General features: G+C 70.7%; 116 protein-coding genes and 5 pseudogenes (1 of these 121 running past the window's edge). 79 read left to right on the top strand and 42 right to left on the bottom strand.

Annotation, left to right across the window (positions count from 1 at the left end; genetic code table 11):
- The first annotated feature begins 44 nt into the window (after positions 1 to 44).
- The 4 genes from leuC to ACH4S8_RS25445 all read left to right on the top strand — a co-directional run bounded on the left by leuC (position 45) and on the right by ACH4S8_RS25445 (position 3,355).
- The gene (gene leuC, locus ACH4S8_RS25460) at positions 45 to 1,469 is read left to right on the top strand and encodes a 3-isopropylmalate dehydratase large subunit (protein ID WP_398397776.1); all 1,425 of its coding nucleotides are present in this window, start codon (positions 45 to 47) and stop codon (positions 1,467 to 1,469) included.
- Positions 1,470 to 1,474: 5 nt separating this feature from the next.
- Positions 1,475 to 2,068, top strand: a complete 594-nt coding sequence (leuD, locus tag ACH4S8_RS25455) for a 3-isopropylmalate dehydratase small subunit (protein WP_398397774.1) — start codon at positions 1,475 to 1,477, stop codon at positions 2,066 to 2,068.
- A gap of 276 nt (positions 2,069 to 2,344) precedes the next feature.
- Positions 2,345 to 2,575, top strand: a complete 231-nt coding sequence (locus ACH4S8_RS25450; RefSeq protein ID WP_398397772.1) for a hypothetical protein — start codon at positions 2,345 to 2,347, stop codon at positions 2,573 to 2,575.
- A 138-nt stretch (positions 2,576 to 2,713) separates the two neighbouring features.
- The gene (locus ACH4S8_RS25445) at positions 2,714 to 3,355 is read left to right on the top strand and encodes an HU family DNA-binding protein (protein WP_398397770.1); all 642 of its coding nucleotides are present in this window, start codon (positions 2,714 to 2,716) and stop codon (positions 3,353 to 3,355) included.
- 150 nt (positions 3,356 to 3,505) lie between these two features.
- Here the strand turns inward: ACH4S8_RS25445 and ACH4S8_RS25440 are convergent, their stop codons facing one another.
- Together ACH4S8_RS25440 and cofC are read right to left on the bottom strand one after the other, a co-directional pair.
- Positions 3,506 to 3,709, bottom strand: coding sequence for a hypothetical protein (locus tag ACH4S8_RS25440; RefSeq protein WP_326785322.1), 204 nt, complete (start codon positions 3,707 to 3,709; stop codon positions 3,506 to 3,508).
- Positions 3,710 to 3,775: 66 nt separating this feature from the next.
- Positions 3,776 to 4,414 carry a 2-phospho-L-lactate guanylyltransferase gene (gene cofC, locus ACH4S8_RS25435; RefSeq protein WP_398397767.1) on the bottom strand — a complete coding sequence of 213 codons (639 nt, stop codon included), beginning with the start codon at positions 4,412 to 4,414 and terminating at the stop codon, positions 3,776 to 3,778.
- Between the two features lie 144 nt (positions 4,415 to 4,558).
- On the opposite strand from cofC, the gene ACH4S8_RS25430 reads away from it, so the two are divergent.
- From ACH4S8_RS25430 to ACH4S8_RS25420, 3 genes are all read left to right on the top strand, one after another.
- Positions 4,559 to 5,329, top strand: coding sequence for a lysophospholipid acyltransferase family protein (locus tag ACH4S8_RS25430; protein ID WP_398397765.1), 771 nt, complete (start codon positions 4,559 to 4,561; stop codon positions 5,327 to 5,329).
- On the top strand, positions 5,326 to 6,336 hold the full coding sequence (locus ACH4S8_RS25425) for an NAD(P)H-dependent glycerol-3-phosphate dehydrogenase (RefSeq protein ID WP_398397763.1): 1,011 nt from the start codon (positions 5,326 to 5,328) through the stop codon (positions 6,334 to 6,336). Before ACH4S8_RS25430 ends, ACH4S8_RS25425 begins: the two co-directional genes overlap by 4 nt.
- Before the next feature lie 117 nt (positions 6,337 to 6,453).
- Positions 6,454 to 7,611, top strand: a complete 1,158-nt coding sequence (locus ACH4S8_RS25420; RefSeq protein WP_398397761.1) for a D-alanine--D-alanine ligase family protein — start codon at positions 6,454 to 6,456, stop codon at positions 7,609 to 7,611.
- A gap of 21 nt (positions 7,612 to 7,632) precedes the next feature.
- Here the strand turns inward: ACH4S8_RS25420 and ACH4S8_RS25415 are convergent, their stop codons facing one another.
- Together ACH4S8_RS25415 and ACH4S8_RS25410 are read right to left on the bottom strand one after the other, a co-directional pair.
- Complete coding sequence (locus ACH4S8_RS25415; protein ID WP_398397759.1) at positions 7,633 to 8,142, bottom strand: DUF3515 domain-containing protein; 510 nt, start codon at positions 8,140 to 8,142, stop codon at positions 7,633 to 7,635.
- 20 nt (positions 8,143 to 8,162) lie between these two features.
- A complete protein-coding gene (locus ACH4S8_RS25410) occupies positions 8,163 to 8,396 on the bottom strand; it encodes an Lrp/AsnC family transcriptional regulator (protein ID WP_028802415.1) in 234 nt (77 codons plus the stop codon).
- A gap of 206 nt (positions 8,397 to 8,602) precedes the next feature.
- Here ACH4S8_RS25410 and ACH4S8_RS25405 point away from each other — a divergent pair, with 206 nt between their 5' ends.
- Complete coding sequence (locus ACH4S8_RS25405) at positions 8,603 to 9,568, top strand: thiamine-phosphate kinase (protein ID WP_398397756.1); 966 nt, start codon at positions 8,603 to 8,605, stop codon at positions 9,566 to 9,568.
- 136 nt (positions 9,569 to 9,704) lie between these two features.
- On the opposite strand, the gene rpmB is transcribed toward ACH4S8_RS25405, so the two are convergent.
- Positions 9,705 to 9,890 carry a 50S ribosomal protein L28 gene (rpmB, locus tag ACH4S8_RS25400; protein ID WP_037625034.1) on the bottom strand — a complete coding sequence of 62 codons (186 nt, stop codon included), beginning with the start codon at positions 9,888 to 9,890 and terminating at the stop codon, positions 9,705 to 9,707.
- Between the two features lie 264 nt (positions 9,891 to 10,154).
- Here rpmB and ACH4S8_RS25395 point away from each other — a divergent pair, with 264 nt between their 5' ends.
- On the top strand, positions 10,155 to 12,155 hold the full coding sequence (locus tag ACH4S8_RS25395) for a DAK2 domain-containing protein (protein ID WP_398397753.1): 2,001 nt from the start codon (positions 10,155 to 10,157) through the stop codon (positions 12,153 to 12,155).
- 70 nt (positions 12,156 to 12,225) lie between these two features.
- Here ACH4S8_RS25395 and ACH4S8_RS25390 read toward each other — a convergent pair whose 3' ends face one another.
- Positions 12,226 to 13,212, bottom strand: a complete 987-nt coding sequence (locus tag ACH4S8_RS25390; RefSeq protein WP_398397751.1) for a DMT family transporter — start codon at positions 13,210 to 13,212, stop codon at positions 12,226 to 12,228.
- A 26-nt stretch (positions 13,213 to 13,238) separates the two neighbouring features.
- On the opposite strand from ACH4S8_RS25390, the gene ACH4S8_RS25385 reads away from it, so the two are divergent.
- On the top strand, positions 13,239 to 14,165 hold the full coding sequence (locus tag ACH4S8_RS25385; protein ID WP_398397749.1) for a LysR family transcriptional regulator: 927 nt from the start codon (positions 13,239 to 13,241) through the stop codon (positions 14,163 to 14,165).
- A 78-nt stretch (positions 14,166 to 14,243) separates the two neighbouring features.
- Here ACH4S8_RS25385 and ACH4S8_RS25380 read toward each other — a convergent pair whose 3' ends face one another.
- Complete coding sequence (locus ACH4S8_RS25380) at positions 14,244 to 17,354, bottom strand: tetratricopeptide repeat protein (protein ID WP_398397747.1); 3,111 nt, start codon at positions 17,352 to 17,354, stop codon at positions 14,244 to 14,246.
- A complete protein-coding gene (locus ACH4S8_RS25375; RefSeq protein ID WP_398397745.1) occupies positions 17,351 to 19,189 on the bottom strand; it encodes an HSP90 family protein in 1,839 nt (612 codons plus the stop codon). Before ACH4S8_RS25375 ends, ACH4S8_RS25380 begins: the two co-directional genes overlap by 4 nt.
- A 166-nt stretch (positions 19,190 to 19,355) precedes the next feature.
- On the opposite strand from ACH4S8_RS25375, the gene recG reads away from it, so the two are divergent.
- The 8 genes from recG to mutM all read left to right on the top strand — a co-directional run bounded on the left by recG (position 19,356) and on the right by mutM (position 27,202).
- Positions 19,356 to 21,572: an ATP-dependent DNA helicase RecG gene (recG, locus tag ACH4S8_RS25370; RefSeq protein WP_398397743.1), complete on the top strand. Its 2,217-nt coding sequence runs from the start codon at positions 19,356 to 19,358 to the stop codon at positions 21,570 to 21,572.
- Positions 21,573 to 21,639: 67 nt separating this feature from the next.
- Positions 21,640 to 22,227, top strand: a complete 588-nt coding sequence (gene rsmD / locus ACH4S8_RS25365) for a 16S rRNA (guanine(966)-N(2))-methyltransferase RsmD (RefSeq protein ID WP_398397741.1) — start codon at positions 21,640 to 21,642, stop codon at positions 22,225 to 22,227.
- A gap of 26 nt (positions 22,228 to 22,253) precedes the next feature.
- Positions 22,254 to 22,733, top strand: coding sequence for a pantetheine-phosphate adenylyltransferase (coaD, locus tag ACH4S8_RS25360; protein ID WP_209441301.1), 480 nt, complete (start codon positions 22,254 to 22,256; stop codon positions 22,731 to 22,733).
- 99 nt (positions 22,734 to 22,832) lie between these two features.
- Entirely contained in the window at positions 22,833 to 23,906 is a 1,074-nt protein-coding gene (locus tag ACH4S8_RS25355) for a cell division initiation protein (protein WP_398397739.1), read from the top strand.
- Positions 23,907 to 24,079: 173 nt separating this feature from the next.
- Positions 24,080 to 24,724, top strand: coding sequence for a YceD family protein (locus ACH4S8_RS25350; protein ID WP_398397737.1), 645 nt, complete (start codon positions 24,080 to 24,082; stop codon positions 24,722 to 24,724).
- A 2-nt stretch (positions 24,725 to 24,726) separates the two neighbouring features.
- Complete coding sequence (gene rpmF / locus ACH4S8_RS25345) at positions 24,727 to 24,900, top strand: 50S ribosomal protein L32 (protein ID WP_006139588.1); 174 nt, start codon at positions 24,727 to 24,729, stop codon at positions 24,898 to 24,900.
- A gap of 19 nt (positions 24,901 to 24,919) precedes the next feature.
- Positions 24,920 to 25,786 (top strand): ribonuclease III, encoded by an 867-nt coding sequence (gene rnc / locus ACH4S8_RS25340; RefSeq protein WP_398397734.1) that lies wholly within the window; start codon positions 24,920 to 24,922, stop codon positions 25,784 to 25,786.
- A 555-nt stretch (positions 25,787 to 26,341) separates the two neighbouring features.
- Positions 26,342 to 27,202: a bifunctional DNA-formamidopyrimidine glycosylase/DNA-(apurinic or apyrimidinic site) lyase gene (gene mutM, locus ACH4S8_RS25335; protein WP_398397732.1), complete on the top strand. Its 861-nt coding sequence runs from the start codon at positions 26,342 to 26,344 to the stop codon at positions 27,200 to 27,202.
- A 50-nt stretch (positions 27,203 to 27,252) separates the two neighbouring features.
- On the opposite strand, the gene ACH4S8_RS25330 is transcribed toward mutM, so the two are convergent.
- Positions 27,253 to 27,699 carry a winged helix-turn-helix transcriptional regulator gene (locus ACH4S8_RS25330; protein ID WP_398397730.1) on the bottom strand — a complete coding sequence of 149 codons (447 nt, stop codon included), beginning with the start codon at positions 27,697 to 27,699 and terminating at the stop codon, positions 27,253 to 27,255.
- 284 nt (positions 27,700 to 27,983) lie between these two features.
- On the opposite strand from ACH4S8_RS25330, the gene ACH4S8_RS25325 reads away from it, so the two are divergent.
- Positions 27,984 to 28,394 carry a hypothetical protein gene (locus ACH4S8_RS25325; RefSeq protein ID WP_398397728.1) on the top strand — a complete coding sequence of 137 codons (411 nt, stop codon included), beginning with the start codon at positions 27,984 to 27,986 and terminating at the stop codon, positions 28,392 to 28,394.
- A 347-nt stretch (positions 28,395 to 28,741) separates the two neighbouring features.
- Here the strand turns inward: ACH4S8_RS25325 and ACH4S8_RS25320 are convergent, their stop codons facing one another.
- The gene (locus ACH4S8_RS25320) at positions 28,742 to 29,749 is read right to left on the bottom strand and encodes a CAP domain-containing protein (protein WP_398397726.1); all 1,008 of its coding nucleotides are present in this window, start codon (positions 29,747 to 29,749) and stop codon (positions 28,742 to 28,744) included.
- Between the two features lie 153 nt (positions 29,750 to 29,902).
- Here ACH4S8_RS25320 and ACH4S8_RS25315 point away from each other — a divergent pair, with 153 nt between their 5' ends.
- The 3 genes from ACH4S8_RS25315 to ACH4S8_RS25305 all read left to right on the top strand — a co-directional run bounded on the left by ACH4S8_RS25315 (position 29,903) and on the right by ACH4S8_RS25305 (position 34,644).
- The gene (locus ACH4S8_RS25315) at positions 29,903 to 30,184 is read left to right on the top strand and encodes an acylphosphatase (protein WP_328447682.1); all 282 of its coding nucleotides are present in this window, start codon (positions 29,903 to 29,905) and stop codon (positions 30,182 to 30,184) included.
- 381 nt (positions 30,185 to 30,565) lie between these two features.
- Positions 30,566 to 30,769, top strand: coding sequence for a hypothetical protein (locus ACH4S8_RS25310; RefSeq protein WP_028802434.1), 204 nt, complete (start codon positions 30,566 to 30,568; stop codon positions 30,767 to 30,769).
- A gap of 206 nt (positions 30,770 to 30,975) precedes the next feature.
- Positions 30,976 to 34,644, top strand: a complete 3,669-nt coding sequence (locus ACH4S8_RS25305) for an AAA family ATPase (RefSeq protein ID WP_398397723.1) — start codon at positions 30,976 to 30,978, stop codon at positions 34,642 to 34,644.
- 193 nt (positions 34,645 to 34,837) lie between these two features.
- Here ACH4S8_RS25305 and ACH4S8_RS25300 read toward each other — a convergent pair whose 3' ends face one another.
- A complete protein-coding gene (locus ACH4S8_RS25300) occupies positions 34,838 to 35,182 on the bottom strand; it encodes a DUF4326 domain-containing protein (protein ID WP_398397721.1) in 345 nt (114 codons plus the stop codon).
- Between the two features lie 324 nt (positions 35,183 to 35,506).
- On the opposite strand from ACH4S8_RS25300, the gene ACH4S8_RS25295 reads away from it, so the two are divergent.
- Positions 35,507 to 36,925, top strand: coding sequence for a sugar porter family MFS transporter (locus ACH4S8_RS25295; protein ID WP_398397719.1), 1,419 nt, complete (start codon positions 35,507 to 35,509; stop codon positions 36,923 to 36,925).
- A 187-nt stretch (positions 36,926 to 37,112) separates the two neighbouring features.
- On the opposite strand, the gene ACH4S8_RS25290 is transcribed toward ACH4S8_RS25295, so the two are convergent.
- Positions 37,113 to 38,081 (bottom strand): LLM class flavin-dependent oxidoreductase, encoded by a 969-nt coding sequence (locus ACH4S8_RS25290; RefSeq protein WP_398397717.1) that lies wholly within the window; start codon positions 38,079 to 38,081, stop codon positions 37,113 to 37,115.
- Positions 38,082 to 38,538: 457 nt separating this feature from the next.
- On the opposite strand from ACH4S8_RS25290, the gene ftsY reads away from it, so the two are divergent.
- Positions 38,539 to 39,741 (top strand): signal recognition particle-docking protein FtsY, encoded by a 1,203-nt coding sequence (ftsY, locus tag ACH4S8_RS25285; protein ID WP_398397715.1) that lies wholly within the window; start codon positions 38,539 to 38,541, stop codon positions 39,739 to 39,741.
- 105 nt (positions 39,742 to 39,846) lie between these two features.
- On the opposite strand, the gene ACH4S8_RS25280 is transcribed toward ftsY, so the two are convergent.
- Positions 39,847 to 40,509, bottom strand: coding sequence for a bifunctional DNA primase/polymerase (locus ACH4S8_RS25280; RefSeq protein WP_398397713.1), 663 nt, complete (start codon positions 40,507 to 40,509; stop codon positions 39,847 to 39,849).
- 446 nt (positions 40,510 to 40,955) lie between these two features.
- Between ACH4S8_RS25280 and ACH4S8_RS25275 the strand changes: the two genes are divergently transcribed.
- The 6 genes from ACH4S8_RS25275 (at position 40,956) to ftsH (ending at position 50,988) form a co-directional block, all read left to right on the top strand.
- Entirely contained in the window at positions 40,956 to 42,431 is a 1,476-nt protein-coding gene (locus tag ACH4S8_RS25275; protein ID WP_398397711.1) for a hypothetical protein, read from the top strand.
- Between the two features lie 434 nt (positions 42,432 to 42,865).
- Positions 42,866 to 44,203, top strand: a complete 1,338-nt coding sequence (locus ACH4S8_RS25270; RefSeq protein ID WP_398397709.1) for an ammonium transporter — start codon at positions 42,866 to 42,868, stop codon at positions 44,201 to 44,203.
- Complete coding sequence (locus ACH4S8_RS25265) at positions 44,200 to 44,538, top strand: P-II family nitrogen regulator (protein WP_037625082.1); 339 nt, start codon at positions 44,200 to 44,202, stop codon at positions 44,536 to 44,538. The genes ACH4S8_RS25270 and ACH4S8_RS25265 overlap by 4 nt, the downstream gene beginning before the upstream one ends.
- A 41-nt stretch (positions 44,539 to 44,579) precedes the next feature.
- Entirely contained in the window at positions 44,580 to 47,039 is a 2,460-nt protein-coding gene (locus tag ACH4S8_RS25260) for a [protein-PII] uridylyltransferase (protein WP_398397706.1), read from the top strand.
- A gap of 326 nt (positions 47,040 to 47,365) precedes the next feature.
- Positions 47,366 to 48,919, top strand: coding sequence for a signal recognition particle protein (gene ffh, locus ACH4S8_RS25255; protein ID WP_398397704.1), 1,554 nt, complete (start codon positions 47,366 to 47,368; stop codon positions 48,917 to 48,919).
- 134 nt (positions 48,920 to 49,053) lie between these two features.
- On the top strand, positions 49,054 to 50,988 hold the full coding sequence (gene ftsH, locus ACH4S8_RS25250) for an ATP-dependent zinc metalloprotease FtsH (protein WP_398397702.1): 1,935 nt from the start codon (positions 49,054 to 49,056) through the stop codon (positions 50,986 to 50,988).
- Positions 50,989 to 51,180: 192 nt separating this feature from the next.
- Here the strand turns inward: ftsH and ACH4S8_RS25245 are convergent, their stop codons facing one another.
- Positions 51,181 to 52,038, bottom strand: a complete 858-nt coding sequence (locus ACH4S8_RS25245) for an SAM-dependent methyltransferase (protein ID WP_398397699.1) — start codon at positions 52,036 to 52,038, stop codon at positions 51,181 to 51,183.
- Between the two features lie 200 nt (positions 52,039 to 52,238).
- Between ACH4S8_RS25245 and proS the strand changes: the two genes are divergently transcribed.
- The 16 genes and pseudogenes from proS to ACH4S8_RS25165 all read left to right on the top strand — a co-directional run bounded on the left by proS (position 52,239) and on the right by ACH4S8_RS25165 (position 64,794).
- Entirely contained in the window at positions 52,239 to 53,654 is a 1,416-nt protein-coding gene (proS, locus tag ACH4S8_RS25240) for a proline--tRNA ligase (protein WP_398397697.1), read from the top strand.
- Positions 53,655 to 53,905: 251 nt separating this feature from the next.
- On the top strand, positions 53,906 to 54,502 hold the full coding sequence (locus ACH4S8_RS25235) for a hypothetical protein (RefSeq protein WP_037625093.1): 597 nt from the start codon (positions 53,906 to 53,908) through the stop codon (positions 54,500 to 54,502).
- A 405-nt stretch (positions 54,503 to 54,907) separates the two neighbouring features.
- Positions 54,908 to 55,327, top strand: a complete 420-nt coding sequence (gene rpsP, locus ACH4S8_RS25230; RefSeq protein WP_398397694.1) for a 30S ribosomal protein S16 — start codon at positions 54,908 to 54,910, stop codon at positions 55,325 to 55,327.
- Positions 55,328 to 55,329: 2 nt separating this feature from the next.
- Positions 55,330 to 55,569, top strand: coding sequence for an RNA-binding protein (locus tag ACH4S8_RS25225; RefSeq protein ID WP_003973401.1), 240 nt, complete (start codon positions 55,330 to 55,332; stop codon positions 55,567 to 55,569).
- A gap of 106 nt (positions 55,570 to 55,675) precedes the next feature.
- The gene (rimM, locus tag ACH4S8_RS25220) at positions 55,676 to 56,263 is read left to right on the top strand and encodes a ribosome maturation factor RimM (protein ID WP_398397692.1); all 588 of its coding nucleotides are present in this window, start codon (positions 55,676 to 55,678) and stop codon (positions 56,261 to 56,263) included.
- Positions 56,263 to 57,084: a tRNA (guanosine(37)-N1)-methyltransferase TrmD gene (trmD, locus tag ACH4S8_RS25215; protein WP_398397690.1), complete on the top strand. Its 822-nt coding sequence runs from the start codon at positions 56,263 to 56,265 to the stop codon at positions 57,082 to 57,084. Before rimM ends, trmD begins: the two co-directional genes overlap by 1 nt.
- Before the next feature lie 131 nt (positions 57,085 to 57,215).
- On the top strand, positions 57,216 to 57,566 hold the full coding sequence (gene rplS / locus ACH4S8_RS25210) for a 50S ribosomal protein L19 (RefSeq protein WP_398397688.1): 351 nt from the start codon (positions 57,216 to 57,218) through the stop codon (positions 57,564 to 57,566).
- A gap of 79 nt (positions 57,567 to 57,645) precedes the next feature.
- On the top strand, positions 57,646 to 58,362 hold the full coding sequence (lepB, locus tag ACH4S8_RS25205) for a signal peptidase I (protein WP_398397686.1): 717 nt from the start codon (positions 57,646 to 57,648) through the stop codon (positions 58,360 to 58,362).
- Positions 58,355 to 59,443 (top strand): annotated as a pseudogene (lepB, locus tag ACH4S8_RS25200) (signal peptidase I); the annotation flags it as partial. The gene lepB (ACH4S8_RS25205) and the pseudogene lepB (ACH4S8_RS25200), both read left to right, overlap by 8 nt.
- Positions 59,331 to 60,272 carry a signal peptidase I gene (gene lepB / locus ACH4S8_RS25195; RefSeq protein WP_398397684.1) on the top strand — a complete coding sequence of 314 codons (942 nt, stop codon included), beginning with the start codon at positions 59,331 to 59,333 and terminating at the stop codon, positions 60,270 to 60,272. The pseudogene lepB (ACH4S8_RS25200) and the gene lepB (ACH4S8_RS25195), both read left to right, overlap by 113 nt.
- Before the next feature lie 158 nt (positions 60,273 to 60,430).
- Positions 60,431 to 61,204 (top strand): signal peptidase I, encoded by a 774-nt coding sequence (gene lepB, locus ACH4S8_RS25190; RefSeq protein WP_398397682.1) that lies wholly within the window; start codon positions 60,431 to 60,433, stop codon positions 61,202 to 61,204.
- Positions 61,194 to 61,718 (top strand): NUDIX hydrolase, encoded by a 525-nt coding sequence (locus ACH4S8_RS25185; RefSeq protein ID WP_398397680.1) that lies wholly within the window; start codon positions 61,194 to 61,196, stop codon positions 61,716 to 61,718. The genes lepB (ACH4S8_RS25190) and ACH4S8_RS25185 overlap by 11 nt, the downstream gene beginning before the upstream one ends.
- A 55-nt stretch (positions 61,719 to 61,773) precedes the next feature.
- Positions 61,774 to 62,082, top strand: coding sequence for a DUF2469 domain-containing protein (locus ACH4S8_RS25180; protein ID WP_003965949.1), 309 nt, complete (start codon positions 61,774 to 61,776; stop codon positions 62,080 to 62,082).
- Between the two features lie 228 nt (positions 62,083 to 62,310).
- Positions 62,311 to 62,682, top strand: a complete 372-nt coding sequence (locus ACH4S8_RS25175; RefSeq protein WP_398397678.1) for a YraN family protein — start codon at positions 62,311 to 62,313, stop codon at positions 62,680 to 62,682.
- Positions 62,682 to 62,945 (top strand): annotated as a pseudogene (locus ACH4S8_RS25170) (magnesium chelatase domain-containing protein); the annotation flags it as partial. The gene ACH4S8_RS25175 and the pseudogene ACH4S8_RS25170, both read left to right, overlap by 1 nt.
- A gap of 31 nt (positions 62,946 to 62,976) precedes the next feature.
- Entirely contained in the window at positions 62,977 to 64,794 is a 1,818-nt protein-coding gene (locus ACH4S8_RS25165; RefSeq protein ID WP_398397675.1) for a recombinase family protein, read from the top strand.
- 53 nt (positions 64,795 to 64,847) lie between these two features.
- On the opposite strand, the gene ACH4S8_RS25160 is transcribed toward ACH4S8_RS25165, so the two are convergent.
- Entirely contained in the window at positions 64,848 to 65,921 is a 1,074-nt protein-coding gene (locus ACH4S8_RS25160) for a tyrosine-type recombinase/integrase (RefSeq protein ID WP_398397673.1), read from the bottom strand.
- A gap of 114 nt (positions 65,922 to 66,035) precedes the next feature.
- Here ACH4S8_RS25160 and ACH4S8_RS25155 point away from each other — a divergent pair, with 114 nt between their 5' ends.
- Positions 66,036 to 66,320, top strand: coding sequence for a helix-turn-helix domain-containing protein (locus ACH4S8_RS25155; RefSeq protein ID WP_398397671.1), 285 nt, complete (start codon positions 66,036 to 66,038; stop codon positions 66,318 to 66,320).
- Here ACH4S8_RS25155 and ACH4S8_RS25150 read toward each other — a convergent pair.
- Entirely contained in the window at positions 66,317 to 66,757 is a 441-nt protein-coding gene (locus ACH4S8_RS25150) for a hypothetical protein (RefSeq protein WP_398397669.1), read from the bottom strand. The two genes, ACH4S8_RS25155 and ACH4S8_RS25150, sit on opposite strands and share 4 nt — an antisense overlap.
- A gap of 377 nt (positions 66,758 to 67,134) precedes the next feature.
- Between ACH4S8_RS25150 and ACH4S8_RS25145 the strand changes: the two genes are divergently transcribed.
- The 10 genes from ACH4S8_RS25145 (at position 67,135) to ACH4S8_RS25100 (ending at position 74,031) form a co-directional block, all read left to right on the top strand.
- Positions 67,135 to 67,374, top strand: a complete 240-nt coding sequence (locus tag ACH4S8_RS25145) for a helix-turn-helix transcriptional regulator (RefSeq protein WP_398397667.1) — start codon at positions 67,135 to 67,137, stop codon at positions 67,372 to 67,374.
- Positions 67,375 to 67,663: 289 nt separating this feature from the next.
- Positions 67,664 to 68,209, top strand: a complete 546-nt coding sequence (locus ACH4S8_RS25140) for a hypothetical protein (protein ID WP_398397665.1) — start codon at positions 67,664 to 67,666, stop codon at positions 68,207 to 68,209.
- Between the two features lie 2 nt (positions 68,210 to 68,211).
- Positions 68,212 to 68,532, top strand: a complete 321-nt coding sequence (locus ACH4S8_RS25135) for a hypothetical protein (RefSeq protein WP_398397663.1) — start codon at positions 68,212 to 68,214, stop codon at positions 68,530 to 68,532.
- 200 nt (positions 68,533 to 68,732) lie between these two features.
- Positions 68,733 to 69,131: a hypothetical protein gene (locus ACH4S8_RS25130; protein ID WP_398397661.1), complete on the top strand. Its 399-nt coding sequence runs from the start codon at positions 68,733 to 68,735 to the stop codon at positions 69,129 to 69,131.
- Positions 69,128 to 71,161, top strand: a complete 2,034-nt coding sequence (locus tag ACH4S8_RS25125) for an AAA family ATPase (RefSeq protein WP_398397659.1) — start codon at positions 69,128 to 69,130, stop codon at positions 71,159 to 71,161. The genes ACH4S8_RS25130 and ACH4S8_RS25125 overlap by 4 nt, the downstream gene beginning before the upstream one ends.
- A 3-nt stretch (positions 71,162 to 71,164) precedes the next feature.
- Positions 71,165 to 71,506 (top strand): hypothetical protein, encoded by a 342-nt coding sequence (locus ACH4S8_RS25120; RefSeq protein ID WP_398397657.1) that lies wholly within the window; start codon positions 71,165 to 71,167, stop codon positions 71,504 to 71,506.
- Complete coding sequence (locus tag ACH4S8_RS25115; protein ID WP_398397655.1) at positions 71,503 to 71,706, top strand: hypothetical protein; 204 nt, start codon at positions 71,503 to 71,505, stop codon at positions 71,704 to 71,706. Before ACH4S8_RS25120 ends, ACH4S8_RS25115 begins: the two co-directional genes overlap by 4 nt.
- A 505-nt stretch (positions 71,707 to 72,211) precedes the next feature.
- Entirely contained in the window at positions 72,212 to 72,532 is a 321-nt protein-coding gene (locus ACH4S8_RS25110) for a WhiB family transcriptional regulator (RefSeq protein WP_398397653.1), read from the top strand.
- 88 nt (positions 72,533 to 72,620) lie between these two features.
- Positions 72,621 to 73,346 (top strand): hypothetical protein, encoded by a 726-nt coding sequence (locus ACH4S8_RS25105; protein WP_398397651.1) that lies wholly within the window; start codon positions 72,621 to 72,623, stop codon positions 73,344 to 73,346.
- Between the two features lie 37 nt (positions 73,347 to 73,383).
- Positions 73,384 to 74,031 carry a hypothetical protein gene (locus tag ACH4S8_RS25100; RefSeq protein ID WP_398397649.1) on the top strand — a complete coding sequence of 216 codons (648 nt, stop codon included), beginning with the start codon at positions 73,384 to 73,386 and terminating at the stop codon, positions 74,029 to 74,031.
- Positions 74,032 to 74,145: 114 nt separating this feature from the next.
- Here ACH4S8_RS25100 and ACH4S8_RS25095 read toward each other — a convergent pair whose 3' ends face one another.
- Positions 74,146 to 74,697 carry a YceI family protein gene (locus tag ACH4S8_RS25095; protein WP_398397646.1) on the bottom strand — a complete coding sequence of 184 codons (552 nt, stop codon included), beginning with the start codon at positions 74,695 to 74,697 and terminating at the stop codon, positions 74,146 to 74,148.
- Between the two features lie 625 nt (positions 74,698 to 75,322).
- On the opposite strand from ACH4S8_RS25095, the gene ACH4S8_RS25090 reads away from it, so the two are divergent.
- Positions 75,323 to 76,318, top strand: a complete 996-nt coding sequence (locus ACH4S8_RS25090; RefSeq protein ID WP_398397644.1) for a phage tail sheath family protein — start codon at positions 75,323 to 75,325, stop codon at positions 76,316 to 76,318.
- A 261-nt stretch (positions 76,319 to 76,579) separates the two neighbouring features.
- On the opposite strand, the gene ACH4S8_RS25085 is transcribed toward ACH4S8_RS25090, so the two are convergent.
- Entirely contained in the window at positions 76,580 to 76,768 is a 189-nt protein-coding gene (locus tag ACH4S8_RS25085) for a hypothetical protein (RefSeq protein ID WP_398397642.1), read from the bottom strand.
- Between the two features lie 526 nt (positions 76,769 to 77,294).
- Here ACH4S8_RS25085 and ACH4S8_RS25080 point away from each other — a divergent pair.
- Entirely contained in the window at positions 77,295 to 77,837 is a 543-nt protein-coding gene (locus tag ACH4S8_RS25080; RefSeq protein WP_398397640.1) for a hypothetical protein, read from the top strand.
- Positions 77,838 to 78,056: 219 nt separating this feature from the next.
- On the opposite strand, the gene ACH4S8_RS25075 is transcribed toward ACH4S8_RS25080, so the two are convergent.
- The 7 genes from ACH4S8_RS25075 to ACH4S8_RS25045 form a co-directional block, all read right to left on the bottom strand.
- A complete protein-coding gene (locus ACH4S8_RS25075) occupies positions 78,057 to 78,458 on the bottom strand; it encodes a hypothetical protein (RefSeq protein ID WP_398397638.1) in 402 nt (133 codons plus the stop codon).
- Entirely contained in the window at positions 78,455 to 78,919 is a 465-nt protein-coding gene (locus ACH4S8_RS25070) for a hypothetical protein (RefSeq protein ID WP_398397636.1), read from the bottom strand. Before ACH4S8_RS25070 ends, ACH4S8_RS25075 begins: the two co-directional genes overlap by 4 nt.
- An 87-nt stretch (positions 78,920 to 79,006) precedes the next feature.
- A complete protein-coding gene (locus ACH4S8_RS25065; protein WP_398397634.1) occupies positions 79,007 to 79,849 on the bottom strand; it encodes a helix-turn-helix domain-containing protein in 843 nt (280 codons plus the stop codon).
- On the bottom strand, positions 79,846 to 80,382 hold the full coding sequence (locus ACH4S8_RS25060; protein WP_398397632.1) for a DUF6879 family protein: 537 nt from the start codon (positions 80,380 to 80,382) through the stop codon (positions 79,846 to 79,848). Before ACH4S8_RS25060 ends, ACH4S8_RS25065 begins: the two co-directional genes overlap by 4 nt.
- A gap of 1 nt (position 80,383) precedes the next feature.
- Positions 80,384 to 80,587 (bottom strand): hypothetical protein, encoded by a 204-nt coding sequence (locus tag ACH4S8_RS25055; RefSeq protein WP_398397630.1) that lies wholly within the window; start codon positions 80,585 to 80,587, stop codon positions 80,384 to 80,386.
- Between the two features lie 143 nt (positions 80,588 to 80,730).
- The gene (locus ACH4S8_RS25050; RefSeq protein ID WP_398397628.1) at positions 80,731 to 81,318 is read right to left on the bottom strand and encodes a hypothetical protein; all 588 of its coding nucleotides are present in this window, start codon (positions 81,316 to 81,318) and stop codon (positions 80,731 to 80,733) included.
- A gap of 186 nt (positions 81,319 to 81,504) precedes the next feature.
- Positions 81,505 to 81,873, bottom strand: a complete 369-nt coding sequence (locus ACH4S8_RS25045) for a hypothetical protein (protein WP_398397626.1) — start codon at positions 81,871 to 81,873, stop codon at positions 81,505 to 81,507.
- Positions 81,874 to 81,954: 81 nt separating this feature from the next.
- Here ACH4S8_RS25045 and ACH4S8_RS25040 point away from each other — a divergent pair.
- Positions 81,955 to 82,584 (top strand): annotated as a pseudogene (locus tag ACH4S8_RS25040) (DUF5753 domain-containing protein); the annotation flags it as partial.
- Between the two features lie 154 nt (positions 82,585 to 82,738).
- The gene (locus ACH4S8_RS25035) at positions 82,739 to 83,044 is read left to right on the top strand and encodes a hypothetical protein (RefSeq protein ID WP_398397624.1); all 306 of its coding nucleotides are present in this window, start codon (positions 82,739 to 82,741) and stop codon (positions 83,042 to 83,044) included.
- A gap of 95 nt (positions 83,045 to 83,139) precedes the next feature.
- On the opposite strand, the gene ACH4S8_RS25030 is transcribed toward ACH4S8_RS25035, so the two are convergent.
- The 13 genes from ACH4S8_RS25030 to ACH4S8_RS24970 form a co-directional block, all read right to left on the bottom strand.
- The gene (locus ACH4S8_RS25030) at positions 83,140 to 83,370 is read right to left on the bottom strand and encodes a Scr1 family TA system antitoxin-like transcriptional regulator (protein WP_398397622.1); all 231 of its coding nucleotides are present in this window, start codon (positions 83,368 to 83,370) and stop codon (positions 83,140 to 83,142) included.
- The gene (locus ACH4S8_RS25025) at positions 83,367 to 83,603 is read right to left on the bottom strand and encodes a hypothetical protein (RefSeq protein ID WP_398397620.1); all 237 of its coding nucleotides are present in this window, start codon (positions 83,601 to 83,603) and stop codon (positions 83,367 to 83,369) included. Before ACH4S8_RS25025 ends, ACH4S8_RS25030 begins: the two co-directional genes overlap by 4 nt.
- Before the next feature lie 162 nt (positions 83,604 to 83,765).
- The gene (locus ACH4S8_RS25020; RefSeq protein ID WP_398397618.1) at positions 83,766 to 85,838 is read right to left on the bottom strand and encodes a cell division protein FtsK; all 2,073 of its coding nucleotides are present in this window, start codon (positions 85,836 to 85,838) and stop codon (positions 83,766 to 83,768) included.
- A gap of 83 nt (positions 85,839 to 85,921) precedes the next feature.
- Complete coding sequence (locus tag ACH4S8_RS25015; RefSeq protein ID WP_398397616.1) at positions 85,922 to 86,101, bottom strand: hypothetical protein; 180 nt, start codon at positions 86,099 to 86,101, stop codon at positions 85,922 to 85,924.
- A gap of 3 nt (positions 86,102 to 86,104) precedes the next feature.
- Positions 86,105 to 86,314 carry a hypothetical protein gene (locus ACH4S8_RS25010; RefSeq protein WP_398397614.1) on the bottom strand — a complete coding sequence of 70 codons (210 nt, stop codon included), beginning with the start codon at positions 86,312 to 86,314 and terminating at the stop codon, positions 86,105 to 86,107.
- A 94-nt stretch (positions 86,315 to 86,408) separates the two neighbouring features.
- Complete coding sequence (locus tag ACH4S8_RS25005) at positions 86,409 to 86,717, bottom strand: hypothetical protein (protein WP_398397612.1); 309 nt, start codon at positions 86,715 to 86,717, stop codon at positions 86,409 to 86,411.
- Positions 86,714 to 86,884: a hypothetical protein gene (locus tag ACH4S8_RS25000; RefSeq protein ID WP_398397610.1), complete on the bottom strand. Its 171-nt coding sequence runs from the start codon at positions 86,882 to 86,884 to the stop codon at positions 86,714 to 86,716. Before ACH4S8_RS25000 ends, ACH4S8_RS25005 begins: the two co-directional genes overlap by 4 nt.
- Positions 86,885 to 86,886: 2 nt before the next feature.
- Positions 86,887 to 87,834, bottom strand: a complete 948-nt coding sequence (locus tag ACH4S8_RS24995; protein ID WP_398397608.1) for a hypothetical protein — start codon at positions 87,832 to 87,834, stop codon at positions 86,887 to 86,889.
- Positions 87,831 to 88,082 (bottom strand): hypothetical protein, encoded by a 252-nt coding sequence (locus ACH4S8_RS24990; RefSeq protein WP_398397606.1) that lies wholly within the window; start codon positions 88,080 to 88,082, stop codon positions 87,831 to 87,833. The genes ACH4S8_RS24995 and ACH4S8_RS24990 overlap by 4 nt, the downstream gene beginning before the upstream one ends.
- Positions 88,079 to 88,456, bottom strand: coding sequence for a DUF6907 domain-containing protein (locus ACH4S8_RS24985; RefSeq protein ID WP_398397604.1), 378 nt, complete (start codon positions 88,454 to 88,456; stop codon positions 88,079 to 88,081). The genes ACH4S8_RS24990 and ACH4S8_RS24985 overlap by 4 nt, the downstream gene beginning before the upstream one ends.
- Positions 88,453 to 88,635 carry a hypothetical protein gene (locus tag ACH4S8_RS24980; RefSeq protein WP_398397602.1) on the bottom strand — a complete coding sequence of 61 codons (183 nt, stop codon included), beginning with the start codon at positions 88,633 to 88,635 and terminating at the stop codon, positions 88,453 to 88,455. The genes ACH4S8_RS24985 and ACH4S8_RS24980 overlap by 4 nt, the downstream gene beginning before the upstream one ends.
- Positions 88,632 to 88,778 (bottom strand): hypothetical protein, encoded by a 147-nt coding sequence (locus tag ACH4S8_RS24975; RefSeq protein ID WP_398397600.1) that lies wholly within the window; start codon positions 88,776 to 88,778, stop codon positions 88,632 to 88,634. Before ACH4S8_RS24975 ends, ACH4S8_RS24980 begins: the two co-directional genes overlap by 4 nt.
- Entirely contained in the window at positions 88,778 to 89,293 is a 516-nt protein-coding gene (locus ACH4S8_RS24970; protein WP_398397598.1) for a hypothetical protein, read from the bottom strand. The genes ACH4S8_RS24975 and ACH4S8_RS24970 overlap by 1 nt, the downstream gene beginning before the upstream one ends.
- An 83-nt stretch (positions 89,294 to 89,376) precedes the next feature.
- On the opposite strand from ACH4S8_RS24970, the pseudogene ACH4S8_RS24965 reads away from it, so the two are divergent.
- From ACH4S8_RS24965 to ACH4S8_RS24925, 9 genes and pseudogenes are all read left to right on the top strand, one after another.
- Positions 89,377 to 90,144, top strand: a pseudogene (locus ACH4S8_RS24965) (ATP-binding protein); the annotation flags it as partial.
- 123 nt (positions 90,145 to 90,267) lie between these two features.
- Positions 90,268 to 91,449: a tyrosine-type recombinase/integrase gene (locus ACH4S8_RS24960; RefSeq protein ID WP_398397596.1), complete on the top strand. Its 1,182-nt coding sequence runs from the start codon at positions 90,268 to 90,270 to the stop codon at positions 91,447 to 91,449.
- A complete protein-coding gene (locus ACH4S8_RS24955; protein ID WP_398397594.1) occupies positions 91,446 to 94,052 on the top strand; it encodes a tyrosine-type recombinase/integrase in 2,607 nt (868 codons plus the stop codon). The genes ACH4S8_RS24960 and ACH4S8_RS24955 overlap by 4 nt, the downstream gene beginning before the upstream one ends.
- Positions 94,049 to 94,660, top strand: coding sequence for a DUF6262 family protein (locus ACH4S8_RS24950; protein WP_398397592.1), 612 nt, complete (start codon positions 94,049 to 94,051; stop codon positions 94,658 to 94,660). Before ACH4S8_RS24955 ends, ACH4S8_RS24950 begins: the two co-directional genes overlap by 4 nt.
- Positions 94,661 to 94,671: 11 nt before the next feature.
- Positions 94,672 to 95,187: a peptidylprolyl isomerase gene (locus ACH4S8_RS24945; RefSeq protein ID WP_398397590.1), complete on the top strand. Its 516-nt coding sequence runs from the start codon at positions 94,672 to 94,674 to the stop codon at positions 95,185 to 95,187.
- 137 nt (positions 95,188 to 95,324) lie between these two features.
- Positions 95,325 to 95,966: pseudogene (locus ACH4S8_RS24940) on the top strand (ATP-binding protein); the annotation flags it as partial.
- Complete coding sequence (dprA, locus tag ACH4S8_RS24935; RefSeq protein WP_398397588.1) at positions 95,963 to 97,108, top strand: DNA-processing protein DprA; 1,146 nt, start codon at positions 95,963 to 95,965, stop codon at positions 97,106 to 97,108. The pseudogene ACH4S8_RS24940 and the gene dprA, both read left to right, overlap by 4 nt.
- 271 nt (positions 97,109 to 97,379) lie before the next feature.
- Positions 97,380 to 98,222, top strand: a complete 843-nt coding sequence (gene whiG, locus ACH4S8_RS24930; protein WP_261708294.1) for an RNA polymerase sigma factor WhiG — start codon at positions 97,380 to 97,382, stop codon at positions 98,220 to 98,222.
- A 157-nt stretch (positions 98,223 to 98,379) separates the two neighbouring features.
- Entirely contained in the window at positions 98,380 to 98,937 is a 558-nt protein-coding gene (locus ACH4S8_RS24925) for a TetR/AcrR family transcriptional regulator (protein WP_398398062.1), read from the top strand.
- 67 nt (positions 98,938 to 99,004) lie between these two features.
- Here ACH4S8_RS24925 and ACH4S8_RS24920 read toward each other — a convergent pair whose 3' ends face one another.
- Positions 99,005 to 99,670, bottom strand: a complete 666-nt coding sequence (locus ACH4S8_RS24920) for a peptidoglycan DD-metalloendopeptidase family protein (protein ID WP_398397585.1) — start codon at positions 99,668 to 99,670, stop codon at positions 99,005 to 99,007.
- A gap of 290 nt (positions 99,671 to 99,960) precedes the next feature.
- Here ACH4S8_RS24920 and rpsB point away from each other — a divergent pair, with 290 nt between their 5' ends.
- The 7 genes from rpsB (at position 99,961) to ACH4S8_RS24885 (ending at position 106,004) form a co-directional block, all read left to right on the top strand.
- Entirely contained in the window at positions 99,961 to 100,866 is a 906-nt protein-coding gene (gene rpsB, locus ACH4S8_RS24915; protein WP_382790759.1) for a 30S ribosomal protein S2, read from the top strand.
- Positions 100,867 to 100,962: 96 nt separating this feature from the next.
- The gene (tsf, locus tag ACH4S8_RS24910) at positions 100,963 to 101,799 is read left to right on the top strand and encodes a translation elongation factor Ts (protein WP_398397582.1); all 837 of its coding nucleotides are present in this window, start codon (positions 100,963 to 100,965) and stop codon (positions 101,797 to 101,799) included.
- A gap of 182 nt (positions 101,800 to 101,981) precedes the next feature.
- Complete coding sequence (gene pyrH, locus ACH4S8_RS24905; protein WP_037625128.1) at positions 101,982 to 102,752, top strand: UMP kinase; 771 nt, start codon at positions 101,982 to 101,984, stop codon at positions 102,750 to 102,752.
- 173 nt (positions 102,753 to 102,925) lie between these two features.
- Positions 102,926 to 103,483: a ribosome recycling factor gene (gene frr / locus ACH4S8_RS24900; RefSeq protein WP_037625129.1), complete on the top strand. Its 558-nt coding sequence runs from the start codon at positions 102,926 to 102,928 to the stop codon at positions 103,481 to 103,483.
- Entirely contained in the window at positions 103,483 to 104,622 is a 1,140-nt protein-coding gene (locus tag ACH4S8_RS24895; protein ID WP_398397578.1) for a phosphatidate cytidylyltransferase, read from the top strand. Before frr ends, ACH4S8_RS24895 begins: the two co-directional genes overlap by 1 nt.
- A gap of 323 nt (positions 104,623 to 104,945) precedes the next feature.
- A complete protein-coding gene (locus ACH4S8_RS24890) occupies positions 104,946 to 105,419 on the top strand; it encodes a carboxymuconolactone decarboxylase family protein (RefSeq protein WP_398397576.1) in 474 nt (157 codons plus the stop codon).
- A 264-nt stretch (positions 105,420 to 105,683) separates the two neighbouring features.
- The gene (locus ACH4S8_RS24885; RefSeq protein WP_398397574.1) at positions 105,684 to 106,004 is read left to right on the top strand and encodes a GYD domain-containing protein; all 321 of its coding nucleotides are present in this window, start codon (positions 105,684 to 105,686) and stop codon (positions 106,002 to 106,004) included.
- A 41-nt stretch (positions 106,005 to 106,045) separates the two neighbouring features.
- Here ACH4S8_RS24885 and ACH4S8_RS24880 read toward each other — a convergent pair whose 3' ends face one another.
- Both ACH4S8_RS24880 and ACH4S8_RS24875 read right to left on the bottom strand, forming a co-directional pair.
- The gene (locus tag ACH4S8_RS24880) at positions 106,046 to 106,417 is read right to left on the bottom strand and encodes a hypothetical protein (RefSeq protein ID WP_398397572.1); all 372 of its coding nucleotides are present in this window, start codon (positions 106,415 to 106,417) and stop codon (positions 106,046 to 106,048) included.
- A gap of 231 nt (positions 106,418 to 106,648) precedes the next feature.
- Positions 106,649 to 107,095 (bottom strand): hypothetical protein, encoded by a 447-nt coding sequence (locus ACH4S8_RS24875; RefSeq protein WP_398397570.1) that lies wholly within the window; start codon positions 107,093 to 107,095, stop codon positions 106,649 to 106,651.
- 488 nt (positions 107,096 to 107,583) lie between these two features.
- Here ACH4S8_RS24875 and ACH4S8_RS24870 point away from each other — a divergent pair, with 488 nt between their 5' ends.
- The gene (locus tag ACH4S8_RS24870; RefSeq protein WP_398397568.1) at positions 107,584 to 107,916 is read left to right on the top strand and encodes a CPCC family cysteine-rich protein; all 333 of its coding nucleotides are present in this window, start codon (positions 107,584 to 107,586) and stop codon (positions 107,914 to 107,916) included.
- 217 nt (positions 107,917 to 108,133) lie between these two features.
- On the opposite strand, the gene ACH4S8_RS24865 is transcribed toward ACH4S8_RS24870, so the two are convergent.
- Positions 108,134 to 108,676 carry a DUF4262 domain-containing protein gene (locus ACH4S8_RS24865; RefSeq protein ID WP_398397566.1) on the bottom strand — a complete coding sequence of 181 codons (543 nt, stop codon included), beginning with the start codon at positions 108,674 to 108,676 and terminating at the stop codon, positions 108,134 to 108,136.
- Between the two features lie 316 nt (positions 108,677 to 108,992).
- On the opposite strand from ACH4S8_RS24865, the gene rlmN reads away from it, so the two are divergent.
- A protein-coding gene (gene rlmN, locus ACH4S8_RS24860) for a 23S rRNA (adenine(2503)-C(2))-methyltransferase RlmN (RefSeq protein WP_398397564.1) crosses the window boundary here: on the top strand, positions 108,993 to 109,663 show its 5' portion. Its footprint extends 436 nt past the window's final position; 671 of the gene's 1,107 nt are visible here — the first part of the coding sequence; the start codon lies at positions 108,993 to 108,995; the stop codon falls past the right edge of the window.

Below are 109,663 nucleotides of genomic sequence, written 5' to 3'. Positions count from 1 at the left end.
CTCTAGTTGGGCCGGCGCCACACGAGCCGGCCGGAGGGAAAGCGATGGGTAGGACACTCGCGGAGAAGGTCTGGGACGACCATGTCGTCCGGCGCGCCGAGGGCGAGCCCGACCTCCTCTTCATCGATCTGCACCTGCTGCACGAGGTGACCAGCCCGCAGGCGTTCGACGGCCTGCGCCAGGCGGGCCGCCGGGTGCGGCGCCTCGACCTCACCATCGCCACCGAGGATCACAACACCCCGACCCTCGACATCGACAAGCCCATCGCCGACCCGGTCTCGCGGGTCCAGCTGGAGACGCTGCGCAAGAACGCCGCCGAGTTCGGCGTCCGGCTGCACTCGCTCGGTGACGTCGAGCAGGGCGTGGTGCACGTCGTCGGCCCGCAGCTGGGTCTGACCCAGCCGGGCACCACGGTGGTCTGCGGCGACTCGCACACCTCCACGCACGGTGCCTTCGGCGCCCTGGCGTTCGGCATCGGCACCTCGCAGGTGGAGCACGTGCTGGCCACCCAGACGCTGCCGCTGGCCCGCCCGAAGACCATGGCCATCACGATCGACGGTGAGCTGCCCGCCGGCGTCACCGCGAAGGACCTGATCCTGGCGATCATCGCCAAGATCGGTACCGGCGGCGGCCAGGGCTACATCCTGGAATACCGCGGCCCCGCCATCGAGAAGCTCTCGATGGAGGCCCGGATGACCATCTGCAACATGTCGATCGAGGCCGGCGCCCGCGCGGGCATGATCGCCCCCGACGAGACCACCTTCGACTACCTCAAGGGCCGCGCACACGCCCCCGAGGGCGAGGACTGGGACGCCGCCGTCGCGTACTGGAAGACGCTGAAGTCCGACGACGACGCCGAATTCGACGAGGAGGTCGTCATCGACGCCGCCTCCCTGTCGCCGTTCGTGACCTGGGGCACCAACCCCGGCCAGGGCGCGCCGCTTTCGGCGAACGTCCCCGACCCGGCTTCGTACGAAGACGCTTCGGAGCGGCTGGCAGCCGAAAAGGCCCTGGAATACATGGGGTTGACCGCCGGACAGCCGCTGCGCGACATCGAGGTCGACACCGTCTTCGTAGGTTCGTGCACCAACGGCCGCATCGAGGACCTGCGCGCGGCCGCCGCGGTCGTCGAGGGCCGCAAAGTCGCCGACGGGGTACGGATGCTGGTCGTCCCCGGCTCCGCGCGGGTCGGTCTGCAGGCCGTCTCCGAGGGCCTGGACGTGGTCTTCAAGGAGGCCGGCGCCGAATGGCGGCACGCGGGCTGCTCGATGTGCCTGGGCATGAACCCCGACCAGCTGGCCCCCGGTGAGCGCTCCGCGTCCACCTCCAACCGCAACTTCGAGGGCAGGCAGGGCAAGGGCGGCCGTACGCACCTGGTCTCGCCGCAGGTCGCCGCCGCCTCGGCGGTCCTCGGTCACCTGGCCTCCCCGGCCGATCTGTCCGACGCCCCCGTGCCCGCTGGAGTCTGAGAGTCATGGAAGCATTCACCACGCACACCGGCCGGGCCGTCCCGCTGCGCCGCAGCAACGTCGACACCGACCAGATCATCCCCGCCCACTGGCTCAAGAAGGTGACCCGGGACGGCTTCGAGGACGGTCTCTTCGAGGCCTGGCGCAAGGACGCCTCCTTCGTCCTCAACCAGCCCGAGCGCCAGGGCGCCACGGTCCTGGTCGCGGGTCCCGACTTCGGTACCGGCTCCTCCCGCGAGCACGCGGTCTGGGCGCTGCAGAACTACGGCTTCAAGGCCGTCATCTCGTCTAGGTTCGCCGACATCTTCCGCGGCAACTCGCTCAAGAACGGCCTGCTCACGGTGGTTCTGGACCAGAAGATCGTGGAAGCGCTCCAGGAACTGGCGGAGACGGACCCGCAGGCCGAGATCACGGTCGACCTCGAGGCGCGTGAGGTGCGCGCCGAGGGCGTCACCGCCGCCTTCGAGCTCGACGAGAACGCCCGCTGGCGGCTGCTGAACGGGCTCGACGACATCTCCATCACCCTCCAGAACGAGGGCGACATCGCGACGTACGAGGCCAAGCGGCCCGCGCACAAGCCGAGGACGCTGCACGTCTGACGTCCGGGCCGGAGCGCGGCCGGGTTGCGACTGATTCCAGCCACGCAACACCCCTCTGTACCCCCAATCGTGGACGGTTGGGGGTACAGCTGTTTCCGCTCCCGGAGGGCTCCCTCGCGCCCTCACGAGGAGGGTCAACTCCCTTAGTTACAAAGCGGGTTGCCTGGGTAGGCGCGAGTACGGGCGACTTCCGGCCAAGGGGGTCAGGAGGCCTGAGGGGGACGGCAGTTGCCCCCTGGGCAGGCGACAACTCGCCCCAGATGGCACAATCTGTGCATGGAACGTGACAGCCAACTCGAGCTCTACGTGGCGGTCGCGGCCCAACTCAAGGAAGCGCACACAAGAGTGCGCGCACTGCAAGTCCCGGAGGGCGTACGGATGGCGCTGACCCGGAAGCTGCTGGTCATTACGGCCGCGGCCAAGCACGATCTCGCCGACGCGACAAGGCGGCTGGAGCGGTTCACCGACGACCTCGACGAGGGTCGATTCCTCGAAGGGGATCACTGACGAACTGCGCTGCGGCCCGAGTTCGTTGCGGCACAAGGGTGATTAGCCCGTTTCGTGTTTGATTTGCGGTATATATCTGCCTAACGTGCGAAAAAGCTTGAACGCATTCGTTCGGGCAATGTCTCCGAAGGGGAAGACGTGAACAAGGCGCAGCTCGTAGAAGCGATTGCCGACAAGGTCGGCGGGCGTCAGCAGGCCGCCGACGCGGTCGACGCGGTACTGGACGCCATCGTCCGTGCGGTTGTCGGCGGAGACCGGGTCTCGGTCACCGGCTTCGGTTCCTTCGAGAAGGTCGACCGTCCCGCCCGTTACGCCCGCAACCCTCAGACGGGTGAGCGTGTTCGGGTCAAGAAGACCTCCGTGCCGCGCTTCCGCGCCGGTCAGGGGTTCAAGGACCTGGTGAGCGGCTCGAAGAAGCTCCCGAAGCACGACGTCGCGGTCAAGAAGGCCCCGAAGGGCAGCCTCTCCGGCGGCGCTTCCGCGACGGTGAAGAAGGCCGCGGCCAAGAAGGCCACCACCGCCAAGAAGGCGGCGGCGAGCAAGGCCGTGGCGAAGAAGACCACGGCGAAGAAGACCACGGCCGCCGCGAAGAAGACCACGGCCGCCGCGAAGAAGACGACGGCGAAGACCGCCGCCGCCAAGAAGACCACGGCGAAGACCACCGCGGCCAAGAAGACCGCCGCCAAGAAGGCTCCGGCGAAGAAGGCCACGGCCAAGAAGGCCCCCGCCAAGAAGTCGACGGCCCGCAAGACCACCGCCAAGAAGGCCACCGCCCGCTAGAAGCCGGGCGCACGGGCACCTCACGCGCCGGGCCGGGCTCCCACCGGGAGCCCGGCCCGCGGCGTTCCCGGGACGCCCGCGGCGCCTTCGGAACACCTGCCGTCGTGTGTCAGGACGCCCGCGGCGCCCTCAGGGCGTCCGCTGCGTGTGTCAGAACGTCTGCAGCGTGATCAGGGTGATCCGCAGCTCCGCGCCCTCGCCCTCGGTCTCGATCCGCACGCGCTGGCCCGGCCGCAGCAGCCGCAGCCCGCCGGCGTCGAACGCCGGACCGTCGAAGGGCACCGGGGTGCCGTCGTCGAGCAGCACCTGTCCGCTGCGGGTCTCGGGGTCGTACGTGTACGAGGTCGCCTGCATGGGGGCAGCCTACTGATCCCGCCGCACGGGGCGCCGCGCGCGGACCGGTCGCCCGCGGTCCGCCGCCTACTGCCAGGGAATCAGCAGCCGCGCCGCCGCGGCGGCCGTGCACGGCCCCACGCCGAGTGTCAGCGCCGCCCGCAGATCCTCCCGGGTGTCCACGTCCCGGCGTACGGAATCCACCGCGCCGAGACGGAGTTCCGCGGCGCCCGAGGCACTGTGGCGGGCCCGGGAATCACCGCCGAAAGCGGGGAGCAATTCCCGGCCCGGGGAAGCGGCCAGGAGAGTGGTGCCGATTGCGGCGGCATCCGCCAGAAAAGCGCGGGGGAATTCGCCCGCGGCGGCCAGTACCCGGGCCAATTCCAAAGGCCGCAGGGCAGGCAGATCGGCGTTCAGGGCCGCGACGGCGCTTTCGGGATCACGGGCCCGGACGACCCCCGCTCCGTGCGCCAGCGCCGCGTTGAGGCCCCCTCCCGGCTCGTCCGCGACGATGTGCGCGCCCAGCGCGGCCAGCTCCCGGCCGGCCAGCGCGTCCCCCGTGACGACCGCCACACCCCGGACGGCGTCGCAGGCCAGTGCCGCCGCCACGGTGTCCTGGGCGAACGCGAGGGCGAGGCCGGGACGCAGTACGTCGGAGGCGGTGTCCGCCAGCCTGCTCTTGGCGCGCGCCAAGGGTTTGAGGGGTACGACCAAGGTCCACCGCACGAGCGCTCCACCCTCTCCAGTCACGCCTTATTGTGACCTGGCCACCCTGGCGGTCGGGGTGTCGGGGCGTACGGTGTTCTCGACAGACAGGCGGCCTGGAGCGACACTTGTGCGGCCCCCCAGGCTCTAGAGGAAGGTGTCCGCGTGCCCCGCCGCAGAATCAGCTTCTGGTACCGCTTTGCAGCGGTTCTCGTCAAACCGCCGCTGATGGTTCTGATCAAGCGGGACTGGCGCGGGATGGAGAACATTCCGGCCGAGGGTGGATTTATCACCGCGGTCAACCACAATTCCCATGTGGACCCGTTCGCGTACGCGCACTACCAGTACAACACCGGACGTGTTCCGCGCTTCCTGGCGAAGGCCGGTCTTTTCAAGAAGGGATTCGTCGGCGCCGCGATGCGCGGCACCGGGCAGATTCCCGTCTACCGCGAGAGCACCGACGCCCTGAGCGCCTTCCGGGCCGCGATCGACGCCGTGGAACGCGGCGAGTGCGTCGCGTTCTACCCCGAGGGCACGCTCACCCGTGACCCCGACGGCTGGCCGATGACCGGCAAGACCGGCGCCGCGCGGGTCGCCCTGCAGACCAGGTGCCCGGTGATCCCGGTCGCCCAGTGGGGCGCCAACGAACTGCTGGCGCCGTACGCCAAGAAGCCCGACATCCTTCCGCGCAAGACCCACCACGTGCTCGCGGGCCCGCCGGTGGACCTCTCGCGCTTCTACGACCGGGAGATGAACCCGGACCTCCTGAAGGAGGCCACCGAGGTCATCATGGCGGCGATCACCGCGCAGCTGGAGCTGATCCGCGGCGAGAAGGCGCCCGAGAACGTGTACGACCCGCGCGAGGTGCGCATCGCGCAGCGCCGCCAGGCCGCGGCCAAGTCGAAGGCACAACAGGAAGAGGGGCAGGGAACGTGAGCAAGCCGGTCAGGGCGGCCGTCTTCGGGACCGGATCGTGGGGTACGGCCTTCGGCATGGTGCTCGCCGACGCCGGGTGCGACGTCACCCTGTGGGCGCGTCGGCCCGGGCTCGCCGACGCGGTCAACTCCACGCGGATGAACCCGGACTATCTCCCGGGGATCGAACTCCCCGAGAACCTGCGGGCCACCGCCGACCCGGCCGAGGCCGCGCGCGACGCCGACTTCACCGTCCTCGCCGTCCCCTCCCAGACCCTGCGCGCCAACCTCGCGGAGTGGGTGCCGCTGCTCGCCCCCGACACCGTGCTCGTGTCGCTCATGAAGGGCGTCGAACTCGGCACCGTGAAGCGGATGAGCGAGGTGATCGAAGAGGTCGCCAAGGTCTCCGCCGACCGTGTCGCCGTCGTCACCGGGCCCAACCTCGCCAAGGAGGTCGCCCAGCGGATGCCGGCGGCCGGTGTCGTCGCCTGCCGCGACGAGGCGGTGGCCCGGCGCATCCAGACCGCCTGCCACACGCCGTACTTCCGCCCGTACACGAACACCGACGTGGTGGGCTGTGAACTCGGCGGAGCCGTCAAGAACGTGATCGGTCTCGCCGTGGGCATCGCCGACGGCATGGGCCTGGGCGACAACGCCAAGGGCTCGCTGATCACCCGCGGCCTCGCCGAGACCACCCGGCTCGGACTCGTCATGGGCGCGGACCCGATGACGTTCTCCGGCCTCGCGGGCCTCGGCGACCTCGCCGCGACCTGCTCCTCGCCGCTGTCCCGCAACCACACCTTCGGCATCAACCTCGGCCGCGGCATGACCCTCCAGGAGACCATCGCGGTCACCCGGCAGACCGCCGAGGGGGTCAAGTCCTGTGAGTCGGTACTGGATCTGGCCCGCCGGCACGGCGTCGACATGCCGATCACGGAGACGGTCGTCAGCATCGTCCACGAGGGCAAGCCCCCGGTGGTCGCCCTCAAGGAGCTGATGTCGCGCAGTGCCAAGCCCGAACGCCGCTGAGCCCACCGCGTCGAACCGCCAGGTGGGCGACGCTCCGCAACGGTGGGCACGACGCTGAGCAACGGCCGCCGTGGGGCGCTGACTCACCGCCGTACCGCGGGGTACCCTCGACGCGATATGAGCACCGAGAACCTCTCCCAGAGCCCTGAGCGGCCGACGCGCAAGCCGCGCGTGGCCGTCGTCTTCGGCGGCCGCAGCTCCGAACACGGGATCTCCGTGGTCACCGCCGGCGCCGTCCTGAGCGCCATCGACCGTACGAAATACGACGTACTGCCGATCGGCATCACCCAGGACGGCCGTTGGGCGCTCACCGCGGACGAGCCGGAACGCATGGCGATCGTCGACCGCAAGCAGCCCAACGTCGAGCAGCTCGCCGAGTCCGCCGAGGGCGGCGTGGTGCTCCCCGTCGACCCCGCCAGCCGTGAAGTCGTCTACACCGAGCCCGGGTCGGTCCCCAAGGCGCTCGGCGAGGTCGACGTCGTCTTCCCGCTGCTGCACGGCCCGTACGGCGAGGACGGCACCCTCCAGGGCCTCCTGGAGCTGTCCGGGGTCCCCTACGTCGGCTCGGGCGTCCTCGCCTCGGCCGTCGGCCAGGACAAGGACTACATGAAGCGGGTGTTCACCTCGTTCGGCCTGAAGGTGGGCCCGTACACGGTGATCCGGCCGCGCGAGTGGCAGCAGGACCAGTCCGCCGCCCGCAAGAAGATCGTCGACTTCGCCGGTGAGCACGGCTGGCCGCTCTTCGTGAAGCCCGCGCGCGCGGGTTCGTCGTTCGGCATCACGAAGGTCGACGACCTCTCGGGCCTCGACGAGGCGATCGAGGAGGCCCAGCGCCACGACCCGAAGATCATCGTGGAGGCGCTGCTGCGCGGCCGCGAGATCGAGTGCGGGGTCCTGGAGTTCGAGGACGGGCCGCGCGCGTCGGTCCCCGCGGAGATCCCGCCCGTGCAGTCGCACGCGTTCTACGACTTCGAGGCCAAGTACATCGACGCGGCCGACGGGATCGTGCCGGCGCCGCTCACCGAGGAGCAGACCGCGGAGATCCGCCGCCTGGCCGTCGAGGCCTTCGACGCGGCGTCCTGCGAGGGCCTGGTCCGCGCGGACTTCTTCCTCACCGAGGACGGCGAGTTCGTGATCAACGAGATCAACACGATGCCGGGCTTCACGCCGATCTCCATGTACCCGCGGATGTGGCGCGAGACGGGCGTCGGCTACGCGGAGCTCGTCGACCGCCTGATCCAGGCGGCGCTGCGGCGGTCCACCGGACTGCGCTGAGCACGTCGCGGTACCAGCACGTCAGTCGGCGATCCCTTTGTGGATCGCCTTCTTGACGGAGGGGGCCAGGTCGATGAGCGCACCGGAGGCATCGACGCCCGCGGGCACGGTGACCTCGACGTACGCCAGACGCGACGCGGTGGTGAGGCGGGTCGTCCCGTCGTCCTGCTTCTCCATCAGCCAGTCGACGCCGTTCACTCCGCCGGCCACGGCCTTCGGGTCGTCGCCCGTCGCCACCTTCGGATCGATCATCTTCGGCGGCCGCTCGACACCGCAGCGCAGTATGATCGCCGGGCTTCCCCAGCCCGCGGTCAGCGCGGACCGGGGTTCCGGGTCCGCACGGCGGCGGCCGTCCACGGTCCGCGGCAGCACCTTGTCCAGGTTCTGGCACAACCTGGTGACCTTCGCACCCGGGCTCGGAACCGCGACGGACGCGCTGTCGTCTGCTGAGGAGCAGCCCGCGATCGCGATCAGTGTCGCGAGAGCGGGCAGCCCGAGGGAAGCGGTGTGCCGGTGACGGAAGAAGTTCACCGGCCAAGGGTAGACGGGGGCTACAGGTGCACGACCGGACAGGTCAGGGTGCGGGTGATGCCGTCCACCTGCTGGACCTTGGCCACGACCATGCGGCCGAGTTCGTCCACGGTGTCGGCCTGGGCGCGCACGATCACGTCGTACGGTCCTGTCACGTCCTCGGCCTGGATCACCCCCGGGATCTTGCTGATCGTCTCGGCGACGGTCGACGCTTTGCCGACCTCCGTCTGGATCAGGATGTACGCCTGTACCACGGAACCTCCAGGGCGGCCACGAGGATCATGTGGGGAAAAGGAACGCCACGGTATCGCGTTGCCGCTCGCCGCGGGGAGACCCGCGGTGACTGGGGCTCGCGCGCCGGGGTGGAGGGACTGCGCAAGTTGACGGTCAACTCGACCGTACCGAGTACTCAGACGGCTCGCGACCGGGCACGAGCAGCGACAGAGGGAGCACGACGATCATGAAGGGCACCGTGGGCGAGCTGGGGGAGTTCGGGCTCATCCGAGAGCTCACCTCGCGCCTCACCACCACCCCGGCGGTCCGCGTCGGACCCGGCGACGACGCCGCGGTGGTGGCAGCGCCGGACCGCAGGGTCGTGGCGAGCACCGACATCCTCCTCGAAGGGCGGCACTTCCGCCGCGACTGGTCCACGGCGTACGACGTCGGCCGCAAGGCCGCCGCGCAGAACCTCGCGGACATCGCCGCGATGGGCGCCGTGCCGACCGCGCTGCTGCTCGGCCTGGTCGTGCCCGCCGAACTCCCGGCCACCTGGCCCTCGGAGCTGATGGACGGGCTGCGCGACGAGTGCCAGGTCGCGGGCGCGGCCGTGGTCGGCGGGGATGTCGTACGGGGCGAGACCATCACCGTCGCGATCACCGCGCTCGGCGATCTGCGCAACCACGAGCCGGTCACCCGGGCCGGTGCCCAGCCCGGTGACGTCGTCGCCGTGACGGGCTGGCTGGGCTGGTCCGCGGCCGGGTTCGCGGTGCTCTCCCGGGGCTTCCGCTCGCCGCGCGCCTTCGTCGAGGCGCACCGCCGGCCCGAACCGCCGTACCACGCGGGTCCGGCCGCCGCCGGGCTCGGCGCGACCTCGATGACGGACGTCAGCGACGGGCTGATCGCCGACCTCGGGCACATCGCCGAGGCGAGCAAGGTACGCATCGACATCCGCTCCGGCGACATCGACATCCCCTCGCAGATGAACGACATCGGCCAGGCCGTCGGGGTCGACCCCATCCAGTGGGTGCTCACCGGCGGCGAGGACCACGCGATCGTCGCCACCTTCCCGCCGGACGTGAAGCTGCCCGCGCGCTGGAAGGTGATCGGCGAGGTCCTCAACCCGTCGGCCCTGCCCAGGGTGACCGTGGACGGCGCTCCCTGGACGCGCAAGGGCGGCTGGGACCACTTCGGGGACATCGAGTCCTGAGCCCCTCGGCGCCCGGGGTGCATCCCCGGGCGCCCGGGCGGCCGGCGGAAGGAACGGGGGCAGCAAAAAACCCGCCCACCGTGAGGTGGACGGGTTCAGTGCAAGCGAACCAGCAGTGGCCGCGCGCTAGCGGTTGTCAGCGCGTGACCTTGCCGGCCTTGATGCACGAGGTGCAAGCGTTCACGCGCTTCGGCGTCCCGCCCACCACGGTACGGACGCGCTGGATGTTGGGGTTCCAGCGACGCGGTGTACGGCGGTGCGAGTGCGAGATGTTGTTGCCGAAGCCCGGCCCCTTGCCGCAGACGTCGCAGTTGGCAGCCACGGGTCACTCCAAAGACTTCAGATGCACTTACGGTTGATCCCGGCATGCCGAGGATCAAGATCTAGGATCTGAGTGGCGGTGCCAGGAGGATGGCCCGATCGGATCGGGCAACTGGAGCAGCATACAACGACTGCGTCCGGAGAACGAAACTACCATGATCTGCCGGTTGCCACTCCGCCCTCCCCGGCCCCGGGACCCTCTACCGGCAGTAACCCGTTCTGGGTCTACGCTGCGTCCCACGTCCAGCAGCTCAAGGAGGCGCAGGTGCCGCAGGTGCCGCAGACATTCGATGCTCTCGCGGTGCGCACCTGGTGCGGGCTCGCGCTTCAGGCCCTGGGCCGTGCGCGCGAGGAGATCGACGCGATCAATGTCTATCCGGTCGCCGACGGGGACACCGGGACGAATCTGTATCTGACGGTGGAGTCCGCCGCGGCCGCGGTCGAGGCGGTGTTCGCGGCGTACGAGACGGTGGCCGCCCCGACGCCCGGGGCCACCGACGGCCCCGAAGGGAACGGGACCGGTGCGGCCGGAGGGATCGGGACGGCCGAGGACTCCGGGGCCGGTGGAGGAGCGGGGGCCGACGAAGACTTCCGGGCCGGGGGAGGAGCGCGGGTCGCCGAGTGCTCCGGAGCCGCCGGAGGAGCCCGGGCTCCCGGAGGGACCGGGATTCCCGGAGCGGGCGGTGTCCTGCTCGCCGATGCCGTGCGGGCGATGGCACACGGGGCCCTGATCGGGGCCCGGGGCAACTCCGGGACCATCCTCGCCCAGCTGCTGCGGGGCATGGCCCAGGTGCTCGCCGCCGACGGCGGGACCGCTCACACCGACGGCCGGGGCCTGGGCCTCGCCCTGCGCAACGCCGCCGATTCCGCGCGCGGAGCCGTCGCGCACCCCGTCGAGGGCACGGTCCTCAGCGTCGCCTCGGCAGCCGCGGTCGCCGCTTCGGCCGTCGAGGGGGACTGCGGCGCGGTCGCGCTCGCGGCCCACGAGGGCGCGCTCGCCGCGCTCGCCGCGACCACCGGACAGCTCGCCGTGCTGGAGCACGCCGGCGTGGTCGACGCGGGCGGGCGAGGACTGGTGACGGTGCTCGCGGCGCTGGTGGAGACGTTCACGGGGGAGGCGCCGAGACCGCCGGCGGCCGGTGCCGGACCGCACGAACCGGGGGAGGCCCCCGGTCCCGGTCCCACCGGTGCACCCGCTTCCGCCGGTACCTCGGACATCGTTCCGGGTGCCGCCGGTGCCGCCGTGGGGCGCGGCGGCGGGGCCGCCGGACCGGACGTGCCGGACGGCCACGGGGCCGACACGGAGGGTGCCTGCGGGGACGGGGCCGCGGAGAACGGTCATCCCGCCTTCGAGGTGATCTACCTCCTGGAAGCGCGGGACTCCGCCGTGGACCGGCTGCGGGACCGGCTCGACGCCCTCGGCGACTCCCTCGTCGTGGTCGGCGGCGACGGCCTGTGGAACGTCCATGTGCACGTGGACGACGCGGGCGCGGCCGTCGAGGCGGGCATCGAGGCCGGGCGCCCGCACCGCATCCGGATCACCCACTTCGGGCTCGGTGACGCCCACACCGGAGCCGGGGCGGGCCGTCCGCCCCGGGAGCGCGCGCAGCGGGCCGTCGTCGCCGTCGTACCCGGCGAGGGCCTGGCCGGGCTCTACGCGGAGGCGGGGGCCACCACGGTGCTCGCGCGGCCCGACGAGCCGCCCGCCAGCGGGGAGCTCGTGGAGGCCGTACGCCGGGCCCACGCCCGCGAGGTGGTGCTGCTGCCCAACGACGCCGACCTGCGGCACACCGCGGCGGCGGCCGCCGAACAGGCCCGCGCCGAGGGCGTGCGGGTCGCCCTGATCCCCACCCGGTCCGCGGTGCAGGGCATCGCCGCGCTGGCCGTCCACGAACCGGACCGCCGCTTCGACGAGGACGTCGTCGCCATGACCTCGGCGGCGGGCGCCACCCGCTACGCCGAGGTCGCCGTCGCCGAACGGCAGTCCTGGACCATGGCCGGCATCTGCCAGGCCGGGGACGTCCTCGGCCTCATCGACGGCGACGTGGCCGTCATCGGCGCCGATGTCACCGCCACGGCGGAGGCCGTCCTCGACCGCATGCTCGCGGCGGGCGGCGAGATGGTCACGCTCGTCCTCGGCGACGAGGCCCCCGAGACCATCGCCGCGCACCTGGAGTCACGGGTGCGGGAGTCGTACCTCGCGGTGGACACCGTGGTGTACCGGGGCGGGCGCCAGGGCGCGGTGCTGCTCATCGGGGTCGAGTAGCGGCCGCGGGACGCCGTCCGCGGCGCCGGGCGGACGCCCGCGGCGGCGATCCGGACCTGCGCGGCGGCGGTCAGACGCCCGCCGGAACCGCGGGCTGCCGGCGGGTCTCCTCGGCTCCGGCCGTCCGGTGGGAGCGTTCGACGGCCTGCCCCCAGTAGGTCCCGGCGACCATGGACGCCGCTCCGAACGCGGTGAGGACCGTGAGGTGTTCGCCGCCGAGACCGATGCCGACCGCGACGGCCCACACCGGCTCGGTGCCCAGCAGCAGACTGGCCCGGCTGGCGGAACTGCGCTGCACCGCCCAGGTCTGGGCCAAAAACGCGAACACGCTGCAGAACAGGGCGAGATGGAGGAGCTGCGCCCAGCCCGTGGCGTCGAGACCGCCGAGAGCGGGCAGGGAGCCGGTGCCGACGACGGGCACCGCGAACAAGGCGGTGCCGACGACCGTCTGGACGGTCGTGACGTGCAGCGACCGCACCGGGCGACGGGCGGTGAGCCGCCCCACCAGCACCACGTGGGCGGCGCGGACCAGTGCGGCGGCGAGGATCAGCAGGTCACCCCCGCGAGGCGAGTGGAAACCGCTGCCGGACACCAGGAGAGCGACGGCCAGCAGACACAGACCGGTGGCGGCGAAGTAACGCGGCGGCAGCCCCGCGGTCCCGGACCGGCGGTCCAGCAGCGGGGTGAGCACGATGGTGAGGCTGATCAGCAGGCCCGCGTTGGCCGCGCTGGTGTGCGCGACACCGTACGTCTCCAGGACCAGGACCGCGGCCTGGGTGACCCCCAGCACCACCCCGATCCGCAGCTCGTCGCGGGTGCAGCGCCTCGTCCGGCGCCGGGCGGCGACGAGCGCGGCACAGGCGGCGGCCGAGATGCCGTACCGCGCGAACAGGACGAGCAGGACGGGGAGCGCCGAAGTGGCCGACTTGGCGGCCAGATAACTGGACCCCCAGACGGCGGCGACAAGGAGAAGCACCGCGTCGGTGCTGCGGACTCGGGACACGCCCACACGCTCCCGTACCCCGACCCTGAAGCCCAGAGCGAAGTTCTTCAGCATCTTTTAAGCATCACTACAATGAGCGCGTGAACGAACGGCAGTTGCGGATCCTGCGTGAACTCGGCGAGCTGGGAAGTGTCACCGCCGTGGCCGAGGCGCTGCTGATGACCCCCTCGGCGGTCTCGCAGCACCTGCGCCTGCTGCAGCGCTCGATCCCGGTCCCGCTCACCGAACGCGACGGACGGCGGCTGGTGCTGACGGACGCGGGGCGGGTGCTGGCCGGTGCGGCGATCGAGGTGGAGAGCGCCCTCGCCCGGGCCCGGACTTGCGTGGACGAGTTCGTCGACGAGCCGGCCCAGGACGTGTCGGTGGCCGCCTTCCACAGTGCGGCCGCCACGTTCTTCCCGGTCCTGCTGCGCGGCCGGGCCCGGACGGCCCCGCGGCTCTCGCTCGCCGACGAGGACGTGGCGCAGGACCACTTTCCCCGGCTGACCCGGGAGTACGACCTCGTCGTCGCCCACCACCTCGCGCACACGCCGCCCTGGCCGCGGACCGTCACCGCCACCACGCTGCTGAGCGAACCCCTCGACGTCGCCCTGCCGGCCGGCCACCCGCTGGCCCGCGAGGCGAGCCTGACCCCGGGCGATGCCGCGGCTCTGCCCTGGATCACCGTGCACGACGGTTTCCCGCTGATGGCCACCGTCGACGCCATCGCGACCGCGGCGAACCGGCGGCTCGACATCGTCCACCGCGTCAACGAGTTCACGGTGGTCGCGGAGATCGTCGCCGCGGGGGGCGGGGTCGCCCTGATGCCCCGCTGGACCACGCGCCCGCATCCCGCCCTGGTCCTCAGACCCCTGACCGGGGTCCACGCCGTCCGCCGCATCGACGTGCTCCACCGTCCCGAACGCGCGGCACGCAAGGCCGTACGGACGGTGCTCGACGAACTGCGCCGCGCGGCCGAGACGATCCGCACCGGCGACACCGCGGATCCCGGTCCCACCGGGCCGTAGCCGCGGCGACCCGGTGCCGAGGCGCGGGTTCCCGCGTCTCGGCACCGCTCCGCTCCAGCCGGTCGGCACCGCTCCGCCCTAGCCGGTCTTCTCCGCGAGCGTGAGCATCCTCTCGGCCTCGGCCCGCCGGGCCCCAGCGGTCTCCTCGTCCAGCCGGTCGCACACGGCGAGGACCGTGCGCGCGCGTGCCGAGGCAGCCTCGTGCCGGCCCAGGTCGGCCTCCAGCCAGCCCGCCGCCAGCTCGGCACCCGTCCGGGCACCGAGCGAGGCGTCACCGAGGGAGGCGAACACGAGGACCGCCCGGGTCATGTGTCCGAGGGCCTCCTCGAACGCGTCCCGTGCGGCGCCCTCCTCCGCGTCGTCGGGTACGGAACGGGCCACCAGGTCCCCGAACTGGCGGTGGGTGTGCCCGAGTTCGGCGACGATACGACGCCCCGCGTCCTCGTCCTCGGGACCGTCCTCGGGACCGTCACCGGTTCCGGAGCCGGGTTCCGCCGTCGCCCCGGCCTCGGGCGAGCCGTCCGGCACGCCCGGCCGCCCTGCCCCCGGCGGGACCGGGACGGCCGTCCGGCCTTCCAGCGCCGACTCGCACTCCTGGAGAGCCTCCGCCATCAGCTCCCGCGCCTCGGGCAGCCCTTCGTCCAGTCGGACCGCGCTCCACGCGCGGGCCCGGAGCGTGCGGACCAGCCCGTGGACGTCGCCCAGCTCGCGCCACAGACCGCAGGCACGGACGTACGCCTGATCCGCCTGGGCGGTCATCCCGGCGCGCCCGAGGGCCTCGGCCGCGAGGTTCGCGAGCATCGCGTGGTCGCGCTGCTCGGGCCAGTGCCGGGCGATGTCGGCGGCGCGCAGCCAGTGTTCGGCGGCCGCGCGGTGTTCGCCGAGCTCGGTCAGACAGTCGCCGAGCCACCAGCGCGTCTGCACGATCGAGCCCTCGCCGTGCATCTCGGCGGTCAGATCCGGCAGCGCCGACTCCAGGATCTCGGCGGCCTCCGCCCACCGTCCCCGGCGGATCAGGAAACCTCCGAGGTGGTGGCGCGCCCAGGCCCCGAACGTGGCGGCCTCGCCCGCCTCGTCGGCCCAGTGCGCGGCCTCCAGCGCGTGCTCCGACGCGGGTCCGAACCGCCCGGTGGCGGCGAGTGTCTCGGCGAGCCGCAGATGGAGCTGGGCATGACCGGCCGGCTCCAGATGGGACCCCCCGTGCTCCAGCGCGTCGCGCGTCGCCCGCTCCGCGGCCTCCAGGTCGCCGAGATGCGTCGCGAGCCCGGCGAGCCGGGAGTCGTACTCGACGGCGAACCACGGCAGCCCCGCCGCCACGAACCCGTCGACGGCGCGCCGCAGGAATCCGGCGGCCCCCTCGGCGTCGTCGGCGCGGGCGGCGAGCTCCCCGAGCATCGCGTACGCCTCGGCGGCCCGTGACGCGAGTCCCACGTCGTCCCCGGCATGCGGCTCCGCGACCGCCAGCAACTCCCGCGCCGCCTCCTCGGCGGTCGCCATGACATCACCTTCGGAGCTCCGGCCGGAGCCGCTGTCCGTGCCGTCTCCGGCGAGCGGCTGCCCGTTCACCGCGGCGCTCTCCAGCTCGTCCACCCGGTGCATCAGCGTCCGCGCCCGGCTCACCAGCACGGACGCCGTCTGCGAGACCCCCGTCCCGCCGTCGGCGAACAGGGCGAGCACCTGTCCGCGCAGCTCCGCGACCTCCTCCAGGGACGGTGCCGACCCGCCTGACAGGGCCCGGACGTACGCGGCGCGGGAACGGGCGGCCAGCGCCTCACCGGGGTCGCCCGCCTCGGCGTACAGCTCGGCGGCCCGCAGGAAGAGACCGGCACCCTGCGGTCCGCGGCCCATCGCCTCGTGATCGGCGATCTCCGCACGGTCGCGGACGTCCAGCTCGCGGCCCTCGGCGGCACGCGACACCGCCGCCCACGCCTCGACCGCGTCCGGGTTCCGCAACGCCGAGAGCCGCCGGGCCTCGGCGAGCAGCGCGTCCAGGCCCGCCTCGGCGGTCGCGGCCGAGGCCCGGGGCGGCGGCGCGGCCACCGGTACCGGCCGACGGGACCCGGCATGTGCCGGGCCCGCGGAGCGGACGCCCAGCGGCAGCCGGTCCACGAGCACCTGCTGGTCCATGCGCGCGCGGGCCCGCTCGCCGATGTACGGCGTGCCGTTGCGCTCGTCGAACCGCGCGGCCAGCGCGAGCGCCTCCCCGCGCGCGTGGACGGCCAGCTCCGCCGCCGTCCACCCCTGCCCCGCCGGTCCGGGAACCTGCTGTCCGCCGAGCCCGAGCGCGGTCAGCCGGTCCATGGTGAGCGCCACGACCGACATGAAGTCCAGCCGGCTGCGCGGATCCCCGGAGTCCGTGAAGTAGGCCGGGCGCTCCGCGAGCAGCTCCAGGGCGCGCGCCTCGTTGCCGGTCAGGGCACAGAACTCCACATGGTCCGCGTACGCGCCCCGCATGCTCTCCATGGACCGCACCAGCCGGAAACCCCGCAGATGATGGGCGCGCGCCTCCTCGGCGCGCCCCAGGCGCAGCAGCGGCAGCAGGGAGGACGCGAGGACGCTGTGCGGCTCATGGGCGCAGGTGTACTCGCCCTGGAGCACCGGCGCCCACAGCTCCAGCGCCTCCCGGTCCGCGCCGCGCACGGCCCGCCACCACCCCTGCCCGTGCAGCTCGCACGCGTGGCAGTCGGCCATGGAGTCACGGTCGGCGGCCATCCACGCGGCGTACGCCCGCTCGGCGCGCCCCAGGTCGCCCAGATGGGCGGCGACACTGAACTCGGCGCTGCGCACGGCCCGTTCGGAGTGACCGGCGAGACGGTAGCGCCGCTCCATCTCGCCGAGCCACTTCTCTATGGAGGCGAGCGGAACGTGCGGCTGGTCGAGCATGCCCGCCGACATCCACTTGAAGACCCAGTGCAGGGAGTGGATCTCGAACTCGTCGAAGTCCTCGGGGTGTTCGTCCCACATGCGCAGCAGACGAGAGAAGGGCACGAACATCTTGCCCTTCTCGGAACTGTAGTTGTAGACCTTCAGCTGGTGCCCGAGCGCCTCGACGACGGCCAGCGGGACGTCCAGCTTCTCGGCCTCCGCGAGCAGTTGCTCCGCGCGCGCGTTGCGGGCGGGCCCCTCGGGCTGCTCGTAGTTGTCCGCCATCGCCCGGCGCAGTGTGTCGAAGTCCATGGCCGGGCTCATCGCCGGTCGTCCTTTCCGGGGTCGGTGTGGGTGGCCCACTCCAGCAGGCCGATGAAGGCGCGGTTCAGGAGCGCCGAGTCCGCGGGCCGCAGCGGACGCTGGGCCATCAGCAGCGCCTGGCCGTACAGGGACTCCGTCGCGGTGCCGATCAGGTCCGGATCACCGAGCGAACCGATCCGGCGGATCAGCGGGTTGAGATGGTTGAGGACCAGACGCGCGCGCGGGGCGCTGCCGCGCAGCGAGCCGAGGATGCCCGCCCACAGGTCGTCGGCCTGCTCCTCGGCCTCCGCACGGGCCTGCTCGTGGCGGGCCGCCCGGTCGTCCAGATGCAGGGCGGGCACCGACAGGGGATGGAAGGAGCGCAGCACCACGTCGCAGTTCAGCGGGTCGAGCCGGGCCCGCGCGGCCGCGAGGAAGGCCGACAGCGCCAGCTCCTCGGCCGGGTCCACGGTGTCCAGGTGGGCCGTCACGGTGTCCGCGTCCAGCTCCGAGACGGCCGTACCCGGGCGCACGGCCGGCAGGGCCTCGATCAGCTCGCTGTCGTACGTGTAGCCGCCGTTGACCACCCCGACCCCCTGCGCGGAGGCGATCGGCGCGACCTGCCGGTACTCCTCCACGGTCCGCGTGAAGTGCACCACCGGGTGCCGCTGCGCGAACTCCTCCAGGGACAGCCGTCCGTCGCTCGTCTCGAAGGGCAGCCACGGCAGCATCGTGCGCAGCATCTCCGGGTCGTGCCGCGCCAGCGACTTCACGCCCAGGTGGTGCACGGACAGGAAGGCCGCGAGACGTTCCGGATCGTTCGCCGCGAGAGCGGTCAGCCAGGACCGGATGCGCTCGCCCAGCGCCTCCCGTACGGCGGAGAGCGTCTCGTCCTCGTACAGCGACTCGCGGGACGCGGTGGGCCGCAGACTGTCCGTGTCGAGGACGCAGCGCACGAAGAACGCCCAGTCGGGCAGCAGCTGTTCGGCCCGCTCGGTGAGCAGCATGCCCTTCAGGTGCACACGGTGGCTCGCGCGCTGGGCGGGACTGACCGCCGTGGGCAGGACGTAGGCCACGCCCCGGACACCGGCGAGCGGCACGTCCAGGTCGATCGAGTCCAGCGGAGTGAACCCGAACAGCTCCCGGCAGTGCCGGGCCAGGGCGACCCGCCGGCCCGAGGGGCTCGGATAGGCCCGGTCCCAGGGCGCGGGAAGGTCCGCGACCGCCTCGTCGCCGACCCGTACGTCGTACGGCAGCAGCGCCCCGAAGTCGCGTGCCAGCGAACGGACCCGCTCCGGACTCAGCCACTCGCCGGCCCCGGCCCGCGCCACCAGGTGCACCGTGGTGCCGGGCTCGGTGCGCGCCTCGTGCGGCAGGGTGCGCACGGTGTACGAGCCGTCGTCGGCCGCGGTCCATTCGACCGGTGCCGCGTCGGGCGTCCGGGCGCTGCGGCTGACCACCCGGATCCGCTCGGCGACGACGAAGCACGCCAGCAGTCCGATGCCGAACTGGCCGAGGAAGTCCGAACGCGCCGACTCCAGGCCGTCGTTCCGCTTGGAGCTGCGGCCGATGGTCGCCAGCAGACTGTGCACGTCGGACTCGGTGAGCCCGACACCGGAGTCCTCCACCCGCAGGGTCCCGCCTTCGGCGTACAGCCGCACCGCGGCCGGGGCGTCCGGCTGCTCCGCGCGCCGCGCGGTGATCGCGTCGACGGCGTTCTGCAGCAGCTCGCGCAGATAGACCCTGGGACTGGAGTAGAGGTGGTGGGAGAGGAGGTCGACCAGACCGCGCAGGTCGACCTGGAACGTATGGGGTGACGGGGAGGCCGGGGACGGCTGTGAGGTCTGGGAGTCCATCGTCGCTGCGCCGGTCGGTGGGGGGACGGGCGACCGCGCGGGGTCGGGCGGTCCCGGGGGAGGTGACCGCGAAGAGGGTCGGAGCGCGTCATCCTAGGCCCGGAACGAGCCGTCTGACCAGCGGATTTCCAGGACGTATACGGCAATGTCAGTGCCGTGGTGTGCAATGGATCTCGTGCCCGTGCTCGAAGAACCACTGAAGAAGGCGCTCGGTCCCGCCACCGCGAAGGTGATGGCCGAGCACCTCGGCCTGCACACCGTCGGCGACCTGCTGCACCACTACCCCCGCAGGTACGAGGAGCGCGGGCAGCTCACCCACCTCGCCGACCTGCCGATGGACGAGCACGTGACGGTGGTCGCCCAGGTCGCCGACGCGCGCCTGCACACCTTCGCCTCGTCCAAGGCGCCCCGCGGCAAGGGCCAGCGCCTGGAGGTCACCATCACGGACGGCAGTGGCCGCGTCCAGCTGGTCTTCTTCGGCAACGGCGTGCACAAGCCGCACAAGGACCTGCTGCCCGGCACCCGCGCGATGTTCTCCGGCAAGGTCTCCGTCTTCAACCGCCGCCTCCAGCTGGCCCACCCGGCCTACGAACTGCTGCGCGGCGAGGGCGACGAGGCCGTGGAGAGCGTCGACAGCTGGGCGGGCGCCCTCATCCCGATCTACCCGGCCACCGCCAAGCTGGAGTCCTGGAAGATCGCCAAGTCCGTGCAGACGGTGCTGCCCAGCGCCCAGCAGGCGGTCGACCCCCTCCCGGACTCGCTGCGGGACGGCCGCGGCCTGGTCACCCTCCCCGAGGCCCTCCTCAAGATCCACCGCCCGCACACGAAGGCGGACATCCACGACGCCCGCGCCCGCCTCAAGTGGGACGAGGCCTTCGTCCTCCAGGTCGCCCTGGCCCGCCGCCGCCACGCCGACACCCAGCTCCCGGCCGTCGCCCGCGTCCCCGCACCGGACGGCCTGCTCACCGCCTTCGACGCCCGGCTGCCCTTCACCCTCACCGAGGGCCAGCAGAAGGTCTCCAAGGAGATCTTCGACGGCCTCGCCACCGAACACCCGATGCACCGCCTGCTCCAGGGAGAGGTCGGATCGGGCAAGACGATGGTGGCCCTGCGGGCCATGCTCGCCGTCGTCGACGCGGGCGGGCAGGCCGCGATGCTCGCGCCCACCGAGGTGCTCGCCCAGCAGCACCACCGGTCGGTCACCGAGATGATGGGCGAGCTGGCCCAGGGCGGCATGCTCGGCGGCGCCGAGCACGCGACGAAGGTCGTGCTGCTCACCGGCTCCATGGGGGCGGCCGGCCGGCGCCAGGCGCTGCTCGACCTGGTCACCGGCGAGGCCGGGATCGTGATCGGCACCCACGCGCTCATCGAGGACAAGGTCCAGTTCCACGATCTGGGCCTGGTCGTGGTCGACGAACAGCACCGCTTCGGCGTCGAACAGCGCGACGCCCTGCGCGGCAAGGGCAAGCAGCCCCCGCACCTCCTGGTCATGACCGCCACCCCCATCCCGCGCACGGTCGCGATGACGGTCTTCGGCGACCTGGAGACCTCCGTGCTCGACCAGCTCCCCGCCGGACGCTCCCCGATCGCCAGCCATGTCGTCCCGGCCGCGGACAAGCCGCACTTCCTCGCCCGCGCGTGGGAGCGCGTGCGCGAGGAGGTGGAGAACGGCCATCAGGCGTACGTGGTCTGCCCGCGCATCGGCGACGAGGAGGACGACCCGAAGAAGGGCGCCCGGAAGAAGTCACCCGAGGACGAGGCGGAGAAGCGTCCTCCGCTGGCCGTCCTCGACGTCGCCGACCAGCTCGCCAAGGGCCCCCTGCAGGGCCTCAAGGTCGAAGTCCTGCACGGCAGGATGCACCCCGACGACAAGGACGCCGTCATGCGCCGCTTCGCCGCGGGCGAGACGCACGTCCTGGTCGCCACGACCGTGATCGAGGTCGGCGTGAACGTCCCGAACGCCACCGCCATGGTGATCATGGACGCCGACCGCTTCGGCGTCTCCCAGCTCCACCAGCTGCGCGGCCGGGTCGGCCGCGGCTCGGCGGCGGGGCTGTGCCTGCTGGTCTCCGAGATGCCCGAGGCGAGCCCGGCCCGGCAGCGCCTGAACGCGGTGGCCTCGACCCTGGACGGCTTCGAGCTCTCCCGCATCGACCTCGAACAGCGCCGCGAGGGCGACGTCCTCGGCCAGGCGCAGTCCGGTGTCCGCTCCTCGCTGCGCATGCTCGCCGTCATCGACGACGAGGAGATCATCGCGGAGGCCCGCGAGGAGGCCACCGCGGTCGTCCGGGCGGACCCGGACCTCACGGGCCTGCCCGGTCTGCGCGTCGCCCTGGACGCCCTGCTGGACGAGGAACGGGAGCAGTACCTGGACAAGGGCTGAGCGGCGACGGGCGGCCGCAGGCTGAGAGACTGGGAGGAACCGACCACCCCCAGCGCAAAGGACCCTCATGACCCGCGTGATCGCCGGCCGGGCCGGCGGACGCCGTCTGGCCGTCCCGCCGGGCACCGGCACCCGTCCCACCTCCGACCGGGCGCGCGAGGGCCTCTTCTCCACCTGGCAGTCCCTGCTCGGCGGCCCGCTGGAGGGCGAGCGCGTGCTCGACCTGTACGCCGGCTCGGGCGCCGTCGGCCTGGAGGCGCTCAGCCGCGGTGCCGGCCACACCCTGCTCGTGGAGGCGGACGCCCGCGCGGCCAAGGTCATCCGCGACAACGTGAGGACGCTGGGCCTGCCCGGCGCCGAGGTCAGAGCGGGCAAAGCGGAGCAGATCGTCAGGACGGCGGCGCCGCAGGAGCCGTACGACCTGGTCTTCCTCGACCCTCCGTACGTCGTCGCGGACGACGATCTTCGGGAGATTCTGCTCACACTCCGCACCGGGGGCTGGCTCGCGGAGGATGCGCTCGTCACCGTGGAGCGCAGCACCAGAGGCGGTGAATTCGGCTGGCCCGAGGGTTTCGAGGCCCTCAGGGCCCGTCGTTACGGCGAGGGCACCTTTTGGTACGGTCGCGCCGCCTCTACGTGCGAAGACGCACGATGACCGGACCGGAGAGCGAGGGACCACTGTTGCGCCGCGCCGTCTGTCCGGGGTCATTCGACCCCATCACCAATGGACATCTCGACATCATCGCCCGCGCCTCCGCGCTGTACGACGTCGTGCACGTCGTCGTGATGATCAATCAGTCGAAGAAGGGCCTGTTCACGGTCGACGAGCGGATCGAGCTGATCCGCGAGGTCACGGCCGAGTTCGGCAACGTCCAGGTCGAGGCCTATCACGGCCTCCTCGTCGACTACTGCAAGCAGCGGGACATCCCGGCCATCGTCAAGGGCCTGCGCGCGGTCAGCGACTTCGACTACGAACTCCAGATGGCCCAGATGAACAACGGCCTCTCGGGCGTCGAGACCCTGTTCATCCCGACCAGCCCCACCTACAGCTTCCTCTCCTCCTCCCTGGTGAAAGAAGTCGCGAACTGGGGCGGCGACATCTCCCACCTGGTGCCGCCGGTGGTCCTGGAAGCGCTCACGGAACGTCTGGGCCAGGACTGAGCGACTGACTGCCCGTCACCCGGTGTCGGGCGGTGCGGGAGTGGTCGTACAGTCGTCCCGTCCGTCTCCATCACAGCTGTAGAGAGTGGCGAGCACACGGTGGACGTACAGAAGAAGCTCGATGAGATCGTCTCGGCGGTCGGCAGCGCCCGTTCCATGCCCATGTCGGCATCGTGCGTGGTCAACCGCGCCGAACTGCTCTCGATGCTGGAGGAGGTGCGCCAGGCGCTGCCCGGCTCCCTCGCCCAGGCGCAGGAGTTGATCGGCGGCCGCGAGGAGATGGTCGAGCGGGCCCGTCAGGAGGCCGAGCGGATCATCGAGACCGCGCACGCCGAGCGCGGTTCCCTGATCTCCGACACCGAGGTCGCCCGCCGTTCGCAGAACGAGGCGGACCGCATCCTGAACGAGTCCCGCAAGGAGGCCGAGGAGATCCGCGCGGAGGCCGACGACTACGTCGACTCCCAGCTCGCCAACTTCGAGGTCGTCCTCACCAAGACCCTCGGCTCCGTCGGCCGCGGCCGCGAGAAGCTCCTCGGCACCGGTCCGGGCCTCGACGAGGACGGATACGAGGACGAGGACGCCCCCGAGCGCAGCTACGACCCGGAGACCCTGCGCCGCAACGCCGACGACTACGTCGACGCCAAGCTCGGCGCCTTCGAGGCCGTCCTCGCCAAGACCCTGGAGGCCGTCGGCCGCGGCCGGGAGAAGCTCCAGGGCCGGATCGCCAGCGACGACCTGGGCGAGCTGGGCACCTTCGGGGACGACGGAACGCCCGGGGCGCACACCAGCGACGCCGACTACCTGGCCGGCCTCGCGGAGCTGGCCGACGAGCCCGAGCGGCCCGTCCAGGCCCCGGAGCCGGCCGCCCAGCCGTCCTACGCGCAACAGGACGCGTACGCCTACCAGCAGCAGGCCGACCCGTACGGCTATCAGCAGCAGTACACCCAGCAGCAGGACGCGTACGGCTACCAGCAGGCCGATCCGTACGCCGCCTACCAGCAGCAGGGCTACGACCAGCAGGGGTACGACCAGAGCCGGCAGGTCTACGCCCAGCAGCAGGCCCATGCCATGGACCAGCAGAACCACGCCCTCGACGAGGCCAGCCTCTTCGACACCAGCATGATCAGCGCGGACCAGCTCAGGGCGTACGAGCAGGGGCGCGGCGGCCACTGACCGCGCGGTCGGAAGAGGCTCGCGCCGTCGCCAGGGGCGGCGGCGCGCACCGGATTGGGCCGAGAGCGAAAGGTCCAGTATCCTGGCTCTTCGGTCGCGTGTACGTCCGCGATCAGCGCTGCCCCAGGAACACCGAGGGCGGCGTTCCTCGAGTTGGAAGATCGAAAGCAGGAATGGCTCTGAACGCCCGCCTCGACCACCGCAATCCTCTCGTGTTCGACACGCACGAGCTGGGGCGGCGTCCTGGCGCGCTGCAGCGCCTGACCCGCACGATCGACGCTCCCGTGGATCTCGGGATCCAGGGAGTCATCGGAGTGCCGGAAGGCGCCCCGGTGGAGCTCGAACTCCGTCTGGAGTCGGTCATGGAAGGTGTGCTTGTCACAGGCACCGCCCGTGCATCGGCGAAAGGGGAGTGCGTAAGGTGTCTGGAGCCGCTCGAGCAGGTACTCGAAGCGGACTTCCAGGAGATGTTCTCGTACCCTGACGCCGATGACCGGGGCCGCCCCAAGGCGGAGCCGGTCGACGACGCCGAGGACGACGAGGACACTCTCTTCCTCGAGGACGGCCTGTTCGACCTCGAACCCGTGCTGCGGGATGCGGTGGTGCTCGCACTGCCGATGCAGCCGGTGTGCCAGGACGACTGCCTGGGCCTGTGCTCCGAATGCGGAGTCCGGCTCACGGACGACCCGGACCACCACCATGACGCCGTCGACATCCGTTGGGCGGCACTGCAGGGACTCGCCGGTTCACTCGAAGATGGCGAGAAGGACGAGTTGAGCGGCGCCGAGCCTGGCGTCGACGAGAAGCAGGAGAAGTAGCCGTGGCTGTTCCGAAGCGGAAGATGTCGCGCAGCAACACGCGCCACCGCCGGTCGCAGTGGAAGGCTGCGGTCCCCACCCTGGTTGCGTGCGAGCGCTGCCACGAGCCCAAGCTGCAGCACATCGCGTGCCCGGCCTGTGGCACCTACAACAAGCGCCAGGTCCTCGAGGTCTGAGCGGCTGGTGAGAGGTCTGATGTCTGACGCCAAGAAGCACTCTCTCCGCGCAAGCGGGGGTGGCCCGGCGGAGAACACAGCCTCGTCCCACACGCTTCTGGAAGGGCGGCTCGGCTACAAGCTCGAGTCCGCCCTTCTGGTGCGTGCGCTGACCCATCGTTCCTACGCGTACGAGAACGGCGGTCTGCCGACCAACGAGCGTCTGGAGTTCCTCGGGGACTCCGTTCTGGGCCTCGTGGTCACGGACACGCTGTACCGCACCCACCCCGACCTGCCCGAGGGCCAGTTGGCCAAGCTGCGGGCCGCGGTGGTCAATTCTCGTGCGCTGGCGGAGGTGGGCCGCGGCCTCGAACTCGGCTCCTTCATCCGGCTCGGCCGGGGCGAGGAAGGCACGGGAGGCCGGGACAAGGCGTCCATCCTCGCCGACACCCTCGAAGCGGTGATCGGCGCTGTCTATCTCGACCAGGGGCTGGAGGCCGCGGGCGAACTCGTCCACCGGCTCTTCGACCCGCTGATCGAGAAGTCCTCGAATCTCGGTGCCGGCCTGGACTGGAAGACCAGTCTCCAGGAACTCACCGCGACCGAGGGGCTCGGGGTTCCCGAGTACCTGGTCTCGGAGACCGGCCCGGACCACGAGAAGGTCTTCACTGCTGCCGCCCGCGTCGGAGGCGTCTCGTACGGCACCGGCACCGGCCGCAGCAAGAAGGAGGCGGAGCAGCAGGCCGCGGAATCCGCGTGGCGTGCCATCCACTCCGCCGCGGACGAACGCGCGAAGTCGGCCCAGGCCGCCGAACAGGCGGCTCCTGCCGCCCAGCAGGCGGCCGAGGACGGTGAGGAGGCCGCCGACGCCTCCTCGACGCCCACCACCGACACGGCCACGGCCTGAATCCTTCGACCGGCTGACGTACCACGGAACTCGCGGTATGTCAGCCGGCACCCGTAGTACCCCGTAGTACCGGACCCCGCCCCGGCGCACTCGCGCCGCGGCGGGGTCCGCGCGTTGCCGGTGCCCCGGTCGCGGGGCGACGGCCCCGGACCCGGGTGGAGAGGGCCGGGGCAGGGGCCGCGCGAGCGGCGGAAGGGCCGAGGACCGAGGGCCGATGCCGGCCCGGCGGCCGGGTGCCGCCGAGCCGGGGACGAACCGCTCTCCGGCGGGGGTGGGCCCGGGGCTGCCTGCTTCTCGGCGGGGTGGGCCTGGGGACGAACCACTGCCCGCCGGCCGCGGGCCCGGAGCGACTCGCTCCGGCGGGGGGTGGGCCCGGGGCGCTCGCTTCCAGGCAGGCGGGGGCCCGGGGACGACCGCTCCCTGACGGCCGCGGGCCCGGGCGGCCCGGGCTCCGACGGGGGAGAGCCCAAGTCGACTCGCTCCCCGACGGGCGCCGCCCGGTGCGATGTACCCTTCCGGCATCACCCGCCCAGCCCGCCCCTCAGGAGGAGTCCCGTGCCCGAGCTGCCCGAAGTCGAAGTCGTGCGGCGGGGCTTGGAACGCTGGGTCACCGGGCGGGTCGTCGGATCGGTGGACGTCCGCCATCCGCGGGCCGTACGGCGGCACTTGGCGGGGCCCGACGGCTTCGCGAAAGCGCTCGCCGGGCACCGGGTGGGTGGGGCGATGCGCCGCGGCAAGTACCTGTGGCTGCCGCTCGACGACTCCCCGTACTCCGTGCTCGCGCACCTCGGCATGAGCGGTCAGCTCCTCGTGCAGCCGGAGGACGCCGCGGAGGAGAAGCACCTGCGCATCCGCGTCCGCTTCGAGGACGACCGGGGCACCGAGCTGCGTTTCGTCGACCAGCGCACCTTCGGCGGGCTGTCGCTGCACGAGAACACCCCGGACGGCCTCCCCGACGTCATCGCGCACATCGCCCGCGACCCCCTCGATCCCCTTTTCGACGACGCCGCCTTCCACACCGCGCTGCGGGCCCGCCGTACGACCCTCAAGCGCGCCCTGCTCGACCAGTCACTGATCAGCGGTGTCGGGAACATCTACGCGGACGAGGCGCTGTGGCGCTCCAAGCTGCACTACGAGCGCCCGGCGGGGACCATGACCCGGCCCCGCACCGCCGAACTCCTCGGCCACATCCGCGATGTCATGAACGACGCCCTCGCCGCGGGCGGCACCAGCTTCGACAGCCTGTACGTCAACGTCAACGGTGAGTCGGGCTACTTCGACCGCTCGCTCGACGCGTACGGGCGCGAGGGCGAACCCTGCCGCCGCTGCGGGACACCGATGCGCCGGCGGGCCTGGATGAACCGCTCCAGCTACTTCTGCCCGCGCTGCCAGCGCGCACCGCGCCCGTCCGCCTGACGCCCCGGCCACGCCGCCCCGCGCCTTCGCGGCCGGGGCCCCGTGCCGGGCTACGCCCCGGGCCGGGCCTCGCGGGCCTCGTCGTAGCGCTCGCGGGCCGCCAGGACGTCGTCCATACGGCCCTCGACGAAGTCGATGAGGGCCAGCAGGCGCTCGGCGACCTCGCGGCCCAGCGGAGTGAGGGTGTAGTCGACGCGCGGCGGGTTCGTGGGCCGCGCGTCACGGTGCACCAGACCGTCGCGCTCCAGCGCGTGCAGGGTCTGCGAGAGCATCTTCTCGCTCACGCCGTCGACCCGGCGGCGCAGCTCGTTGAACCGGACCGTGCCGTCGTGCAGCGCCCCCAGCGTGAGGGAGCCCCAACGGCCGGTGACGTGCTCCAGCGTGCCCCGGGACGGGCAGCCGCGGGCGAACACGTTGTACGCGAGGTCCTTGCCGCCGGCGCACACGGTGCCCTCGTCGCTGCCGGGGTGCTCCGTGATCGGCGCGGACGATTCCATGCCGCCAGCATACTCAGCGACAGCGCCACCCAGAGGGTCGCACTAACCCTCGGTTAGCTTCGTGGGCCAGGCGGTGGATTCGCTTCCGAGCAGGCGCCGGCAGTCGTCGGCGGGGTCGCCCTGGGGGCCGGGGCCCTCCTGCTCCCCACCCTCGCCGTCCGACCCTGACCCGCGGTCCCGCCCGGGGCCAACCCGATGATCTTGGAGGGCTAGAATCGGGCGCAACCCCTCATTCGACCCGAGGGGTTCACGCTGCGATGCGTGACGGAGGAACGGGGTACTAAATGAAGAAGACGGTCGGCAGAATCGCCATAGCCCTCGCCGTGGCTGTCGGCGGCGTGGTGGCCACCAGCGGTACGGCGAGCGCGTACGGCACCGGTGATTGCACGTACTCGAAGCAGAAGACGGCTTCGGGCAGCGGGGACACGGTCATCCTTCAGGTCTGGCGGTGCCCGGACGGGCACGACTACGTCAAGGGGATCATCTCCGGCAGCGCCAACGCCTCCAGGGCGCGGGTGTGGCTGGACGACTCGATCAACGGCGGCAGCAGCTGGACCCAGCGCCAGGCCACGAACGATTCGTCGAGGTCGACGCAGACTCCGCAGAACAATCTGCTGTTCGACGGATCGCCGCACAAGGTGCGGGCATGCGGTGACACCAGCGGCCACCGAACCATCTGCACGGTCTGGTACTGACCTGTCTGGTACCGACCCGGCAGGGTACTGACCCGGCGGGTGCCGGCTCCGGCCAGGAGGCTGGTCGGAGCCGCACGCGTCACGGAGCCGCCGCTCACTTCCCGTGGGCGGCGGCTCCGTGCGTGCGGGGCCAGGCGGGGTTCCGCACGGCTTCCGGCCGGTCGCGCGAGAGCGTCTCCGCTGCTTCGGGCCGAGTCGGCGAAGTCGCCGATGCGCAGGGCCGGTTGTCGCGGATGGACGTCGTGGAACGCATCACGGCCGACGCGCACGCCGCAGCTCGGACAGGCACCGGAAAACACCACGTGGCCGACCCCCCGAGCGGGCCGACCACGTGATTCACGGCTACCTCAGTAGCCGAAGTCCTGCGTCCACCAAGGGCCGCCCTCGCCGAAGTGGACTCCGACGCCGAGGGTCTTGAAGTCGCAGTTCAGGATGTTGGCCTTGTGGCCGGGGCTGTTCATCCAGGCTTCCATGACGGCTGCCGCGTCGGCCTGGCCGCGGGCTATGTTCTCGCCGCCGAGGCTGGTTATCCCGGCCTTCGCCGCACGGTCCCACGGGGTGAGCCCGCTCGGGTCGGTGTGGTCGAAGAAGTCCTGCGCCGCCATGTCCTCGCTGAAGGCCTGGGCCAGGTCCGTCAGGGCGCTGTTCGCGGCCACCGGGCTGCAACCGACCTTGGCGCGCTCGTCGTTGACGAGCTTGAGCACCTCGGCCTCGGCGGCGGTCTCCGCGGACACGTTCACCGGGGTCTTGGCGACCGGCGCCTTGGTCTCGGTCTTCGAAGGCTTCGGAGCCTTGGGCTCCTTCGTCTCCTTCTCCTTGGAGGCCCCGTTGCCGTTGCCGTTGCCCTTGTCCTTGTCCTGGGTCTTCGGCGGCGCCGTCGTGGTCGGAGCGGCCGACGGCGACGTGGAGGTCGAGGGGGCGACGGTCGAGGGCTCGGTCGCGCGCCCGGATCCACGGCTCGTCGACGTGCCCTCGCGGGCGTCCGCGCTGCCCGAGGTGCCGCCCTGCTGGGTGGCCACGCTGGAGGGCGAGCCCGCGGCCTGGATGCTGTCGGAGTTGTTGCTGCCACCGCCGAGCGCGTAGTTGTCGCTGCCCGGCACGACACCGGCCGCGACGGCCACGGTGCCGAGGGCCACAGCCGCCGAGACGCCGAGCAGTCCCGTCTTGACCGGGCTCGGGCCCTTCCGCTTGCGGTGCGAGCGGGCGGAGGAGGCGGACGGGAGATCGGCGACGGCCGCGTAGCCGTACAGGTTCTCCGGGCCGTAGCTTTCCGTGTGGGTCCCGCTCGTATCTGTGACTCCGGTGGCGCGCCCTGTGGCGGCGCGGCCGGCGTCGGAGCGTCGGTGGCGTCCCATCTCTTGGGCCTTCCTCGATCTTGAGTCAGCGATCCTCACCCGATCCTCACCCGAAAGAGTGAGTTTCTAATGAGACTCATTGGGTCGGGACGGTACCGCATGGCGCAAGGGGAGGATGTGCTCCAAGAGACATTGTCCGGTTAGCGTGCAGCCATGAACGAGGTTTCACGGCTGGTCGTCTGGGTCCGCGGGCGGGTCCAAGGTGTGGGTTTCCGCTGGTTTACGCGGGCCAGGGCGCTGGAGATCGGCGAGCTGAGTGGTTTTGCTCTCAATCTCGACGACGGACGCGTCCAGGTGGTCGCGGAGGGCCCCCGGGCCGGCTGCCAGAGTCTGCTCGACTGGCTCCAGGGGGACGACACGCCCGGCCGGGTGGACGGAGTCACTGAGATCTGGGACACGCCGCGGGGGATCTACGACGGCTTCGCCATCCGCTGACGAGAGTGCCCGAGAGGCCTCCGAAAGGTGGCGTGGCGTATGCCTCCGGCACCCGTCAGTAGTGGAAAGGGCCTGGTGGTTGCCAAGAACGGCGCGAAGTGGCAGGCTCCCGAGATAACGATGATCCCGACGCCCTGAGGGCCCCACCGGAGTCACCGCGCCGCCGTTTCCGAAGCCGCGCGACAGTGGGTTGCCCGCCGATACAGGGTGTGATCGTGTTGACCGTCAAACTTTTTGGTGAGACGCTGAAAGCCCCGCGCACCTTAGCTGTTTGGCATGTGGAACGGCAGCAGGACATCAGCAGTGTCAAGCATCGCGGGTGCGATTCCCTCACGACCCACACCGCTTCGGTCGGTCACTCAGTGTGGAGGACCATCCATCATGGCAAAGGCGCTTCTCGGTTACGTCGGCGGTTCCGACCCGCGACTCATTGCCGAGATGCGACGGCTCCAGCAGCGCGTCCAGGACCTTGAATCCGAGCTTGTACGGATCCAGGCCGAGAACGACGCGCTCGCGGCTGCCGCTTCTCACGACTCGCTTCTCGAGAGCATCGACGTACCCCAGGCGGAGCCTGCGCTCACCTGATCACTGCACTGCACCACGACAGCAGTGGTTGGGCAGCCCGAATCAACCGCTAAGTTGTCAGATTTGCAAGGGACGCCCGCAGGCGTCCCTTCTTTCTTTCCCCCGACGCTCCTCCCCCTCTTCAACGTCTGGTGTGCCCTGCGCGTTCACGGGTGAAACCGCGCGTTCATGGAGTGAGACCGGCCCGAAAGGTAGAGTCCAGCGGCGTGCACCTCAAGGCCCTGACCCTGCGCGGGTTCAAGTCGTTCGCCTCCGCGACCACGCTGCGGTTCGAGCCGGGCATCACCTGTGTCGTGGGCCCCAACGGCTCGGGCAAGTCCAACGTCGTGGACGCGCTCAGCTGGGTCATGGGCGAGCAGGGGGCCAAGTCGCTGCGCGGCGGCAAGATGGAGGACGTCATCTTCGCCGGCACCACCGGGCGTCCGCCGCTCGGCCGGGCCGAGGTGTCGCTGACCATCGACAACTCCGACGGGGCGCTGCCCATCGAGTACGCCGAGGTCACCATCACGCGGATCATGTTCCGCAACGGCGGCAGCGAGTACCAGATCAACGGTGACACCTGCCGGCTGCTCGACATCCAGGAACTGCTGTCCGACTCCGGCATCGGCCGGGAGATGCACGTCATCGTCGGACAGGGTCAGCTCGACTCCGTCCTGCACGCCGACCCCATGGGCCGCCGCGCCTTCATCGAAGAGGCGGCCGGCGTCCTCAAGCACCGCAAGCGCAAGGAGAAGGCGCTGCGGAAGCTGGACGCCATGCAGGCCAACCTCGCCCGCGTCCAGGATCTCACCGACGAACTGCGCCGCCAGCTCAAGCCGCTGGGCCGGCAGGCCGCCGTGGCCCGCCGTGCCGCCGTCATCCAGGCCGACCTGCGCGACGCCCGGCTGCGCCTCCTCGCCGACGATCTCGTCCGGCTGCGGGGTGCGCTCCAGTCCGAGATCGCCGACGAGGCCGCGCTCAAGCAGCGCAAGGAGTCCGCCGAGGCCGAACTCAGGAAGGCGCTCCAGCGGGAGGCCCTGCTGGAGGACGAGGTACGGCAGCTGACCCCGCGTCTGCAGCGCGCCCAGCAGACCTGGTACGAACTCTCCCAGCTCGCCGAGCGGGTGCGCGGCACGATCTCGCTGGCCGACGCCCGCGTCAAGAGCGCCACTTCGGTGCCCGCCGAGGAACGGCGTGGGCGCGACCCCGAGGACATGGAGCGCGAGGCCGCCCGCGTCCGCGAGCAGGAGGCCGAGCTCGAAGCCGCGCTGGAGGCGGCCGAGCGGGCCCTGGAGGACACCGTCGCGCACCGCGCCGAACTGGAGCGCGAACTGACGATCGAGGAACGCCGCCTCAAGGACGTGGCCCGCGCCATCGCCGACCGCCGGGAGGGCCTCGCCCGCCTCGGCGGCCAGGTCAACGCCGCCCGTTCGCGCGCCGCCTCCGCTCAGGCCGAGATCGACCGGCTCGCCGCCGCCCGCGACGAGGCCCAGGAGCGCGCGGTCACGGCCCAGGCGGAGTACGAGCAGCTGAAGGCCGAGGTCGACGGCCTCGACGCGGGCGACGCCGACCTCGCCGAGCAGCACGAGGCGGCCAGGCGGGCCCTGGCCGACGCGGAGGCGGCGCTGAGCACGGCCCGCGAGTCCGCCACCACGGCCGAACGGGGGCGGGCCGCCACCCAGGCCCGCCGTGACGCCCTCGCCCTCGGCCTGCGGCGCAAGGACGGCACGGGAGCGCTGCTCGGCGCCACGGACCGGCTCACCGGGGTGCTCGGCCCCGCCGCCGCACTGCTGTCGGTCAGCCCCGGTTTCGAGGTCGCGCTCGCCGCCGCGTTCGGAGCCGCCGCCGACGCCGTCGCGGTCACCACGCCCGCCGCGGCCGCGGAGGCCATCCGCCTGCTGCGCAAGCAGGACGCCGGCCGCGCGGCCCTGCTGCTCGCGGGAGCGCCCGAGGCACCCGACGCCGGCACCGCGCCGACGAACGGCGCCCCCACGGACGTACGCCCTCACGAGAACGAGAACGAGAACGAGGACGAGCGCGAGGACGAGCGAGACCGGGACCAGGAGCACGACCGGGACGGAGACGGGGGCGACCGGCCGTCGTACGCCGCCGATCTGGTCCGGGGACCCGCCGAACTGATGCCCGCCGTACGGCGGTTGCTGCGCGGGATCGTCGTCGTCGGCACCTTGGAAGAGGCCGAGGACCTGGTCTGCGCGCGGCCCGGACTCACCGCGGTGACCGCCGAGGGCGACCTGCTCGGGGCGCACTTCGCGCACGGCGGGTCCGCCGGGGCACCCAGTCTGCTCGAAGTACAGGCATCCGTGGACGAGGCGACGGCCGAGATCGAAGAACTGGCCGTCCGGTGTGAGGAGTTGGCCGAGACGCAGCGTCTGGCCGCCGAGCTGCGCAGCGAACGGGCCGTGCTCGTAGAGGAGTTGGGGGAGCGTAGGCGGGCCGCCGAGCGGGAGAAGTCGTCCGTCGCACAGCAGCTCGGACGGCTGGCCGGACAGGCGCGCGGCGCCGTCGGCGAGGCGGAGCGGAGCACCGCGGCGGCCGCCCGCGCGCAGGAAGCGCTCGACCGGGCCGTGTCCGAGGCGGAGGAGCTGGCCGAACGGCTCGCCGTGGCCGAGGAGATGCCGGTCGAGGAGGAACCCGACACCTCGGTACGGGACCGGCTTGCCGCGGACGGCGCCAACGCGCGGCAGACGGAGATGGAGGCGCGCCTCCAGGTCCGTACGCACGAGGAGCGGGTCAAGGGACTCGCCGGACGGGCCGACTCGCTGGACCGGGCCGCCCGCGCCGAACGCGAGGCACGCGCGCGTGCCGAACAGCGGCGCGCCCGGCTCCGGCACGAGGCGGCCGTCGCCTCGGCTGTCGCCTCCGGCGCCCGCCAACTGCTCGCGCACGTCGAGATCTCGCTCGCCCGCGCCGAGGAGGAGCGCACCGCCGCCGACGGCGCGAAGGCCCGCCGCGAGCAGGAGCTCGTCGCCGCGCGGGGCCGGGGCCGCGATCTCAAGGAGGAGCTCGACAAGCTCACCGACTCGGTCCACCGGGGCGAGGTGCTCGGCGCGGAGAAGCGGATGCGCATCGAGCAGCTGGAGACGAAGGCGCTGGACGAACTCGGCGTCGAGCCGGCGGGACTCGTCGCGGACTACGGCCCCGACCAGCTCGTGCCGCCGTCGCTGCCGGCCGAGGGCGAGGAACTGCCCGAGGATCCCGAGCACCCGCGCAACCGGCCCCGGCGCTTCCACCGTGCCGAGCAGGAGAAGCGGCTCAAGTCGGCCGAACGGGCGTACCAGCAGCTCGGCAAGGTCAATCCGCTGGCCCTGGAGGAGTTCGCCGCGCTGGAGGAGCGCCACAAGTTCCTCAGCGAGCAGCTGGAGGACCTCAAGAAGACGCGCGCCGACCTCCTCCAGGTGGTGAAGGAGGTCGACGAGCGCGTCGAGCAGGTCTTCACCGAGGCGTACCGGGACACCGCCCGGGAGTTCGAGGGCGTCTTCAGCCGGCTGTTCCCGGGCGGGGACGGCCGGCTCATCCTGACCGACCCCGACAACATGCTCACCACGGGCGTCGACGTGGAGGCCAGGCCGCCGGGCAAGAAGGTCAAGCGGCTCAGCCTCCTGTCCGGCGGCGAACGGTCGCTGACCGCCGTCGCGCTCCTAGTGTCGATCTTCAAGGCGCGCCCCAGTCCGTTCTATGTGATGGACGAGGTCGAGGCGGCGCTGGACGACACCAACCTCCAGCGGCTGATCAGGATCATGCAGGAGCTGCAGGAGGCCTCCCAGCTGATCGTGATCACGCACCAGAAGCGCACGATGGAGGTCGCCGACGCGCTGTACGGCGTCTCCATGCAGGGCGACGGCGTCTCGAAGGTCATCAGCCAGCGACTGCGCTGACCGCCCCGTCCGCCCGACACCGCTCCGTCCGGCACCGGCCCGCCTGTCACCGCCCCGTCCGTCACCGGCGGGGTCTTGCCGGCGCCGGCCCGGCTCCTCGCCTCGGCCGTCGCCTGCGGCTTCTCTCGCCCGGGCCGTCGCCTGCGGCTTCTCGTCCGGGCCGTTGCCCATGGTTCCTCGCCAGGGACGATGTCTACGGTTCCTCGCCCGGCTCCGGAAGGCCCTCGCCGACGCCCTCGTCGGCGAGTTCGGCGAGCACCTCGGCGTGGCAGCGCTCGGGGACGCACCAGCAGCCGAGCCGGTGGCCGCGCAGGGCGGGCAGCCGGGCCAGCAGCTCCGGACGCGCCAGCAGGTAGGCGCGGTACATCTCGACGACCTCGTCCCGGGTGCCGTCGTGCCCCGGCCGGAACGGGCTCGCCAGCGGGGAGCCGGCCAGATGCCAGCCACCCCGGTGCATGGCACGGCCGACGTACACCACGTCGGCGTACGCGGGATCGTCGCGGTGACCCTTGAGATTGACGACCGTGGTCTGCGCCATGACCGGATCCTCGCCGCTCGAGCCGCCGAGGGCAATGCGAACGCCGCCTCCCCGTGTTCCCCGCACCGCTCCCGTCGAGGTGGGCCGTACGGGCACTTGATGTTCAATTATTGAACACAACTACGTCACATCACTTGGGACAGCACTCGAAATAACTCCACAAGACCCCAAGTTTGACTTCGAAAGTTGAAGACATATTCTCTCCGACGTTGCTTTTACCTTCAGGTGGTGGCCCGTGCGAACCTGTGCGCCACTGGTAACCACCACCGAAGGCTTTCGTCCCCCCACCCCCGGCAGCGAGGCCGGTGGCCCGAGGAGTCCTACGTGACCAGCGCATCGCAGGCACCTGTGCCAGGAGCCAAGCCGGCTCATCCCGAGCATCTCGGGCATGTCATCTTCATCGCGGCGGCGGCCGCGATGGGCGGCTTCCTGTTCGGCTACGACAGTGCCGTGATCAACGGTGCGGTCGAGGCCATCCGCAGCCGTTACGACATCGGCTCCGCGGCGCTGGCCCAGGTCATCGCCATCGCGCTGATCGGCTGTGCCATCGGTGCCGCGGCCGCCGGCCGCATGGCCGACCGCATCGGACGCATCCGCTGCATGCAGATCTCCGCGAGCCTCTTCACCGTCAGCGCCGTCGGTTCGGCGCTGCCCTTCGCGCTGTGGGACCTCGCCTTCTGGCGCATCATCGGCGGATTCGCCATCGGCATGGCCTCCGTCATCGGCCCCGCCTACATCGCCGAGATCTCCCCGCCCGCGTACCGCGGACGGCTCGGCTCGTTCCAGCAGGCCGCGATCGTCGTCGGCATCGCCATCTCGCAGCTCGTCAACTACGCCATCCTGAACGCCGCCGGCGGCGACCAGCGCGGTCAGCTGCTCGGCGTGGAGGCCTGGCAGGTCATGCTCGGCGTCATGGTCATCCCGGCCGTCCTCTACGGGCTGCTCTCCTTCGCCATCCCCGAGTCCCCGCGCTTCCTGCTCGAGGTGGGCCGCAGGGACCGCGCCCGTGAGGTGCTCAAGGAGGTCGAGGGCGACAAGATCGACCTGGACGCCCGCATGAACGAGATTGAGACGGCCATGAAGGGTGAGCACAAGTCGACCTTCAAGGACCTGCTCGGCGGCGGCTTCCTCTTCCTGCCGATCGTCTGGGTCGGTATCGGCCTCTCGGTCTTCCAGCAGTTCGTCGGCATCAACGTCGCGTTCTACTACTCCTCGACGCTGTGGCAGTCGGTCGGCGTCGACCCGACGGACTCGTTCTTCTACTCGTTCACCACGTCGATCATCAACATCATCGGCACCGTGATCGCCATGATCTTCGTGGACCGCATCGGCCGTAAGCCGCTCGCCCTCATCGGCTCGACGGGTATGGCCATCGGTCTCGGCCTGGAGGCCTGGGCCTTCTCCTACGACCTGGTCGACGGCAAGCTGCCGGCCACCCAGGGCTGGGTCGCCCTGATCGCCGCGCATGTCTTCGTCCTCTTCTTCGCCCTCTCCTGGGGTGTCGTGGTCTGGGTGTTCCTCGGCGAGATGTTCCCGAACCGGATCCGCGCCGCCGCGCTCGGTGTCGCCGCCTCCGCGCAGTGGATCGCCAACTGGGCCATCACCGCGAGCTTCCCGTCGCTGGCCGACTGGAACCTCTCCGCCACCTACGTGATCTACACGTGCTTCGCCGTGCTCTCCATCCCCTTCGTCCTCAAGTTCGTCAAGGAGACGAAGGGCAAGGCGCTGGAGGAGATGGGCTGACCGCCCCCTGCCCCGGCGGCTCCCCACGGCCGCCGCGTCATCCGCGGCTCCCCACGGCCGTCATGTCACCGGCGGCTCCCCACGGCCGCCGGTGACTCCCCGGAACCCGGGGAGAAGGGCCAAGTCCCCGCTGCCCCTCTCCTCGTACTCGTGAAGAGGGCGTGCTGCCCCGGCTCGGACCGTCAGGTCATACGAGCCGGGGCAGCACGCTTTCGCAGAACAGATGCAGGCTGCGCCAGCCCTCGTCCACCGGCATCCCGCCGGACAGCGGATGCAGGACGAGGCTGTCCAGGCCCAGCTCCACGCACTGGTCGGGCGTGAGAACGCGGTAGACGCCCTCCGCGCGCAGCTCCTCGACCGTCGTGGCCGCGGACTTCACCGCCGAGCGGATCTCGCCGGACTGCCAGGAGGCGTACGTCCGTGCCTCGTGCAGGAAGTGGCGGCCGTACTCGGCCCAGGCCCGGTCCGGGTCCTCGGCGATGTGCAGCAGCGGTGTCTCGGCGGCGGGCATCATGGTCCAGCCCTCGGTGCCGTACTCGATGAGCCGCTCCTTGTAGTACGCCTCCAGCTCGGGCAGGTGCGCGCTCGGGAAGAACGGCAGCCCGAACCGGGCGGCGCGCCGGGCCGCGGCCCTGGAGGAGCCGCCCACCAGCAGCAGGGGGTGCGGGTCCGAGAACGGGCGCGGGGTGACCCGTACCGTGCGGCCCCGGTAGCCGAACTCCTCGCCGGTCCACGCCTTCAGCAGGGTCTCCAGGAGCTCGTCCTGCAGTTCTCCGCGCCGCTTCCAGTCCACGTCGAACTGCGCGTACTCCTCGGGCCGGTAACCGATGCCGGCCACGGTCACCAGCCGGCCGCCGCTGAGCAGGTCGAGTACGGCGACGTCCTCGGCGAGACGCAGCGGGTCGTGCAGCGGGCCGATGACCGCCGAGACGGTGACCGCGACACGCCGGGTCGCCCCGAAGACCGCGCCCGCGAACGCGAACGGCGAGGGCAGCCAGTTGTTCGCGACGCCGTGGTGTTCCTCGGTCTGCACCGTGGTGATCCCGCGGTCGTCGGCATACGCGGCCATCTCGACGGCGGCCCGGTAGCGGGCGCTGAGCGAGGCGGGGGTGGCGTCGGGTTCGACGAGGTTGAAGCGCACGACCGTCACGGGCATGGGGAGCCCCCTTCGTATGTGGAGGGGGACGGTAGCTGACGGAGCGTCAGACGGCCATAGCCGTGACACCGCCCGCGCGACGCCGGGCCCACCGCCTCTCGTCACGTACGCGGTCGGGTGAGCCCCGGTCCGCCGCCGCCCGGCATGCACGCGGTCGCGTGCCGCCCGGCCCGCCGCCCGGTACGCGCGTGACCCGGTGGCACTCCGTTCACGGGCCTGTTCGGCGTCGCCCGGTACCCGCCCGGGCGGATGACGCCGCGCGCACCCCCCGTGCACGTCCTGGAGGCGAGGGCGAGGCGAGAGCGGCTTCGGAGCGGTGCCGGGGGCGTCACGACCCGGTCCGTGAGGGCCGCCCGCAGGCGTGTCGCCGGGCGGCGGACCGGCCCGGTCCGCGGGGCACGCAGCCCGCGCGCGGACAACGGCCGGCCAAGGGGAGGTCGCGCATACTGGACCCGTTATGGAAACCATCATCCTTGCTGTAGTCATCGCCGTGGTGGTGATCGGCGCGCTCGGTGGGCTCGTCGTCGGCAGTCGCAAGCGGAAGCAGCTGCCCCCGCCGCCCCCCGCCGCCCCCGAGATCACCGCCCCGCCGGCCGAACCCCACGTGGGCGACGAGGCCGAGGCACCACACGACGAGCCGCTCCGCACCATAGAGGAGGTGGATCTCCCCGACGGCTCGGCCGCTCCGTCGGTCGTCGTCGAGGAACCTCCGGCCGTCCCCCAGATCGAGATCCCGGAACCGACGGCCGGCCGTCTGGTGCGGCTGCGCACCCGGCTCTCGCGCTCGCAGAACGCGCTCGGCAAGGGGCTGCTCACGCTGCTCTCGCGCGAGCACCTCGACGACGAGACCTGGGAGGAGATCGAGGACACGCTGCTCGTCGCCGACGTCGGTGTGCAGCCCACCCAGGAACTGGTCGAGCGGCTGCGCGAGCGCGTCAAGGTGCTCGGCACGCGGACGCCGGACGAGCTGCGCAGCCTGCTGCGCGAAGAGCTGATCCAGCTGCTCGTCCCGGAGTTCGACCGCGCGGTCAAGACCGACTCGCCCCTCGACACCCCGGGCATCGTGATGGTCGTCGGCGTCAACGGCACCGGCAAGACCACCACCACCGGCAAGCTCGCGCGCGTGCTCGTCGCCGACGGCAAAAACGTTGTTCTCGGCGCAGCCGACACCTTCCGTGCCGCCGCCGCCGACCAGCTCCAGACCTGGGGCGAGCGGGTGGGCGCACGCACCGTCCGCGGCCCCGAGGGCGGCGACCCCGCCTCGATCGCGTTCGACGCGGTCAAGGAGGGCATCGAAGAGGGCGCCGACGTCGTCCTCATCGACACCGCGGGCCGGCTCCACACCAAGACCGGCCTCATGGACGAGCTGGGCAAGGTCAAGCGCGTCGTGGAGAAGCACGCCCCGCTCGACGAGGTGCTGCTCGTCCTCGACGCGACCACCGGGCAGAACGGTCTGGTGCAGGCGCGCGTGTTCGCCGAGGTCGTGGAGATCACCGGCATCGTGCTGACCAAGCTCGACGGCACGGCGAAGGGCGGCATCGTCATCGCGGTGCAGCGCGAGCTGGGCGTCCCGGTCAAGCTGGTGGGGCTCGGCGAGGGCGCGGACGATCTGGCGCCGTTCGAGCCGGAGGCGTTCGTTGACGCCCTTATCGGAGAGTGACCACCCGCGCGAACGCGTAGGTGCCGAAAGAAGCGCCCGCCCCCACGGCACTGCCGGGGGACGGGCGCTTCGTCCTGTGCGGCCCGTCCGGATCGCGGCGGCGCCTCAGACCCGCGAGCGGTGTGCCACGTAGGCGAGGGTGCCCAGCAGCAGCCTGGCCGGCGGCGGCTTCGTGGCGGAGTGCAGGACGGGGGAGCGCAGCCAGCGGACCGGGCCGAGTCCGCCCCGGTCGGAGGGCGGGGCGGTGATGTACGCGCCCGGGCCCAGACCGTGCAGGTCGAGGGAGGCGTCGTCCCAGCCCATCCGGTAGAGCAGCTCGGGAAGTTCGGCGGCGGAGCCGGGGGAGACGAAGAAGTGGGCGCGGCCGTCCGCGGTGGCCGTCACGGGACCGAGCGGCAGACCCATGCGCTCCAGCCGGACCAGCGCGCGGCGTCCCGCGGACTCGGCCACCTCGATCACGTCGAAGGCCCGGCCGACCGGCAGCATCACCGCGGCCCCGGGGAAACCGGCCCAGGCGCCGGTCGCCTCGTCCAGTGTCGTGCCCGCTGGGATCGTCGGGGCGAAGTCCAGGGGATGCGCACCCGGCGCGGGGCAGTCGGTCCGGCCGCACGAGCACGCCCCCGCGGCGGCTCGGGCACCCGGGACCACGTCCCATCCCCACAGTCCGGTGAACGCGGCGACGGCGGTGCCCTCCGACGAGCGGCCGCGGCGACGAGCACCGGTCCGGATGTCGCGCATCGCCCGACTACTGCCGATCGTGAAGCCCATGCCCCCTCCAACGGTCTGACGCGCCCGTGGTTACGTGACGGAACCGGATTGTCACCCTCTGTTCCTGGCTGCCCGGTATCGCGCGATCCAGGCGGCGCCTTGTTGCGTGCGGGGTGGTGCGCCCGGCTCGATGCGCCCCGGAGTGCGCTTCTTCACCCACCCTCGGTCGTTCCGTGTCAAGTGAATCGCGAGCAGGGCGACTGGAGTTCATTCGAAGGGGTGGCGAATGGTGGCGTTTCGTGGATCGCCATGGCTGGACGCGTGATCGTAGGATTACTTTGTGTGCACGAGTCCTGGGGCTTTGTTTACTCGTGAGTATGCCAACGGCAAGCCGGGTTCCCGTTCGAAGGGTGAGAACTACCGGACGCGCGGCCGCGTTTACGGGCATTCTGATAGGGCTTGGCGCAGAGCGGCGACAAGTGTTCTCGGGGAGTGGGGGCGTTCCAGTGGGCGGCAACGGCGGAGGCGGGACGAACGCTGACAAGCGCCCCAACGAGCTTCTCGGCTCGTGGTTCGTGCGCAGTGGCTGGTCGAAGGGCGAGCTGGCGCGCCAGGTGAACCGCAGGGCCCGCCAGTTGGGGGCCAACCACATCTCGACGGACACCTCGCGGGTGCGCCGCTGGCTGGACGGGGAGAACCCGCGCGAGCCGATCCCGCGGATCCTGTCGGAGCTGTTCTCCGAGCGGTTCGGCTGTGTCGTCGCCGTGGAGGACCTCGGCCTGCGCGCCGCCCACCAGGCGCCCTCCGTGTCCGGCATCGACCTGCCGTGGACCGCCCCCCAGACCGTCGCGCTGATCAGCGAGTACTCGCGCAGCGACCTGATGCTGGCGCGGCGCGGCTTCCTCGGCAGCTCGCTGGGGCTCTCCGCGGGCCCGGCCCTCATCGAGCCCATGCAGCGCTGGCTCGTCCCCACGCCCGCGGCGTCGTACGAGGCCGCCGAACCGCCGGCCTCGACGCGCCGCGGCGGTCGGCTCTCGCAGCCGGAGCTGGACCTCCTGGAGTCCACCACCGTGATGTTCCGTCAGTGGGACGCCCAGTGCGGCGGAGGGCTGCGCCGCAAGGCCGTCGTCGGCCAGCTGCACGAGGTGACCGACCTCCTCCAGGAACCCCAGCCCGCCGTCACCGAGAGGCGTCTGTTCAAGGTCGCCGCCGAACTGGCCGAACTGGCGGGCTGGATGAGCTACGACGTGGGCCTCCAGCCCACCGCGCAGAAGTACTTCGTGCTCGCGCTGCACGCCTCGAAGGAGGCGGGCGACAAGCCGCTCGGCTCGTACATCCTCTCCAGCATGAGCCGCCAGATGATCCACCTCGGGCGGCCCGAGGACGCGCTGGAGCTCATCCACCTCGCCCAGTACGGCAGCCGTGACTGCGCCGGCCCGCGGACCCAGTCGATGCTGTATGCGATGGAGGCCCGCGCCTACGCCAACATGGGCCAGCCGGGCAAGTGCAAGCGGGCCGTCCGCATGGCCGAGGACACCTTCGCCGACGTGCACGAGTGGGACGAGCCGGACCCCGACTGGATCCGCTTCTTCTCCCGGGCCGAGCTGTACGGCGAGAACTCCCACTCCTACCGCGATCTCGCCTACGTCGCCGGACGCAGCCCCACCTACGCCTCCATGGCCGAGCCCCTGATGCAGGAGGCGGTCGACCGTTTCGGCAAGGACTCCGAGCACCAGCGTTCGTACGCGCTCAACCTCATCGGCATGGCCACCGTGCACCTGCTGCAGCGTGAGCCCGAGCAGAGTGCGGTCCTGGCCAAGGAAGCGCTGAGGATCGGCAAGAAAGTGCGCTCCGAGCGCGTCAACACTCGTATCCGAAAGACGGTCGACACCGCGGTCCGTGACTTCGGCGACCTCGCCGAGGTCATCGACCTCACCGACCAGCTGGCCGTCGACCTCCCCGAGACCGTCGAGGCGGTCTGACCCCCGGCCGCCGACGCGGCCCGCCCCGAACCCCGGCTGCGGCCGGCCGTCCCGAACTGCCCGACTCGGCTCCCCCATGCCAGGTCATCGGACGGCAGGCCGTGGCCGGTTCGCTCCGTGCGGCTCCGGCAGGGCCCACGCCCGCGAAACCGGCTCACCGTCGCGGGCGCGTTCCGTACGGCGGCCCCGGCCGGCCTCGCTCCGGACGCCGTGAGCGTCCTGCGGGAGATTGCGTCACGATAACGATCGGTTCGACCGTAATCCGGCAGTTCATGAACGCGTAACACGCAGAGCGTCTTCGTCACTGGTGCGAAACATCGAGGGGCCTCCACGGAAACGGTGCTGCGTCAATCTCATGGCGCATAACCGGCCCACCCCTCACGACCACTCAGGCTTCGCCCGCACGGGGCCGTACCAACGACGAGGAGACGCCGATGGCACCAGCCATCACCCTTGCCGCAGAGGCACCCAAGCTGTCTGCCGCCAACACAGGGTTCATGCTCATCTGTTCCGCCCTCGTGCTCATCATGACGCCGGGCCTCGCCTTCTTCTACGGAGGCATGGTCCGCGTCAAGAGCACGCTCAACATGCTGATGATGAGCTTCATCAGCATGGGGATCATCACCATCCTGTGGGTGCTGTACGGCTTCTCCCTCGCCTTCGGCACGGACAAGGGATCGTTCATCGGCTGGACCTCTGACTGGGTCGGCCTCAGCAACATCGGCCTGACGGAACTCTGGCCCGGATACACCATCCCGGTCTTCGTCTTCATGGTCTTCCAGTTGATGTTCGCGATCATCACGCCCGCGCTGATAAGCGGTGCCCTCGCGGACCGCGTGAAGTTCACGGCGTGGTCGCTGTTCATCACGCTGTGGGCCACGCTCGTCTACTTCCCGGTCGCCCACTGGGTGTGGGGCACCGGCGGCTGGGCCTTCGACCTCGGTGTGATCGACTTCGCCGGCGGTACGGCGGTCCACATCAACGCGGGCGCCGCGGCGCTCGGCGTGATCCTGGTCATCGGCAAGCGGGTCGGCTTCAAGAAGGACCCGATGCGCCCGCACAGCCTCCCGCTGGTGATGCTCGGCTCCGGTCTGCTGTGGTTCGGCTGGTTCGGGTTCAACGCCGGCTCGTGGCTCGGCAACGACGACGGCGTCGGCGCGCTGATGTTCGTCAACACGCAGGTCGCCACCGCGGCCGCCATGCTGGCCTGGCTCCTCTACGAGAAGATCCGGCACGGCGCGTTCACCACGCTGGGCGCCGCCTCCGGCGCGGTCGCCGGTCTGGTCGCCATCACCCCGTCCGGTGGCGCGGTCTCCCCGCTCGGCGCCATCGCGGTCGGTGCCATCGCCGGTGTCCTGTGCGCCATGGCCGTCGGCCTGAAGTACAAGTTCAACTACGACGACTCCCTGGACGTCGTCGGTGTCCACCTCGTCGGCGGTGTCATCGGCTCCCTGCTGATCGGCCTCTTCGCCAGCGGCAAGGGCCAGTCGACGGTCGAAGGCCTCTTCTACGGCGGCGGCCTGACCCAGTTCTGGAAGCAGTGCGCCGGCGTCTTCGCCGTCCTCGGCTATTCCCTGGTCGTCTCCGCGATCCTCGCCTTCGTCATCGACAAGACCCTCGGCATGCGGGTCACCGAGGACGAGGAGATCGCCGGCATCGACCAGGCCGAGCACGCCGAGACCGCATACGACTTCAGCGGTGCCGGTGGCGGCGCCGCCCGGACCGCCGTGCCCGCCCCGGCCGACACGGACGCCAAGAAGGTGGACGCATGAAGCTCATCACCGCCGTCGTGAAGCCCCACCGGCTCGACGAGATCAAAGAGGCCCTGCAGGCCTTCGGGGTCCACGGACTGACGGTCACCGAGGCGAGCGGCTACGGTCGGCAGCGGGGACACACCGAGGTGTACCGCGGCGCCGAGTACACGGTCGACCTCGTGCCCAAGATCCGCATCGAGGTGCTGGTCGAGGACGACGACGCCGAACAGCTCGTCGACGTCGTCGTGAAGGCCGCCCGTACCGGCAAGATCGGTGACGGCAAGGTGTGGTCCGTACCGGTCGACACGGCCGTCCGGGTCCGCACCGGCGAGCGCGGCCCCGACGCGCTCTGACGGGACCGGCCCGCAGGAACAGGAAAGACAGGAGTCGCTGGGTGACGAGCACGGACACGCGAGTGGAAGCAGAGGACTCGGGACCCAGCGGCTACGCGGCGGCCCGGCTGCGCCTCCTCCAGGAGGGGGCGCGGTCCGGGCCGCCGCGCCGTGCGGCCCTCGCGGAACTGACGGACGACTGGCTGGCCGGCCTGTTCACCGCCGGATCCCAGGGCCTGCGCGGGGTCTCCCTCGTCGCCGTCGGCGGCTACGGCCGCGGCGAACTCTCCCCCCGCAGCGACCTCGACCTGCTCCTCCTGCACGACGGCTCCGACTCCGGCGCCGTCGCCACCCTGGCCGACCGCGTCTGGTACCCCGTCTGGGACCTGGGCCTCGATCTCGACCACTCGGTCCGCACCCCGGTCGAGGCCCGCAAGACCGCCGCCGACGACCTCAAGGTGCAGCTCGGCCTCCTCGACGCCCGCCACATCGCCGGCGACCTCGGCCTCACCGCCGGACTGCGCACCGCCGTCCTCGCCGACTGGCGCAACCAGGCTCCCAAACGGCTGCCCGAACTCCAGGAACTGTGCGCGGAGCGCGCCGAACGCCAGGGCGAACTCCAGTACCTCCTCGAACCCGACCTGAAGGAGGCGCGCGGCGGACTGCGCGACGCCACCGCGCTGCGCGCCGTCGCCGCGTCCTGGCTCGCGGACGCTCCCCGCGAAGGGCTCACCGACGCCCGCCGCCGGCTCCTGGACGTCCGTGACGCCCTGCACCTGGCCACCGGCCGCGCCACCGACCGCCTCGCCCTCCAGGAACAGGACCAGGTCGCCGCCGAACTCGGCCTCCTCGACGCCGACACCCTGCTGCGCCAGGTCTACGAGGCCGCGCGCGTCGTGTCGTACGCCAGCGACGTCACCTGGCGCGAAGTCGGACGCGTCCTGCGCTCGCGCGCCGTACGTCCGCGGCTGCGCGCCATGCTGGGCGGAGGCAAGCCCGTCGCCGAACGCTCCCCCCTCGCGGAGGGCGTGGTCGAACAGGACGGCGAGGTCGTGCTCGCCCGCGCCGCCCGGCCCGAACGCGACCCCGTGCTCCCGCTGCGCGCCGCGGCCGCCGCCGCGCAGGCGGACCTCCCGCTCTCCCTGCACGCCGTACGGCGCATGGCCGCCGCCGCGCGCCCCCTCCCCACGCCCTGGCCCGCCGAGGCCCGCGAACAGCTGGTCACCCTCCTCGGCTCCGGTCGTCCGACCATCGAGGTCTGGGAGGCACTGGAGGCGGAAGGACTGATCACCCGGCTGCTGCCCGACTGGGAGCGGGTCCGCTGCCGGCCGCAGCGCAACGCCGTCCACATCTGGACCGTCGACCGCCACCTCATCGAGACGGCCGTCCGAGCCTCCGAACTGACCCGCCGCGTCGGCCGCCCCGACCTCCTGCTCGTCGCCGCCCTGCTGCACGACATCGGCAAGGGCTGGCCCGGCGACCACTCCGTGGCCGGCGAGATCATCGCCCGTGACGTGGCCGCCCGCATCGGCTTCGACCGCGTCGACGTCACCGTGCTCGCCACCCTCGTACGCCACCACCTGCTGCTCGTCGACACCGCGACGCGGCGTGACCTGGAGGACCCGGCCACCGTCCGCTCGGTCGCCGAGGCCGTCGGCTCCCAGGGCACCCTGGAACTGCTGCACGCGCTGACCGAGGCGGACGCGCTCGCCACCGGGCCCGCCGCCTGGTCCTCCTGGCGCGGATCCCTCGTCGCCGACCTGGTCAAACGGGTCTCGGCGGTGCTCTCCGGCGACGCGCCCGAGGAGCCCGAGGCCGCCGCGCCGACCGCCGAGATGGAACGCCTCGCGATCGAGGCGTTCCGCACCGGCGGACCCGTCCTGGCCCTGCGCGCGCAGACGGAATCCCTCGACACCGAGGCCACCTCCGACACCGACCCGGACGACCCGGAGCCGCTCGGCGTGGAACTCCTCATCGCCGTCCCCGACCAGCCCGGGGTGCTCCCCTCCGTGGCCGGCGTCCTCGCCATGCACCGGCTGACCGTCCGCACCGCGGAGCTGCGCGCCCTGGACCTGCCCGACGGTGTCGAGGGCTCCGTCCTGCTGCTCAACTGGCGCGTCGCCGCCGAGTACGGCTCCCTGCCGCAGGCCGCCCGGCTGCGCGCCGACCTCGTACGCGCCCTCGACGGCTCCCTCGACATCGCCGCCCGCCTCGCCGAGCGCGACGCCGCCTATCCGCGCCGCCGGGGCGTCGTCGCGCCCCCCGCGCGGGTGACCGTCGCGCCCGCCGCGTCCCGGCTGGCCACGGTCATCGAGGTCCGCGCCCATGACGCCCCGGGCCTGCTGCACCGCATCGGGCGGGCCCTGGAGAGGGCGCGGGTGCGCGTACGGAGCATGCACGTCTCGACCCTCGGCGCGAACGCCGTGGACGCCTTCTACGTGACGGGCGCGAAGGGGGAGCCCCTGCCGGGGGAGGAGGCGGCCTCGGTGGCACGGGCCCTGGAGGAGGCGCTGCGGGCCTGAACCGACGGCCGCCACCGTGCCCGGCGGCCCCGACCACGGCAAGGCGCCACGGGCCGGCTCCCCGTTGCCGTCGGCCTCGCGGTCACCGGATCCGTGGTCGTCGGTCCTGCGGTCGTCCCCGGTGTCGAGCGGGCATGTGATCTCCGCGACCCCGGGGGCCGTCCGGTCGTCGGACACCGGTCCGGGAGGGGCCGGGGAGCCGCGCCCCGCCGCCGCGAGCTCCTTCCCCGCCCGATGAATGCGGTGTGCGGGGACGAATCGCTTGCGGGGACAGATACCCTGGAGGGCAGCCCGAAACGACCCCGACTCCGAGGACCGAAGCCACCGTGTTCGATACCCTCTCCGACCGCCTCAGCGCGACGTTCAAAAACCTCCGCGGCAAGGGGCGCCTCAGTGAGGCGGACATCGACGCCACGGCACGCGAGATCCGCATCGCGCTCCTCGAAGCCGATGTCGCCCTGCCCGTCGTCCGCACGTTCATCAAGAACGTCAAGGAACGGGCCATGGGCAGCGAGGTCTCCAGGGCCCTCAACCCCGCCCAGCAGGTCCTGAAGATCGTCAACGACGAGCTCGTCACGATCCTCGGCGGCGAGACCCGCCGTCTGCGGTTCGCCAAGAACCCGCCCACCGTGATCATGCTCGCGGGCCTCCAGGGCGCGGGCAAGACCACGCTCGCCGGAAAGCTCGCCAAGTGGCTCAAGGACCAGGGCCACTCCCCGATCCTCGTCGCCGCCGACCTCCAGCGCCCCAACGCGGTGAACCAGCTCAGCGTCGTCGCCGAGCGCGCGGGCGTCGCCGTCTACGCCCCCGAGCCGGGCAACGGCGTCGGCGACCCGGTCAAGGTCGCCAAGGACTCCATCGAGTTCGCCAAGGCCAAGGTCCACGACATCGTGATCGTGGACACCGCCGGCCGCCTCGGTATCGACCAGGAGCTGATGCAGCAGGCCGCGGACATCCGCGACGCCGTCAGCCCGGACGAGATCCTCTTCGTCGTCGACGCGATGATCGGCCAGGACGCCGTCAACACGGCCGAGGCCTTCCGCGACGGCGTCGGCTTCGACGGCGTGGTGCTCTCCAAGCTCGACGGTGACGCCCGCGGTGGTGCCGCCCTGTCGATCCGGCAGATCACCGGCAAGCCGATCATGTTCGCCTCGAACGGCGAGAAGCTCGACGACTTCGACGCCTTCCACCCGGACCGGATGGCTTCCCGCATCCTCGACATGGGTGACCTCCTCACCCTGATCGAGCAGGCGGAGAAGACGTTCAGCCAGGAAGAGGCCGAGAAGATGGCCTCCAAGCTGGCGTCCAAGAAGGGCCAGGACTTCACCCTGGACGACTTCCTGGCCCAGATGGAGCAGGTCCGGAAGATGGGCAGCATCAGCAAGCTGCTCGGCATGCTCCCGGGCATGGGCCAGATCAAGGACCAGATCAACAACCTGGACGAGCGGGACGTCGACCGTGTCGGCGCGATCATCAAGTCGATGACCCCGGGCGAGCGCCAGGACCCGACGATCATCAACGGCTCGCGCCGCGCCCGTATCGCCAAGGGTTCCGGCGTCGAGGTCAGCGCGGTCAAGGGCCTGGTGGAGCGCTTCTTCGAGGCCCGCAAGATGATGTCCCGCATGGCCCAGGGCGGCGGGATGCCGGGCATGCCCGGGATGCCGGGCATGGGCGGCGGCCCCGGCCGCGCCAAGAAGAAGCCGAAGGTGGCCAAGGGCAAGCAGCGCTCCGGCAACCCGATGAAGCGCAAGCAGCAGGAGGAAGAGGAGGCCGCCCGCCGCGAGGCCGGCGCCCAGGGCGGCAACGCCTTCGGCCTCCCGCAGCAGAACGCCCAGGACAACTTCGAGCTGCCGGACGAGTTCAAGAAGTTCATGGGCTGACGCCCGGCGACGCGCTCCCGTCCCGTACGGGAGCGCCGTCGTGACGCCCGCTGGGGGCGCTCCTCACCACGAGGGGCGCCCCCAGCGGCATGACCGCGGGTGCCGCTGTCCGCCATCTGTCGTAACGTCCCTTTATGAGCAATCCCGTGCCACCCCGCAAGGCACCGGACCAGCCGTGGCGTACCGAGGGCACCCCGCCCGAGCCGACACCGCCGTCGGGCGGCCGGCGGAAGCTCCCCGGCGGCTGGTGGAGCCTGGCCCTGGCCGCGCTCATCGTGTTCCTGATCGCCAACCTGGTGCTGTCCTTCTACAACCAGGGCAACGAGCCGACGATCTCGTACACGGAGTTCAGCCGGCAGGTCGACGACGGCAACGTCACCAAGATCTACGCCAAGGGCGACGCGATCCAGGGACAGCTCAAGAACTCCCAGGAGAAGCCCGGCGGCAACGGGAAATACACCAAGTTCAAGACGCAGCGCCCGGTCTTCGCGGACGACAAGCTCTGGGACAACCTGCAGAAACACGACGTCACGGTGACCGCCTCGCCGGTGGTCCAGGAACGCAGTTTCCTGTTCAACCTGCTGATCTCGCTCGCCCCGATGATCCTGCTCGTCGTCCTGTGGATCTTCATCGCCCGGCGGATGGGCTCCGGCATGGGCGGCGCGGGCGGCATGCTCGGCCGCAAGACGCCCCCGAAACCGGTCGAACTCGTGCCCGGCGGCAAGCGCACGACGTTCTCGGACGTGGCCGGCATCGACGAGGTGGCCGGTGAGGTCGACGACGTCGTGGACTTCCTCAAGAACCCCGACGCCTACCGCAGGATGGGCGCGAAGATGCCGCGTGGCGTGCTCCTGGCGGGCCCGCCCGGCACGGGAAAGACCCTGCTGGCCCGGGCGGTCGCGGGCGAGGCCGGCGTCCCGTTCTTCTCCGCCTCGGCCTCCGAGTTCATCGAGATGATCGTGGGCGTCGGCGCCTCGCGCGTGCGCGAACTGTTCGCCGAGGCCCGCAAGGTGGCCCCGTCCATCATCTTCATCGACGAGATCGACACCATCGGACGGTCACGGTCGGGCGGCTCCGCCATGGGAGGCCACGACGAGCGCGAGCAGACGCTCAACCAGATCCTCACCGAGATGGACGGCTTCTCCGGCTCGGAGGGCGTCATCGTCATCGCCGCCACCAACCGGGCGGACATCCTGGACCCGGCGCTGACCCGCCCGGGCCGCTTCGACCGCGTCGTCAACGTCTCGCCCCCCGACCGCGGGGGCCGGGAGGCGATCCTGGAGATCCACACCCGCGAGATCCCGCTCGCCCCCGACGTGAATCTGACCCAGGTGGCCCGGACGACCCCGGGCATGACCGGTGCCGACCTCGCCAACCTCGCCAACGAGGCCGCCCTCCTCGCCGTCAAGCGCAAGCAGTCCGAGGTGACCCAGAGCGACCTCTCCGAAGCGCTCGAGAAGGTCCAGCTCGGCGCCGAACGCTCCCTGGTCATGCCGTACGAGGAACGCCGCCGCACGGCGTACCACGAGAGCGGCCACGCCCTCCTCGGGATGCTGCGGCCCGGCGCCGACCCGGTCCGCAAGATCACCATCGTCCCGCGCGGCCGCGCCCTCGGCGTCACCCTCTCGACGCCGGACGCGGACCGGTACGCGTACACCGAGGAATACCTGCGCGGCCGGATCATCGGCGCCCTCGGCGGCATGGCCGCCGAACACGTCGTCTACGACGTCATCACCACGGGCTCGGAGAACGACCTGGAACAGGTCACGAACCTCGCCCGCGGGATGGTGGCCCGCTGGGGCATGAGCGAACGCGTGGGCCGGCTGTCCGCGCTGCCGGGCGACGCCCAGCAGGCCTACGGCCTCGCGGCCGCCCCGGGCACCCTCGACTCGATCGACCACGAGATGCGCCGCATCGTCGACGAGTGCTACGAGGAGGCCTGCCAGAAGCTCCGTGAGCACCGGGGACAACTGGACGCCCTCGCGGAGGCGCTCCTCGCGAACGAGACCCTGGAGGAGGCCGAGGCGTACCGGATCGCCGGAGTGCCGCGGACGGCCAAGGAGGTGTGAACCCGGCACCCGACGACATGCCCGGACCCCCCGAGCCACCGCACCCCCCGCACCCGAGCCACCGCACCCCCGCAGCCGGGTACGCGCGGGAGGGGCCGTGCCGGTGCATCGATGCCCGTCGCCACCGACGATCACGCCTCACCCGACAGCGACGGGCTGATGCACCGGCACGGCCCCGACCCCCGACCGGTCTCAGGGTGTACGGGCGATCAGATACCGGAACACGTTCGGCATCCAGACGGTCCCGTCGCGCCGCAGATGAGGATGCAGCGCCTCGGTCACCTCCTTGTCGACCTGCGCCTGGTCGGTGGCGGCGACCGCGGCGTCGAAGAGCCCGGTGGAGAGCAGCCCGCGCACGGCACTGTCCACATCCGCGTAGCCGAACGGGCAGGCCACCCGGCCCGAGCCGTCCGGCCGCAGCCCGGCCCGCTGGGCGACCTCCTCCAGGTCGTCCCGGCAGGCGGCACGCCAGCTCGCCGCGCCGCGCAGCGGATCCGCCAGCTTGGTGGCCACCCGCAGCACCGCCGAAGTGGCGCACCGCTCCGGCGGCCCCCACCCGACCAGCACCACGGGCGCCCCCCGGCCGACGAGCGGTGCCGCCTGCGCGAGCAGCGAGACGAGCCCCGCGGAGTCGCCGGCCACGCAGCCGATCGGCTCGAACGCGGTCACCAGGCTGTATGCCGGCGCTCCCTCGGCCACCGCGTCCCGAGGGGACCCGGCCACGATCCGGGCCTCGGCCCGGAGACCCGCGCCCGGTTCCTGCGGCAGCAGACGTTCCCGCGCGAGGGTCAGCCGTTCGGGTGAAGAGGCGTCGACACCCGTGACCGCGGCGCCGCGGGAGGCCGCCATCAACAGGGCGAGCCCGGACCCGCAGCCGAGCCCGAGCAGCCTGGTGCCGCCGCCCACTTCGAGCCGCTCGTAGACGGCCTCGTAGAGCGGTACCAGCATCCGCTCCTGAATCTCGGCCCAGTCACGCGCGCGTGCCACCCGGTCCGAGCGGGGCGATGGGCCCGCATGAGGAAGGTGCTGCCGCACGAGCGTAGGTGTCATCGAAAGTGCCCCAATCCGCCGAGAGTTGTCGCCGGGCCCCCTTTCCTCCGCCCCCGCGCGTAAGGCCCGCACTCCCCCCGTATGTCAGGTAACTCCGCGCTCGACGTGCCGTCCAGGGGTCGCGGGGGCCCGATGTCGCCCCGGGCGCGAAAGGCTCAAGAATTCACATACCGGCAACGTGGGCCCGTAGCATCACCCGCATGGCAAAGGCACCCGTTCTCACGCCCCGGTCGGACGATTTCCCGCGCTGGTACCAGGACGTGATCAACAAGGCCGAGCTCGCCGACAACGGACCGGTCCGCGGCACCATGGTCATTCGGCCGTACGGGTACGGGCTGTGGGAGCGGATGCAGCAGGAGATGGACGCCCGCATCAAGGAGGCGGGTGCCCAGAACGCGTACTTCCCGCTGTTCATCCCGCAGTCTTACCTGACCCGGGAGGCGGAGCACGTCGAGGGCTTCGCCCCCGAGCTCGCGGTCGTCACGCACGGCGGCGGCAAGGAGCTGGAGGAGCCCGTCGTCGTCCGCCCCACCTCCGAGACGATCGTCAACGAGTACTTCTCCAAATGGGTGCAGAGCTACCGCGATCTGCCGCTGCTGATCAACCAGTGGGCGAACGTGGTCCGTTGGGAGATGCGCCCGCGGGTGTTCCTGAGGACGACCGAATTCCTCTGGCAGGAGGGCCACACCGCGCACGCCACCTACGAGGACGCCCGGGACTACGCCGCGCACATCCACAAGGAGGTGTACGCCGACTTCATGGTGAACGTCCTCGGCATCGATGTCGTCCTTGGCCGGAAGACGGCGAGCGAGCGGTTCGCCGGTGCCGTCAACACCCTCACCCTCGAAGCGATGATGGGCGACGGCAAGGCGCTCCAGATGGGCACCAGTCACGAGCTGGGGCAGAACTTCGCGAAGGCGTTCGCGACGCAGTACCTGTCCAGGGACGGGAAGCAGGAGCTCGTCTGGCAGACCTCCTGGGGGTCCTCGACCCGCATGGTGGGTGGCCTGATCATGTCGCACGGCGATGACAGCGGGTTGCGGGTGCCGCCCCGGCTCGCCCCGGTACAGGTCGTCGTCCTCGCGATCAAGGGGGACCAGGCCGTTCTGGCCAAGGTCCACGAGATCGGCGACCGGCTGACCGCGGCGGGTCTGCGGGTCCGGGTCGACGACCGTACGGACACCCCGTTCGGGCGCCGCGCCGTCGACTGGGAACTGAAGGGTGTCCCCGTACGGGTCGAGGTCGGCCCCCGTGACCTGGAGAGCGGCACGGCGATGCTGGCCCGCCGCATCCCCGGGGGCAAGGAGCCCGTGGCCCTCGACGCACTGGCGGCCCTGCTCCCCGGCGTCATGGAGGAGGACCAGGCGCTGCTCCTGAGGCAGTCCCGTGAGCGCCGCGAGTCCCGTACGTCGGACGTGTCGACCATCGACGCGGCCGTGGAGGCCGCCCTGGCCGGCGGCTGGGCCCGCATCCCCTGGGCCGACCTCGGCGAAGAGGGCGAGGCCAGGCTCGCCGAGCACGCGGTGACCGTACGGTGTCTGGTCGCCGAGGACGGGTCGGTGCCCGGCGCCGACGACACACCCGGTAACGTCGCGGTCGTCGCCCGCGCCTACTGAGCGGGACCGCAGGGCGGCCGAAACACCTCTTGCGCATCTGCCGGCCACAGGTGTCCCGGCGTGCGGATGCCGCCTACGCGCCGGGGCGTACGTGTGCCTACGTACCGCCTTGGTACGAGCTGCGATGCTTCTCCGCAGATCAGCGCACCCGCCCTCGTCGGGACGCATCAGTGGCAACTGACGGGTACGTGCAAATTATTTGGGATGCCCCGTAATAGGAACACCGAGGCACTCCCGCTCGTTGTCATTACGTGAGCACGACACCACCTGTTCTCGCCGCAGAGCTGGCAGGGGCGTGGGCCGACATTCAGCGGCACCACCCCGAACTGCCCGATCTTGCCGCGCCAGAGTCCCTGATCGGAGAATCGTCGTCCGCCTGCGGACACGAGCTCTCCTTCGAGCGACTGCTTCACGAAGCAGTCCATGGCATCGCCGCCGCCCGCGGGGTCCGCGACACCTCGCGCGCCGGCCGCTATCACAACCGCAGATTCCTGGCGATCGCCGAGGAACTGGGCCTCGACCATCCCGAGGAGCCGCATCCCAGCAGCGGCTTCTCGCTGGTCACGCTCAATCCCGAGGCGAAACGCCGCTACCGCCCGACCATCGAGCGGCTCCAGCGCGCGCTGAAGGCCCACACGGCCGCCACGTCCGCGGACACCGCCCGCTCGTTCCGTGGTCCGGCCGCACGCCACGGCTCCTCCGGGGGAGGTGTCCGCGTCAAGGCCGTCTGCGACTGCGGGCGCAACGTGCGCGTGGTGCCGTCCGTCCTCGCGCAGGCGCCGATCGTGTGCGGAGGGTGCGGCAAACCCTTCCGCATCCCGGAGGTGGTCGGGGCCGCCGCCGGCTGAGGTGCGTGCTCCACCGGCGTCTCGTGGGTGCCGGAGCAGTTCGCGCGGCCCGTGAGCAGTCGTGCCTCCCCCACCCGCCCTCGGGCGGGTGGGGGAATTCAGGAGGCACGAGTGCGCGCGGGCGACAGCTCTCCGACGCCGCCGACGGCCGGCCCACGCCGTCCTCTGCCCGATGGGCACCCGGAACGCCGGGTGCCCGTCAGGTGTGCGCTCGTTCAGGTGTCGGCCCGGGCACCCTCGGTCCGGGCGGAGCGCAGGATGTGGCAGAATGGCTAGCTGTACTCGACAGCCGCATAGGACCCCTCTCTCCTCCGGCTGACGCGTCCATCGGGCACTCGGGTACCGCAACCCCACGCGGCCATCTCTGCGTGCCCAACCCCGTCAAGACCAGGAGACACCACTTCCGTGGCAGTCAAGATCAAGCTGAAGCGTCTGGGCAAGATCCGTTCGCCTCACTACCGCATCGTCGTCGCCGACTCCCGTACCCGCCGTGACGGCCGGGCCATCGAGGAGATCGGCCTGTACCACCCGGTGCAGAACCCCTCGCGCATCGAGGTCGACTCGGACCGTGCGCAGTACTGGCTGGGTGTCGGCGCGCAGCCGACCGAGCCCGTGCTCGCCATCCTGAAGCTGACCGGTGACTGGCAGAAGTTCAAGGGCCTGCCGGCCCCGGCTCCGCTGCTCGTCGCCGAGCCGAAGGCCGCGCGCCCGCTGTTCGACGCCCTCGGTGGCGAGGACACGGGCAAGGGTGAGGCCATCACCCAGAAGAAGAAGGCTGAGAAGAAGGACGAGGCTTCGGCCGAGTCCGAGTCGACCGAGGCCTGAGCATGCTCGAGGAGGCTCTCGAGCACCTCGTGAAGGGCATCGTCGACAACCCCGACGACGTGCAGGTCGCTTCCCGCAACCTGCGCCGCGGGCGCGTTCTCGAGGTCCGGGTCCACCCGGACGACCTCGGCAAGGTGATCGGCCGCAACGGCCGCACCGCGCGCGCTCTGCGCACCGTCGTGGGCGCCATCGGCGGCCGCGGTGTCCGCGTCGACCTCGTCGACGTGGATCACGTCCGCTGACGTAACAGGCAGCACCGGCTCGGGCCGGGGAGGGCTTACGAGCCGTCCCCGGCCCGTAGTCGTTCAAGAAGCATTGCCGTCGGCATACGACAGGAGATCAAGCACAGTGCAGCTGGTAGTCGCTCGCGTCGGCCGTGCCCACGGCATCAAGGGCGAGGTCACCGTGGAGGTCCGCACCGACGAGCCGGAGCTGCGGCTCGGCCCCGGTGCCGTCCTGCTCACCGATCCGGCCTCCACCGGACCACTGACCATCGAGACGGGCCGCGTCCACAGCGGCCGTCTCCTGCTGCGCTTCGCGGGCGTGCGGGACCGCAACGCCGCCGAGGCCCTGCGCAACACCCTGCTGATCGCCGAGGTCGACCCGGACGAGACGCCGGAGGACCCGGACGAGTATTACGACCACCAGTTGATGGACCTGGACGTGGTCACCACGGACGGCGCCGAGGTCGGACGCATCACGGAGATCTCGCACCTGCCCTCGCAGGACCTGTTCGTGGTCGAGCGCCCGGACGGGACCGAGGTGCTGATCCCGTTCGTGGAGGAGATCGTCGTCGAGATCGACCTGGAGGAGCAGCGGGCCGTCATCGACCCGCCGCCCGGACTGATCGACGACGAGGCCGAGGTCGTCTCCACCAGGGACGAGGAGAGCGGCTCCGCCGGGGCCGGCGAGGACGCCGCGGGGGCCGACGCCTGATGCGGCTCGACGTGGTCACGATCTTCCCCGAGTACCTGGACCCCCTGAACGTCTCGCTGGTCGGCAAGGCCCGCGCGCGCGGACAGCTGAACGTGCACGTGCACGATCTGCGGGACTGGACGTACGACCGTCACAACACGGTCGACGACACGCCCTACGGCGGCGGTCCCGGCATGGTCATGAAGACCGAGCCCTGGGGCGAGGCCCTGGACTCCGCCCTGGCGGACGGATACGAGACGGGCGCCCACGGCCCCGCCCTCGTGGTCCCCACCCCCAGCGGGCGCCCGTTCACCCAGCAGCTCGCCGTCGAGCTCTCCGAGCGCCCCTGGCTGGTCTTCACGCCCGCGCGCTACGAGGGCATCGACCGCCGCGTGATCGACGAGTACGCGACCCGGATGCCCGTCTACGAGGTCTCCATCGGCGACTACGTCCTCGCCGGCGGCGAGGCGGCCGTCCTCGTCGTCACCGAGGCCGTGGCGCGACTGCTGCCGGGTGTCCTCGGCAACGCCGAGTCCCACCGGGACGACTCCTTCGCCCCCGGGGCCATGGCCAACCTCCTGGAGGGCCCGGTGTACACCAAGCCCCCGCGGTGGCGCGGCCGTGAGATCCCCGACGTACTGGTCAGCGGCCACCACGGGAAGATCGCCCGCTGGCGCCGCGACGAGGCCCTGCGCCGTACGGCGGCGAACCGGCCCGACCTCATCGAGCGCTGCGACGCCTCCGCCTTCGACAAGAAGGACCGCGAGATGCTCTCGATCCTGGGCTGGCGGCCGGACCCCGACGGCCGATTTTGGCGCAGGCCCGAGGCCGTGGAAGAATAGGCCGCTGCTCTCCGTCGTCCGGCGTGCGCCCCTGCCACAGGGGGACACGACGCCCGCCCCGACGAGACGGCATCCTCTTCGAACCTCTCTCCCGTTGATGACCTGTGGCATCAGCGAAGAAAGCAGACAAAATGTCGCACCTGCTCGACTCCGTCGACGGCGCCTCGCTGCGCACCGACGTCCCGGCCTTCCGCCCGGGTGACACCGTCAACGTCCACGTCCGCGTCATCGAGGGCAACCGCTCCCGTGTGCAGCAGTTCAAGGGCGTAGTCATCCGCCGCCAGGGCTCGGGTGTCCGCGAGACCTTCACGGTCCGCAAGGTCTCGTTCTCCGTCGGCGTCGAGCGCACCTTCCCGGTGCACACCCCGATCGTCGAGAAGATCGAGCTCGTCACCCGCGGTGACGTCCGTCGCGCGAAGCTGTACTACCTCCGTGAGCTGCGCGGCAAGGCCGCGAAGATCAAGGAGAAGCGCGACAACTGAGCTCTTCCGTCGCGGTGACCCGTCGGTGACCGAGCCGGTAAGAAGGTGTCTCAGACAGGCCGGATAGCATCTGGCCCCGATGGACACCGAAGCACAGCCCGTGGAGCGCGACCGCTCCTCCCGCCCTTCCGCTTCCGAGGAGATCTCGGACACAGCGGGGCCGGAGGAGCGGTCGCGTTCTGCGTTCGTGGACAAGGCCGCCGACTGGCTTCCCGGGGGCCGGATCACCCTGACCGTGCTGATCTGTCTGGTATTTCTGCTGCTGGTCAGCCGCTTCGTGATGCAGCCGTTCGAAATTCCCAGCGGCTCCATGGAGTCCGGATTGAGGATCGGGGACCGCGTTCTCGTAAACAAGTTGGCGTACCGTTTCGGTTCCGAGCCGCAGCGGGGCGATGTCGTCGTCTTCGACGGCACCGGTTATTTCGGGAACGCGGACTACGTCAAACGCGTCGTCGGAGTAGGGGGAGACCACGTGGTCTGCTGCGACAAGGAGGGGAGACTCGAAGTGAACGGCCGATCGGTCGACGAGTCGACATTTCTCTATCGGGGTGACAGCCCGTCCGAGGTGCCCTTCGACATCGTCGTGCCCGAGCGCTCCCTGTTCCTCCTGGGCGATCACCGCAGCCGCTCCAGCGACTCCCGTGATCATCTGGGCTCGCCCGGCGGCGGCATGGTCCCCGTCGGCGATGTCATCGGCAGGGCCGACTGGATCGCCTGGCCCGTGGGCCACTGGACCCGTCTGACACGTCCCGACGCCTACGCGCGTGTACCGGCCGCCGGAGGTGCCCGTGGGTAACCGTGGACGGGCGCGCGGAGTCTCCGCCTCCGCTGCCGACAACCTGCTGCCCACCGGGGCCCGGCGCGCCGCCGGCGGCGCCGCCCGGCCCAGCCGGGTCGAGCGCCGCAAGCTCGCGCGCAAGATCAAGCGGCGCAGGCGCCGCTCGGCGGTCAAGGAGATTCCCCTCCTCGTCGGCGTCGCCGTGCTGATAGCCCTGGTCCTCAAGACGTTCCTCGTCCAGGCCTTCGTGATCCCGTCGGGTTCCATGGAGAACACGATCCAGATCGGCGACCGCGTCCTGGTGGACAAGTTCACCCCCTGGTTCGGCTCCCAGCCCAAGCGCGGTGACGTCGTCGTCTTCAAGGACCCCGGGGGCTGGCTCACGGCCGAGGACGCCCAGAAGAAGCACGACCCCGTGGTCGTCAAGCAGTTCAAGGAGGGACTGACCTTCATCGGTCTGCTGCCCTCCGACAACGAGAAGGACCTGATCAAGCGGGTCGTCGGCCTCGGCGGGGACACCGTCAAGTGCTGTGACGCCCAGGGCCGGGTGACCGTGAACGGCACCCCCCTGACCGAGCCGTACATCTACGCCGGGGACAAACCGTCGGAGTTCTCCTTCGAGGTGAAGGTGCCCGCGGGCCGTCTGTTCGTGCTGGGCGACCACCGGGGCAACTCCGCGGACTCCCGGTACCACCGCAGCGACAAGTTCAGCGGAACCGTCTCCGAGGATTCGGTCGTGGGCCGGGCGATGGTCATCGGCTGGCCCATCGGCCATTGGACCCGGCTGCAGGAGCCGAACACGTTCTCGACGGTGGCCGACGCGCCTGGAGGGTCGGCTTCCGCTCCAGCTCTGTCGCATAGGGTGGCCTCTGCGGATCCAGATGGATTGATCCCGCTCCCGAGCCCTGCGGAACTCCCGCTCGTTATGGGAGTGGTGGGCCTGCGCCGAATACGGCGCGGGCGGCGGCACGGAGTGAGGAGTGGATGTGGGGGATGTGGCGGTCGGCGCGCGTTCTGGGCACGAGGGTCCCGAGGGACAGCCGGAGCGGCCCGAGGATGCGGCTGCCCCGGCCGTAGAACCCGATTCGGGTTCCGGGAGCGGCTCCGAGGACGGTGACGCCTCGACCGGGCGTTCCGGGCGGGACCCGAAGTCCACCAAGCAGCGCTCCTTCTGGAAGGAGCTGCCGATCCTGATCGGCATCGCTCTGGTGCTCGCGCTGATTATCAAGACCTTCCTGGTGCAGGCGTTCTCGATTCCCTCGGACTCGATGCAGAACACCCTCCAGCAGGGTGACCGTGTCCTGGTCGACAAGCTCACTCCGTGGTTCGGCTCCGAGCCGCAGCGGGGCGAGGTCGTCGTCTTCCACGACCCGGACAACTGGCTGGCGGGCGAGCCCACGGCCAACCCGAACGCCCTTCAGACCGTCCTCAGCTGGATCGGCCTGATGCCGTCCGCCGAGGAGAAGGACCTCATCAAGCGGGTCATCGGCGTCGGCGGTGACACCGTCGAGTGCAACGGCACCGGCCCGCTGAAGGTCAACGGCAAGGCGCTGAACGAGACGTCGTACGTGTACGCCGGGAACACCCCGTGCAGCCAGGACGAGGACGGCGGCCAGTTCAAGGTCAAGGTCCCCAAGGGCATGATCTGGGTGATGGGCGACCACCGCCAGAACTCGCGGGACTCGCGCTACAACCAGACGGACAAGCACCACGGCATGGTGCCGGTGAACGACGTCGTCGGCCGCGCCATCGTCAAGGCCTGGCCCATCAACCGCTGGGGCACCCTCCCGGTCCCGGACACCTTCGACCAGCCCGGTCTCGGCGACCAGGCGGCCGCGGCGGTCACCTCGCCGGGCTCCGTGGCTCTGCTGGGCGCGGCGCCGCTGGTGCTGGTGCGCCGCAGGCGCAAGGCGTCCAAGAACGACTGAGACACCGCTCGGCCTTCGGGGCCGGTCGCTCCGGACATGTCCGGAGCGACCGGCCCCGCTCGTTTCCCGTGCGAGCGGCCCCGGATCCGGCCTGCTCGGGCGATCGTGATCGGGAGGGGGCTGACCCCGGACCGTACCCCCGGGTAAGGTGCGGGCCCATGGGTGGCGAGAGCGCAACACGTACGGCCCCGCGCAGCGGCGGCACGGGCAAGGCCCCGGTGGGGAGCAGGACCGGACAGCGGCTGTCGGGGGTCGCGGTCGCGCTGGGTCTGGTGCTGTTCCTGGTCGGTTTCGCCTGGGCGGCGGTCGTCTACCGGCCGTACACCGTCCCCACGAGTTCGATGGCACCGACGATCAAGATCGGTGACCGGGTGCTGGCACAGCGCGTCGACGGCAGCGAGGTCCGCCGCGGTGACGTCGTCGTCTTCGACGACAAGACCTGGGTCACGGGCTCGTCCGTGGTCAAGCGCGTGGTCGCCGTCGGCGGCGACACCGTCTCCTGCTGCACCGACGGCAAGCTGACCGTCAACGGCAAGCAGATCGACGAATCGTATCTGCCCGAGGGAAGCCTCGCCGAGCTCACGGGCTTCCCCACCGTGAAGGTCCCCGCGGGACGGCTGTTCCTCCTGGGCGACGAGCGGCGGGGCTCCCTGGACTCCACCGCGCATCTGACGGACGCGGCCAGGGGCACCGTGGCGCGCGGGGCCGTCAGGGCCCGGGTCGATGCCATCGCCTGGCCGATGAACGGCATGCTCGCCCGCCCCGACGGCTTCAAGGAGCTCGGTGCCCTGTCCCGGCCGGGACCGCTCCCCACGATGATCGCCCTGGTGCTCGTGGGCGCCGTTCTCGTGCTCGGCGGAGCGGCGTACGGGCCCGTCGCCAAGCTGGCCGGACGGTCCCGCGCCCGTCAGGAGTCCGCCGGTGCCCGCTGAGGCGGCGGACGCGCACGAGGGCCTTGGCCGGGGCGGGTTCCGCAAGGTCGCCCGGGTCGTGCTGCTCGACCCGCAGGACCGCGTACTGCTGCTGCACGGCCACGAACCGGACGATCCCTCCGACCGCTGGTGGTTCACGCCCGGGGGCGGCCTGGAGGGCGACGAGACCCATGAGCGGGCGGCCCTGCGGGAACTCGTGGAGGAGACCGGGATCACCGAGGTCGAACTGGGCCCCGTGCTGTGGCGGCGGACCTGCTCGTTCCCGTTCGCGGGCAGGCGCTGGGACCAGGACGAGTGGTACTTCCTGGCCCGTACGGCCCAGACCGCCACGGCGGCCACGGGGCTGACGGAGCTGGAGCGGCGCAGCGTCGCCGGAGCGCGCTGGTGGACGTGCCGGGAACTGACCGAGACACATGAGACGGTGTATCCGACCAAGCTCGCCGGGCTGCTGCGCAGGGTGCTCGACGAGGGTCCCCCGGCCACGCCCGAGGTCCTCGACACGGAAATCGTCTAGGGGTGCCCGGGGCTGGCGCACAATGGGGGGACGCACGGCTGAAGGGGAACATGCCATGAGCGCCGAGGACCTCGAGAAGTACGAGACCGAGATGGAGCTGAAGCTCTATCGGGAGTACCGCGATGTCGTCGGTCTGTTCAAATATGTGATCGAGACCGAGCGGCGCTTCTATCTCACCAACGACTACGAGATGCAGGTGCATTCGGTCCAGGGTGAGGTGTTTTTCGAGGTGTCCATGGCGGATGCCTGGGTGTGGGACATGTACCGACCCGCCCGCTTCGTGAAACAGGTACGCGTCCTCACTTTCAAGGACGTGAACATCGAGGAGCTGAACAAGAGCGATCTGGAGCTGCCTGGCGGCTGAGACGCGGGCGGCTGCGGTCCGGGCGGCCTGCCCGGCGTGGACGAGCGGTGACCGTGATGCGCGGTGACCGCGGGTGCGTGGTGATCACGGCGAGCGAAGATCATGGTGAGCGGTGATCACGGCATGACTCGTACGGGTGACGGGGTTTTCCCCAGTCACCCGTACGTCCACCAAGATCCAACAGCTGGGTGACATGGCCTCAGTGTCGGTGCCGGAGGTGGTGCCGACATGAAGACATCCGAGGCACGCAAGGCACTGGGCGCCTACGGCGAGGAACTGGCCGTACGGCGGCTGACCGGGGCCGGCATGACGGTCCTGGCACGCAACTGGCGCTGCGACAGGACCGGCGAGATCGACATCGTGGCCCGGGACGGCGACACGGTGGTCGTCTGCGAGGTCAAGACCCGCAGGACGTGCTCGTTCCAGCATCCGATGGAGGCCGTCACCCCGGCCAAGGCCCGCCGGCTGCGCGGCCTGGCCGAACGCTGGCTCCAGGAACATGGCGGAGCCCCGCCGGGCGGTGTCCGCATCGACCTGGTCGGCGTCGTGCTCCCCGAGCGCGGCGCGCCCGTGGTCGAGCACGCGCGGGGGGTGGCCTGATGGGATTCGCGCGTACGTGTGCGGTGGCCCTCGTGGGTGTGGAGGGCGTCGTCGTCGAGGTCCAGGCCGACCTGGAGCCGGGCATCGCCGCCTTCGCACTGGTCGGGCTCCCCGACAAGAGCCTGTCGGAGAGCCGGGACCGGGTCAGGGCCGCGGTGGTCAATTCCGGCGCGTCCTGGCCGCAGAAGAAACTGACGGTGGGGCTGAGCCCGGCCTCCGTGCCCAAGGGCGGCTCCGGTTTCGATCTGTCAAGTACTGCCGCAAGACGCTTTTAAAGCGCTACCCTCACCTGCTATGAAGACCGAGCCTGCCGCCGGTGCCCGGCGACGTGTCGTGATCTACTGCCGCATCTCCGACGACCGGGAAGGCCGGCGCGAAGGCGTCGACCGGCAGGAGAAGGCGTGCCGAGACCGTGCCGCCCGCCTCGGCTGGGACGTCGTGAAGGTCCTGACAGACAACGACCTGAGCGCGTTCTCGGGCAAGCGCCGCCCGGCCTACGAGCGAATGCTCGAGATGCTCCGATCGGGTGAGGCTGACGCCGTGCTCGCCCTCACCTCCCGCCGACTGCAGCGCAACTGGCGCGACGCTTTCGAATTTTTGGACCTCGTCGAGGCGAAGGACATCGCGGTCGAGCTGGTGAAGTCCGGCACGGTGAACCTGGCCACCGCCGACGGCCGGCGTGAAGCTCGCCGCAAGGCCGTCGACGACCAGCACGAGAGCGAGGAGATCAGCGAGCGCGTGAAGGATGCCAAGCAGGACACCCTCCGTGCGGGCGCCTACAGGGGTGGCCCGCGTCCGTTCGGCTACGAAGCCGACGGCGTGACGCCCCGCTCGCTCGTATGCCCGCAGTGCGCCGCCACGGACGGGTTTGTCATCGAGCGCCAGGACGCTGAGACGGGCGCCGACTTCACCGTCACAGCCGTTTGCGGAGAGTGCGGAGCGGCCGCCGAGGTCGCGGAAGGGTCCGAAGCCTGGCACCTCGACAAGGCCATCGATGCCGTCATCGCAGGCGACTCGCTCCGGTCCATCTGCCTGGACTGGGCGCGCAAGGGCGTTCGCACGGTTCCGCGCCGCAAGCGCCTCGAAGACGGCACGCGCACCGAGCCCATCGCCCGAGAGTGGCAGGTAACGGAGCTGCGTCGGACGCTGCTGCGCCCGCGGAACGCTGGTCTTATCGATCACCAGGGCGAGATTGTCGGGAAGGCCGCGTGGCCGCCGCTGACGACCGAGGACAAGTGGCGGGCGGTGACGAGCATCCTGGGGCAGCCAGAGCGCCGTACAACGACCGGGAATGCCCGGAAGTGGCTCGGGTCCGGGCTGTACCTCTGCGGGGTCCTGGTGGCCGACTACAGGGCCGCAGACGGGCGGGAGTTCCTGCACCATGGGTTCGCTGACGATGACGATGCACGGCCGCTCTACGCCGCAGCCGACGATCCCGACGGCCAGCAGTGGACGCCCGAGAGGCTGGAGGCCGAGTTCGGGAAGCTGAAGGCGGGCAAGGCCGTGCCGGTCCCGCCGGGGCGCCGAGGCTGTCGGGAGACGATGCGCTGCTCCACTTCCGGGACGGGGTCAGGCCACGTGCACGTCGCGGCTTACCGATGCCGAGGGATGGTCCATCTCACCCGTACCGCCGAGTTGCTCGACGAGTATGTCGAGGCCGTCGCCATCGAACGGTTGAGTCGTCCGGATGCCGTGGCGCTGTTCGTGCCGAGCCCGAAGGTGGGGGAGTCCACGGAGCAACTGGCGGTGCGCGCCAGTACGTTGCGCGTGAAGCTCGACCAGTACAGCGTCGACTACGCCGACGATCTGATCACCAGGAAGCAGATGCTCGACGGCACGGCCCGCACCCGGTCCAAGCTCGCCGAGATCGAGGCGGAGATGACGAACCGGGCCACGGTGCCGGTGCTCGCCCGGCTGCCTCTCGGGACTCCTGAGATCGCCGAGGAATGGAAGAAGTACTCGTTGGAGCGCCGGCGGGGGATCATCGACGCCGTCATGACGGTGACGGTCCTGCCGTCGCGCCGCGGCCGGCCGAAGGGCTTCAAGCCGGGCGCGGGGGCAAAGTACTTCGACCCCAGCGCCGTGCGGATCGAGTGGAAGACGCCGGTGTGAGTTACTGAGCGGGGCCCGGACCGGAGCATCTGGTGCCGGGCCCCTTCGCTGTCTCAGGCTTCTCGGTTTTCAAGGCGCTCCGCCATGGCCGCGGCGACCTTGTAGGCCGGGTGCCCGTCGAGTCGGCCGCGGCGCCGGTTGTACCGCTGCGTTGTACGGGGGTCCCGGTGGCCGGCTGCGTCCTGCACCTCGTGCAGCGGGACTCCTGCGTCGAGCGCGTCGGTGATGAATCCGTGGCGGAGCGCGTGCGGTTTGATGCTCGAGGCCTGTGGCAACTCGGCGCGACGAGCGAGGACCCGCAGATGTTTCCACACCTCGGGCTCGGACCAGCGCCGTCCGCTGCTGGTGGTGAACAGCGGTCCCTCCGTGCGGCCGTCGAGGTGGGTGAGCAGTGCGTCCAGGGCGAGCGGCGGCACCGGTACGGCCTGGATCCGGCCGCCCTTGCGGCGCAGTGGCAGTGTGCGGTGGCCTCGGTCGTAGCCGAGCTGCTGCGCGTCGAGGGCGAGGACCTCGTCCACGCGGGGGCCGAGCAGGTAGAGCAGCGCCACCAGGGCATAGGAGCGGGGTGCCCAGGCGCGGGCGGCCTCGAGGAGCCGGGCGGTCTCGTCCTGGGTGAGTCCCTCGGTGGGGGAGTGGTCGGGGTCGATGTCAGGGCGGGCGACGGCGGCGAACGGGTCAGCGGGCGCGGCGCCGATCCGGGCCGCGTAGGTGTGGAAGCTGCCGGCGGCGGAGAGCGCCTGGGCGATCCCGGAGGGGGACAGCGGCGGGCCGGTGGGGGCGCTCTGGCCGCGTCGGCCGCCCTTGACCCGGGTGAGGGTCGGGGCGGTCTCCAGGTGCCGGGAGTAGGCGTCGGCGAGCGGCAGGGTGGCCCGCAGCGGGTGTGTCCCGGCGGAGCGGCAGTACGCCTCCCACGCGCGCAGGCGGCGGGCATACACGCGCCGGGTGTTGGCGGAGCGCTGCCGGGCGACCCAGGCGCCGGCGACGTCGGGCAGCGGGTCGTCGTCGCCGTAGTGGTCGGCGAGTTCGGCGCGGAGCGCGCGGGCTTCCTCGGGCCAGTCGTCGCGCGGGTCGCGGAATGCCGTCGAAAGTTCAGTGCCGGTGGTGGCCCGGGGTGCGGGCAGGGTCACGGCTCAACTCCCCTATAGGTATTGGATAACCGAGATTATCCAATACAAACACGATGGCCCTAGGGCCATGGGCGTTTCGGCGGGAAAGTAGCCTCGGTGCGTATCGTCGACTGTATGCAGATAGCAGTCAGGGAACGGCGCGTACCCCCGGCGGGGCTCGGGGAGGCGCTGCGCCAGGCGCGCGTGGATGCTGGCCTGTCTCAGGCCGCGGTGGCGGTAGCGATCGGCGTTCGACCGGACTACGTCAGCAAGTTGGAGCGCGGGGAACGATGTCCGTCCGCGCGGGTGGCGGAGTCCCTCGCCTCGGTGCTGGAGTTGAGCGCGGCCGGGACGGCTCTTCTGGCGGCTGCCGCTGTCCAGGATGCTGGCCGCAACCATCCAGCCCGCTCTACTGCCTAGCCGTCCGACTGTCCGCTGTCCTGATCTTCTCCACTGGCGGGGGGTCCGGGCGGCTTCCCGAAGTAGCGCATGTGTTCTTCTGCGGTCAGGGGGACGGAGGCTTCGGCCAGGGACTCCCACATCTCCAGCGTCTTCCTCAGCTTCGGCCCGGCCTCGGCGCCGGCGCGCCCTTTGACGCTGGGGCCGAGCCATTGTTCCTTTCGTGCCCTGGAGACCCATGTCCTGATGGTTTCCTGAGGCCGCCCGAAGTCCTCGGCCATGCGCTTGATCGCTCCCGAGGGCTGGCCGGGCTGCGTGTAGAACCAGTACCGGTAGGCGACCTCTTGAAGCAGTTGGTCGTCCACTGTGACGCGTCCGCCTTCGCGGATCTTTCGCACGACCTCGGTGTCGGCGAGGGGGCCTGGTGAGGTCAGGCCGGGCCCCAGTTCCGCGCGCACGAGGCGGAGCACCCTGCCGACGGGGACTTTCTGGAGAGTTCCGCCGGTGATCCCGCCCGCTGAGAGCGGCCCCCAGCTCACCTCAATGCGGGAGATGACCAAGCCCTGCGCGCCTCGCGAGACGTCACCAGATGCAAACCACTCGGCTGACGCTGGCTCGCACTCGAACGTCGCTACGAGGTCTGAGGGTCCCTCGCTGGCAACCGTCGACGTGCGAACTGTGAGGTCATCTCCAGCATTCACCATGTCTCCAGGGGTCACCTGGTGAGTATGTCCGCGCCGGAAACGACTAGTCAACTCACCACGTCAGATGAGATGACTCACCAAGTCATGTGAGGTGGCTTGAGTTCTCTCACCATCTTTGGTTACATGGCTACATGACCGCAACGGTGGCGGAGCAAATCCGCTCTCGGCTGCGCATCCGCGTTGACCTGCCGTCCCCGGACGAACGCCGGGAACTCAGGGAGAAGGCCGGACTGTCGCAGCAGGAACTTGCCGACGTCGTGGGCGCCACGCGTCAGGCCGTTGGCCATTGGGAAGCCGGTAACCGCACTCCGCGCGGGAAGTTGCTCGACCGATACGTCGAAGCGATCCGCGTATTGCGGGAGGCGGCGTGACCGCGCGAGAGAAGGCCGCCGCGGCTGCAGCGCGAGGTGACCAGGCGGGGGAGCGCTACTGGCTCTCTATCGCAGACACCGTCGACCAGGCCCCACCGCTCACACCCGAGCAGCTCAGCCGACTTCGTGTCCTGGTCGCGGTCGATTCCGCGCCGCAAGTAACGGCCGCATGAAACAGCCCCCAGCAGGACGGCAATCCCGCTGAGGGCCCACCCGATCCATGAAACGCCGAAGGCCCGGCGCACCTACGACAGCAGACCGGGCCCTCAACAGAACGGATGTCACCAGCATGGCACACCCCTTCACGGCTGGCACCGCCAGCACTACGCAGTCCGAGACGAGCCGCGGCAAGGTCCTCGCTGCCCTGCCCTACGCGGTACGGCAGGCCGCCGAGAACACTGGACTCTGCACCCCGGAGCAGGCAGACCAGATCGCCGCCGCCATGGCGGCCGAACTCAGCCAGCCCGCGCAGCCCGAGCAGTCCCCCGAGGTGACCCGCGCGCTCGCACAGATCGAACTCGACAAGCAGGCCGCGAAGGACGCCGGCCTCTGGGACGCCCAGTACGAGAAGTGCCTGAACACCTTCGGCGAGATGCTCATCGAGGCCAACGACGTCGACACCGTCCTCGAAGCCATCTTCCAGGCAATGGCCAACCAGATCGCGGCGGAGAACAACCTGCGGTTGGCGCGGGCGAACGCGAGCGCGGACGACCAGTTCGACGGACAGATCATCGTCTGGCCCGAGTCCGGGCTCGTCCTCGTCCCGCACAGCATGGGTGCGCACGAGGTCTTGGACCAGCTCCGCGGCCACCTCGCCGAGAAGGCGGGCGCCTGACCATGGCCATCTCGTACATCGACCGCGCCCAGTTCCTCGCCGCGGTGAAGGACCTGGGTGAGGGCGACGAGATCGCCGCCGCCACCTTCCAGCTCTTCCAGGAGATGGAGGCGAGCACGCCGGCACCGTGGGCCGACGCCGACCCGCACGCCGCCGAGATGTACCTCGTCGCCCGCGGCGCGACCCCGGAAGCCGCGGCCGTGAACGCGGCCGAGTTCGAGGTCAACTTCCGCGCCATCGTCGCCATGGGCACGGGCGAGCCGGTCCGTGAGTTCCAGCAGATCGTCGACTGGATCGCCGAGCACGTGGACGCTCGTCCGTGATCTCCCGTCCTGGCAACTGCCGTCCCTGCTCGGTCGCTTCGGCGGCCGGGCGGGGTGCGGCGGCCGGGCAGTTCAACCCGCTTCCCCATCCGCGCGAGGCTGAAGAACCGCTCCCTGCGACCTCGCCGTTGCGACAGGACAAGCACGTGAACAACCCCACGCCCGACCGAGGGACCACAGGTGTAGCGAGCCCCATCGCCATGGCCACCGACCCGGTAGCGCTGTGGGCGTCGAGCGCCGTGACACAGCTTCTCGACGGCCAGGACGACCCGCCCAAGTACGGCTCCACCGCGTGGCGGGAACTGCCCGGCGACGACCCTCGCAGGGGCGCCGCGATCATCACCGCCGCCGAATGGTGGCGGCGCTACGGCGACGAGGACGAACTGTTGAGCTGGTTCCGCGACGCCTCCCGGACCCGCGAGTCTCTGGCCGGCCGGAAGACCCTCGCCGAGCTCGACGCCCTGGCAACGCCGAAACCGCGCCCGGTTCAGGCCACCGACGGGTGGCCGCCCGTCGCTGTGCCCGGTCGGCCCGGCTGGTATCGGCATCTTGTCGACGGCCAGCAGGTCGACGTCCAGCGGACGGACGTGGCCGCGTGAGCGCGTTCGAGCGCGTCATGTACGCGCTGCGAGACCACGGCGAGAACGTTCTCCACCGTGGTGGCACCGCCCGCACCCGCGGCCTCTGCCACGACGGCGACGCACCCGACACGGTGTCCATCGGTGTCGGCCAGGACAAGCGCGTCCTGATCCATTGCCACAAGGATTGCCCCGTCGAGGACTTCCTCGCCCCGCTCAACCTCGCTGTGGCAGACCTGCACGACGAGCCGAAGGCACGCAACGGGAGCCTCGGCACCCGGGTCAAGACGTGGACGTACAAGCGGGTTGACGGCAGTGTCGTCCAGTACGTCCACAAGTACTTCCCCAAGGACTTCAGGCCCGAGCTCCCCGGTGGCGAGATCAAGAGCCCGCCCAAGGAAGAGCGGGTCTTGCTCTATCTCCCTGAGGTGCGCGCCCAGGCCGAGGCCGGCGGGGTCATCACCCTGTGCGAGGGAGAGACCGACGTCGACAACGCCATCAAGGCGGGCGCTGTCGCCACCACCATGCCGGGCGGCGCGGGCATGGGCTGGCAAGAGCGGTACACCGACATGCTGCGTGGCGCCAGCGAAGTGCGCATCGTTTCCGACCAGGATCCAAACGGCGAAGGAATGAAGCACGCCCGTAAGGTGGCTGCTTCCCTCGGCCGCGCTGGTATCCCGTGGCGGGTCTACCTCCCAGCCGCTGGCAAAGACCTCTCAGACCACCTGGCGACCGGCGCCACTCTTGACGACCTGATCGAGGTGCGGGATGAGGAAGAAGCCCCCGCCGAGGAACCCGGGTCGGAGGCGCTCGATCCCGAGACGACGACGTCCGAGGAGTATTTCGAGGCGGCCGTCGACCGCATGCTCGGCGATCTCCTCGACACCGACGGCCTCGATGGGATCAAGCCGCTCGAACCCCTCGTCGGCGACCTGCTCGCCCTGAACACCCTGTCCCGGGTGATCGGCCCGTCCGGCACCTTCAAGAGCTTCGTCCTGCTGGACATGGCCGGGCACGTCGGCACGGGCACGAAGTGGCACGGCCACTACGTCCGGCAGGGCACCGTCGTCTACCTCGTCGCCGAGGGCGAGCAGGGCATCCGCAAGCGCGTCCGCGCCTGGGAGCAGCACCGCGGCATGCGCATGGACCACGTCCGCTTCCTGCCCCGCCCGGTACAGGCAGCCAGCCCCGAGTGGGACGTGCTGATCGAGGCCATGCGCCGCGTCGCGCCCGCCCTGATCGTCATCGACACCCAGGCCCGCGTCACCCTCGGCGTCGAGGAGAACTCCAACACCGAGATGGGCAAGGTCGTCGACCGCATGGACCAACTGCGGTCCTCAACCGGTGCCTGCGTGACGCTGGTCCACCACACCGGTCACGTCGGCGAGCACGGCCGCGGCGCCTCCGCGGTCAAAGGCGCGCTGCAGTCCGAGCTGGTCATCTCCCGCAAGGGCGACCGCATCCCGAACACCGTCCTCACGATCAAGTCCGGCAAGCAGAAGGACGAGGACCAGGACGGCGACATCCAGTTCGGTCTGAAGAAGATCTCTCTCAACGGCGAGCACAAGCCCGACGGGCGACCGGTGACGTCCCTTGTCCTGGTCTCGCTCGACACGCCGCAGGACGGCCCGCGACCGGCTCCCGAGGGCAGCGTTGAGTGGATCGTCCAGCGGCTCGACCAGGCGGGCGTGCCCAGCGACTACGGGCGCCGGCGGCTTGCCGAGGAATGTCAGCGGCTCGGATTCCGGGCCCGCAACGAGAAGCTGAACGAGGTTGCACGGATCCGTAAGGAGCGGTCCCCGGACCGGTCCCCGGCAACTTCCGGCGAAATGGTCCCCATCCCGGGGACCGGATCAGAAGAAACCAGAGGTCAGACCGGTCCCGGACCGGATGGGGACCGCTTCGGGACCGCACCAAACAAACCGGTGGTCCCCGCCCCCTCTCTAGGGAGGGGACCAGTGGTGAACGAGGGACCGGTGTGCGCCGTCTGCCACACCCGCCTCGACGCCGACTTGGCAGCCTGCGGCTACGACACCCACGTCGGGTGCTGAGCCATGGACACGAAGTACTGGCTCACACTCGCGGACCGCGTCCGGGCAGACAGCGACGACTACGGCCACGCCCACCTCGCTCAAGACCTGGCCCGGCAACTCACCTGGCACGGCGCCGTAGACGTCGCCACCGCCCTCCGGTCGTTCGTCTACGGCCAGCCCGGCGGCAGCGACCTTCACAAGGACGTCGAGCCCCTTTACCGCCAGCTCGGCTGGGAGGAGTCCGCGCTCGTCGTCTGCTGGTTTCGCGACGCACGCAACCACCCCGGCAACCGCCCGCAGAAGCGTTCTGGGGGCTGGCCCACCACCGCACCCCGGACCAAGGAAACGCAGGAGGTCCCGTGACCGAGTCCGTCTCGCACGTCGAGCAGCAAGTTCAGGCCCGCATTGCTGCGGCCCGCGCTCGGATCCAGGCAGCGAAGGAGCGACGCGACTCCCTCGCCCAAGCCCGTAAGCGCGGCCTCGCCCACCGGCACGCCCGCAAGCTCCGCAACCTCGCGGAGTCGGACCGCCGGGCCGCCGAGCGGATGCCAGATGAACCGTGAGTCCCGTGCACCGGCGGTCGCATGTGTACGTGGTCATGGGGTGTGTCCGGATGTACGGGCGGGCCCGGCGTTGTTGGGGTGGCGTGTTGGCCCGGGGAACGGGCTGCGGGGGTCTGGTCGGTGTGGTGGAAGGGAGTTGATGTCGGTGGACGGGTTGGGCGTGGTGCCGGATGAGACGGGGTCGTGGGCGCGGGAGGAGTTGGCGGGGTTGACGACGGTTCCGGAGTACGGGTCGGAGGCGTGGCACTTGTTGGAGCCGTCGGATCCGCGGCGGCAGGCGGCGCTCGTCGTTGCGGCGGAGCGGTGGCGGGAGGGGCAGCGGTGAGGGCGTGGCTGTGGGGGGCGCGTGGGTGGGGCGGGTGGCGCGGTGTTCGGGCGGGTGTGTTGGACGCGGTGGGGCTCGGATTCCTGTCGACGTCGGCGTTTCTGTGGTCGCCGATTGCGGGGTTCGCGGCGGCTGGGGTGTCGGTGTTGGCGTTGAACTGGCGGTTGGAGCCGGACGCGGGTGAGTGAGCATCACGCGGCGGGTGTGCGGCCGGTGGTGTCGCTCGGGGTTCCGGCCTTCGCGCTGGAGGTGCTGGAGCCGTTGCCGTGTCGGGTGGATCCGGACGCGTACTTCGCGGATGGGGTGAGGCCGTCGGGGGCGCGGGCGTTGTGTGCGGGGTGCGGCTACCTCGAGGCCTGCCGGTTGTACGCGTTGGAGCGGCCGTCTCTGTGGGGTGTGTGGGGCGGGACGACGATGGGCGAGCGGGTTGCGGCTCGGCGTCGTGCGGGTGCGGAGCGGGGGCCGCCAGCCCCGGGGCTGGGCGCGCGTCAACGTGCGTGAGGCGGTGGGGGCGAGATGGCTTTGAGCCGGGCGGGCGTGTGCCCACCTGGTTACCGGTAGATCAAGTTAGGAAGTAACGAGGAGCGTCATGAACATCAGCAAGGAGCAGGTGGAGCAGGCCGAGGCGAAGGCGTCGGCAGCCGAGGACGAGCGGGACGTGGCGACGCGCGAGCTGGAGTCGTCGCCGTACAGCGAGCTCGCGTCGATGAAGCACACCGAGGCGGCGCGCCTGGCGGCGCAGCTGCGGGCGAACGCGCGGGAGCTGCGCCTGGCGTGGGAGCGGCAGGTGGAGGAGGAGAAGCGGCGAGCGTCGCGCCCGGAGCTGGAGAAGGCGGCCGCCGCAGAGATCCGTGAGGCCGGCCGGGACATGGATGCGCGGTGGAAGGTGCTGGTCGAGGCCGTGTCGGCGGCGCAGGCCGCGCTCGTGGCGCTGGCGGATGTCGGGGTCGCCTACGACGAGGCGCTCGCCGGACACGTGGAGGTACTGGCCGGGGTGGGGCTGGATTTCAACGGCGGGGGCAGCGGGGGTGAGCGGTCCATGCTTGGCGCCGATCGGCTGAAGGTGAAGGGCCGGGAGTTCCACCCGGTGGAGCCGGGGCTGCTCGCGGCGTGGGCGCTGCGCCGTGCGGCCGAGGCGCGCCTGTCGCCGAACCACCACCTGGTGCACGGGCTGGAGTGGCAGTGCCGCGGCGTGGATCTGACGCATCCGGAGCTCGCCCAGCAGGTGAAGGCGCCGGCGGCAAAGGTGTTCCCGGCGCCGATCCGTGTGGTCAATGCCTTTCAGGCGGAGTTGGCGGCGCGGACGGCGAAGTGACGGCTGAGGTATCGGGTTCGAGGAAAGGGAGAAGGCCGTGATTACGGTGACGACGGAGGATCTGGCGCAGGCCGAGGAGCTGGCTCGGCGGGCCGCGGAGGAGCTGCGGGAGGCGGAGCGGGAGTACGCCACCAATCGCGCCTCGCCGGCCGCATACGACAGGCACAAGGACGCGTATGACGCCGCGGACCATGCGGCGGTGCGGGCGCGCCTGATGCGCCAGGACTGGGAGGTGCAGGAGGAGGCGCGGCAGCGGCGGGCGGCTGAGGGTGAGGCGGCGGCGCAGGAGATGAAACGGGACGTCGAGGGTCTGGCCGCGTCGCGGGCGGTGGCCGTGTCGGCGGCCGTCGCTGCAGCTGAGGCGATGAAGGCGGCGGTGGGCGCGCTCGCGGCGCACGACGGCCGGGTTCGTGTGGTGGGTGCGAAGCTCGCGGCGCGCGGGCTGCGGTGCGCCGAGGGTGAGGAGACGGGTGCCGGCCTCGACGGATCTGTTTGGGTGCGCGGCCAGTTGTGGCCGCTCGTCGACGGCGGGGCGGTGCTGGGCCAGGTGCTCGCCGATGTGGTGGCGGGGGTGCAGCCGCGGCATCCGCTGGCGCGGTTCTCTGCGCCTCCTTACGGGGGTGTGACGGCGGGGCGGGGCCGGGACGAGGTGCTCGCGCTGGTGCGGGCGGAGAGGGGCCGTTGAACGTTTGATGAGGGGCGTGGCGCGCGGTTCGGCATTGTGACGGCGCGGCCCTGACGTCGAGGACCGCGCCGCGTGATCGCTTCCTGGACCGGGTGGCCGGCTGGCTGGAAGCTCTCAGCCCTGCTTGATCGCAGAGATGGCGAACTTCAGGACGGCCCTGTCGCCGACCAGGGCGCCGCCGTCTTTCAGGGTCGGGTTCTGGTTGATGTCGAAGTCCTTGAGGGAGATGGTCACCGAGCCATCCAGGCCGATCCGCTGGTTGCCGTAGGGGTCGACGGCGTTACCGGTGTACTGGAAGTCGATGGTGACCGACTTGGTGGTGGCCTTGATGGTGAGGTCGCCCGTGACCCGGTAGTCGGTGTCGGACTTCGCCTCGACCTCGGTGGTGCGAAAGGTGATGTCGGGGAAGTTCGGTACGTCCAGGAAGTCGTTGGTGCGCAGCTGCTGGTCACGCTGCTCGTGGCTGGTGTCGATGCTCTCGGCCTTGAGCACCACCTGGCCGGTGGATTTGGCTGGGTCGGCGGCGTCCAGGTGCAGGGTGCCTTCGAGCTCGTGGAAGGAGCCGTGCAGCTTGGTGAGCATGACGTGGCGCACGGCGAACCCGATTTGGGTGCTGTACGGGTCGAAGGTGTAGTCCCCCGTGAGCTCGGGGGTCGGGGCGGTCATAGGCAGTTACCTCCATAGGGTCACGACCCCGACGACGGCCCGCCCGGATCGTTCCCGATTCACGCTAAGAGGCCAGCGGTTCCCGACCCGGCCAAACGCGCGCGGTCGTAGAGGATTGCACCCTGACCGGTGAACCCAGACCGCCGCCTTGCCACTGTCGGCCTCGCTCGCAGTCCACAGTCGACGGCTATTCGAACGCCCCTGCAGCCTCGTGCTGTCGAAACTGCTGAACATCTGCTGTCGGAACCCGGGCTCTGGCTCAACTCCTGTGAAGCGGACCCGAGCCCACTGATCCGAACGACGACCACGGTGCGGACCTGCTCGTTCTTGGAGACCGCGTGCCCATCCCAGCGCACCCCGACCGGCACCACAGAAGTTGAGCTAGAACCCGTTTTCGTGAACAGAGCCACGCAACGCACTCGATCGGATGAGGTTCCTAACTATTGGCCAGTTTGATCTTTACGCTCACACTCGCGGGCTCCGTTCCGGGGCTCGCGTTCTTCTTGTCTTCACGAGCGCGAAGGAGCCGGGGATGCCGGACAGTGTGCGGACGATCACAGGTGCGGGGACGTCGACGGCGGCATTCATTGCCCCCGTTGATGGGGGCTCCGCAGAAGCGAAGGCTGTGAAGAGCTGGAGTGAGTTCGAGGGCCTGTACGGCCTGGGCAACCAGGGCCGGGAGCTTGCCGGGCCGAATCTCGTCGAGGCGGTCTTCGGCTTCTTCGCCAACGGCGGCACCTCCTGCCACGTGGTCGGCACGAGCGGCAGCGATATCGACGCCTACACCGCAGCCCTGGCCGGGCTGGAGAAGGTGCCGGAGGTCGACATCGTCGCGGCCCCCGACCTGTGGAAGAACGAGAGCGACGCTCCGGCGATCGCCAGGGCCATCGCGGGTCACTGTGCGCAGGCGGGCAACCGGATGGCGCTCCTGCATGCGAAGCAGGGGGCCTCGCCCGAGGACGCCGCTAAGACCCCTGGGCTGTTCGGTCTGGACGAGACCGAGACCCAGTTCACGACCGTGTACTACCCGTGGCTCAACGTGCCAGGGGTCGGCGGGACCGCACGGACGGTCCCGCCGTCGGGGCACATGGCCGGGATCTGGGCCCGGACCGACGCCGAGCGTGGGGTGTTCAAGGCACCGGCGAACCAGGACGTCAGGGGCGCGCTGAGCATCGAGAAGGAGCTGACCGACGCCGAGCAGGGGCCACTGAACGAGGCCGGGGTGAACTGCCTGCGGGCGTTCCCGGGCCGGGGCCTGCTGGTGTGGGGCGCCCGGACGCTCTCCATCAACAGCGACTTCAAGTACCTGAACGTCCGCCGTCTGGTCAACTTCCTCACGGAGTCCATCCGCACCTCCACCACGTGGACCTCATCCGAAGTGAACGACGATCGGCTGTGGGCAGCCCTGCGCCACTCGGTCACCTCGTTCCTGACGGACCAGTGGAAGCAGGGCGCGCTCCAGGGCCGGGCCTCGGACGAGGCGTTCTACGTGATCTGCGACCAGAGCAACAACACGGCCGAGTCTGTCAAGGCCGGCAAGGTCGTCGTCGACTTCGGCGTCGCCCCCGTGCGCCCGGCCGAATTCGTCCACCTCGGTGTGACCCTGGCCGGTCGCGTGTAGTGCGGTGTGGTTGCCGCAGGCCGTCTGCCGTAAGGCGGGCGGCCAGCGGTGTTTCGCCGGGCTGGGGCTGGAACATCTCGTGGTTCAGGCCCGGGGCGGGGAGGCCCAGGAACCCGACCGGCACCACAGAAGTTGAGTCAGAACCGGAACCCGTGAACAGAACCACCTCGGGACGTGCGTGTGATGGAGGTCGCATCATGCGCTGTACGAGAGACCTATGTGGGGTGTGTGTCCGGGTTGTGGGCCCGATCGAGTGATCGTTCAATCCCGGCGCTGCCACCACCTCCACGCCGCCCGCGGCCCGTCCCAGTAGACGCCCCGCAAAAGCCACCAACAGCCGAGCAGCAGGTACCAGCACAGGACCAGTTCCCACCACAGCAGCCAGCCGAACAGCTTGAACATCAGTACGACGATCTCGCCCAGCCCACCACCGCCTCCGAGTACCGGCACCGATACCCGTAACGGGCCGATCCCGCCCGACAGCCGCACGCCCATGGAACACCCCAATCGGACACGCACTCTGCGCGAATGCGGGGGACGGTACCGACAGCACCGGCGCCGCTCCGATCTTTCGTCGGATTCCATACGAACGAGAGGCATCGGGCCCCGATGGCGGCTGGTGGTGTGATGGCCGACTGCCTGTCATGGACTAGGCCGAGCCTGCCCGCCCTCGTGTCGCCTGGGGTGCTGAGGGCGGGCGGACAGCCGTCACCGGCTCACCCTGTGCCCAGGGGGGCGGGCCAGCCCCTACTCGCCGCCGACCACGGGGCTGATGAGGCTTCGTGAAATTGGCCAGTCACGCTCCTCGTTCACCATTCGGTTGCTGTCGGCAACGAGCGTCGGGGCTGCTTGCTGCGGACAGGTAGCCCGTTCGAGTCAGGCTCCGAGGACGTCAGGCGCGTGCACAGACCTGCAGGTCCGGAAACGGATTCCATTCTCTCGTTCGCCCCATTCGAGTTTGGAACGAGGCCCTCACGTGCGTAGTCCATTCGTTTCGGCTGCGGTTGCCGCTGCCGCGGTGATTGCCCTTGCCCCGCTCAGTCCGGCCGCTGCCGCCGACCCGTCCGCCATCGGCGACGTCGTCTGCAGCGGTGGTTCCCTCAACGTGCAGTACAACCCCGGCATCACGTTCAGCAAGAACACCGTGCGGCTCACAGCCAACGGCGAGATGGGTACCTGCACGTCCTCAAACCACCCAAAGATCACAGGCGGCACGGTCCGGATCGAGTCCGCTCTCACTGCCGCCTGTCCCGGGCCGATCGGCCCCGGTTACGCCAAGGTGACGATCAACTGGAACGACGGAAGCCGCACTGTGATCGACCAGTCCAGCCTCCGCGGCAGCACGCAGTCCTTCTCCCTGGAGGGCGGCTCAGTCGCTAACGGCACCTTCGCCGGCGGCACCGCACGCGCCCACGTCCGCACCACCAGCGACCAGGTCGAGCTGGGCGCCGCGTGCGCGACCAGTGGCCTCACCAGCTACGCCGCCGCGATCGACGATTTCGCGGTCGGCGACATCTAGGCCCACAGCACGACGGCCGCGGATCGACCTGGAGCCCACCAAGCGGGGCCTGGTCGGTCCCGGCCAGGCCCGCGCGCATTTCTGTCGCTCGCGAATCACTGAGACATGGCTGCGGGTCGGGGCCTCGGAGAGATGGGGAAGCTCGGAGAGCAGGTCTGTCCAACCCCTGAGCACGGGGTGGGGAAATTCAGGAAGCCTCATCAGGCCGGCCGCGAGAGTTCAGATGCGGGTGCCCACGGCGAGGGTGTCGTTGCCCGCGAGGCGTGCGATTGCCCGCAGCATGACCGCCAGGCGTCGCTCATCGAGCTCTGCCACCGCTGTGAGTCCGACGCTGCCGATGCCCACCATGGACAGCGTCAGCCCGAGGAACGCTCGCTGTTCGTCGTCCAGGCCGAGGCGGTAGACCTGTCCGGCCAGGCCCTCCCACTGGACATCGGCCTCGCTGGGAATGTCGAGGAGACCGAGCGCGCGCAACACGCTTTCGCGGGCGAGGATCGTCTCTTCCTCGACGAGGGCCTGCGCTGCCGCCAGCTCCCGATCGGACACCGCTGCGTCGATCAGCCGCTGTCCGCGTCGTTCGAGGAGGGCGCCGCTTGTGGTCTCGGCTGAGGTGAGGGTCATGCGAATGCCTCCGCGGGGAGTCGGGGCCCGCCGCCGGGACCGAGCGCAGCGCCGAGCAATACGGGGTCGGTGAGCCGTCCGGTGCCGTCCGGGCGCTCGAGCCAGACGCGGCCGCGCACCGGGTACAGGACGGGCGGGCAGCGCAACACCCAGCCGCGGGGGTGGACGGTGAGGGTGCGGACGTCGTCCAGCTCCTCGCCGAGCGTCGGCGGCAGGAGCCACCAGCCGAGGCCTGTGGTGACGTCCCCGAGGACCGGGCCGCGGCGCGGCTGCTCGATGCGCTTGAGGGCGTCCATCGTCCGCGCGAGGCTCGTCTCGGCGACCATCCAGTGCCCGCCGGTGGGGAACGGGCCGAGTTCGTCGGCGTCCCAGAGGGACCGTATTTCGGCGGTGACGTCGGCGCAGGACAGGAGCCAGTCCTGTCCCGCCTGCCGTAGGTACGGGGCAGGTTGTAAGGCCATGACCAGGACCGTAGGGACTGCGATTGCGCGGCCGTGCGCCGATTGCGCGGGATTGCTCGAGGGGGCCCTCCGCTTGCCGCGGATTGCTCACGAGAGGTCGAGCGAGGACCGCGCGCGGCCGATCAGCCGGCGAGCCGGGGCACCGTACTCGGCAGCCTCGGCAAGCCAGTCCCACGCCCGCTCGTACAAGGTGATGTCGTCCGCGCCGGTGAGCCACAACTCCTCGCTGATCGTCTCGACGATGACCAACCGGGTGTCGTAGATCCAGAAGGCGTGCGGGGCAGTACGCCGCAGCTGCGCGCCGAAGGGCAGGATGCCGAGCTCCACGGAGCGAAGGCCGATCAGGTTGTAGAGCCGGTCCAGCTGCTCGGCCATCACGTCCGCCGGGCACGCGCGGTGGTACAGCGCGGCCTCGCACACGAGGAACCGGAAGCTCTTCCCGGGCTCGTACAAGGCTTCTTGCCTACGGGTACGGGCCTCGACCGCGGCCTCGGTCGTCGCGGGGATGCCGCGGAACTCGGCATTCGCATCGAAGATCACACGCGCGTACTCCGGCGTCTGGAACAGGCCCGGCACGCGCGAGACTTCCAGGCCCCGGATCGTCTGCGTGGCCGCGGTCTCCTGGATTGCCACCTCCTGCCGGGCCCGGTGCCCGCCCGCGAGCTGCCGACGCCATGACCGGTGCTTCATCTCGAGCCCAGCGCGCAGCCCCTGGAGCTCGACCTCAGCGTCTGGCCGTCCGACACCCTGCAGCCACGCGGTGATGTCCGCCGGGGTCGGTGTCTGCTTGCCGTTCTGAAGCCGGGAGACCTTCGAGGGCTGCCATCCGAGCCGGGCTGCGAGGTCTTTGCCCTCGACGCCGGCCTCGGCGCGCAGCTGCCGGAGCCGCACGCCGAGGGCTTCTCTCGATGACTGGAAGTCCGTGGTCACACGGTGGAACGTACCTGCCGCTGGAACTCCGCGGTATGGACTGCGTAGTGCCAGGCCGCATCCCTTGCCTGGCAGGCGGCGAGCACTTCGGCCGGGTCCTCGATCACGTACACCCCGAGGGTGGTATCCGCGTTGTCGAACTCGAAGCGCAGCAGGGTCCGCGAGTCGAAGAGCCAGAAGTCGAAGTCCGGGAGTCGGAGCTGGGCTGCGTCCGCGCGGTACAGATTGCGGATGTCCTCGCCTGCGGCCACGTTCGTCAACCCGGCAGCCAGGAGGAACCGCTGTCCCTCCGTCGGGGGATCGTCGACCACCCGGACCCGCTCGAACCGTTTGCCCTGGGCGGTCTGCTTACGGACGTTCTGCCGCCACGCGTTGTCCGGTGCGGCCGTGATGTCCTCACCGGCCTGGAAGGCTGCCCAGCGTGGACTGTTGAGGTCCGTGGCGTATCGGCGTCGCTGCTCCAGCCGCCAGGCGGTGTGCTCGAACTCCGCGAAGAGATGGCCGACGTCGGCGAACGGGACCAGGGGCGGCATGTCAGGCCCTCGGCGCGAAGCGGGTGAGCAGCTCGCGCGGGATGACGACGAACGTCTCGGAGTCCTTCACGTCCCGTAGCTGCGCGAGGTGTTCGGGGTCGGTGAGCTTGTCGCCCTGGACGACGATGTCGCCCGTCTCCTCGACCTCGTACAGGGTGGGGCAGTCGCCGTCTTCGCTGGTGGTGCCGAGGAACCTGAGCGTCATCTCATCCTCCGTCTGGCCGGGTTGGAGACCCCAGGATGCGCGGGATTTCACGGGGCTGCTGCCGGATTGCGGCGGATTGCGGGAAGCCAGGTCCCGCTATCGGTTGCGCGCAATCACCATGGGGCGTCCGCAGGCGGTTTCGCCTACGCCTTGGGCACCGACCACTCGACGGGATCCCGGCCCTCGGGTCCGTAAATGATCTGGTTGGGGCGGGTGCCGCGCTCCATGGAGAACGTGATCTTCCCTCGAAGGCAAGAGCCAGCCTTCACGGCAGTGCTGCCGACGGGGTACTCGGGATTGGGTACGCCCTCCCCGTTGACGAACGGAGCCTGAATGCGGGTGTCGTCGGGGAAGCCGAGTGCCCAGGGCTGCTGGGAGGTCATCACGGTGGTGCTGCTGGAATCGGCGCAGAGCTTGACGTCGAGGGTGGCCCAGACGGGGTGCTCGAAGTCGGAGAGGCCGCGGGAGTAGGCGTCGTCCATCTTGATCGGCTGGGTGTAACCCATGACGGTCGTGGTGCCGCCGATGTGACTGCCGTCGGTGTCGGTGTCCGTCCAGTGGTGGCCGGTCCCGATTTTGAGCGGGCCGGCCGCGGCGGATGCGGTCGCTCTGCTCGTGGTCTTGGTGCTGGCGGTGCGCGGCTTGTTGTCGGTCGAGTTGCTGCTGCATGCGGTGACTGTGGCTGCGAGCAGCAGGACGGTGGTGAGCGCCGTGGTCGTGCGGGTGCGCATGGTTCCCCCTGGACGTGCAAGCTGAAGGGGCATCATCCTTCGGAGCCTGTCCGCTTCGGGGCGATGTGCTCAACATGTGACCTATGGGGTGGCGGACCTGGCGCGTGCTGACGCTCCTGCGGAGTCTGGACGGCATGACGAACGCCCCCTCCCGGCTATCAGCCTGAGCGGGGGCGTTCGTCGCTCTCACGGTACGACAGGTGCACCAGGTGGCGGCGTGGCCGAGTCGTCGAAGTAGCCGAGGAGCTGGCCGCAGGGCGTCCACCGGTCCCGGGGGACCACTCCGCGGGCGTCCGCATCGGTGCAGACGGCGGGCGTGGGTATGTCAGTCAGACCGTCGTCGACAGCCGCGTCCGGGAGGTCGGTTGATACCTCGGGTTGCTCGGGCCAGATCTCGGTGACCGTGACGGTCGGCGTCGGCTGGGGCTCGTCGTCGGGGCTAAGCAGGAAGCTGATGCCCCCGAGGAACATCACGGCGGCGCAGGCGGCGAGGAGCAGCCACCACAGGGCAACGAGCAGGCTCGGCCCGTTGGGTGAGGGCTGGCGTGAGGGCATGGGGCATCTTCCCGTTCAGCGGGTGCCAGCGTCCTGGGTTCGTCGCCAAGCGTTGTGGATCCGTCGGCCGAGGCGCAGCCGGAGCTTGTGGCCGCGTCCCTCAACGCGGAGTCGATGTACACCGAGTGGCGACGGCGCACCCGCATGGGCCTGCGTCAGCTCCAGGACAGCTATGTGCAACTGTTCCGGTCCACCGGGCTGTTCAGGATCTACTCGCCGACCCTCGTACCCGGACTCCTGCAGACGGAGGGATACAGCCGGGCCCTGCTCAGCAGCAACGCCCGCCTGCTCGACATCCCCGACGACGCCGAGAGCGCCGCGTCGGCACGGGTCGAGCGATCCAAGGTGATCCACGAGCCGGGGCACCGGTTCGTCCTCGTCATCGAGGAGGGTGTCCTGCGCTACCAGTTGGGGGACCAGGACACGATGGCGGCTCAACTGGGCTACCTGCTCACGGCCGGGGCGCTCCCATCGGTGTCGCTCGGCATCATCCCGGACGCCACCCCGCAGCGGGTCCTGTGGCCGCAGGAGCTGTTCCACGTCTACGACGACACCCTCGTCTCCGTCGAACTGTTGTCCGCGCAGGTGAACATCACGCAGCCCGGCGAGATCGCCTTGTATCTGGCCGCGTTCGAGGAGCTGCGGAGCATGGCCGTGTACGGGGCCGAGGCGCGTGCTCTGGTCGTGAAGGCCATCGAAGCCCTGCGCTGACCCCGGACGCACGAAAGCGGCCCGACGATCCGTCTCAGCGAACGTTGCCCGGTTCTCACCGAAGATGAGCCGGCCTGGTCAGCGGGATATGGGCGGCACCGATCCACCCGTTCAGCAGACGAGATTCGTACCGCGGCCCGGACATCATGTCGGCATGATGAAGCGAGTACTCACGGTGCTGGTTCTGGTCGGTGTTGCTGCCGCCCTGGTCACTGGCCCCGCCGCTGCGGCTGACAACGGCGACCTCGGCGCGGATGTCACTACCCTCCTCGACTCCAGCAGGCACAACGACGGCAGCGACCACACGACGGTGAACCTGAATCCGCAGAACGCCCTAAGTGGGCGTTCCGGCAGGGAGCACGCTTTCCTCAAGGTGGACGGGGGCGACCTTATCGGTGGGTACCACTCCGCGGATTACACCGGAAACGACATTGCCGCCTACTACTCCCCGGCCTCATAAGTACCTCAACGGCTCGGCTCCGAGCATGACCAAGCCCCGGCGCCCGTGATGGGCTGCCGGGGCTTCGACTTGCCGAACGACGGTTCCGTATTTCGTTACGCGTTTCGTTTCACCCAGTCGACGAAGCCCTGCCACGCACCCTCAGCGAGCGGCACGGCGAGGCTCGCCCCGTGAATGGCGGCACAGGCATACGCGAAGGCCTGCAACGCGCCCGGTACGACGAGCGGCTGCCAGGTCTGCACGGCCTCCGCCTCCGCCTCGATCGCGGCCAGCCGGGCGATGTGCTCGCCGAGCGACTCGGCCGGGCTGTCGAACGTGGCAGTCATCGGCCCACCTTCTGCGGGGTGGGGCGGGTGCCCGCCTGCTGGGTGCGGCGCCACGCGTTGTGCGCCCGCCGGCCGACGCGCAGCCGCAGCCGCTTGCCGTGGCAGCGCGGGCACATCCGCGGCTTCCCGAACCGCTCGACCTCGCCCGCCCCGCGACAGCGGCGGCAGGACGCGAACGGCCGCGCGGCGCACAACACTGCGTAGCCACCGAGCCAGCCGACGACCACAGCCATAGCAAGCCACATGGGATGCCCTCCCCCTCGAATCCTGGTGAATCCCGCTCACGGTGGCCCCTGCTGCTAGGCGCTAGGTAACAGGTCAGGGGCATGTTCTGGTGCTAGCGGAGGTGCTAGGCCTAGCAGCGCGGGGTGCTAGGCCTAGCGGTCGTCCGAGTGCTACGCCGCGGCCCGGTCCGCGTCACGGCGAGTGATCGCGGCGTGCACGTCGGCCCGCCGGATGCCGCGTTTCGTGGTGCCCTTGCCGTCCTCCCCGGTGGCCCACACGTCTGCGGTGGCGATGCCCCACGGCTTCAGCGCGGGGGCGATGCGGGCGGTGGTCCACTCGCCGTAGACGTCCGGCCAGGCCTCGGCGAGGCGGGCGGCGATCCGCTCGCACCACAGCTGCTCCTCGTCCGGGCGGAACGCCTTGGCGACGTCGCCGAGGATGTCCATCCCGCGCGACTCGGAGGGGCCCTGGCCGATCGCGTGGCCGGTCACGTTGCCGTAGGCCTCGCGCAGCTGGTGGGCGCGGGCGACGACGCCCTCGGCGGCCGGGCCGTCGACGAACGCGGACGCGGCGATGACCGGGTCGTCGCCCTCGCCGGACATCCAGCAGATGCCCCGGTCGGAGCGGGAGAACATCGTTGCCCGGATGCCGGCCTTGTAGGCGCCGGTGCCGAGGACCATGTCGTTCGCGGTGTGGCTCATGACCTTGAGGCAGAACCGCAGGATGGCGTTCGCACTGATGCCGGGCGGGAGGCTCTTGGCGTCCGGGCGCTGGGTGGCGAAGATCCCGATGATGCCGAGGGCGGGGCCGCGCTTGGCGACGTCGGTGCAGATGGACTCCAGCTCGGCGCCGTACTTCTCGTGCTCGAAGGGGACCTGGCACTCGTCGAAGCCGACGACGATCGGGTGCAGGCCGAGGCTCTTGTCGCTGGCGAGGGCCGGGGTGACCTTCGACTCGGGGCAGCGGGACTTGGGCAGGGAGCGGATCACCTTGGCGCGGCGGCGCAGTTCGTCCTTGAGCTCGCGCATGGCGTGCAGGACGTACAACAGGTCCTCGTCCTCCTCGCCGGACCGGTAGCGGTGGCAGACGGGTTGGAGGGGGCCGAGGTCGCCGGTGCCCTTGAAGTCGAAGGCGAGCAGGGCGGCCCGCGGGTCGAGGGAGGCGATGAGCAGGAGCAGGCGGAGCAGGAACGTCTTGCCCATGCGGGGGACGGATCCGATGACGACGGAGACGAACATCAGGCAGACGACGATGTCCCGCATCCGCTGGTCGTTGCCGAACACGACGGGCTTGAACAGGTCGACCTCGCCCTCGCGCAGCAGCGGCCACGGGGGCTTGGTGGTCTCGTTCATGGGCTTGTCGCCGACCCACAGGATGAGGCGGCCCTCGTGCTCGTCGGGGTCGCCGGAGGGCCAGACGCAGCCGAGCTTGCGGCGCAGGCCGGAGGCGAGGGCCTGGCGCTCCTCCATGACGTCCTCGGGGACGACGCCATACGGGAGGTCGAGGTCGGCTCGGTAGCCGGGTCCGTCGCGGGTGATCTCCGAGGTGAAGCGCATGCCGTTCATGTCGCCGCCCTTCTTCACGGCGGCGGAGATCTTGGCGTTGCCGATGGCGTCGAGAGCGCGGAGCACGATCGTGCCGGTCAGCTTCTGCAGCTCGGTGCGCATGACGGCTGGGCCGATGACCGGGGCGTCGGGCTGCTGGCCGAAGTAGCCGAGGGTGAGGACCCCGCTGGCCGCGAAGACATAGAGGAACGCGGGGGCCATGACGTACAGCCAGATCGCGAAGCCGAGGCCGAACGTGCAGGCGACGACGGTGACCAGTCCGCGGAGGCGGACACGGCCGGCACGCAGGCGGGCGAGGCGCATGTACTCCTCGACGTCCTCGGTGCGCACGGCGTAGTCCCGCAGGGGCGCGGCCTCGCGGTCCCACACCCACCGGCTCGTGCCGGTGACCAGTCGGGCGGTGCCGCGCGGGGCCATGAGGGCGAGCTGTGTGGCGTACCAGGGGGCGCGCAGGCCGTGGAAGGCGGTCGCGTACCAGGCGTGGCCTGCGGCGCGCTCGACGGTGGCGAGCAGGTCGCGGCGGGAGCGCAGCCACGGGGCGATGATTGGGCGGCGTTTCTCGGTGGTGACGCCGGGGTCGGGCAGCTTCGGGTTGTCGACGGGGATGGGCGGCGCGGGTGCGTCCGTCTCGGCGGCTTCTGCGGCCTCGGGCTGGGCCGGGATGAGCGTGTCGGTCATGCTGGTCTCTCCGGTCGTCTGATGGGCGGTCCGGGCCCGGGGACGGCGGTCTGCTTGCCGGCGTGACGCTGTCCCCGGGGTAGCTACTTCTTCTTGCCGCGCTGGTCCTCGCGCTGCTGCGCCTTCTCGTGGATGCGCTCCGCCCGGTTCTCCAGCGCCTTGACGGGCTTGCCGCGGGCCTTGCGGCGCTCGATGCGGATGCCGAGGGCGACGACGCGGAGGATCTCGCCCGCGCTGTGCGGGTCCTTGTCGGTGAACGCCATGGGTCAGTCCTCCGGGGTGGCGTCGACGGCGCGCGTGGCCTCGGCGATGAGCAGGTGGGTGCGGGCGATCGAGTCCCACAGGGTGCCGGCGGCGGCGTAGGGGGCGGCCTTGTGCGGGCCGTCTCCGCGGGCCGCGTTCTCGGCCCATCCGGCGAGCTTCTCCGCCTGGGCGAGCGCGTCGATCGCCTGCTTCAGGTGCTGCTCTCGGTTCACGGGTTCCTCCTGGTCACGGGTCGGGCTGTCCGGCCCCACCGCACCCCCGCAGGTGGTGAAGAGTTGACCACCTGGCGGGGGACGGAAGGGCAGGTCAGCGACCCTTGGAGACGTCGCGCCACATCGAGCGCAGGATCAGCAGGCAGGCGGTCGCACAGCACGCGCCGATGGCAATGGCCACGGCGAACAGAGCACCGACCAGGCCGACGGAGACGACGACGCCACCGATGACGAGCCACTTCCGCGCGTCGAACTCCGGGCGGACCGGGGTCGGCGGGGCGGTCTGCTGCTGGGTGGCCTGCTGCGCGGCGAGGACTGCGGCGACGATCCGGACGAGGTCCGTGTTCTCCGCAGCCTCCGCGACGGCGGCCTCCGCCTTGGCGAGCGGGTTGGGCTCGGTCATCGCGTCCGCCTCCCTCGCGACAGGTACGGGCGAGCGAGGACGACGAGGACGACGGTGGCGGTGACCGCCTGCGCGACGGCATTGACCACGACGACCGGGACCGTCAGGTGGGGGCCGACCGTCAGCCACAGCAGGGCCAGGACGGCGCCGAACAGCATGGGACGCATGGTCACTCCCCACCCTCGGCCGGCTCGCTGAGCGCCTTCTCCCGGTCGTACAGGGCGTCGATGGTGTCCCACGCCCCGGTCAGGCCCTGGGTGTTCATCTCGGCGCGCATCGCCTCCCGGAACTTCCGCTTCGAGGGCGGCGGGTCGGTGGCGTACAGCTCGGCGGCGAGCATCGCGACCGCCTTACTGTTCGCCGTCCGCGGCCCCTCCAGCGGGGGCGTGCCGGAACCGTGACCGCCCGGCGCGACCGCGAGACCCGAACCCCCCGTGCCACCTGCGGTTTCGTCGTCCGGCACGCCCCCCGCGAGGAGGGCCTGCAACTCGGTGTCGGAGACCAGGGTGGGAAGGTCGGTGTGCCAGTCCGGCACGGGGTGCTCGTTCACGATCTCCGCGTACCGCTCGAACGCGTCGTGGGTGGTCGTGATGGCCTCGGCCTCCGCCTCCCGGGACGCCTTCACGATGTCCGCGGCGGCCTTCGTCTCGTCCGCCCGTGCCGCGGCCACGGCACGGGAGACGGCGATGCGGTCACGGGTGACGGCACGGGTGCGGTCGATGGCGGCCTGCGCCCGCGGGCTGATCCGCGTGCGCTCCCGGTCGATCGCCATAACGAGCGTCATCTTCGCCAAGACAGGGATCAGCGCGCCGACAGCAGCGGCGAGAGCGTCCCCGGCGAGGACGCCGTGCACGGCGAGGACCGCCACGGTGAGGGGCAGGAACACCCACCCGATGACCTGCGGGAGTCGGGCGCTGGATCCCTGCCGGCGGTGCGCGGTCTCCTGCGCCAGGGCGTACAGCCACACCGCGTCGTAGAGGACGGCGACGGAGTAGGCGAACGCGGGGCGGGCGGTGGCGGTGAGGATGCTGCCGATCGCGGCGACGGCCCACACGACGGCGACGGCGGTAAGGGCGGCGGGCAGTGCCCAGGGGGCTGCCTTCTTCAGGCGGTTCACGGGGTGTCCTTCCGGAACGTGGCGTAGTCGCCGGGCGGATAGACGTAGTTGGAGAGGGCGCCTTCAGCGGCGACGGCCGCGGCGCCGAGGGTGGCGACGACGGCCGCGGTGCCGGCGTGTCCGTGGTGCGCAGCTGCGTGCGCCGCCACGGAGGCGACCTGGGTGGCGCGGCGGGCGGAGGCGGGCGTGCCGTCGTCCGTGTTCATGGCGCTGTACAGGGCGTCGCGGGCCCGGTCTCGGAAACTCACTGGCCACCGCCGAGGGCCGCGGCGAGCTGGTCGGCGAGGTCGCGGAGCTGGTCGGCGTACCGGTCGAGGTCTGCGGCCAGGCAGTACAGGCCGGTGGGGTCGAGGGTCTGGCCGAGCGGGTAGACGGAGACGCCGGGCGTCCGGCCGCCGAGGTACGGGCTGGCGGGACCGGCGTGCGGGGACTGGACGAGCTCGGCGGACAGCAGCGTTCGGCCGCGGTGGACGAGGTCGACGGCGGGCCCGGCGTGGATGAGGTCGACGCGCAGGGTCTCGGGGTCGTGGTGGGCGTGGCCCGCGCACCACGACGGCTCGGGCACGGTGACGTTGCCGTGGTCGGCGGTGGCCAGGGTGACGGTCCGGGGCTCGGTGCTCACTGGTCGGTCACCGCCTCGTCGACCATCTCGACGAGCTGCTGCAGGGTGACCTCCAGGCGGCCGATCGTGCTGGCCATCGCCCGGTCGTCGCCCATGTCGAGGTCGTCCAGCGCGGCCAGCGTCTTGCGGGCCTGCTCGATCCGGTACCGGTCGTGGCCGGTCATCTCGAAGCGGCTCATCGCCGGGCCTCCCTGCGGATGGCTCCGGTGACGCCGGCCTCGGTGACGCGGACGTCGACCCTGCGGGAGATGAACCCGGCGGCGATGAGACGCCGGCCGGGGACGGCCCGCGCGAGGCGGGCCGTCTCGGTGGTCGCGGCCATCAGGCTGCCGCTGCCGTCAGGGTCTCGGCGGCGTCCACGGTGACGATCCGCTCGACGCGCAGGGACGGGGCGGTGTCGCGCATCGGGACGTCGCCGAGGCCGTGCTGCTCGAAGATGGCGCGGACCTTGTCGAGGTCGACGGTCTGTCGGTTCGAGGCGACGCGGCGGACGAGCCAGGCGCCGTAGGTGCCGGCGGGGAGGCGGTCGAGGAGCTTGCGGTGCTTCCTCTTCGCGCGGTCGGCGGAGCGGGCGGAGTCGGCGGCGAGGTCGTAGCCGAGTGCGGCGCGCTCGATGTCCTCGACGGCGGGCAGCTGGTCGTCGGTGAAGAGGTCGGCCGGGTCCGGGGCCTCGACGACCGAGGGCGCCTCGGCCTCGGCGGCCGGCGTGTCCTGCTTGGCGACGAGGGTGGCGGGGGCGATGACGCTGCGGATGGCGTCGGCGGCGGTCTCGACGACGGCGCCGATCAGGCCAACGACCTTACGAGCGGTACGGGGAGACATGAGAAGATTCAGCAACGCGGGCTCCTGGTGAAGTCAGGTTGTTCCGTGAGGCCCTCGTTCGGTGCGCTAACACCGGCGGGGGCCGCTTGCGTTAGAAGCGTCTCAGTTCAGGATTCGACCTCGCCGTCGCCAGCGCCGTACTCGGCGCCGCCGAGCGGATCGATCCGCGGGTGCTCGCCGACATCGTGATGATCGGGGAGCTGGGGCTCGACGGCAGGGTGCGGCCGGTCCGGGGCATCCTCCCGGCCGTCCTCGCCGCGGCGGACGCCGGTTACGAACAGGTGGTGGTGCCGGAGTGCGCCGCGGCCGAGGCATCCCTCGTGCCGGGAGTCTCGGTGCTCGGGGTCCGCAGCCTGCGCCAGCTGATCGCGGTGCTGGCGGACGAACCGGTGCCCGAGGAGGATCCGGACGAGCGGGGCCGCCCGGACCCGCTGTCGGCCGGCCTGCGCCTGCCCGGCACGGGCGAGGCCACCGGCCTGTGCGGCATCGCCGTGCCGGAACACGACCGGGGCCACGACCTCGGCGACGTCGTCGGCCAGCTCTCGGCGCGCACCGCGATGGAGGTCGCGGCGGCCGGCGGACACCACGTCTTCCTCCAGGGGCCACCCGGTGCGGGCAAGACGATGCTGGCCGAGCGGATGCCGCTGATCATGCCGCGCCTCACCCGGCAGGAATCCCTGGAGGTGACGGCGATCCACTCCGTCGCGGGCCTGCTGCCGCCCGGCAAACCGCTGGTGGACGTCGCGCCGTACTGCGCGCCCCACCATTCCGCGACCATGCAGGCGCTCGTCGGCGGCGGCAAGGGGCTCGCCCGGCCCGGCGCGGTGTCCCTGTCGCACCGCGGCGTGCTCTTCCTCGACTTTACCGATCGTGCTGTGAGTGTCCGTGTCACTCGTTCAGGCGGTCTGTAAGCCCCGGACGTTCGCTTTTACCGATCCGGGCAAGCCTCTTCGTCACGTGAGTGAGAGGTGGTGCCGGTGCGGAGTGGGATGGTTCTGGACGACATCCGCGTCCAGCAGATGAAGCGATCGGATGGCGGACGGTCCTTCACGATTGTTTGGCCGGATGGCTCCGTCGACGAGGAGGCCGACAGCTTCCTGATGATGTTCGAGGGGTCGGGCACGCAGAAGACGTACGCCTACACACTGGTTGATCACCTTCGCTGGCGGGTGCGCGAGGGTCTGTCCACGGCGAAGACAACGGTCAGGGACCTGCACCGGTACATGGGGGCGGTCGGGGCGAAGGTGCAGATGCCGTTCGGACAGCCGTGGCGGGTGCCGCCGAAGCGCCCCTACACCGCGTCGGGCCTGGGCACCGCGGCCGCGGTGCTGAAGGGCTTCTACCTCCACCAGTGCGCCCGCCAGCAGATCAACGACGCACTGCGGGCCGAACTGGACGTCCGTCGGCTGCCGACCCAGGTCGACCGCAACCGCTCCCTGCTCGGCCACACCATCACCTCGGTGTCCGCCAACCCACTTACGCGGAAAGGGACTTCGCGCCGGAGGCATCCGAAGATGCTGCCCGACGGCGCCCGGTCCGAACTGCTGCAGAAGATGAACACCGCCCGCGACGCGATGATCGTCGACTGGCTGTCGGACACGACCTTGCGCGTCGGGGGCCTGGCCGGGCTGCACTTGTCGGACCTGCACCTGCGCGGCAACGCGGCTTGCGGTGACTGCGAGAGCCCGCACGTCCACGTCTGCGACCGGTGGGGCAACCCGAACGGGGCGGCGGCCAAGAAGAAGCCCGACTGGTGGCTGCGTGACGGCGTGATCAGCGGCGGGGAGATCTACCGGGTCAGTCCCGCCATGATCAGTTCCTACTTCACCTACATGACCACCGAGTACCGGCCGCTGGCCGCCGGTCACGGCATGCTGCTGATCCAGCTCGCCGGGCCGAAGCGCGGTGAGCCGCTGACCACCGACGCCGTCCGCGGGATGCTCCGGCGGGCCGGGCGCCGCGCGAAGCTGCCGGGGCGGATCAAGCCCCACCAGTTCCGGCACACGACGACCGCCGCCGTCCTCAAGGCGTCCGGCGGGGATGCGCTGGTGACCAAGGTGGCCGGCAACTGGGCCTCGGCCGCGATGGTCGAGGACGTCTACGGCCACCCCGACCTGCACTCCCCGGAGTTCTCCGCCGCACTGTTCGAGGTCTGGGGAGAGAGCGAATGACCACGCAACGGCCACTCACGCTGCTGATCGACCCACCTGCGGTCTCCCGCACCGCCGGCGACCGTTTGGAGATCCTCCGGGCCCTGATTGCCGCGCCCTCCTTCGACCCCCTCTTCAACGGCGATGTCCTTCGGATCCCCGCCGACCACCCTGTCTACGGCTGGCGGTGCCAGGTCGAGGACTGCGACCGGAGCAAGGAGGGCAGCTGGGACCTCTGCCACCGCCACCAGATCGAATGGGCAGCCGTCCGCGGCGGCGGCGCCACCTTCACCTCGTTCCTGGCCGCCGCGAAGCCGTTCACCGCCCGGAGTTGGTCGGACCCCCAGTCCTGTCGGATCTGCCCAGACTTGCCCGCTGTCGGCCAGTGGGGCCTCTGCCTTGTCCACGCGAAACGGTGGACCAACTGGGAACGCTGGACCCGCAAACACGGGCGGACCCCCCTCCTCGATGACTGGCTGCCCACTCAGTCCCCGCTGCCGGGAATGGGCAAGTGCCAGGTGCTGGCCTGCAGCGAGCGCGCCGACCACACCCCGCTGCGGATGTGTTCACGGCACCGCGCCCTCTACGACCGTCAGGGCCGCCCCGGCGACGTCCAAGTCCCCGACCTGCGAAAATGGGGACTGCACGCCGGTCAGAGCGGCACGGCCGAGATCACCTACGGTGACAAGGCCGCGTTCCGGCACTGGTGCCAGAACACCCCGGCCATCTTCCGGATGAACGGAACCCTGTCCCTGCTCGGCCTGCGGCCCCTGGTCAAGGCGGAGATCCAGTGGGCCCTGTTCAACCACATGCAGGGCCCTATGGAGGGAGCCCGCTGGACACTGCGGTTCGTCCAGCACCTCGCCGAGCACTGCCGCTCCCGCAACGCCAGCTCACTGGCCGACCTCGACCTCGACGAGGTCCCGGTCAACAGCAGCAAGATCGCCAAGACGATGCTCAACCAGCTGCGGCTCGTCTACTTCACCCGCGAGGACACCAAACAGGCCGGCTTCATCGAGACCGCCCACTACGGCGTCCACTTCCCCTACTGTGGCAGCCGCATCGACCTGACGATGATCTCCCAGACCTGGCTGCGGGACCTGCTCTGGGACCAATTCGACACCCGGCTGAAGAACGATCCGCCCCGCTCCCAGAACATGTTCAAGAGCACGCGACGGGCCTGCGCCGAGCTCAGCGCCTATCTGGAGGCCCAGGCACCCGACGGCGGACACCAGCCCGCCCTGCTGACCGAGAACCACATGATCGACTTCGTCGCCGACCAACGCCACCGGGCCAAGTTCGGCCTGCAGCCGCTGGGCCGGCACGAAGGCCCCTGCGGGAAACCGGGCCGCCAGGCGAAGGACGGCGTGACCGCCGGAGCGGTGGCGCGGATCTTCAACGGAGCCCGCACCGTCCTTCGGGCCGGCATGGACGCGGGCACCACCGCCGCCCTCGGGCTGGACCAGCGGTTCATCGTTGCGATCCCGCCCGGCGGCACCGAACGCGGCAAACGGGGCCGCCCGTTCTCCGATGACACCGCCCGCGCCCTGGCCGACGACGCCAACCTCGCGCTCCTGGACGAGCGAGACGCCGAGGACCGGGGGCTGCGGGACATCTGGGAGACGCTGGTCTTCACCGGCCGCCGCTGCAACGAGGTGATCCGCCTCCGCCTGGACTGCGTGAGCCGCGTCAACGGCCTGCCCCTGCTCTGGCACGACCAGACCAAGGTCGGCAACCTCGACGACGGCATCCGCATCCCCGAACGCCTCGTCCGTCGCATCGAGGTCCGCCAGGCCAAGACCATCGATCGCTTCGTCCAGCGCAACGGCCGCCCGCCCACCTCCGAGGAACGGGCCACCCTCGCACTGTTCCCCCGACGCTCCACCAACCGCAACGGCCGCAGCAGCATGAGCTACGGCTGGTTCCAGACCTTGTTCTCCGCCTGGGTCACCGACCTCGCACTCAGCGGCGTCGCCCACCAGGCCCGACACACCCTGGCCACCAACCTCCTCAAGGCCGGCGCCAACCTCACCCACATCAAGCGCTACCTCGGCCACGTCTCCGACGCCATGGCCGAGCACTACACCCACATCGCCAACACCGACCCCCGCCTCAACGATGCCCTCAACGCCGTCTGGGTCGCCGGCCCCGGCGCCGCCGAACCCGGTCTCCTCCTGTCCTCCGGCCAGCCCATGACCCGCCAGCAGGCCGAGGCCCTCGCCATCGACCTCACTCGCCGATCCACCCCCGCCGAGGGTGGCTTCTGCACCTTCCAGCCCGTCGTCAACGGCGACGCCTGCCCCTTCAATATGGACTGCCACAACTGCGACAAGTTCGTTCTTTCCGGCGCCGACCTCGTCTACTGGCACCGCAAGCGCGAGCAGTGGCGGACCCTCGCCGAACGAGCCCCCGACCCCGCCACCGCCGACTTCTTGCACGACGTGTTCGAGCCCACCGCCCGTGCCATCGACGGCCTGGAGAAGGCCCTGGCCGCCGTCGACCTCCTCGACGACGCCCTCGCCCTCGACCTCCGCCGACCGCAGGACTACTTCGGCCGGATCTGGAGCACCGCCTTCCGGGCCCGCGACCTGCACCGCCACGAGAGCGAGGAGGAAGCCGCATGAGGCCCGAGAACACAGCGGCGGCCATCGCCGCCCGTCGCGACCAGACCAAGAAGAAGCTCGACCAGGTCGCCACCGCCATCGGCCAGCTCCGCCGCGAACGACACCGCCTCACCGTCCGCGCCATCGCCCAGCGCGCCGGCGTGTCCGCCACGTTCCTCTACGAGAACACCGAAGCCCGCGCGCTCGTGGCGAACGCCGTCACCGACAGCCGCAGCCGCCACGACCGCCAGGCCCAGCAGCAGCACGACCAGATCGAAGCCACCTGGCGCGAACGCGCGCTGAACGCCGAAGCCGAACTCACCCGCACCCAGAAAGAGGTCCTCACCCAGCGGCAACGGATCGGCGAGCTCATGGGCCAGATCCGCGATTTCGACCAGATGGTCCCCGGTGAATCGCTCCAGGCCCTGAACACCGAGAACACCACCCTCAAGGCTCGCGTTCAGCAGCTCACCCGCGAGCACCGCACCCTCCAGGAACGACTCGAAGGCGCCCGTTCCAACCTCCGCTTCGCCGAGAAGCGCATCTCCACCCTGGAAAACGAGCTACTCAACGTCACGGTCTCGTCACCCGGTGCTCTTTATGATGATCAAACAGCCCGTCAGACCTGAACGGAGACAACATGAGCGACCAGAAGCAGCACGTCCTGCTAGACACCCGCCTCGGAGAGATCGAACTCGAACTGGACGCCGAGAAGGCCCCGATCACGGTGAAGAACTTCCTTGAGTACGTCGACGAAGGGTTCTACGACGGAACGTACTTCCACTACGTGCATGCCGGCGTCACGATCTGGGGCGGCCTCATCGACAACACGATGCACATGAAGTCCACCGTCGGCCACGACAAGATCAGCAACGAGGCCGGCAACGGACTGCTGAACACCCGCGGCACAGTGGCCGTGGCCCGCATGTCCTTCGACGACCCGGACTCGGTGACCTCCCAGTTCCTCATCAACGTCGCCGACAACGACTTCCTCGACCCCCGCGGTGACGACCCCGGCCATGCCGTCTTCGGGAAGGTCACCAAGGGCATGGACGTGGTTGACCAGATTGCCAACGGCCCCACCATCTCCAAACGGGAATTTTCGGCCTTCCCTGCCAACGAGGCCTACATCGGGTCCGTGAAGCGCATCGACTGACCAAGACGGACCACCAGCTGCCCCTGCCATCCTGGCCAGGGGCAGCTTCCTTTTGGGATGAGCCATGTCGCGGACATCCACGCGACGCATCGCACCAGCTCATGGCCGACGCGAACGACTCAGCACTCGGAAAAGATGACGAGGCTCCGGAGTTCAGCGGCTTCGCGCTCGACGCCCTGCGCCAGCCACTGGAGGCGGGACACGTGGTGATCGCGCGCAGCGCCGGTGTCGTACGGTTCCCCGCCAAGTTCCTGATGGTGCTGGCCGCCAACCCCTGCCCCTGCGGGCGCTTCAGCACCACGAACGACTTCTGCGAGTGCCCGCCCTCCGTCATCCGCCGCTATCAGGCGCGGCTCTCGGGGCCCTTGCTCGACCGGGTCGACCTGCGGGTGGACGTCGAGCCGGTCACCCGGGCCGAACTCACCGCGCGCGGCGCGCGGGGCGAGTCGACGAGGACGGTCGCGGACCGGGTGCTCGCCGGCCGTGAGCGGGCCGCCGAGCGGCTGAAGGACACGCCCTGGCACACCAACAGCGAGGTGCCGGGACGCGAGCTGCGCGGCCGCTGGCAGGCGAGGGCGGGAGCGATGGACGAGGCCGAGCGCGGCCTGGAGCGGGGGCTGCTGACGGCCCGTGGGCTGGACCGGGTGCTCCGGGTCGCATGGACGGTCGCGGACCTGTCGGGGCACGACCGGCCCGACGCCGGGGACGTCGCCCTGGCGCTTCAGCTCCGCACCGGCATCCCGCGCGGGGTGCCGATGGCGATCGGCGCGCCGGCATGACGGCCCTCGAGCGCGGGGCCCGCGTCGCACTGTCCCGGGTCGTCGAACCGGGCGACGAGGTCTGCGGGCGCTGGATCCGCGAGGTCGGCGCCCCGGAAGCGGTCCGGTGGCTGTACGGGGACCTGGGGCAGCCGCGCGGGATGACCGACAGAAGGTGGGCCGGGCTGCGGGCCAGGGCCGCGCGGGCCGACCCGGAGCGCGACCTCGCCCTCGCGCGAGGCGCCGGGGTGAGGTTCGTCTGTCCCGGTGAACCCGAATGGCCCGCGCAGCTCGACGACCTGGGCGACGCCCGGCCCGTCGGACTGTGGGTGCGGGGGCGGCCCGGCCTGCGGCTGTGGGCGCTGCGGTCCGTCGCCGTCGTCGGCGCCCGCGCCTGCACCGAGTACGGCGCGCACATGGCCGCCACCCTCGGCGCCGGACTCGCGGAGCGGGGCTGGGTGGTGGTGTCCGGCGGCGCCTACGGCATCGACGGCGCCGCGCACCGGGGCGCCCTCGGAGCGGGCGGCGCCACCGTCGCGGTGCTCGCCTGCGGCGTCGACCGTCCCTATCCACGCGGACACACCGCGCTGATCGCCAGAATCGCGGAACAGGGGCTGGTGGTGGGGGAGCTGCCACCGGGCGAGCATCCGACGCCGAGCAGATTCATCCTCCGCAACCGGGTCATCGCGGCGCTCACCCGGGGCACCGTGGTCGTCGAGGCGGCGTACCGCAGCGGAGCGCTCGTGACCGCCCGCGCGGCACAGAGACTGGGCCGGTTCACGATGGGGGTGCCGGGACCCGCCACCAGCGCGCTGTCGGCGGGGGTGCACGAACTGCTGCGCGGGGAGGCCGTCCTGGTGTCCGACGCAGCGGAAGTCGTCGAACTGGTGGGCGACATGGGGGAGCTGGCCCCGGACCGGCGTGGCCCCGTACTGCCACGCGATCTCCTGGACCCGGGTGCGGGACGTGTCCTGGCCGCTCTGCCGGCGCGGGATCCGGCCGGAACCGAGGAGATCGCCCGGCGGGCGGCGACCAGCACGGACGACGCGGTCGGGAGACTGTACGAACTCCGAGCACTTGGATTCGTCGAACGACACGGCGACGGCTGGAAGTTGACACGCCAGGCGACGACCCCCGTCCGAGACGACCGGGAACGATGCTGACCGAGCGTGTTCGGCCGTCCGGGGGAACGCCGACACGCCTGGGAATCCTCGCAGTTGGCGATCCGGGACGGTCACGCAGGGCGACCGCCGTGACTCCGGGAGACGTCCCGGGGAAAGGTTTCGCGTGCGGGTGACAGCCCGCTCTTCGCGCACTGCGACAGCCCAGTCACGCTACGCTCACAGGAATCCGAAGCACGCACGCGATCTCGGCATGACGCCGACAGGACGCCCGGGTAATCCCAGTTCACGGCAGAACGGCACAAGGCGACGAATGCCCCAGCACACCTCCGGGTCCGACCGGACGGCGATCCCGCCAGCCGCCCGCGACGGCGGCAGCGTGCGCCCGCCCGCGCCCTCGACGCTCGACGAGCTGTGGCGGTCGTACAAGTCGACCGGTGACGAGCGGCTGCGGGAGCAGCTGATCCTGCACTACTCACCGCTGGTGAAGTACGTCGCGGGCCGCGTCAGCGTGGGTCTGCCCGCCAATGTCGAACAGGCCGACTTCGTCTCCTCGGGGGTGTTCGGGCTGATCGACGCGATCGAGAAGTTCGACATCGAGCGCGAGATCAAGTTCGAGACGTACGCGATCACCCGCATCCGCGGCGCGATGATCGACGAACTGCGCGCGCTGGACTGGATCCCGCGGTCGGTGCGGCAGAAGGCGCGCAATGTGGAGCGCGCCTACGCGACGCTGGAGGCGCGGCTGCGGCGCACCCCCTCGGAGGGCGAGGTCGCCGCCGAGATGGGGATCGGCGTGGAGGAACTGCACGCGGTGTTCAGCCAGTTGTCGCTGGCCAACGTGGTCGCTCTGGAGGAGCTGCTGCACGTCGGTGGCGAGGGCGGCGACCGGCTGAGTCTGATGGACACGCTGGAGGACACCGCCGCCGACAACCCGGTCGAGGTGGCCGAGGACCGGGAACTGCGCAGGCTGCTCGCGCGGGCGATCAACACGCTGCCCGACCGGGAGAAGACCGTGGTCACGCTGTACTACTACGAAGGCCTCACCCTCGCGGAGATCGGCAATGTGCTCGGGGTGACCGAGAGCCGGGTGAGCCAGATCCACACCAAGTCGGTGCTTCAGCTGCGCGCCAAGCTGGCCAGTTTCGGACGCTGAGCCGGGCGGTGCCGCGATGCCGGTCGGTCCCGGTGTGCCCGTCCCGGCTGCCGGACGGCCGCGGCGGACACCACCGCGGCGGGCTCGCCGGAGTGGTTCCCGTCCGCGGCGCCGCATCCGTACAGTGGTTGACGTGCCAAGGATTCGAGCGGCCTCCGTGGCCGAGCACCGGTCGATGCAGCGAGCCGCCCTGCTGGACGCGGCGCGGTCCCTGTTGTCCGAGGGCGGCACGGAGGCGCTGACCTTCCCCGCGCTCGCCGAGCGCACGGGGCTCGCGCGTTCCTCCGTGTACGAGTACTTCCGGTCCAGAGCGGCCGTCGTCGAGGAACTGTGCCAGGTCGACTTCCCCGTCTGGGCGGCCGAGGTCTCGGCCGCGATGGCCGCGGCGGACGGCCCCGAGGCCACCGTCGAGGCCTATGTGCGCCGGCAGCTGGCTCTGGTCGGGGACCGCAGGCACCGGGCCGTGGTCGCCATCTCCGCCAGTGAACTCGACGCGGGTGCCCGGGAGAAGATCCGGGCCGCGCACGGCGGGCTGGTCACGATGATCGGTGAGGCGCTCACGGAGATGGGGCACGCCGAGCCGCGGCTGGCCGCGATGCTCCTCCAGGGCGTGGTGGACGCCGCGGTGCGCCGCATCGAGCTGGGTGCCGCGGAGGATCCCTCCGCGATCACGGAGGCGGCCGTGGCGATGGCCCTCCGAGGCGTCCGAGGCTGAGCCCCACCACCCTCGGCGCGACCCCCCTCGCCCGCCGGACCACGCGGGCTCCCCGCTGTCCGGTCCGTCAGGGGTGGCGTATGTCCGGTGTCGTCGGAGTGAGCGGCAGCAGACGGGACGGGCCCGTGTCCAGGAGCCAGGGCGGAAGCAGCGAGAGCGGGTTCAGGTAGGCCGCGCCTCTGCGCAGGCCCCAGTGCAGACAGGACGCCGGTCCGCAGTGCGCGCCCGCCGCTTCCAGCGTGCCGAGGACCTCGCCCGCGACGACCTCGTCGCCCTTGTGCACCGAGGCCCGCACCGGGCCGTACGTCGTCCGCAGCGGGGGTGCCCCCGTGTCCGACAGCTCCACCGAGACGACTCCGCGGCCCGCGACCCGGCCCGCGAACGACACCCGGCCGGGCGCGACCGCCCGCACCGGGGTGCCGGGCCCGGCCGCGAGGTCGACCCCGCGATGTCCCCGGGAGTAGGCGGTCGCCGGCGGCTCCCAGCCCCGTAACACGAACGGCCGGATCCCCACAGGCCAGATGCGGGCGAGCGTCGGCACGGAGGGATCGGTCGCCGGAGGAGAGACAGGGGCCCTCGGTGCCGGGCCCGCGCCATGAGCCGGCGCCGACGGGGGCGGACCGGTCCCGTGAACCGGCGCCGACGGGGGCGGGGCGGTCCCACGGGCCAGCGCCGACGGGGCCGGGGCGCCGGCGACGGTCAGGAGCAGGCCCAGCAGGAGTCCCTGCCACATACGCGCACATCGGTTCACTCGCATGCGGGAACCGTCCCGCATCGGGCGGATCATGGCCGGGATCTGTGGAGTACCGACCGGTTGTGGACAGCGGCGTCACCTGGCCCCTCTCGGGTCCCGTACACTTCTGATGGCGACCCGGGTCATCGGGTCGACTTCGCACGCCCCGACATCCGGTCACCACCGGTGTCAGCGCCTCTCGGTCCTCTGTGGCAAGGCGCGTCGCGGGCGTCAGGCGCGTGTGCCGTCCGGCATACGCGGCACAACCGAGAAAACCGAGGAGAACGGCCATGGCCGTCGTCACGATGCGGGAGCTGCTGGAAAGCGGCGTCCACTTCGGTCACCAGACCCGTCGCTGGAACCCGAAGATGAAGCGCTTCATCTTCACCGAGCGCAACGGCATCTACATCATCGACCTGCTCCAGTCGCTGTCGTACATCGACCGCGCCTACGAGTTCGTCAAGGAGACCGTCGCCCACGGCGGCACGGTCATGTTCGTCGGCACGAAGAAGCAGGCGCAGGAGGCCATCGCCGAGCAGGCCACCCGCGTCGGCATGCCCTACGTCAACCAGCGCTGGCTGGGCGGCATGCTCACCAACTTCTCCACCGTCTACAAGCGTCTGCAGCGCCTCAAGGAGCTCGAGCAGATCGACTTCGAGGACGTCGCGGCCTCCGGTCTCACCAAGAAGGAGCTTCTCGTGCTCTCGCGCGAGAAGGCCAAGCTGGAGAAGACCCTCGGCGGTATCCGCGAGATGCAGAAGGTGCCCAGCGCCGTCTGGATCGTGGACACCAAGAAGGAGCACATCGCGGTCGGTGAGGCCCGGAAGCTCAACATCCCGGTCGTCGCCATCCTCGACACCAACTGTGACCCCGACGAGGTCGACTACAAGATCCCGGGCAACGACGACGCGATCCGCTCCGTCACCCTGCTCACCCGCGTGATCGCCGACGCCGTCGCCGAGGGACTCATCTCCCGCTCCGGCGCCGGCAAGGCCGCGGGTGACAAGGCCGCGGGCGAGCCGCTCGCCGCGTGGGAGCGCGACCTGCTCGAGGGCGAGAAGAAGGCCGACGACGCCGAGGTCCAGACCTCCGCCGAGACGGAGAAGGTCGCCGACGCCGAGCAGGCCGAGGCTCCGGCCGAGGCCGCCGCTGAGGCCCCTGCTGAGGCCCCCGCCGCGGACGCCGAGCAGGCCTGACCCCTCACCCCTTCGGGTTTGTGAACGGCGGGGGCGCACGAAGCCCCCGCCGTTCCTCCCGTAGATCTTCAGACTTCGAGAGAGACTCCAGGAATCATGGCGAACTACACCGCCGCTGACGTCAAGAAGCTCCGTGAGCTCACCGGCGCCGGCATGATGGACTGCAAGAAGGCGCTGGACGAGGCCGACGGCAACGTCGACAAGGCCGTCGAGGCGCTGCGGATCAAGGGCCAGAAGGGCGTCGCCAAGCGCGAGGGCCGCTCCGCCGAGAACGGCGCCGTGGTCTCCATCATCGCTGACGACAACACCTCCGGTGTCCTGGTCGAGCTGAAGTGCGAGACGGACTTCGTCGCCAAGGGTGAGAAGTTCCAGGCTGTCGCCAACGAGATCGCCCAGCACGTCGTCAAGACGTCGCCGGCCGACATCGAGGCGCTGCTCGGCTCCGAGATCGAGCCCGGCAAGACGGTTCAGGCGTTCGTCGACGAGGCCAACGCCAACCTGGGCGAGAAGATCGTCCTGGACCGCTTCGCCCAGTTCTCCGGTGCGTTCGTGGCCGCGTACATGCACCGCACCATGCCCGACCTGCCCCCGCAGATCGGTGTTCTGGTCGAGCTGGACAAGGCCGACGCCGACCTCGCCAAGGGCATCGCGCAGCACATCGCCGCCTTCGCGCCGAAGTACCTCTCCAAGGAGGACGTTCCGGCCGAGGTCGTCGAGACCGAGCGTCGCGTCGCCGAGGAGACCACCCGCGCCGAGGGCAAGCCCGAGGCCGCCCTCCCGAAGATCGTCGAGGGTCGCGTCAACGGCTTCTTCAAGGAGGCCACCCTCCTCGGTCAGCCGTACGCGCTCGACAACAAGAAGTCCGTCCAGCAGGTTCTGAACGAGGCCGGTGTCGCCCTGAAGCGCTTCTCGCGCATCAAGGTCGGCATCTGAGTCCGTACCGCGATCGACGCGCGACCCCGATAGGGTCGACAGCAGTCGTCCGCGTACGCCGGCACTCATGCGTGTGTGCCGGACGACAGCAGATCTGACGAGGAGGCCATTGCCGAGCATGGGATGCGAACACACCCCACCGGCAATGGCCTTCTTCGTATGTGCACCATGAGGAGAGCTCCATGACCACCACCCAGGCCGGAAACGGCGAGAAGAGCGACGACGGCAAAGGCGCGGGCCGCTTCCTGCTGAAGCTTTCCGGCGAGGCGTTCGCCGGTGGCGGGGGACTGGGCGTCGATCCCGACGTGGTGCACAAGATCGCCCGCGAGATCGCGGCCGTCGTGCGCGGCGGTGCCCAGATCGCCGTCGTCATCGGCGGCGGCAACTTCTTCCGCGGGGCCGAACTCCAGCAGCGCGGCATGGACCGGGCGCGCTCCGACTACATGGGCATGCTCGGCACGGTCATGAACTGCCTCGCCCTCCAGGACTTCCTGGAGAAGGAGGGCATCGACAGCCGCGTCCAGACCGCCATCACCATGGGCCAGGTCGCGGAGCCGTACATCCCGCTGCGCGGCGTGCGGCACCTGGAGAAGGGCCGCGTGGTCATCTTCGGCGCCGGTATGGGCATGCCGTACTTCTCCACCGACACCACTGCCGCCCAGCGCGCCCTGGAGATCGACGCCGAGGCGCTCCTCATGGGCAAGAACGGCGTGGACGGTGTCTACGACTCCGACCCGAAGACCAACCCCGAGGCGGTCAAGTTCGACGCGCTCAGCTACGGCGAGGTCATCACCCGGGACCTCAAGGTCGCCGACATGACCGCCATCACGCTGTGCCGGGACAACAAGCTGCCGATCCTCGTCTTCGAACTCCTGGCGGAGGGCAATATCGCGCGGGCCGTCAAGGGTGAGAAGATCGGCACACTCGTGGGCGACCAGAGCGGCCGAGCCTGACGGGGAACGATCGGGACCGGATCCGCCTTCCGGTCCAGGACGGACCCCGACCGGGGGATGGACAATGTCCCGCCGGTCCGGAACCGTGCAGGAACAAAGACGCGACGCAGCCGGCCGCCGGATCCGACGAGGAAACAGCAGCCGGGCCTACTCAAGACACGCAGGAGCAAGTGGTGATCGAAGAGACCCTCCTCGAGGCCGAGGAGAAGATGGAGAAGGCCGTCGTGGTCGCCAAGGAGGACTTCGCCGCGATCCGCACCGGCCGTGCGCACCCGGCGATGTTCAACAAGATCGTGGCCGACTACTACGGCGCGCTGACGCCGATCAACCAGCTGGCCTCGTTCTCCGTCCCGGAGCCGCGCATGGCCGTGGTGACCCCGTTCGACAAGAGCGCGCTGCGCAACATCGAGCAGGCGATCCGCGACTCCGACCTGGGCGTCAACCCCAGCAACGACGGCAACATCATCCGGGTGACGTTCCCCGAGCTGACGGAAGAGCGCCGCAAGGACTACATCAAGGTCGCGCGGACCAAGGGCGAGGACGCCAAGGTCTCGATCCGCGCCGTGCGCCGCAAGGCCAAGGACGCTCTCGACAAGCTCGTCAAGGACAAGGAGTCCGGCGAGGACGAGGTCCGCCGTGCGGAGAAGGAACTCGACGACACCACGGCGAAGTACGTCGCCCAGGTGGACGAGCTCCTGAAGCACAAGGAAGCGGAGCTGCTCGAGGTCTGATGAACGACTCTTCCTGGGGAGCGCCGCCACAAGCCGGGTACTGGGGGCCGTCCGAGCAGGGGCCTGCCCAGGGGGCAGCCCCGGCGGGTCCCACGTACGATGCGCATGACGCGCAGCACACTCGGCCCATGCCCACCGCGCCCGATGTACCCGCTCATGGCGGAGACCAGGATGACGACAGGGGGGCCGCTCGGCTGAGCGGCCCCTCGGTCCGCAACGACACGCCTCCGACGGCGCCCCACGGGGACCCGTCGCACGATCCGCAGAGCCCGCAGGAGCCCATGCCCAGCACCGCACCCGAGCCCGCCCCCGCACCTCAGAAGAAGAGCGCGGGACGCGACCTGGGCGCGGCCATAGGAGTGGGCGTCGGTCTCGGCGCGGTGATCGTCGCGTCGCTGTTCGTCGTCAAAGCCGTCTTCGTCGGTGTCATAGCGGTCGCCGTGGTGGTCGGGCTCTGGGAGCTCACCTCGCGGCTGCAGGAGCAGAAGGGCATCAAGGCGCCCCTCGTTCCGCTCGCGCTCGGCGGGGCCGCCATGGTCGTCGCCGGATACGTGCGCGGCGCCGAGGGTGCCTGGGTGGCCATGGCGCTCACCGCGCTGGCCGTCCTGGTCTGGCGGATGACAGAACCGCCCGAGGGCTACCTCAAGGACGTCACGGCGGGGGTCTTCGCGGCCTTCTACGTGCCGTTCCTGGCGACCTTCGTGGCCATGATGCTCACGGCCGACGACGGCCCGCGCCGCGTGCTGACCTTCCTGCTCCTGACGGTCGTCAGCGACACCGGGGCGTACGCCATCGGCTGGCGCTTCGGCAAGCACAAGCTGGCTCCGCGGATCAGCCCCGGAAAGACCCGCGAGGGCCTGTTCGGAGCGGTCACGTTCGCGATGGCGGCGGGTGCGCTGTGCATGCAGTACCTGATCGACGACGGCACCTGGTGGCAGGGTCTGGTCCTCGGCCTCGCGGTCGCGGCCAGCGCCACGCTCGGTGACCTCGGCGAGTCCATGATCAAGCGGGACCTGGGCATCAAGGACATGGGCACCCTGCTGCCGGGCCACGGCGGCATCATGGACCGGCTGGACTCCCTGCTCCCGACGGCCCCGGTCGTCTGGCTGCTGCTCGTGCTCTTCGTCGGATCCGGCTGATCGTTTTTCCGCACGCGCTTACGGCGTACGTATCCGCGACGCACATCCACGACACCACCCCTTCGGGTCATCCGATCACCTCACCGTGATCCCGTGACCCGGAGGGGTGGTGTCGTATGTACGGCCCCCGCCGCTCCACCCGGCTCGGAGCGTCAGGGAACTCCCACGCGCCGGGCGGGGCCGCGCGGCGCGGGAACCCGGCCGGGGCGGCGTCACCGGGACGGCGCCGGAGAGAGACGCAGGTCACATTCAGGGCGGTCACATCGTCGTGAGCCGCTCCGTCAAGGAGGTGTAGCCACGAGAAACGACCTGGGGAGCACACCATGGAAGCCCGTCTGAACCTCTTCGCCAGCCCGGTCTCGGCCAAGTTCATGAAGCACATCGTGGCCGCGGGCCGGCCGCTCGCGGAATCGACGCTGCCGCTCGCCACGCAGGAACTGGTGAAGCTCCGCGCCAGCCAGATCAACGGCTGCGGTTTCTGCACCGACATGCACAGCAAGGACGCCGAGGCCGCGGGCGAGACCTGGGTGCGGCTCAACCTGGTCGCGGCCTGGAGGGAGGCGACCGTGTTCACGGACGCCGAGCGCGCCGCCCTGGAGCTGACGGAGCAGGGCACGCGCATCGCCGACGCGGCCGGCGGCGTCACGGACGAGTGCTGGGCGAACGCCGCCAAGTACTACGACGAGGAGCAGCTCGCCGCCCTGGTGTGCTGCATCGCGCTCATCAACGCCTTCAACCGCGGCAACGTCATGATCCAGCAGCCCGCGGGCGACTACCGGCCCGGACAGTTCGCGTAACGGGTGACAGGGCGGGGCCCGCCGGTTCGGCCGGGGCACGATCCTGCCGCGGAGTCGAAGGGAAGGGCCGGACCGGGAGGAGACGTCTCCCGGTCCGGCCCTTCTCCTTTCGTCTTCGCTCGTCTTCTCTTGTCCAGCCGCCGTCCCGGGCGGACGCACGGCGATGTGCCGTACGGGTGAATCCGGCCGTCGGCCGACCGGCGGCCGACGGCCGGCGGGAAGGTCATCCCCGTACCGGACACGTCACGGGCAGGGAGTACCCCTATGCCGAAGTTCCTCATCCAGGCCCGCTACACGCCCGAGGGGGCGAAGGGCGTGCTCAAGGAAGGCGCGAGCGGCCGCCGCGCCGCGGTCGAGCATGTCGTCGCGGGCCTCGGCGGGACCGTCGAGGCCATGTACTTCTCCTTCGGGGAGGACGATTTCGTGTGCATCCTCGACTTCCCGGACCCGGTCTCCATGGCCGCCGCCAGTCTCAGCGTCAAGGCCAGCGGTGCGCTCCACACCCGGGCCACCCCGCTCCTCACCCTCGACGAGATCGACGAGGCCACCCGCAGGGAGGTCGGCTTCCGCCCTCCGGGCGCGTAGGCCGGACCGCCGAGTGCAATGTCCTCGCAATCTGATCGAGGTCATCCGGTGCCGGTTTCGGCCTTGAGGAGCATCCGGGCCAGCAACAGGGCACCCCCGGTCGCTGCCCCTGCCGCTCCCGCGGCCAGGAAGCCTCGGGAGGAGCGCCAGGACAGCACCGACCACCGGGACTGCGCGGACAGCACCGATCCCGTGCTCAGCCACGACCCGGCTGAGATCAGCGACAGGGAGGAGCCGATCGAGCCGACCGACAGGGCACTTCCGATCGAGCCGACCGACAAGGCCGAACCGACGGATCCCACGGACAGCACCGATCCCACCGAGCCGATCGACAACACGGAGTCCTGCGACCACAACGACAGCACCGAACCGGAGGAGGTACGACGGACCGACCGTGCGGACAGTTTTGTCATGAGGCCATCCTGCCGCTGGTCGCGCTGTCCCGGGAGGTTGTCGAGCCCGACCTCGCGCTCGATCGCGGCGGCATTCTCCGGTGTTGCCGGCGGAGGTGGCGCAGGCCGTTGCCATGACGGTCGGTCCTGACGCGTACCGGCTTGCCGTCCGGACCTGCCTCGGGTGCGGGCGGTGCTTCGAACGAGCGAGTCGGCAAAGCCCGCATCACGCCCGGCTCGACGAGGTTCTCGTCAGGTGAGGTTGCTCACCCAGCCGGAGCAGGTGCCCGCAGTGATCGTCTTGGTGTCCCAGTGGCCCAGGCAGACGCGGAAGCGGATCGTGGCGCTCTCGGTGAAGTCCTTGTTCTTGTAGCGGTAGGTGGAGACGCCGTCAGCGTTGAAAATGCTGCCCCAGCGGCTCCCCACTTCCCAGTCCACGACGGCGGAGGAGCCGTCCGATTTCCCGTCGTAGACGAGGAACCAGTCGCCGGGAGGGGAGAAACAGGCCTGGTAGACGATGTCGCCGTCCTCCTTCTTGTTGGCGCACTTCACCCACTCGACTTCATTGGCGTAATCCTTGGCGGTCGCGCGCTCGATCTCACCACCGACGGCGTTTGCCTGGGTGACGGTGAGGAGAAGGGCGGAGGAGAGGGTGCCTGCGACGGCGCCTATGCGCTTGAGGCGGCGGTTCTTGATCACGCGATTCCTTCTGTGGATCGTGCCCAACTAGGCTTGTACAGCGAGGTGTTGACAAGCCAAGAGGCTAGCCACGACGGATGTGTCGATCAAGCACCTGTTCGATATGGTCACTTGACCGAGAGGGGGAACGCCACCTGACGGAGGCGTCCCCCGCGCGCTCGGGACTGCGAACGTGAAGGACGCAAACCTCTTGGTTCCACGCCTGCCGGGTGCTCCCGGTCAAGTTCCGCCGGACGGGACCTGGTTGGCGCCTCACCTCGGAGGCCGGAGGAACGACGCCGGTCCGGAGTACCCCCGACACCTCGGCAGCCGCAACAACCTCGCCGCCGTAGTGGCGTAGCGAGTGCGGGCCCGGGTGGAGAACGGCAACACGCTGATGGGCCGGTCGGCCCCGGGACGTCAGGCGGACACGGGCCGGCGGCTCTCCAGGTTTGTGCGACAGGGGTCCCGAGTGTTCTGAGCACCGATGCGGCAGTGACAATGCCGCCATGCTGGAACCCTTCATGAACGTTGTCGGTGGACCCGAAGACGGGCCGTACCGGTGCCCCTGTTGCGGCTACCTCACCCTGGGGCAACGAGGGGGCTTCGAGATCTGCCACGTCTGTTTTTGGGAGGACGACGGTCAGGACGAGCACGATGCCGATGAGGTCCGAGGTGGCCCGAACGGTTCGCTGAGCTTGACCAGGGCTCGGGAGACCTTTCGAACCGTCGGAGCTTGTGACCCCCGATTCACCCAGTCGGTTCGTGACCCGATCCCGGAAGAGCGTCCGGACAGCGGCCGGAGCTACGGCACCGGGACTCTGAAAAGCGCGTGGGAGTGATCTGCCCGTGCCCCTGCCGTGCCCGTTCGGTCGGGAAACAGCGGGGAGCCGCGGTCGCCGACGGACAACGCCCACGAGAACGGCTCCTGACCGAGTTACCTGGTCAGGAGCCGTTCACCTGCGGTGGGTGTGGGATCTGAACCCGCGGCGACTCGCGCCGCGACGGTTTTCAGGATCGCTCGAGCGGGTCGGCCCGACCATGGAGATTCCATCGACCTCACGTGATTTCGGTCCACGGGCCGGTGGTCTCCTCCTTTGGAATCCAGAGCAGTGGTTGCCCCGTGCGGCAGCGCTCGTCCGCTCCCTCTTCCCAAGGGAAGCGCCCGGCCTTGTCCGGCCAGAACAGCTGCGTGATCGGCAGCGGCGGGGTCTGGTAGAAGTCGATGCCTGCGCCGAAGAAGTCGTGGTACCAGCTGGGATGTACGGGCCGAATGGCCACGTCGTAGCCGTTGAGGACGTCTCCCCGGCGCTGGTCGGGCTCGAGCGGGTTGCCGTCACGTATCGCTGCCCCAGCGGCGTTCACCACGCGCATCGCGGTCTGCGACGGCAGGCCGAACACGCTTACCTCGGGACTGCGCAGTGTGTGCCAGAGACCGATGGAGTAGCCCCAGTCGCCGGGGGCGTCACCGCCGGCCACGCCCATGACGTGCCAGCCGAAGTCCGCGACGCTCTTGGCTGTGCGGCTGTCGCGTTCCTCCGACACGGGGCCGCCCCATTCCGTCGGGGCGCAGAGGAGGCAGAAGCAAGAGGCGTCGTCCATCCGAGGAGAATATGCCTGCTCGGACAGGAGGCCGTTTCCCGGGACAGGCGTACGGCAGCGAAGCACCGCAACCCCGGCAGCCGCCCCCGACCGGTAGCGTCCCTCCGGGGCTGTCGTGCTGCGCCATGGGGAGTCCGCGGACGATGTGGTGAGGGAGCGCATTGATCTTTGAGCGCACGTGGCGCGGACAGCGACCGCTGGGCCGTCTCTGGGCCGTGAAGCGTTGACCGACGGTGACAGGGGACGCCGGAGGGTGACAGGTCCCTCGTCCATCTGACCTGGGCGGGGTCAAACGATCTGCGACACTGGTAACGCCATGCCTAAGCCCGGAGAACTCACCTTTGTCGCGCCGCGCGGAGCCAAGAAGCCGCCGCGGCACCTCGCCGATCTCACGCCCGCCGAGCGCAAAGAGGCGGTTGCCGCGATCGGTGAGAAGCCGTTTCGTGCCAAGCAGCTCTCGCAGCACTACTTCGCCCGGTACGCGCACGACCCCGCCGAGTGGACGGACATCCCGGCCGCCTCGCGCGGCAAGCTCCAGGAAGCGCTGCTTCCCGAGCTGATGACGGTCGTCCGGCACCTGTCGACCGACCAGGACACCACCCGCAAGACCCTGTGGCGGCTCTTCGACGGCACGCTCGTCGAGTCCGTGCTGATGCGCTACCCGGACCGGGTGACCATGTGCATCAGCTCGCAGGCCGGCTGCGGGATGAACTGCCCGTTCTGCGCCACCGGACAGGCCGGCCTCGACCGGAACCTGTCGACCGGCGAGATCGTGCACCAGATCGTCGACGGAATGCGGGCGCTGCGTGACGGCGAGATCCCCGGGGGGCCGGCGCGGCTGAGCAACATCGTCTTCATGGGAATGGGCGAGCCGCTCGCCAACTACAAGCGCGTGGTCGGGGCGATCCGGGCCCTGACCGACCCCGAGCCGGACGGCCTCGGGCTCTCGCAGCGCGGTATCACGGTGTCGACGGTCGGGCTGGTCCC

Origin of the sequence: Streptomyces sp. NPDC021080 (assembly GCF_044333225.1) — a bacterium.
Lineage (GTDB): Bacteria > Actinomycetota > Actinomycetes > Streptomycetales > Streptomycetaceae > Streptomyces.
Note: the sequence above shows the minus strand (reverse complement) of the source record. Positions and strands in the feature narration are given on the sequence as shown.

Coding starts and splice junctions, on each gene's coding strand:
- leuC (WP_398397776.1), top strand. CDS start 45: ATGGGTAGGACACTCGCGGAGAAGGTCTGGGACGACCATGTCGTCCGG.
- leuD (WP_398397774.1), top strand. CDS start 1,475: ATGGAAGCATTCACCACGCACACCGGCCGGGCCGTCCCGCTGCGCCGC.
- ACH4S8_RS25450 (WP_398397772.1), top strand. CDS start 2,345: ATGGAACGTGACAGCCAACTCGAGCTCTACGTGGCGGTCGCGGCCCAA.
- ACH4S8_RS25440 (WP_326785322.1), bottom strand. CDS start 3,709: ATGCAGGCGACCTCGTACACGTACGACCCCGAGACCCGCAGCGGACAG.
- ACH4S8_RS25420 (WP_398397761.1), top strand. CDS start 6,454: ATGAGCACCGAGAACCTCTCCCAGAGCCCTGAGCGGCCGACGCGCAAG.
- ACH4S8_RS25405 (WP_398397756.1), top strand. CDS start 8,603: ATGAAGGGCACCGTGGGCGAGCTGGGGGAGTTCGGGCTCATCCGAGAG.
- ACH4S8_RS25390 (WP_398397751.1), bottom strand. CDS start 13,212: ATGCTGAAGAACTTCGCTCTGGGCTTCAGGGTCGGGGTACGGGAGCGT.
- ACH4S8_RS25380 (WP_398397747.1), bottom strand. CDS start 17,354: ATGAGCCCGGCCATGGACTTCGACACACTGCGCCGGGCGATGGCGGAC.
- ACH4S8_RS25375 (WP_398397745.1), bottom strand. CDS start 19,189: ATGGACTCCCAGACCTCACAGCCGTCCCCGGCCTCCCCGTCACCCCAT.
- recG (WP_398397743.1), top strand. CDS start 19,356: ATGGATCTCGTGCCCGTGCTCGAAGAACCACTGAAGAAGGCGCTCGGT.
- rsmD (WP_398397741.1), top strand. CDS start 21,640: ATGACCCGCGTGATCGCCGGCCGGGCCGGCGGACGCCGTCTGGCCGTC.
- ACH4S8_RS25350 (WP_398397737.1), top strand. CDS start 24,080: ATGGCTCTGAACGCCCGCCTCGACCACCGCAATCCTCTCGTGTTCGAC.
- rnc (WP_398397734.1), top strand. CDS start 24,920: ATGTCTGACGCCAAGAAGCACTCTCTCCGCGCAAGCGGGGGTGGCCCG.
- ACH4S8_RS25330 (WP_398397730.1), bottom strand. CDS start 27,699: ATGGAATCGTCCGCGCCGATCACGGAGCACCCCGGCAGCGACGAGGGC.
- ACH4S8_RS25325 (WP_398397728.1), top strand. CDS start 27,984: ATGAAGAAGACGGTCGGCAGAATCGCCATAGCCCTCGCCGTGGCTGTC.
- ACH4S8_RS25320 (WP_398397726.1), bottom strand. CDS start 29,749: ATGGGACGCCACCGACGCTCCGACGCCGGCCGCGCCGCCACAGGGCGC.
- ACH4S8_RS25315 (WP_328447682.1), top strand. CDS start 29,903: ATGAACGAGGTTTCACGGCTGGTCGTCTGGGTCCGCGGGCGGGTCCAA.
- ACH4S8_RS25310 (WP_028802434.1), top strand. CDS start 30,566: ATGGCAAAGGCGCTTCTCGGTTACGTCGGCGGTTCCGACCCGCGACTC.
- ACH4S8_RS25300 (WP_398397721.1), bottom strand. CDS start 35,182: ATGGCGCAGACCACGGTCGTCAATCTCAAGGGTCACCGCGACGATCCC.
- ACH4S8_RS25290 (WP_398397717.1), bottom strand. CDS start 38,081: ATGCCCGTGACGGTCGTGCGCTTCAACCTCGTCGAACCCGACGCCACC.
- ftsY (WP_398397715.1), top strand. CDS start 38,539: ATGGAAACCATCATCCTTGCTGTAGTCATCGCCGTGGTGGTGATCGGC.
- ACH4S8_RS25280 (WP_398397713.1), bottom strand. CDS start 40,509: ATGGGCTTCACGATCGGCAGTAGTCGGGCGATGCGCGACATCCGGACC.
- ACH4S8_RS25270 (WP_398397709.1), top strand. CDS start 42,866: ATGGCACCAGCCATCACCCTTGCCGCAGAGGCACCCAAGCTGTCTGCC.
- ACH4S8_RS25265 (WP_037625082.1), top strand. CDS start 44,200: ATGAAGCTCATCACCGCCGTCGTGAAGCCCCACCGGCTCGACGAGATC.
- ftsH (WP_398397702.1), top strand. CDS start 49,054: ATGAGCAATCCCGTGCCACCCCGCAAGGCACCGGACCAGCCGTGGCGT.
- ACH4S8_RS25245 (WP_398397699.1), bottom strand. CDS start 52,038: ATGACACCTACGCTCGTGCGGCAGCACCTTCCTCATGCGGGCCCATCG.
- proS (WP_398397697.1), top strand. CDS start 52,239: ATGGCAAAGGCACCCGTTCTCACGCCCCGGTCGGACGATTTCCCGCGC.
- ACH4S8_RS25225 (WP_003973401.1), top strand. CDS start 55,330: ATGCTCGAGGAGGCTCTCGAGCACCTCGTGAAGGGCATCGTCGACAAC.
- trmD (WP_398397690.1), top strand. CDS start 56,263: ATGCGGCTCGACGTGGTCACGATCTTCCCCGAGTACCTGGACCCCCTG.
- rplS (WP_398397688.1), top strand. CDS start 57,216: ATGTCGCACCTGCTCGACTCCGTCGACGGCGCCTCGCTGCGCACCGAC.
- lepB (WP_398397686.1), top strand. CDS start 57,646: ATGGACACCGAAGCACAGCCCGTGGAGCGCGACCGCTCCTCCCGCCCT.
- lepB (WP_398397682.1), top strand. CDS start 60,431: ATGGGTGGCGAGAGCGCAACACGTACGGCCCCGCGCAGCGGCGGCACG.
- ACH4S8_RS25180 (WP_003965949.1), top strand. CDS start 61,774: ATGAGCGCCGAGGACCTCGAGAAGTACGAGACCGAGATGGAGCTGAAG.
- ACH4S8_RS25175 (WP_398397678.1), top strand. CDS start 62,311: ATGAAGACATCCGAGGCACGCAAGGCACTGGGCGCCTACGGCGAGGAA.
- ACH4S8_RS25165 (WP_398397675.1), top strand. CDS start 62,977: ATGAAGACCGAGCCTGCCGCCGGTGCCCGGCGACGTGTCGTGATCTAC.
- ACH4S8_RS25155 (WP_398397671.1), top strand. CDS start 66,036: ATGCAGATAGCAGTCAGGGAACGGCGCGTACCCCCGGCGGGGCTCGGG.
- ACH4S8_RS25145 (WP_398397667.1), top strand. CDS start 67,135: ATGACCGCAACGGTGGCGGAGCAAATCCGCTCTCGGCTGCGCATCCGC.
- ACH4S8_RS25140 (WP_398397665.1), top strand. CDS start 67,664: ATGGCACACCCCTTCACGGCTGGCACCGCCAGCACTACGCAGTCCGAG.
- ACH4S8_RS25135 (WP_398397663.1), top strand. CDS start 68,212: ATGGCCATCTCGTACATCGACCGCGCCCAGTTCCTCGCCGCGGTGAAG.
- ACH4S8_RS25130 (WP_398397661.1), top strand. CDS start 68,733: ATGGCCACCGACCCGGTAGCGCTGTGGGCGTCGAGCGCCGTGACACAG.
- ACH4S8_RS25120 (WP_398397657.1), top strand. CDS start 71,165: ATGGACACGAAGTACTGGCTCACACTCGCGGACCGCGTCCGGGCAGAC.
- ACH4S8_RS25105 (WP_398397651.1), top strand. CDS start 72,621: ATGAACATCAGCAAGGAGCAGGTGGAGCAGGCCGAGGCGAAGGCGTCG.
- ACH4S8_RS25095 (WP_398397646.1), bottom strand. CDS start 74,697: ATGACCGCCCCGACCCCCGAGCTCACGGGGGACTACACCTTCGACCCG.
- ACH4S8_RS25075 (WP_398397638.1), bottom strand. CDS start 78,458: ATGACCCTCACCTCAGCCGAGACCACAAGCGGCGCCCTCCTCGAACGA.
- ACH4S8_RS25070 (WP_398397636.1), bottom strand. CDS start 78,919: ATGGCCTTACAACCTGCCCCGTACCTACGGCAGGCGGGACAGGACTGG.
- ACH4S8_RS25060 (WP_398397632.1), bottom strand. CDS start 80,382: ATGCCGCCCCTGGTCCCGTTCGCCGACGTCGGCCATCTCTTCGCGGAG.
- ACH4S8_RS25055 (WP_398397630.1), bottom strand. CDS start 80,587: ATGACGCTCAGGTTCCTCGGCACCACCAGCGAAGACGGCGACTGCCCC.
- ACH4S8_RS25050 (WP_398397628.1), bottom strand. CDS start 81,318: ATGCGCACCCGCACGACCACGGCGCTCACCACCGTCCTGCTGCTCGCA.
- ACH4S8_RS25045 (WP_398397626.1), bottom strand. CDS start 81,873: ATGCCCTCACGCCAGCCCTCACCCAACGGGCCGAGCCTGCTCGTTGCC.
- ACH4S8_RS25035 (WP_398397624.1), top strand. CDS start 82,739: ATGATGAAGCGAGTACTCACGGTGCTGGTTCTGGTCGGTGTTGCTGCC.
- ACH4S8_RS25030 (WP_398397622.1), bottom strand. CDS start 83,370: ATGACTGCCACGTTCGACAGCCCGGCCGAGTCGCTCGGCGAGCACATC.
- ACH4S8_RS25025 (WP_398397620.1), bottom strand. CDS start 83,603: ATGGCTGTGGTCGTCGGCTGGCTCGGTGGCTACGCAGTGTTGTGCGCC.
- ACH4S8_RS25020 (WP_398397618.1), bottom strand. CDS start 85,838: ATGACCGACACGCTCATCCCGGCCCAGCCCGAGGCCGCAGAAGCCGCC.
- ACH4S8_RS25015 (WP_398397616.1), bottom strand. CDS start 86,101: ATGGCGTTCACCGACAAGGACCCGCACAGCGCGGGCGAGATCCTCCGC.
- ACH4S8_RS25005 (WP_398397612.1), bottom strand. CDS start 86,717: ATGACCGAGCCCAACCCGCTCGCCAAGGCGGAGGCCGCCGTCGCGGAG.
- ACH4S8_RS25000 (WP_398397610.1), bottom strand. CDS start 86,884: ATGCGTCCCATGCTGTTCGGCGCCGTCCTGGCCCTGCTGTGGCTGACG.
- ACH4S8_RS24980 (WP_398397602.1), bottom strand. CDS start 88,635: ATGAGCCGCTTCGAGATGACCGGCCACGACCGGTACCGGATCGAGCAG.
- ACH4S8_RS24975 (WP_398397600.1), bottom strand. CDS start 88,778: ATGGCCGCGACCACCGAGACGGCCCGCCTCGCGCGGGCCGTCCCCGGC.
- ACH4S8_RS24960 (WP_398397596.1), top strand. CDS start 90,268: ATGGTTCTGGACGACATCCGCGTCCAGCAGATGAAGCGATCGGATGGC.
- ACH4S8_RS24955 (WP_398397594.1), top strand. CDS start 91,446: ATGACCACGCAACGGCCACTCACGCTGCTGATCGACCCACCTGCGGTC.
- ACH4S8_RS24950 (WP_398397592.1), top strand. CDS start 94,049: ATGAGGCCCGAGAACACAGCGGCGGCCATCGCCGCCCGTCGCGACCAG.
- ACH4S8_RS24945 (WP_398397590.1), top strand. CDS start 94,672: ATGAGCGACCAGAAGCAGCACGTCCTGCTAGACACCCGCCTCGGAGAG.
- dprA (WP_398397588.1), top strand. CDS start 95,963: ATGACGGCCCTCGAGCGCGGGGCCCGCGTCGCACTGTCCCGGGTCGTC.
- whiG (WP_261708294.1), top strand. CDS start 97,380: ATGCCCCAGCACACCTCCGGGTCCGACCGGACGGCGATCCCGCCAGCC.
- ACH4S8_RS24920 (WP_398397585.1), bottom strand. CDS start 99,670: ATGTGGCAGGGACTCCTGCTGGGCCTGCTCCTGACCGTCGCCGGCGCC.
- rpsB (WP_382790759.1), top strand. CDS start 99,961: ATGGCCGTCGTCACGATGCGGGAGCTGCTGGAAAGCGGCGTCCACTTC.
- tsf (WP_398397582.1), top strand. CDS start 100,963: ATGGCGAACTACACCGCCGCTGACGTCAAGAAGCTCCGTGAGCTCACC.
- pyrH (WP_037625128.1), top strand. CDS start 101,982: ATGACCACCACCCAGGCCGGAAACGGCGAGAAGAGCGACGACGGCAAA.
- ACH4S8_RS24895 (WP_398397578.1), top strand. CDS start 103,483: ATGAACGACTCTTCCTGGGGAGCGCCGCCACAAGCCGGGTACTGGGGG.
- ACH4S8_RS24890 (WP_398397576.1), top strand. CDS start 104,946: ATGGAAGCCCGTCTGAACCTCTTCGCCAGCCCGGTCTCGGCCAAGTTC.
- ACH4S8_RS24885 (WP_398397574.1), top strand. CDS start 105,684: ATGCCGAAGTTCCTCATCCAGGCCCGCTACACGCCCGAGGGGGCGAAG.
- ACH4S8_RS24880 (WP_398397572.1), bottom strand. CDS start 106,417: ATGACAAAACTGTCCGCACGGTCGGTCCGTCGTACCTCCTCCGGTTCG.
- ACH4S8_RS24870 (WP_398397568.1), top strand. CDS start 107,584: ATGCTGGAACCCTTCATGAACGTTGTCGGTGGACCCGAAGACGGGCCG.
- ACH4S8_RS24865 (WP_398397566.1), bottom strand. CDS start 108,676: ATGGACGACGCCTCTTGCTTCTGCCTCCTCTGCGCCCCGACGGAATGG.